This window comes from Pseudomonas sp. SWRI50, assembly GCF_014269095.1.
GTDB classification, from domain to species: domain Bacteria; phylum Pseudomonadota; class Gammaproteobacteria; order Pseudomonadales; family Pseudomonadaceae; genus Aquipseudomonas; species Aquipseudomonas kermanshahensis.
Genome location: NZ_JABWRW010000014.1, coordinates 1 through 107,953, shown reverse-complemented (window position 1 = coordinate 107,953; position 107,953 = coordinate 1). Strand labels below are relative to the sequence as shown.

General features: G+C 57.1%; 123 protein-coding genes, 4 tRNA genes and 1 pseudogene (1 of these 128 cut by a window edge). 60 read left to right on the top strand and 68 right to left on the bottom strand.

The features are described from left to right. The 4 genes from HU750_RS16350 to HU750_RS16335 all read right to left on the bottom strand — a co-directional run. Positions 1-415, bottom strand: partial view of an IclR family transcriptional regulator gene (locus HU750_RS16350; RefSeq protein WP_186681190.1) — the 5' portion only. 380 nt of this gene lie to the left of the window's left edge; 415 of the gene's 795 nt are visible here — the first part of the coding sequence; its start codon is at positions 413-415; the stop codon falls past the left edge of the window. A gap of 29 nt (positions 416-444) precedes the next feature. Beyond that, positions 445-1,443, bottom strand: coding sequence for a Gfo/Idh/MocA family protein (locus tag HU750_RS16345; RefSeq protein WP_186681188.1), 999 nt, complete (start codon positions 1,441-1,443; stop codon positions 445-447). A 302-nt stretch (positions 1,444-1,745) separates the two neighbouring features. Then, the gene (locus HU750_RS16340) at positions 1,746-2,570 is read right to left on the bottom strand and encodes a shikimate dehydrogenase family protein (RefSeq protein ID WP_186681186.1); all 825 of its coding nucleotides are present in this window, start codon (positions 2,568-2,570) and stop codon (positions 1,746-1,748) included. 160 nt (positions 2,571-2,730) lie between these two features. Further along, on the bottom strand, positions 2,731-4,161 hold the full coding sequence (locus HU750_RS16335) for an MFS transporter (protein ID WP_099454718.1): 1,431 nt from the start codon (positions 4,159-4,161) through the stop codon (positions 2,731-2,733). Positions 4,162-4,523: 362 nt separating this feature from the next. Here HU750_RS16335 and HU750_RS16330 point away from each other — a divergent pair, with 362 nt between their 5' ends. From HU750_RS16330 to HU750_RS16310, 5 genes are all read left to right on the top strand, one after another. Beyond that, positions 4,524-5,318 carry an IclR family transcriptional regulator gene (locus tag HU750_RS16330; RefSeq protein ID WP_186681184.1) on the top strand — a complete coding sequence of 265 codons (795 nt, stop codon included), beginning with the start codon at positions 4,524-4,526 and terminating at the stop codon, positions 5,316-5,318. Positions 5,319-5,323: 5 nt separating this feature from the next. After that, complete coding sequence (locus HU750_RS16325) at positions 5,324-6,124, top strand: 2-keto-4-pentenoate hydratase (protein WP_186681182.1); 801 nt, start codon at positions 5,324-5,326, stop codon at positions 6,122-6,124. Between the two features lie 3 nt (positions 6,125-6,127). Continuing rightward, positions 6,128-7,021, top strand: a complete 894-nt coding sequence (locus tag HU750_RS16320) for a fumarylacetoacetate hydrolase family protein (protein WP_186681180.1) — start codon at positions 6,128-6,130, stop codon at positions 7,019-7,021. Between the two features lie 16 nt (positions 7,022-7,037). Next, positions 7,038-7,733: a hypothetical protein gene (locus HU750_RS16315; RefSeq protein WP_186681178.1), complete on the top strand. Its 696-nt coding sequence runs from the start codon at positions 7,038-7,040 to the stop codon at positions 7,731-7,733. Positions 7,734-8,102: 369 nt separating this feature from the next. Beyond that, a complete protein-coding gene (locus tag HU750_RS16310; RefSeq protein ID WP_238348917.1) occupies positions 8,103-9,332 on the top strand; it encodes an OprD family porin in 1,230 nt (409 codons plus the stop codon). A 208-nt stretch (positions 9,333-9,540) separates the two neighbouring features. Here HU750_RS16310 and HU750_RS16305 read toward each other — a convergent pair whose 3' ends face one another. The 5 genes and pseudogenes from HU750_RS16305 to HU750_RS16290 all read right to left on the bottom strand — a co-directional run bounded on the left by HU750_RS16305 (position 9,541) and on the right by HU750_RS16290 (position 11,940). Further along, complete coding sequence (locus HU750_RS16305) at positions 9,541-9,720, bottom strand: hypothetical protein (protein WP_085273057.1); 180 nt, start codon at positions 9,718-9,720, stop codon at positions 9,541-9,543. Between the two features lie 54 nt (positions 9,721-9,774). Next, complete coding sequence (locus tag HU750_RS16300) at positions 9,775-9,990, bottom strand: hypothetical protein (RefSeq protein ID WP_186681174.1); 216 nt, start codon at positions 9,988-9,990, stop codon at positions 9,775-9,777. 85 nt (positions 9,991-10,075) lie between these two features. Further along, a pseudogene (locus HU750_RS27200) lies at positions 10,076-10,282 on the bottom strand (DUF6434 domain-containing protein). 90 nt (positions 10,283-10,372) lie between these two features. Beyond that, positions 10,373-10,558, bottom strand: a complete 186-nt coding sequence (locus HU750_RS16295; RefSeq protein ID WP_027592707.1) for a hypothetical protein — start codon at positions 10,556-10,558, stop codon at positions 10,373-10,375. Between the two features lie 335 nt (positions 10,559-10,893). After that, entirely contained in the window at positions 10,894-11,940 is a 1,047-nt protein-coding gene (locus HU750_RS16290; protein WP_186681172.1) for an alpha/beta fold hydrolase, read from the bottom strand. A 210-nt stretch (positions 11,941-12,150) separates the two neighbouring features. Here HU750_RS16290 and HU750_RS16285 point away from each other — a divergent pair, with 210 nt between their 5' ends. Beyond that, positions 12,151-12,504, top strand: coding sequence for an SH3 domain-containing protein (locus HU750_RS16285; RefSeq protein WP_085273059.1), 354 nt, complete (start codon positions 12,151-12,153; stop codon positions 12,502-12,504). A gap of 417 nt (positions 12,505-12,921) precedes the next feature. Further along, positions 12,922-13,116 carry a hypothetical protein gene (locus HU750_RS16280; protein ID WP_186681170.1) on the top strand — a complete coding sequence of 65 codons (195 nt, stop codon included), beginning with the start codon at positions 12,922-12,924 and terminating at the stop codon, positions 13,114-13,116. 132 nt (positions 13,117-13,248) lie between these two features. Here HU750_RS16280 and HU750_RS16275 read toward each other — a convergent pair whose 3' ends face one another. Beyond that, positions 13,249-14,154, bottom strand: coding sequence for a LysR family transcriptional regulator (locus HU750_RS16275; RefSeq protein ID WP_186681168.1), 906 nt, complete (start codon positions 14,152-14,154; stop codon positions 13,249-13,251). A 98-nt stretch (positions 14,155-14,252) separates the two neighbouring features. Here HU750_RS16275 and HU750_RS16270 point away from each other — a divergent pair, with 98 nt between their 5' ends. Continuing rightward, positions 14,253-15,014: a sulfite exporter TauE/SafE family protein gene (locus HU750_RS16270; protein WP_186681167.1), complete on the top strand. Its 762-nt coding sequence runs from the start codon at positions 14,253-14,255 to the stop codon at positions 15,012-15,014. A 1-nt stretch (position 15,015) separates the two neighbouring features. Here the strand turns inward: HU750_RS16270 and HU750_RS16265 are convergent, their stop codons facing one another. The 4 genes from HU750_RS16265 to HU750_RS16250 all read right to left on the bottom strand — a co-directional run bounded on the left by HU750_RS16265 (position 15,016) and on the right by HU750_RS16250 (position 19,198). Then, the gene (locus HU750_RS16265; RefSeq protein WP_186681165.1) at positions 15,016-16,440 is read right to left on the bottom strand and encodes a GGDEF domain-containing protein; all 1,425 of its coding nucleotides are present in this window, start codon (positions 16,438-16,440) and stop codon (positions 15,016-15,018) included. A gap of 138 nt (positions 16,441-16,578) precedes the next feature. After that, on the bottom strand, positions 16,579-18,408 hold the full coding sequence (locus tag HU750_RS16260) for an SLC13 family permease (protein WP_027592700.1): 1,830 nt from the start codon (positions 18,406-18,408) through the stop codon (positions 16,579-16,581). Between the two features lie 140 nt (positions 18,409-18,548). Beyond that, on the bottom strand, positions 18,549-18,935 hold the full coding sequence (locus tag HU750_RS16255; protein WP_027592699.1) for a glycine zipper domain-containing protein: 387 nt from the start codon (positions 18,933-18,935) through the stop codon (positions 18,549-18,551). A gap of 74 nt (positions 18,936-19,009) precedes the next feature. Continuing rightward, a complete protein-coding gene (locus HU750_RS16250; protein ID WP_085273060.1) occupies positions 19,010-19,198 on the bottom strand; it encodes a hypothetical protein in 189 nt (62 codons plus the stop codon). Between the two features lie 224 nt (positions 19,199-19,422). On the opposite strand from HU750_RS16250, the gene HU750_RS16245 reads away from it, so the two are divergent. Then, positions 19,423-20,583: a GGDEF domain-containing protein gene (locus HU750_RS16245; protein WP_085273061.1), complete on the top strand. Its 1,161-nt coding sequence runs from the start codon at positions 19,423-19,425 to the stop codon at positions 20,581-20,583. Position 20,584: 1 nt separating this feature from the next. On the opposite strand, the gene HU750_RS16240 is transcribed toward HU750_RS16245, so the two are convergent. After that, positions 20,585-20,887 (bottom strand): RcnB family protein, encoded by a 303-nt coding sequence (locus HU750_RS16240; protein ID WP_027592696.1) that lies wholly within the window; start codon positions 20,885-20,887, stop codon positions 20,585-20,587. Between the two features lie 114 nt (positions 20,888-21,001). On the opposite strand from HU750_RS16240, the gene HU750_RS16235 reads away from it, so the two are divergent. After that, on the top strand, positions 21,002-21,352 hold the full coding sequence (locus HU750_RS16235) for a hypothetical protein (protein ID WP_085273062.1): 351 nt from the start codon (positions 21,002-21,004) through the stop codon (positions 21,350-21,352). Between the two features lie 32 nt (positions 21,353-21,384). Then, entirely contained in the window at positions 21,385-22,206 is an 822-nt protein-coding gene (locus tag HU750_RS16230) for a class I SAM-dependent methyltransferase (protein WP_186681163.1), read from the top strand. Here the strand turns inward: HU750_RS16230 and HU750_RS16225 are convergent, their stop codons facing one another. The 4 genes from HU750_RS16225 to HU750_RS16210 all read right to left on the bottom strand — a co-directional run bounded on the left by HU750_RS16225 (position 22,207) and on the right by HU750_RS16210 (position 25,339). After that, complete coding sequence (locus tag HU750_RS16225) at positions 22,207-22,974, bottom strand: SDR family oxidoreductase (RefSeq protein ID WP_186681161.1); 768 nt, start codon at positions 22,972-22,974, stop codon at positions 22,207-22,209. Positions 22,975-22,997: 23 nt separating this feature from the next. Continuing rightward, positions 22,998-24,065 carry a phosphotransferase family protein gene (locus tag HU750_RS16220; protein WP_099454700.1) on the bottom strand — a complete coding sequence of 356 codons (1,068 nt, stop codon included), beginning with the start codon at positions 24,063-24,065 and terminating at the stop codon, positions 22,998-23,000. 188 nt (positions 24,066-24,253) lie between these two features. After that, complete coding sequence (locus HU750_RS16215; RefSeq protein WP_085273065.1) at positions 24,254-24,571, bottom strand: SCP2 sterol-binding domain-containing protein; 318 nt, start codon at positions 24,569-24,571, stop codon at positions 24,254-24,256. Positions 24,572-24,625: 54 nt separating this feature from the next. After that, entirely contained in the window at positions 24,626-25,339 is a 714-nt protein-coding gene (locus HU750_RS16210) for a histidine phosphatase family protein (RefSeq protein ID WP_186681159.1), read from the bottom strand. 198 nt (positions 25,340-25,537) lie between these two features. Between HU750_RS16210 and sohB the strand changes: the two genes are divergently transcribed. From sohB to HU750_RS27590, 4 genes are all read left to right on the top strand, one after another. Then, positions 25,538-26,557: a protease SohB gene (sohB, locus tag HU750_RS16205; protein WP_186681240.1), complete on the top strand. Its 1,020-nt coding sequence runs from the start codon at positions 25,538-25,540 to the stop codon at positions 26,555-26,557. Positions 26,558-26,710: 153 nt separating this feature from the next. After that, positions 26,711-26,784, top strand: a tRNA-Cys gene (locus HU750_RS16200). 445 nt (positions 26,785-27,229) lie between these two features. Beyond that, complete coding sequence (locus HU750_RS16195) at positions 27,230-27,454, top strand: hypothetical protein (protein ID WP_186681157.1); 225 nt, start codon at positions 27,230-27,232, stop codon at positions 27,452-27,454. A gap of 111 nt (positions 27,455-27,565) precedes the next feature. Further along, positions 27,566-27,745: a hypothetical protein gene (locus HU750_RS27590; protein WP_369124820.1), complete on the top strand. Its 180-nt coding sequence runs from the start codon at positions 27,566-27,568 to the stop codon at positions 27,743-27,745. A gap of 45 nt (positions 27,746-27,790) precedes the next feature. On the opposite strand, the gene HU750_RS16190 is transcribed toward HU750_RS27590, so the two are convergent. Further along, positions 27,791-28,042: a hypothetical protein gene (locus HU750_RS16190; protein WP_027592687.1), complete on the bottom strand. Its 252-nt coding sequence runs from the start codon at positions 28,040-28,042 to the stop codon at positions 27,791-27,793. A 366-nt stretch (positions 28,043-28,408) separates the two neighbouring features. Between HU750_RS16190 and HU750_RS16185 the strand changes: the two genes are divergently transcribed. After that, positions 28,409-28,606 carry a hypothetical protein gene (locus HU750_RS16185; protein ID WP_085273068.1) on the top strand — a complete coding sequence of 66 codons (198 nt, stop codon included), beginning with the start codon at positions 28,409-28,411 and terminating at the stop codon, positions 28,604-28,606. 1 nt (position 28,607) lies between these two features. Here HU750_RS16185 and HU750_RS16180 read toward each other — a convergent pair whose 3' ends face one another. Both HU750_RS16180 and HU750_RS16175 read right to left on the bottom strand, forming a co-directional pair. Continuing rightward, positions 28,608-29,021 (bottom strand): DoxX family protein, encoded by a 414-nt coding sequence (locus tag HU750_RS16180; protein ID WP_099454684.1) that lies wholly within the window; start codon positions 29,019-29,021, stop codon positions 28,608-28,610. Between the two features lie 104 nt (positions 29,022-29,125). Next, a tRNA-Leu gene (locus HU750_RS16175) sits at positions 29,126-29,210 on the bottom strand. Between the two features lie 275 nt (positions 29,211-29,485). On the opposite strand from HU750_RS16175, the gene HU750_RS16170 reads away from it, so the two are divergent. The 3 genes from HU750_RS16170 to HU750_RS16160 are packed head-to-tail and all read left to right on the top strand — an operon-like array spanning position 29,486 to position 32,462. After that, positions 29,486-30,622: a two-component system sensor histidine kinase NtrB gene (locus HU750_RS16170; protein ID WP_186681155.1), complete on the top strand. Its 1,137-nt coding sequence runs from the start codon at positions 29,486-29,488 to the stop codon at positions 30,620-30,622. Between the two features lie 29 nt (positions 30,623-30,651). Beyond that, positions 30,652-32,097 (top strand): ATPase domain-containing protein, encoded by a 1,446-nt coding sequence (locus tag HU750_RS16165; RefSeq protein WP_186681153.1) that lies wholly within the window; start codon positions 30,652-30,654, stop codon positions 32,095-32,097. 11 nt (positions 32,098-32,108) lie between these two features. Further along, complete coding sequence (locus HU750_RS16160) at positions 32,109-32,462, top strand: response regulator (RefSeq protein WP_186681151.1); 354 nt, start codon at positions 32,109-32,111, stop codon at positions 32,460-32,462. Positions 32,463-32,508: 46 nt separating this feature from the next. Here the strand turns inward: HU750_RS16160 and csrA are convergent, their stop codons facing one another. The 8 genes from csrA to HU750_RS16120 form a co-directional block, all read right to left on the bottom strand. Continuing rightward, entirely contained in the window at positions 32,509-32,706 is a 198-nt protein-coding gene (gene csrA / locus HU750_RS16155; protein ID WP_099454680.1) for a carbon storage regulator CsrA, read from the bottom strand. Positions 32,707-32,959: 253 nt separating this feature from the next. Next, positions 32,960-33,982 carry a DNA topoisomerase IB gene (locus HU750_RS16150; protein ID WP_027592681.1) on the bottom strand — a complete coding sequence of 341 codons (1,023 nt, stop codon included), beginning with the start codon at positions 33,980-33,982 and terminating at the stop codon, positions 32,960-32,962. 57 nt (positions 33,983-34,039) lie between these two features. Continuing rightward, on the bottom strand, positions 34,040-35,131 hold the full coding sequence (gene modC, locus HU750_RS16145) for a molybdenum ABC transporter ATP-binding protein (protein WP_186681149.1): 1,092 nt from the start codon (positions 35,129-35,131) through the stop codon (positions 34,040-34,042). A 1-nt stretch (position 35,132) separates the two neighbouring features. Continuing rightward, positions 35,133-35,813: a molybdate ABC transporter permease subunit gene (modB, locus tag HU750_RS16140; protein WP_027592679.1), complete on the bottom strand. Its 681-nt coding sequence runs from the start codon at positions 35,811-35,813 to the stop codon at positions 35,133-35,135. Next, a complete protein-coding gene (gene modA / locus HU750_RS16135) occupies positions 35,813-36,571 on the bottom strand; it encodes a molybdate ABC transporter substrate-binding protein (protein ID WP_186681147.1) in 759 nt (252 codons plus the stop codon). Before modA ends, modB begins: the two co-directional genes overlap by 1 nt. Before the next feature lie 106 nt (positions 36,572-36,677). Beyond that, on the bottom strand, positions 36,678-37,754 hold the full coding sequence (locus HU750_RS16130; RefSeq protein WP_186681145.1) for an NAD(P)H-dependent flavin oxidoreductase: 1,077 nt from the start codon (positions 37,752-37,754) through the stop codon (positions 36,678-36,680). A gap of 51 nt (positions 37,755-37,805) precedes the next feature. Then, positions 37,806-37,976 carry a hypothetical protein gene (locus HU750_RS16125; protein WP_186681143.1) on the bottom strand — a complete coding sequence of 57 codons (171 nt, stop codon included), beginning with the start codon at positions 37,974-37,976 and terminating at the stop codon, positions 37,806-37,808. A gap of 7 nt (positions 37,977-37,983) precedes the next feature. Further along, complete coding sequence (locus tag HU750_RS16120; protein ID WP_027592676.1) at positions 37,984-38,286, bottom strand: DUF1883 domain-containing protein; 303 nt, start codon at positions 38,284-38,286, stop codon at positions 37,984-37,986. Positions 38,287-38,446: 160 nt separating this feature from the next. On the opposite strand from HU750_RS16120, the gene HU750_RS16115 reads away from it, so the two are divergent. The 6 genes from HU750_RS16115 to gorA all read left to right on the top strand — a co-directional run bounded on the left by HU750_RS16115 (position 38,447) and on the right by gorA (position 44,316). Then, positions 38,447-38,806, top strand: coding sequence for a hypothetical protein (locus HU750_RS16115; RefSeq protein WP_186681238.1), 360 nt, complete (start codon positions 38,447-38,449; stop codon positions 38,804-38,806). 145 nt (positions 38,807-38,951) lie between these two features. Next, a complete protein-coding gene (locus tag HU750_RS16110; protein WP_186681141.1) occupies positions 38,952-39,602 on the top strand; it encodes a c-type cytochrome in 651 nt (216 codons plus the stop codon). Next, positions 39,599-40,513: a c-type cytochrome gene (locus tag HU750_RS16105; protein ID WP_186681139.1), complete on the top strand. Its 915-nt coding sequence runs from the start codon at positions 39,599-39,601 to the stop codon at positions 40,511-40,513. Before HU750_RS16110 ends, HU750_RS16105 begins: the two co-directional genes overlap by 4 nt. Positions 40,514-40,614: 101 nt before the next feature. After that, positions 40,615-41,976, top strand: coding sequence for a UDP-glucose dehydrogenase family protein (locus HU750_RS16100; RefSeq protein WP_186681137.1), 1,362 nt, complete (start codon positions 40,615-40,617; stop codon positions 41,974-41,976). A 47-nt stretch (positions 41,977-42,023) separates the two neighbouring features. Next, a complete protein-coding gene (gene galU / locus HU750_RS16095) occupies positions 42,024-42,863 on the top strand; it encodes a UTP--glucose-1-phosphate uridylyltransferase GalU (protein ID WP_027592671.1) in 840 nt (279 codons plus the stop codon). A gap of 97 nt (positions 42,864-42,960) precedes the next feature. Beyond that, the gene (gene gorA, locus HU750_RS16090) at positions 42,961-44,316 is read left to right on the top strand and encodes a glutathione-disulfide reductase (protein WP_186681135.1); all 1,356 of its coding nucleotides are present in this window, start codon (positions 42,961-42,963) and stop codon (positions 44,314-44,316) included. 117 nt (positions 44,317-44,433) lie between these two features. On the opposite strand, the gene HU750_RS27325 is transcribed toward gorA, so the two are convergent. Beyond that, a complete protein-coding gene (locus HU750_RS27325) occupies positions 44,434-44,565 on the bottom strand; it encodes a hypothetical protein (protein WP_264083905.1) in 132 nt (43 codons plus the stop codon). A gap of 34 nt (positions 44,566-44,599) precedes the next feature. Between HU750_RS27325 and ahpC the strand changes: the two genes are divergently transcribed. From ahpC to HU750_RS16075, 3 genes are all read left to right on the top strand, one after another. Further along, a complete protein-coding gene (gene ahpC / locus HU750_RS16085; RefSeq protein ID WP_027592669.1) occupies positions 44,600-45,163 on the top strand; it encodes an alkyl hydroperoxide reductase subunit C in 564 nt (187 codons plus the stop codon). A gap of 124 nt (positions 45,164-45,287) precedes the next feature. Further along, positions 45,288-46,850, top strand: a complete 1,563-nt coding sequence (ahpF, locus tag HU750_RS16080) for an alkyl hydroperoxide reductase subunit F (protein ID WP_186681133.1) — start codon at positions 45,288-45,290, stop codon at positions 46,848-46,850. Positions 46,851-46,909: 59 nt separating this feature from the next. Further along, positions 46,910-47,098: a hypothetical protein gene (locus HU750_RS16075; RefSeq protein WP_027592667.1), complete on the top strand. Its 189-nt coding sequence runs from the start codon at positions 46,910-46,912 to the stop codon at positions 47,096-47,098. A gap of 5 nt (positions 47,099-47,103) precedes the next feature. On the opposite strand, the gene HU750_RS16070 is transcribed toward HU750_RS16075, so the two are convergent. The 3 genes from HU750_RS16070 to nhaR all read right to left on the bottom strand — a co-directional run bounded on the left by HU750_RS16070 (position 47,104) and on the right by nhaR (position 50,074). Beyond that, positions 47,104-47,751 (bottom strand): YceH family protein, encoded by a 648-nt coding sequence (locus tag HU750_RS16070; protein ID WP_027592666.1) that lies wholly within the window; start codon positions 47,749-47,751, stop codon positions 47,104-47,106. Positions 47,752-47,886: 135 nt separating this feature from the next. Beyond that, positions 47,887-49,098 carry a serine/threonine transporter SstT gene (gene sstT, locus HU750_RS16065; RefSeq protein ID WP_027592665.1) on the bottom strand — a complete coding sequence of 404 codons (1,212 nt, stop codon included), beginning with the start codon at positions 49,096-49,098 and terminating at the stop codon, positions 47,887-47,889. An 82-nt stretch (positions 49,099-49,180) separates the two neighbouring features. Next, positions 49,181-50,074, bottom strand: coding sequence for a transcriptional activator NhaR (nhaR, locus tag HU750_RS16060; RefSeq protein ID WP_085273080.1), 894 nt, complete (start codon positions 50,072-50,074; stop codon positions 49,181-49,183). A gap of 134 nt (positions 50,075-50,208) precedes the next feature. On the opposite strand from nhaR, the gene HU750_RS16055 reads away from it, so the two are divergent. Both HU750_RS16055 and HU750_RS16050 read left to right on the top strand, forming a co-directional pair. Then, positions 50,209-50,448, top strand: coding sequence for a hypothetical protein (locus HU750_RS16055; RefSeq protein WP_099454668.1), 240 nt, complete (start codon positions 50,209-50,211; stop codon positions 50,446-50,448). A 28-nt stretch (positions 50,449-50,476) separates the two neighbouring features. After that, entirely contained in the window at positions 50,477-51,229 is a 753-nt protein-coding gene (locus HU750_RS16050) for a TerC family protein (protein ID WP_027592662.1), read from the top strand. A gap of 128 nt (positions 51,230-51,357) precedes the next feature. On the opposite strand, the gene HU750_RS16045 is transcribed toward HU750_RS16050, so the two are convergent. Further along, positions 51,358-51,534 (bottom strand): hypothetical protein, encoded by a 177-nt coding sequence (locus HU750_RS16045; protein ID WP_177323871.1) that lies wholly within the window; start codon positions 51,532-51,534, stop codon positions 51,358-51,360. A gap of 164 nt (positions 51,535-51,698) precedes the next feature. Between HU750_RS16045 and HU750_RS16040 the strand changes: the two genes are divergently transcribed. Continuing rightward, positions 51,699-52,442, top strand: coding sequence for a peptidase C39 family protein (locus tag HU750_RS16040; RefSeq protein WP_186681131.1), 744 nt, complete (start codon positions 51,699-51,701; stop codon positions 52,440-52,442). A gap of 62 nt (positions 52,443-52,504) precedes the next feature. On the opposite strand, the gene HU750_RS16035 is transcribed toward HU750_RS16040, so the two are convergent. Continuing rightward, a complete protein-coding gene (locus tag HU750_RS16035; protein ID WP_099428860.1) occupies positions 52,505-53,788 on the bottom strand; it encodes an NAD(P)/FAD-dependent oxidoreductase in 1,284 nt (427 codons plus the stop codon). A gap of 201 nt (positions 53,789-53,989) precedes the next feature. Here HU750_RS16035 and HU750_RS16030 point away from each other — a divergent pair. Next, positions 53,990-54,066, top strand: a tRNA-Val gene (locus tag HU750_RS16030). Between the two features lie 248 nt (positions 54,067-54,314). Next, a tRNA-Val gene (locus HU750_RS16025) sits at positions 54,315-54,391 on the top strand. A 46-nt stretch (positions 54,392-54,437) separates the two neighbouring features. Here HU750_RS16025 and HU750_RS16020 read toward each other — a convergent pair. From HU750_RS16020 to HU750_RS16005, 4 genes are read right to left on the bottom strand one after another with little or no spacing between them, the layout of a single operon-like run. Beyond that, positions 54,438-55,718, bottom strand: a complete 1,281-nt coding sequence (locus tag HU750_RS16020; RefSeq protein ID WP_027596097.1) for a TRAP transporter large permease — start codon at positions 55,716-55,718, stop codon at positions 54,438-54,440. Then, positions 55,712-56,317 (bottom strand): TRAP transporter small permease subunit, encoded by a 606-nt coding sequence (locus HU750_RS16015; protein ID WP_186681129.1) that lies wholly within the window; start codon positions 56,315-56,317, stop codon positions 55,712-55,714. Before HU750_RS16015 ends, HU750_RS16020 begins: the two co-directional genes overlap by 7 nt. Positions 56,318-56,344: 27 nt before the next feature. Continuing rightward, a complete protein-coding gene (locus tag HU750_RS16010; RefSeq protein WP_346010851.1) occupies positions 56,345-57,412 on the bottom strand; it encodes a TRAP transporter substrate-binding protein in 1,068 nt (355 codons plus the stop codon). Positions 57,413-57,459: 47 nt separating this feature from the next. Next, on the bottom strand, positions 57,460-58,128 hold the full coding sequence (locus HU750_RS16005; protein WP_186681127.1) for an RraA family protein: 669 nt from the start codon (positions 58,126-58,128) through the stop codon (positions 57,460-57,462). Between the two features lie 112 nt (positions 58,129-58,240). Here HU750_RS16005 and HU750_RS16000 point away from each other — a divergent pair, with 112 nt between their 5' ends. After that, positions 58,241-59,140 carry a LysR family transcriptional regulator gene (locus tag HU750_RS16000; RefSeq protein ID WP_027596101.1) on the top strand — a complete coding sequence of 300 codons (900 nt, stop codon included), beginning with the start codon at positions 58,241-58,243 and terminating at the stop codon, positions 59,138-59,140. A 63-nt stretch (positions 59,141-59,203) separates the two neighbouring features. Here HU750_RS16000 and HU750_RS15995 read toward each other — a convergent pair whose 3' ends face one another. The 5 genes from HU750_RS15995 to HU750_RS15975 are packed head-to-tail and all read right to left on the bottom strand — an operon-like array spanning position 59,204 to position 63,718. Continuing rightward, on the bottom strand, positions 59,204-60,004 hold the full coding sequence (locus tag HU750_RS15995) for an HpcH/HpaI aldolase family protein (protein ID WP_186681125.1): 801 nt from the start codon (positions 60,002-60,004) through the stop codon (positions 59,204-59,206). A 25-nt stretch (positions 60,005-60,029) separates the two neighbouring features. Next, positions 60,030-60,833 (bottom strand): carbon-nitrogen hydrolase family protein, encoded by an 804-nt coding sequence (locus HU750_RS15990; RefSeq protein WP_099428864.1) that lies wholly within the window; start codon positions 60,831-60,833, stop codon positions 60,030-60,032. Positions 60,834-60,883: 50 nt separating this feature from the next. Beyond that, positions 60,884-61,879 (bottom strand): TRAP transporter substrate-binding protein, encoded by a 996-nt coding sequence (locus HU750_RS15985; RefSeq protein ID WP_085273087.1) that lies wholly within the window; start codon positions 61,877-61,879, stop codon positions 60,884-60,886. A gap of 37 nt (positions 61,880-61,916) precedes the next feature. Continuing rightward, the gene (locus HU750_RS15980) at positions 61,917-63,200 is read right to left on the bottom strand and encodes a TRAP transporter large permease subunit (RefSeq protein ID WP_027596105.1); all 1,284 of its coding nucleotides are present in this window, start codon (positions 63,198-63,200) and stop codon (positions 61,917-61,919) included. Next, entirely contained in the window at positions 63,200-63,718 is a 519-nt protein-coding gene (locus HU750_RS15975; RefSeq protein WP_027596106.1) for a TRAP transporter small permease, read from the bottom strand. The genes HU750_RS15980 and HU750_RS15975 overlap by 1 nt, the downstream gene beginning before the upstream one ends. A 341-nt stretch (positions 63,719-64,059) precedes the next feature. Between HU750_RS15975 and HU750_RS15970 the strand changes: the two genes are divergently transcribed. Both HU750_RS15970 and HU750_RS15965 read left to right on the top strand, forming a co-directional pair. Further along, the gene (locus HU750_RS15970; RefSeq protein WP_186681123.1) at positions 64,060-64,629 is read left to right on the top strand and encodes an SPOR domain-containing protein; all 570 of its coding nucleotides are present in this window, start codon (positions 64,060-64,062) and stop codon (positions 64,627-64,629) included. A gap of 177 nt (positions 64,630-64,806) precedes the next feature. Continuing rightward, positions 64,807-65,232, top strand: a complete 426-nt coding sequence (locus HU750_RS15965) for a GTP pyrophosphokinase (RefSeq protein ID WP_027596108.1) — start codon at positions 64,807-64,809, stop codon at positions 65,230-65,232. 3 nt (positions 65,233-65,235) lie between these two features. On the opposite strand, the gene HU750_RS15960 is transcribed toward HU750_RS15965, so the two are convergent. The 3 genes from HU750_RS15960 to HU750_RS15950 all read right to left on the bottom strand — a co-directional run bounded on the left by HU750_RS15960 (position 65,236) and on the right by HU750_RS15950 (position 67,506). Continuing rightward, a complete protein-coding gene (locus HU750_RS15960) occupies positions 65,236-65,601 on the bottom strand; it encodes an endonuclease (RefSeq protein ID WP_273029344.1) in 366 nt (121 codons plus the stop codon). Between the two features lie 295 nt (positions 65,602-65,896). Beyond that, positions 65,897-66,865, bottom strand: a complete 969-nt coding sequence (locus HU750_RS15955) for an endonuclease (RefSeq protein ID WP_186681121.1) — start codon at positions 66,863-66,865, stop codon at positions 65,897-65,899. Between the two features lie 179 nt (positions 66,866-67,044). After that, entirely contained in the window at positions 67,045-67,506 is a 462-nt protein-coding gene (locus tag HU750_RS15950; RefSeq protein WP_186681119.1) for a helix-turn-helix domain-containing protein, read from the bottom strand. 129 nt (positions 67,507-67,635) lie between these two features. Between HU750_RS15950 and HU750_RS15945 the strand changes: the two genes are divergently transcribed. The 4 genes from HU750_RS15945 to HU750_RS15930 all read left to right on the top strand — a co-directional run bounded on the left by HU750_RS15945 (position 67,636) and on the right by HU750_RS15930 (position 69,604). Continuing rightward, positions 67,636-68,031: a DUF6957 family protein gene (locus tag HU750_RS15945; protein WP_186681117.1), complete on the top strand. Its 396-nt coding sequence runs from the start codon at positions 67,636-67,638 to the stop codon at positions 68,029-68,031. Positions 68,032-68,079: 48 nt separating this feature from the next. Further along, positions 68,080-68,514: a hypothetical protein gene (locus HU750_RS15940; RefSeq protein ID WP_088512411.1), complete on the top strand. Its 435-nt coding sequence runs from the start codon at positions 68,080-68,082 to the stop codon at positions 68,512-68,514. A 51-nt stretch (positions 68,515-68,565) separates the two neighbouring features. After that, positions 68,566-68,955, top strand: a complete 390-nt coding sequence (locus HU750_RS15935) for a hypothetical protein (RefSeq protein ID WP_186681115.1) — start codon at positions 68,566-68,568, stop codon at positions 68,953-68,955. Positions 68,956-69,049: 94 nt separating this feature from the next. After that, positions 69,050-69,604, top strand: coding sequence for a hypothetical protein (locus tag HU750_RS15930; RefSeq protein WP_186681113.1), 555 nt, complete (start codon positions 69,050-69,052; stop codon positions 69,602-69,604). 239 nt (positions 69,605-69,843) lie between these two features. Here HU750_RS15930 and HU750_RS15925 read toward each other — a convergent pair whose 3' ends face one another. From HU750_RS15925 to HU750_RS15910, 4 genes are all read right to left on the bottom strand, one after another. Beyond that, on the bottom strand, positions 69,844-70,131 hold the full coding sequence (locus HU750_RS15925) for a DUF3892 domain-containing protein (protein WP_186681111.1): 288 nt from the start codon (positions 70,129-70,131) through the stop codon (positions 69,844-69,846). A gap of 201 nt (positions 70,132-70,332) precedes the next feature. Continuing rightward, positions 70,333-70,683, bottom strand: coding sequence for a hypothetical protein (locus HU750_RS15920; protein ID WP_186681109.1), 351 nt, complete (start codon positions 70,681-70,683; stop codon positions 70,333-70,335). A 195-nt stretch (positions 70,684-70,878) separates the two neighbouring features. After that, positions 70,879-71,574, bottom strand: coding sequence for a hypothetical protein (locus HU750_RS15915; protein WP_186681107.1), 696 nt, complete (start codon positions 71,572-71,574; stop codon positions 70,879-70,881). A 261-nt stretch (positions 71,575-71,835) separates the two neighbouring features. After that, a complete protein-coding gene (locus HU750_RS15910) occupies positions 71,836-72,882 on the bottom strand; it encodes an SMEK domain-containing protein (protein ID WP_186681105.1) in 1,047 nt (348 codons plus the stop codon). Between the two features lie 481 nt (positions 72,883-73,363). Here HU750_RS15910 and HU750_RS15905 point away from each other — a divergent pair, with 481 nt between their 5' ends. Beyond that, positions 73,364-74,485: a hypothetical protein gene (locus HU750_RS15905; RefSeq protein WP_186681103.1), complete on the top strand. Its 1,122-nt coding sequence runs from the start codon at positions 73,364-73,366 to the stop codon at positions 74,483-74,485. A 246-nt stretch (positions 74,486-74,731) separates the two neighbouring features. Here HU750_RS15905 and HU750_RS15900 read toward each other — a convergent pair whose 3' ends face one another. From HU750_RS15900 to HU750_RS15890, 3 genes are read right to left on the bottom strand one after another with little or no spacing between them, the layout of a single operon-like run. Beyond that, entirely contained in the window at positions 74,732-77,065 is a 2,334-nt protein-coding gene (locus HU750_RS15900; protein ID WP_186681101.1) for an AAA family ATPase, read from the bottom strand. Further along, a complete protein-coding gene (locus HU750_RS15895; RefSeq protein WP_186681099.1) occupies positions 77,040-77,705 on the bottom strand; it encodes an ABC-three component system middle component 1 in 666 nt (221 codons plus the stop codon). The genes HU750_RS15900 and HU750_RS15895 overlap by 26 nt, the downstream gene beginning before the upstream one ends. Further along, entirely contained in the window at positions 77,683-78,918 is a 1,236-nt protein-coding gene (locus HU750_RS15890; RefSeq protein WP_186681097.1) for an ABC-three component system protein, read from the bottom strand. Before HU750_RS15890 ends, HU750_RS15895 begins: the two co-directional genes overlap by 23 nt. 302 nt (positions 78,919-79,220) lie before the next feature. Between HU750_RS15890 and HU750_RS15885 the strand changes: the two genes are divergently transcribed. The 3 genes from HU750_RS15885 to HU750_RS15875 are packed head-to-tail and all read left to right on the top strand — an operon-like array spanning position 79,221 to position 82,458. After that, positions 79,221-80,027: a hypothetical protein gene (locus tag HU750_RS15885; RefSeq protein ID WP_186681095.1), complete on the top strand. Its 807-nt coding sequence runs from the start codon at positions 79,221-79,223 to the stop codon at positions 80,025-80,027. Positions 80,028-80,080: 53 nt separating this feature from the next. Continuing rightward, complete coding sequence (locus HU750_RS15880; protein WP_186681093.1) at positions 80,081-81,529, top strand: AAA family ATPase; 1,449 nt, start codon at positions 80,081-80,083, stop codon at positions 81,527-81,529. Next, entirely contained in the window at positions 81,526-82,458 is a 933-nt protein-coding gene (locus tag HU750_RS15875) for a hypothetical protein (RefSeq protein WP_186681091.1), read from the top strand. Before HU750_RS15880 ends, HU750_RS15875 begins: the two co-directional genes overlap by 4 nt. A 1,048-nt stretch (positions 82,459-83,506) precedes the next feature. Here the strand turns inward: HU750_RS15875 and HU750_RS15870 are convergent. Continuing rightward, complete coding sequence (locus HU750_RS15870; RefSeq protein WP_186681089.1) at positions 83,507-84,148, bottom strand: hypothetical protein; 642 nt, start codon at positions 84,146-84,148, stop codon at positions 83,507-83,509. A gap of 3 nt (positions 84,149-84,151) precedes the next feature. Beyond that, positions 84,152-84,847, bottom strand: coding sequence for a hypothetical protein (locus tag HU750_RS15865; protein ID WP_186681087.1), 696 nt, complete (start codon positions 84,845-84,847; stop codon positions 84,152-84,154). Between the two features lie 566 nt (positions 84,848-85,413). Here HU750_RS15865 and HU750_RS15860 point away from each other — a divergent pair. The 4 genes from HU750_RS15860 to HU750_RS27195 all read left to right on the top strand — a co-directional run bounded on the left by HU750_RS15860 (position 85,414) and on the right by HU750_RS27195 (position 88,042). Then, positions 85,414-86,118, top strand: a complete 705-nt coding sequence (locus HU750_RS15860; protein ID WP_186681085.1) for a DUF3223 domain-containing protein — start codon at positions 85,414-85,416, stop codon at positions 86,116-86,118. 54 nt (positions 86,119-86,172) lie between these two features. Beyond that, positions 86,173-87,054, top strand: coding sequence for a restriction endonuclease (locus HU750_RS15855; protein ID WP_186681083.1), 882 nt, complete (start codon positions 86,173-86,175; stop codon positions 87,052-87,054). A 79-nt stretch (positions 87,055-87,133) separates the two neighbouring features. Then, positions 87,134-87,502 (top strand): histone-like nucleoid-structuring protein, MvaT/MvaU family, encoded by a 369-nt coding sequence (locus HU750_RS15850; RefSeq protein WP_186681081.1) that lies wholly within the window; start codon positions 87,134-87,136, stop codon positions 87,500-87,502. Positions 87,503-87,751: 249 nt separating this feature from the next. Next, positions 87,752-88,042: a hypothetical protein gene (locus HU750_RS27195; RefSeq protein ID WP_108190524.1), complete on the top strand. Its 291-nt coding sequence runs from the start codon at positions 87,752-87,754 to the stop codon at positions 88,040-88,042. 198 nt (positions 88,043-88,240) lie between these two features. Here HU750_RS27195 and HU750_RS15845 read toward each other — a convergent pair whose 3' ends face one another. Then, positions 88,241-88,471 (bottom strand): hypothetical protein, encoded by a 231-nt coding sequence (locus tag HU750_RS15845; protein ID WP_186681079.1) that lies wholly within the window; start codon positions 88,469-88,471, stop codon positions 88,241-88,243. A gap of 317 nt (positions 88,472-88,788) precedes the next feature. On the opposite strand from HU750_RS15845, the gene HU750_RS15840 reads away from it, so the two are divergent. From HU750_RS15840 to HU750_RS15825, 4 genes are all read left to right on the top strand, one after another. Next, entirely contained in the window at positions 88,789-89,985 is a 1,197-nt protein-coding gene (locus HU750_RS15840; protein WP_186681077.1) for a phospholipase D-like domain-containing protein, read from the top strand. 581 nt (positions 89,986-90,566) lie between these two features. Further along, positions 90,567-90,635, top strand: coding sequence for a hypothetical protein (locus HU750_RS27585; RefSeq protein WP_514132424.1), 69 nt, complete (start codon positions 90,567-90,569; stop codon positions 90,633-90,635). A 925-nt stretch (positions 90,636-91,560) separates the two neighbouring features. After that, on the top strand, positions 91,561-93,084 hold the full coding sequence (locus HU750_RS15830) for an AAA family ATPase (RefSeq protein ID WP_186681075.1): 1,524 nt from the start codon (positions 91,561-91,563) through the stop codon (positions 93,082-93,084). Beyond that, positions 93,081-93,932 (top strand): HNH endonuclease, encoded by an 852-nt coding sequence (locus HU750_RS15825; protein WP_186681073.1) that lies wholly within the window; start codon positions 93,081-93,083, stop codon positions 93,930-93,932. The genes HU750_RS15830 and HU750_RS15825 overlap by 4 nt, the downstream gene beginning before the upstream one ends. Positions 93,933-94,053: 121 nt before the next feature. Here the strand turns inward: HU750_RS15825 and HU750_RS15820 are convergent, their stop codons facing one another. Beyond that, positions 94,054-94,359 carry a phosphoglycerate mutase family protein gene (locus tag HU750_RS15820; protein WP_186681071.1) on the bottom strand — a complete coding sequence of 102 codons (306 nt, stop codon included), beginning with the start codon at positions 94,357-94,359 and terminating at the stop codon, positions 94,054-94,056. A gap of 87 nt (positions 94,360-94,446) precedes the next feature. Between HU750_RS15820 and HU750_RS15815 the strand changes: the two genes are divergently transcribed. Next, positions 94,447-94,656, top strand: coding sequence for a hypothetical protein (locus tag HU750_RS15815; protein WP_186681069.1), 210 nt, complete (start codon positions 94,447-94,449; stop codon positions 94,654-94,656). Positions 94,657-94,682: 26 nt separating this feature from the next. On the opposite strand, the gene HU750_RS15810 is transcribed toward HU750_RS15815, so the two are convergent. Further along, on the bottom strand, positions 94,683-94,988 hold the full coding sequence (locus tag HU750_RS15810; protein ID WP_186681067.1) for a GNAT family N-acetyltransferase: 306 nt from the start codon (positions 94,986-94,988) through the stop codon (positions 94,683-94,685). Positions 94,989-95,446: 458 nt separating this feature from the next. Between HU750_RS15810 and HU750_RS15805 the strand changes: the two genes are divergently transcribed. From HU750_RS15805 to HU750_RS15795, 3 genes are all read left to right on the top strand, one after another. Beyond that, a complete protein-coding gene (locus HU750_RS15805; RefSeq protein WP_023128610.1) occupies positions 95,447-95,701 on the top strand; it encodes a hypothetical protein in 255 nt (84 codons plus the stop codon). A gap of 297 nt (positions 95,702-95,998) precedes the next feature. Next, positions 95,999-96,295 (top strand): hypothetical protein, encoded by a 297-nt coding sequence (locus tag HU750_RS15800; RefSeq protein ID WP_186681065.1) that lies wholly within the window; start codon positions 95,999-96,001, stop codon positions 96,293-96,295. Positions 96,296-96,454: 159 nt separating this feature from the next. Further along, positions 96,455-96,757, top strand: a complete 303-nt coding sequence (locus HU750_RS15795) for a nucleotidyltransferase family protein (RefSeq protein WP_186681063.1) — start codon at positions 96,455-96,457, stop codon at positions 96,755-96,757. Here HU750_RS15795 and HU750_RS15790 read toward each other — a convergent pair. Continuing rightward, positions 96,747-97,196 (bottom strand): 3'-5' exonuclease family protein, encoded by a 450-nt coding sequence (locus tag HU750_RS15790; protein WP_186681061.1) that lies wholly within the window; start codon positions 97,194-97,196, stop codon positions 96,747-96,749. The two genes, HU750_RS15795 and HU750_RS15790, sit on opposite strands and share 11 nt — an antisense overlap. Before the next feature lie 17 nt (positions 97,197-97,213). Here HU750_RS15790 and HU750_RS15785 point away from each other — a divergent pair, with 17 nt between their 5' ends. The 3 genes from HU750_RS15785 to HU750_RS15775 are packed head-to-tail and all read left to right on the top strand — an operon-like array spanning position 97,214 to position 98,214. Next, positions 97,214-97,579 carry a hypothetical protein gene (locus HU750_RS15785; RefSeq protein WP_186681059.1) on the top strand — a complete coding sequence of 122 codons (366 nt, stop codon included), beginning with the start codon at positions 97,214-97,216 and terminating at the stop codon, positions 97,577-97,579. A gap of 27 nt (positions 97,580-97,606) precedes the next feature. Beyond that, positions 97,607-98,008, top strand: coding sequence for a hypothetical protein (locus tag HU750_RS15780; RefSeq protein WP_186681057.1), 402 nt, complete (start codon positions 97,607-97,609; stop codon positions 98,006-98,008). Further along, positions 98,005-98,214 (top strand): hypothetical protein, encoded by a 210-nt coding sequence (locus HU750_RS15775; RefSeq protein ID WP_346010850.1) that lies wholly within the window; start codon positions 98,005-98,007, stop codon positions 98,212-98,214. Before HU750_RS15780 ends, HU750_RS15775 begins: the two co-directional genes overlap by 4 nt. Positions 98,215-98,482: 268 nt before the next feature. Here the strand turns inward: HU750_RS15775 and HU750_RS15770 are convergent, their stop codons facing one another. Continuing rightward, entirely contained in the window at positions 98,483-98,617 is a 135-nt protein-coding gene (locus HU750_RS15770) for a type II toxin-antitoxin system Phd/YefM family antitoxin (RefSeq protein WP_186681055.1), read from the bottom strand. A 76-nt stretch (positions 98,618-98,693) separates the two neighbouring features. Then, a complete protein-coding gene (locus tag HU750_RS15765) occupies positions 98,694-99,524 on the bottom strand; it encodes a hypothetical protein (protein ID WP_186681053.1) in 831 nt (276 codons plus the stop codon). 1,106 nt (positions 99,525-100,630) lie between these two features. Here HU750_RS15765 and HU750_RS15760 point away from each other — a divergent pair. Next, positions 100,631-103,165, top strand: coding sequence for a UvrD-helicase domain-containing protein (locus HU750_RS15760; protein ID WP_186681051.1), 2,535 nt, complete (start codon positions 100,631-100,633; stop codon positions 103,163-103,165). Positions 103,166-103,301: 136 nt separating this feature from the next. Here HU750_RS15760 and HU750_RS15755 read toward each other — a convergent pair whose 3' ends face one another. From HU750_RS15755 to HU750_RS15735, 5 genes are all read right to left on the bottom strand, one after another. Continuing rightward, complete coding sequence (locus tag HU750_RS15755; protein ID WP_186681049.1) at positions 103,302-103,859, bottom strand: restriction endonuclease; 558 nt, start codon at positions 103,857-103,859, stop codon at positions 103,302-103,304. A 95-nt stretch (positions 103,860-103,954) separates the two neighbouring features. Then, positions 103,955-104,323 (bottom strand): hypothetical protein, encoded by a 369-nt coding sequence (locus HU750_RS15750; protein WP_186681047.1) that lies wholly within the window; start codon positions 104,321-104,323, stop codon positions 103,955-103,957. Positions 104,324-104,834: 511 nt separating this feature from the next. After that, positions 104,835-105,473 carry a histidine phosphatase family protein gene (locus HU750_RS15745; protein ID WP_186681045.1) on the bottom strand — a complete coding sequence of 213 codons (639 nt, stop codon included), beginning with the start codon at positions 105,471-105,473 and terminating at the stop codon, positions 104,835-104,837. Between the two features lie 74 nt (positions 105,474-105,547). After that, entirely contained in the window at positions 105,548-106,363 is an 816-nt protein-coding gene (locus tag HU750_RS15740) for an HNH endonuclease signature motif containing protein (RefSeq protein ID WP_186681042.1), read from the bottom strand. Between the two features lie 280 nt (positions 106,364-106,643). Then, a complete protein-coding gene (locus tag HU750_RS15735; RefSeq protein WP_186681040.1) occupies positions 106,644-107,654 on the bottom strand; it encodes a metallophosphoesterase in 1,011 nt (336 codons plus the stop codon). Between the last annotated feature and the right edge of the window lie 299 nt (positions 107,655-107,953).

The window sequence follows — 107,953 nt, the reverse complement described above, 5'->3', positions numbered from 1 at the left end:
CTTTGCCTGCCGCAGTGGTATGGGGAATGATTTTTTCGTCTAGGGCGCGGCGGTATTGAAGGCCCCTGTTATTTTTCGTGGCCTGCAATACCCAAGTCAGATGATCCTCTGCAACTTCCGCCAGGCGAACATGCTCGCCGGTTTCGCTGGCTAGTTCGTTGAGCAAAGGTTGCATGATCCTGGCAAACCCAGTTTCAGTGATGTAGTTCACGCCCATGCTGGGGATTTTCAGCGTCAGGCAGTAATGGTCCTGCTCGTCCTGGTAAACGTAGCCTCTTTCCCGCAGGGCGCTCAATATACGGTGAGCCGTGGCCATCGCCACTTGAGTCTGTTCACTGATTTCAGACAGGGCGAGGCCGCCTGGATGGGAAAGGAGCAGTTCCAGAGTATTGAAGTAGCGGCCTATATGTGACAATTTTTAGTCCTTTGTTTCGCGTCAGGGCATTATAGGGTGATGGGGGCGCCACCCAGGCGATCTGACTCATAGGCCGCCTCGATGATGCGCATGACGCGGTGCATGGTTGCTAACCTGGCGCCTGTATAAGCAACGTCTCGGTCAGGCGCGAGGATGTCGGTTACGAAGTTGTCGTAATACACGTCAGAGTTCAAGCTCATGTGCAGGTCACTTGCCTGCCCGGACGCGTCGACCAGTCGCAAGCCGTCAGCGGTAGAGCGCGCATAGAACTGATCAGTTGACATTGAAAATGAATACTCCCGCTGCTCGGGTGTATTGGCGGGATAATTGTACCCCGTTTCGATAGTGCAGATGCAGCCACTCTCGGTCACCAAAGTCATCAACGAGCCGATCTCTACTGCTGTCAGTAACGAATCGCGATACATCACTGCCGACACGCTGCGAATCGCCTCTCCGGAGATTTCCTCAACCAGATCGACGAAATGAGGGGCGAGATTGATCGTGCATCCGCCCCCCGATCGTTTTGGCTCAAGCATCCAAGAGCAACTGTTAGCCAGGTAGCGTCCAGGCGGGCCAGCGTTGAATCGAAACGCCAGGGTTCTCCACTTGGCTTCACTCTGCCTGGCTTCTTGTTTTAGGCGGTTCAGTAATTCACTGTGCCTCCATATCAACGGCACCGCCACGAACAGACCGTTGGCTTCGGTGCGTTGGTAAAGGTCCAGCACCTCATGCTGGGTTAGCCCGCAAGGCTTTTCCATCGCGAAGGGGACCTTTTGCTCGATCAATGCCTCGCCCATGGCATACAGCTCATCATGCGGGCCAAAGGCGAAGGCAAAATCAGCTTCCTCGTTTTCCAGCAGGGTTTCCCAGTGATCGTAAAGTTGCGCTCCGAAACGCTGGGCGAGAGCGGGACCCCGCGACCCCGTTGCGTCGGACACCGCCGTGACCGTTACATCAGGCAAGCGCTCAAGCGCATCGAGATAGAGCGGGGTGTGCCAGTGGCTGACTTCTAGGAGAACGACTTTCAAACATCCACCTTTATAAATAAGTATGTTTGACAAACCTGCGGTGCCATGGAAGTTACGGATCGAACCGCGAAAGAATAGCGCGCAAGCGACATTTTTGAGGTTGCAAAACAGCCTATCACGACCCTGTTATGAACGGAAGTAAGTTACGTTTTGGTAGGGTGCTGAGCGCTGTGCCGGCGCTGTGGAGCAATAGCAGTCGGCGTGAGGGGTGCGCGCATGCCGAAAGCATGCGCATCGTGGAATGTTCTGATTGGAGTGATGAAGAGGGTGCGGGCTGGCAGTCAGGGGAGGGGTATGGGAGGCTACAATCCCGTCGAGTAACGGCGCTCGATGTCTTCAAAACCCAAGAAACTAAGAGCCAGCAAGGCCTGGCCTACGTGCATGGGCTGGCCGTCAAGGGTTTTGCATCCGCGTGTTTGTGCCTCAATTAATAAAGCGGTCGGCTCGGCTCGAGTGATGATGTCGACCACCACCGTGGCTGGGTTCAGCAGCGTTGCTTCTATTGGCATCGGATCATCAGGGTTCATGCCAAGCGGGGTAGCATTGATAACGATGTCATGACCTGTAGGGTCTGGAGGCCCTGCTTGTACGTTGCACGCCCCTTCTTTGCCAGCGATTTGCGCCAAGTCAGCGGCGCGGAGCGGATCCAAATCTGAAATGGTCAGTGAGCGGGCGCCAGCAGCGGCAACGGCGAAAGCGATGGCCCTTCCCGAGCCCCCTGCTCCGACCAGGAGAACTGATTTCCCGTGTAGAGAAACACCCTGACGCTGCATGCCCAGTACGCAGCCGAGCCCATCGAACACGGCTCCCTCCCAGCGACCGTCCTTGTCGCAGCGAACCACATTGATTGCGCCGATCTGGCGCGCGGTAGGGTGAAGAATGTCTACGACTTCAAGCATGGTTTGCTTGTGCGGCATGGTGACCAGTAGTCCGGCGAGGTTGCGGATTGTGCGCGCGCCTTTTACGAACTCGGCCAGGCCCTGCGTACCGACCTCCAATGGAATGCAGACGGCGTCAGACTGTGCTTCGGCGAATAGCCTATTCAGCAGCATTGGCGATTTGGCGCTCTTGAGCGGATCACCTATCAATCCATAGATGCGCGTTTTGCCGGTGATGAGTGGATGCATGTGAACCTACTGTAGTTGACGGGGGCACGCCAATTGCCAGCTCGCAGCTGTTGGACTTTCTTGCTGGCGGCGCACACGTTTATCGCCGGGGTGCTTAACGTGCTGCGCAGAGCAACTGCGCAACACGTTGAGAGTGATGAGTCTGGTTGTCAGTCGGGCATCACTGGAGTTGATTTTTGAGCGCTTGATTCGGGGTGCTAGTGCTCGATCTGGGATTGGATTTTTCCCGCAGCAGTTCGTACTCCTCCTTCGACATTGGCACAGCGTCGGGGTCACCCAGTTCGCTCAGGCGAATACGGAACGTTTCGCGGGTAGTAAACGCCGCAATGGCGCAGATGGCACAGATACCGAAAGTCAGCGCTCCAATTTTCAGAGGGATATTTTCGGTGCCAGGCGGCGCAACCGATACGAACAGGGCTGGCAGAAACGCAGTGCATGCCACGCCGATGTTTTGACCGATGGCCATACCAGTGACGCGTACCCGTGTGCGGAACAACTCAGGGAACATGCTTGGGAAAACACCATTGAAACCTTGGTAGGCCACGCCCCACATGAGAAGCGAGAGAATCAGAGACAGCCAGAGATTGTGGATGCTGATTGCATAGAGGTACCCAAACGACAAGAGACCGCCGCAGAGCACGCCCACGATCACCGGGGGGCGACGGCCAATTCTGTCAGAGAGTTTACCGACGAATGGGATAAGTATCACAGCGCACAAATTGCCCAGGACAGGAATCCACATGAACAAGCCGGAGGGAAAACCAATACCGTAAGCAGGCTGGACTGCATAGGTGGCGCCGAACACGGAGGCGAGGATTGCAAGTACTGCAGAGAGTGCCATGCAGATGACGCGCAACACATCCTTCCAGCTTTCGGTGAGTACCTCGACTACTGGCAATTTACGAGGTTTGTCCTGTGCTCGCGCCTCAGCGAAGACTGGGGCCTCATGTACTTCGCGGCGGATGATCCATCCGACCACAAGCACCACAGCGCTGAGCAAGAAGGGAATTCGCCAGCCCCATGACGCAAACTCATCCGCAGGCATGAATTGGGCGAGTGGCAGGAAAACCCCCGCCGCGAGCAGTTGCCCAGCTTGCACGCCTTGAAGGGTAAAGCTTGCGAAGTAACCACGGCGCCCGTCAGGTGCATGCTCCATGGTCATAGAGCTTGCGCAAGACACTTCACCGGCAACCGCGAACCCTTGGATCAGACGCAAGATAATCAGTATTGCGGGAGCCCACACGCCGATCTGCTGGTAGGTCGGGAGTAAGCCAATGCACATGGTCGAGAAGCCCATCAAGAACATGCAGTAGACCAATACTGTCTTGCGGCCATGGCGGTCACCCAAGTGCCCTAGCACCACTGCTCCTATAGGTCGTGCGATATACCCAACGCCGAAGCTAGCGAGTGAAACGATGATTCCTACGGTTGGATCGTCCGTTGGAAAAAACAGTTGCGGGAAAAGCAGGGCAGCGGCAGTCGCATAAATGAAAAAGTCGTAGTACTCCAACGCCGAGCCGATCCAGCCGCTAGCTGCGGCCTTCCTTGACTGACGCTTGGGGTGTGGATCGCTCGGGATGCCATGGCTCATGAAGTGTCTCCGGTGCCGTAATTTTGTTATTGTAACGTCGTTCCATTTGTAATGTTGTTCCCGAGCATTGCCTTTGTCAAGCGTGCTGGCACGGTTCAGGTTCATGAGTCGGCCGCCCTTAGGCCGGCTGTTTACGAGCCATTCATGGTTTGAGGGAGTGGAAGGCCCGCCAGCGTGAATGCAGCCTCATCGCTGTACTTCTAGTGAGTCGGGTATAGATAAGCAGTTGGGGAGGGGGCAAGCGACTGAACGTATTTGCGTTGACTTGACGATCGCGTGATGATTACTATTGTAACTGTGTTCCAGATAGAACTGCGTGACATTTTCGTCGGCGCTGCTCAAAACCAGCTGAGAATAATTCCATGAGAGTCGTTAAAGGTGCTGTTGATCGTTGCCTTGAGGCTATCGAGCTGCTGGCTCGTGAGGCCCGCTGGATGCGAATGTCCGATATTGCAGGTGAATTGGGGATGGAAAAGGGGCCTGCGCACCGTGTGCTTGCACAATTGGTGGAGCAAGGGTGGGCCGAGCAGGATGAGGCGACATCCCAATACCGTCTGACACTCAAATTGGCGCTTTTGGGGCAGCGTTATCTGAACGGCATCGGCTTGCCGGAGCTTGTTCAGCCGATCATTGAGAATGTAGCGTCTTTATCCCATGAGCTGGTACGCCTAACGGTCGTCTGCGAGGGCAGTTTGTCCTGGCTGGCCTCGGCTCAAGGCGCTGCACCTGGGTTGATGTACTCGCCCGCCATGGATCAGCCTATCAATCTGTACACCACCGCTAATGGCAAAGCCTGGCTTGCATCTATGCCTGACGAGCAAGCTGTCGAGATTGCTATCCGCGACGGTTTGGGCAAAGACCAGGGTACAGGCAAGGGTCCTCGGGCTATCAATACTGTCGAACGCTTACTTTCCGACTTGGCGGCGACCAGAGCACGGGGCTACGGACTCGTTGTGGAAGAGGCTGAGGCCGGCGTGTGGGCAATCGCGGTTCCGGTGAGGCTCATTCCATCTGGAATTGTGGTCGGGACCATGAGTATCGCCGGTCCGGTGTTGCGCATGCATCCAGACCGCTACGAGGATTTGCATGCATTGCTCGAGGATGCTGCGAACAAGCTCGGTACGGTATGGCCTCGGCAATCCGGTGTGCAGGGATGAAGTGCATGGATAAGTTCAGTCAATCAGCCGATGCGCCTGAATCCATCCTTCTGCAAGCCGCCGCGCACCTCGTGAACGCACGCCAAACGGGTAATAAATTAGATGCCCTGCCATGCAATGAGATGTCACTGAGCCTAGAGCAAGGCTTCGAGATACAGCAGCATGTCGGTGTGCTGGCCGGGAAAAAAGTGGGCGGATGGAAATGCGCATTGCCCAAGCCCGGCAAGTGGATAGTCGCGCCTATCTACACCGATAGCATCGTGAGCTGCGACCAATACTCCCTGGGCTCCGCAACTTCCAAGGTGCGAATCGAACCTGAGCTTGCATGCGTGTTAGGGGCCGGCCTTCCTGCCCGCGCGGCGCCTTACACGGCCGACGACATAACGCGCTCTATCAGCCAGGTACACCTTGCGCTGGAGGTGATCGACAGTCGGTACACCGATCCGCAAAAAGTTACGTTTGAGCAGTTGCTGGCTGACGGGTTGTTCAACCAGGGGCTAGTCCTGGGGGCACGTGCCGTTTCACTAACCTCGACCAATTTGCCCACTCACCTTGATGTAACGCTTAGTCATCCGGGTGGCGAGCCTGTGAGCGTTGCCGGCACTCACCCGGATCATGACCCCGTCGCACCGATCGTCTGGCTTGCAAATTTTCTTTCTGCACGGGGCATTGATCTGCAAGCGGGTCAGGTCGTGATCACCGGCTCCTATGCAGGGGTACTCGAAGTTCCCACTCACCAGCCGCTGGACATCCAGTTCGGCGAGGCAGGTTCACTGTCTGTCTTTTTTTCAACGCTTGAGGAGTAACGTATGCGCTTGGTTCGTTTCGGTTTGCCTGGACAAGAACTGCCTGGAATTTTGGATGCTCAAGGACAGGTCAGGGATCTCACTGGCATTGTCGATGACATCGATGCAGCGGCGCTGTCGCCGTCCAGCATCGAGAAGCTGCGCGGTGTCGACATTGAGCGTCTGCCGTTCGCGCCTGCTGGATCGCGTCTGGGGCCGTGTGTGGGCAGTGTGCCGAACCTGATCTGCATCGGCCTCAATTATTCTGACCACGCCGCCGAGACCAACACGCCTATTCCGAGCCAGCCTGTTGTATTCAATAAACACACAGGCTCTATCAGCGGTGCAAACGACCCTGTGATTCTGCCGGGTGATGCGAAGAAGCTCGACTGGGAAGTTGAACTGGCCATCGTGATTGGTTCACCCGCCTGGCACGTAGAAGAAAGCAAGGCGCTGGATCATATCGCCGGATACTGCCTGGCTAACGATGTCTCCGAACGCGCCTATCAGCTTGAGTACGAAGGGCAATGGACCAAGGGTAAGAGCAGCTTTTCCTTCGCGCCACTTGGCCCTTGGTTGGTGACTCGCGATGAAATCGCCGATCCGCAGAACCTCGACCTCTGGCTGGAAGTGAACGGCAAGCGTTATCAGAACGGTAACACTCGGACCATGATTTTCAGTGTCGCGCACATCGTTTCTTACCTGAGCCGTTTCATGCCGCTCATGCCGGGTGATGTGATTATCACCGGGACACCACCAGGTGTTGGGCTTGGACAGAAACCAAATGTGTTTCTCAAGGCGGGTGACGTCATGCGCGTAGGGGGCACAGGGCTGGGCGAACAGTCTCAGGCGGTAGTGCCGTATGTGGCGGAAATGGGAGCTGCCTGGGTTGCGGGCCGTCATCCAAACGTTGATTAATGCCGGAGAATAAGACATGAGCTTTGCAGGAACAGGCGTAGTTGCAATTTGGCATGATCTTATGCCCGACGCGCGGGATGAGTTCTACGAATGGCATAACCGTGAACACATGCCAGAGCGCGCGGCGATTCCGGGATTTCAGCGGGGGCGACGATACATCGCGCTCGATGCTGGGCCTGCCTATTTCAATCTGTACGAGGCTGATTCTGTCGAGGTGCTGGGGGGGCCAGATTATCTGGCTCGCCTAAATGCGCCGACGCCATGGACACAGAAAGTCGTGCAGTCATACCGTAATGTCGCCCGATCAATTTGCGACGTTCATTACACGGCCGGTGTGGGTAATGGCGCTTATTTGGTGACCCTGCGCTTCAATGTCGCCGTCGAGCGCTACACGGACGTTCTGCAAGCATTGCGCGATCGAATGTTGCCCCCGCTGGTCGACGCACAAGGGATCACCGGTGTCCACTTCTGCACCGCTGATGAAGCCGTCAGCAAGGTTGAGACTGCGGAGAAGAAGGCCCGATCAGAGGGCACTGAAATTCCATCCTGGATCATCATGATCGAAGGTTGCGCCGCTGACTATGTCGGGCATATCAGAGAGCGACTGGTCGCGGAGTTGAGCAACCTGCTGGACGACCCTGAGCAGCAGCTCGCCACCACGCTTTACCAACTGGAATACACCCGCTGCAAGACACCTTCCAGCGCGGGTTGAGATTTGCTGACCTGCAGCGACACTGCAGGTAGTGCTTGATCGTTTTCCTCTTCTGGGCGCGCCTCGCCAAGTGCCATGCGCTTTGTCTTTGGCGTGCTCATTTTTCGACTTTATAGAGGGTACTGGGAGTTTGGCTTGCGCTCACGAATTGAGGGGCTCGGCCGTCGTCGTCTGCTGGATGTCGCAACAATAGCGCGCCAGCGCTTAGCCACGCGCAGCGCCAAGGGGCGTCAAATAATAGAAAGCGTTGTACAAAACCTCGTTGAATGAATACTCGGCGTGAAAAGCTGCGTTTGTATTGAATGTCTGTGATGGAAATAATAAGAAATGAAAATCCGCGCATCCGAATATATTTACAATAACGCAAAGATGTTTTTTGTTCTGCCGCTTCTCAGTACGGCAGTCTGCGTGCAGGCAACCGAGGCTGGATTCATAGGGGATTCAACTGCTGCGCTGGCGCTACGTAATTTTTACATTAATCGTAACTTTGTCAGCGACGCTGCCACTCAAGGCAAAGCAGAAGAGTGGAGTCAAGCTTTTATCATGAGTTATAAGTCGGGCTTCACCCAAGGCCCGGTGGGCTTTGGCGTTGACGCCCTGGGACTGTTCGCCGTGAAGTTAGACAGTGGGCGTGGCACCCGAGGAACACAATTGCTGCCCATTCATGACGATGGCCGCGCGGCCGATGATTACGGGCGTTTGGCAATTGCAGGTAAAGCGCGGTTCTCTTCTACAGAGCTCAAGGTCGGCGAATGGATGCCTACGCTGCCAATCTTGCGTTCAGATGACGGCCGGTCGTTACCCCAGACGTTCCGCGGTGCACAGATTACTTCTCGAGAAATCGAAAATGTTACCCTCTACGGCGGGCAATTCCGTGCTAACAGCCCGCGAAATGATGCCAGCATGGAGGATATGTTCCTCGCGCAGAAACCGGGCGTCACCTCTGATCGGTTCAACTTCCTGGGTGGCGAGTATACGTTCAATGACAAGCGGACGATGCTCGGCGTGTGGGGGGCTGAGTTGAAAGATATCTATAGTCAGCAGATGGTGCAGCTCACCCATAGCCAATCCGTTGGCGACTGGACGCTGGGTGCCAATTTACAATGGTTCACTGGTAAGGATGAGGGGCGATCTCTGGCGGGAGATCTTGATAACCGAACAGGGTCTGGGTTGTTTTTCGCCAAGTATGGTGCAAACACATTTTATATCGGGTTGCAAAAGGTCTCTGGTCAGGACGGTTGGATGAAAGTCAACGGCACGTCGGGTGGCTCACTGGCCAATGACAGCTTTAACTCTAGCTACGAAAATGCTAATGAGCGCTCTTGGCAGTTGCGACATGATTATAACTTCACGGCACTGGGCGTGCCCGGGCTGACCCTTATGAACCGGTACATTAAGGGTAGCGGTATCCATGTAGGTACTGAGAATGACGCCGAGGAGTGGGGCAGGGAGAGTGAACTGGCTTATGTTTTCCAGTCTGGCGCGCTTAAAGACCTGAACGTCAAATGGCGAAATTCGACACTGCGTCGAGCGTGGGGGACTAATACCAGTTTCAATGAAAACCGCCTAATCATTAACTACCCGCTTTCGTTGTTTTGATTTGCGTAAAGCAGTGGGCGTCATTCGAGAAATGAACGTACAAAATGGATCCGCGATCATCTGGCTGTGCGGGTGCTGAGGCAGACAGTTGGATTGATGGTGAGGCCAATTCCCTTTTGTTTGCTCTCGCGAACCGGGGATATCGATTCTGATTTCAACGGGCAAAACAAAGCCCGCCAAGGCGGGCTAGGGCGGTTCCGTCGCAGGGTCAGCGTTGCACTTTTTGCTGTTGCAGGCGCTGGAAACGGGTCACGGCGATCTGCACGGCAGCCGCTACAACGCAGAGCAGGCCGATTTTCCAGCTGCCCTCCAGCCCAAAATGCTCGGAGGCCTTCCCAGCGATGAGTACGCTAAAGAAGATGGCGACAGGCAGGATCAATTTGTTCATTAGGGCTTCCAGCAGAGAACGACAAAAGGCGTAAAGGGCATACGGTTCGGGTCATTAGGCTTGGTCAGCCTTGGCGGAATGCACCGTGCGCACGATCACATCGATCCAATGCCAATTCACGGATTCAGAATCGATGATCATAGGGGATTCCGTTTCACGCAACAGGATAACCTCAAGCCCCTCTGAAAGCCGCCGAACGTCTTCCGCGCTTTGAAATAACATCTGCACTTGGCTCGCCCAGCTGTGCCTCAGGCCGAAGAAATGGCCCACGAAGACGCCACCTGGCATTGGTGTATTGCCGCAAGTTACCGAACACATCTGCTTGAGTTAACCGCTCACCCTCAGCGCGCCAAATTCAAAGATGGGTACGTATCCACCCGTCAGCCACGTCGCCCATCGTCAACGGCTCGCCGCTCTTGATCCAGGCCATGAAGGCGCGATCAAACTTGAATGCGCTTCCGCATTCATCCGTCAGGAACCGTCGAACTTTTTGCGTGCTCCGCTAGTGTTTGTCCAGTGGGGTGCTTCTGGTGATCGGCCCTGCGTGCCAGTCAACGCTCATTTCCCTATTCCTGTATGAAGGCATGAGCAAAGAGCTTACCCGCGCAGACGCTACAAATCACTCATGCGCTGGCCGCTGGCTGAACAGGGGCTACTGCAAGGTCGGTGGTTTGACGGTGCCCGACATCTTGCTCAACACCGCCTCTATTCGCGCGATCGACTTATCAAGGTCATCGGCTTCCTTGTCATAGCCCTCCTTTCTAAATCGATCACGCGACTGTCGCAGGTTGAGCAGGTTCTTTTGCAGTTTCAGGGCCGAGGCGTCGAACGGGTCCATGCTTTTCTCATGCGGTGGGCATCCGTGCCGTTGTAGGAAAATGGGACCGTAGCAGCTCGATTTTGCCGATGAAACTGATGTTTCATACAGGGAAATGCCACTGCTTGGATTTCTCCTACGATGTACGGGTAAAGATCCTACAAACTTCGCATCTGACCGTTTCAAATCGTGTGCTGCATAAGGTTCTCAACGCCCCAGGCTCAAGGGTTTCGAGCAATTTAGGTCGCGCCGTCGCCAGCAGCGGTGTAAAGCAGGGTCACCGAACGTTGTGAAACCTTATGTAGCAATTACAGCCCCTGAAGTAGGGGCTGCTGACGCGGGAAACACGTCGGTGACTACAGGTGGTCCGCGTCGATCACTGCTTGAGCGAACGCATCGGGGGCTTCTTGGGGCAGGTTGTGGCCAATGCCGCCACTGATCAGGCGGTACGCGTACTTGCCGGTGAAGCGTTGTGCATAGCTTTCTGCCGGTGGGTGCGGTGCTCCGTTGGCATCACCTTCCAAGGTAATGGTCGGCACACTGATGCTGGGGAAGGTGGCCAGTTTCGCTTCCAGTGGGGCGTAGCGGGCCTCGCCTTGTGCCTGCCCCAAGCGCCAGCGGTAGTTGTGCACGGTGATGGCAACCTGATCGGGGTTGTCCAGCGCCTTGGCACTGCGCTCGAAGGTGGTGTCATCGAAGGCCCACTTGGGTGAGGCGGTCTGCCAGATCAGCTTGGCGAACGCATGGCGGTTCTTGTCGTAACCGGCTTGGCCACGCTCGGTGGCGAAGTAGTATTGGTACCACCATTGCAGTTCGGCACTGGGGGGGAGCGGCGCCTTGGCGGCTTCCTGGCTGCTGATCAGGTAGCCACTGACTGACACCAGTGCTTTGACCCGCTCGGGCCACAGGGCCGAGACGATGTCGGCAGTGCGGGCGCCCCAGTCGAAACCAGCGAGTACGGCGTGCTGGATGTGGAGGGCGTCCATGAAGGCGATGACGTCGCTGGCCAGGGCCGAGGGCTGGGCATTGCGTAGGGTCTGCGCTGAAAGGAAGCGGGTCTGCCCATAGCCCCGTACGTACGGCACGAGCACGCGGTAGCCTTTTGCGGCGAGCTTCGGTGCCACCGCCTCGAAACTGTGAATGTCGTAGGGCCACCCATGCAGCAAGATAACCACAGGGCCATCGGCTGGGCCTTGCTCGACATAGGCCACATCGAGAACGCCAGCTTCAACGTGCTTGAGTGGGCCGAAGCGCTCCGCTGAGGTGGCCGTTGCCTGGGCCGGTTCTGACGCAGCCGAGCAGGCGGCAGTCGCCATCAGGCCAAGGGAAAGAAGGGCACAGGCGAGGAGGTGGCGGATGCGGCGTGTTGGGTGGCTTGAAGGTGTCGAGGGGTGGGCAAGCATCGGGCATCTCCTTGGCAAGGCCACAGGTATGGGTTGATGCAAGCCAGTAAAGAGGACCTCTGTATCGAGGGTATGTCCGATTTAGCTGTAGGAAACGTTCTTGTGTATCAGGTCTCAGTTTGTACACATAAAGATACAACCATGCCGTCGCAGCGTGTCAGACCGCTTCTGCTACGATCGATAATTTCCCCCTGGCCAAGGAGAGGCCCTATGCATTACGTCGTGATCGAGCGCCACCGCAGCGAATACCCAAGGCCGATTCGTTTTGCCAAGGGCACGCTGCTGGATATCGGCCCGCGCTATGAAGGCGAGCCGGGCTGGCAGGACTGGTACCTGTGTTCGTGCCCTGGGCAGGAGCCGGGATGGGTGCCGGCGCAATTGATCGAGCGGTTCAGTGTGGAGAAAGGCAGGGCGCTTGATCACTACTCGGCCCATGAGCTGGATGCCGACCCCGGGCAACTGGTGCAAAAGGTGCGCTCGCTCAATGGCTGGATGTGGTGCCGGCGCCATGACGATGATGAGTTCGGTTGGTTGCCGCTGGCAAAACTGGAGCAATTGAGTTGAGGTGGGTCGCGCCGCTGTGCTGATCACTGGCATCTGATCCGCTTTTTTTCTATAAACCTGCATCTGTAACCGTATCAGCCATGGACCGACAATAGGCCCATCCCCGCATCACACTGTAGAGGTTCCGATGGGCAAGCTGACGCTGTTCCTGGGTGGTTTTCTGCTCCTGACCATTCTGATAGGTATTTTGGGCACCATCCCGCCAAGCTGACTTTCACCCGACTCCTTCCTTCGCGGCCCGTCTGATTCGCCAGATGGGCCCACCCGCCTGCGCCCCCGGCTGCCCCGTTCATTCACCATGACTGATCAGTGGTACCTGCAAGTAATTCTCAAGTGCGAATGGCTCGTGTAATCTCCCGCCGCCGTCCTGGGGCCCACGTTGACGGGCCGGTCTTTTGCCTTGGAGTCGAAACACACATGGAATGCAAGAAAGGCACTTCAGCCATGCTGGAGTGGCGTAGCCGTTTTCTCGCTGATGACACGCTCGATGAGAACGCGTACGACGAGGCACTGCGCAGCGCGGGCGCATTGGAACAGGCGGGTGAGATCAGCACGCTTGAGTGGATCGAGTTGGTCAGGCTGGCCAATACAGCGTTGCTGCATGTGCGATAAGTCGTTCTTTACGCTGGGAAATCTGTCCACAAAAAACGTGGGTAGGTCTGTGGATAAAATGCTGCAAGCCAAGCCGGAAGCGGGCTCTGTTAAATTGAGCAGAATTTGAACAGTCCTTTAGAGCCGTCGCCGTTAGGCCGACAGGCCGGCGCGGCGCAGGGCCTGCATCAGTTCACGAACCCGCGCGGGCAACTCGCCGGCCGGGTACAGCGCGTGCATTTGTGGGTCTTGGCCGGTGCTTGAGGTCAGGCGGTATTGCGCGCACACCCGCACCAGGCGGCCAGCTTTGACCTGAGCTTCGCCCACCCAGGCCGCAAGGCGGGCGATACCGGCCCCGGCCAGTGTGCTGTGGTACACCGCATCGCCAGAACCCAGCCGAAGCCGTGGCGTTGGGCGCAGGCTGGTGATCTGGCCATCTCGGCAGAAATGCCAGGCTTTGAGTATGCGTGGGGCGGTATGCAGAATCAGTGCATGGTGCTCCAGGTCTTCTGGGTGTTGCGGGTTGCCGGCGCTGGCCAGGTAAGCCGGGCTTGCATACAGATGGCGTTGGTAACCCCACAGCGGATAGCCGATCAGCTCGCTGGATTGCGGAAAGGCGCCGCGCACCACGAAGTCGAACTTGTCCAGCAGCGGGTCCAGGGCGGCATCGCTGTACTGCACGTCCAGGGTCACCTGTGGATGACGCTGGGAAAACTCGGCGAGCACCCGGGGCAGCACATGCTCACCGAGCAATTGCGGCACGGCGAAACGGATCCAGCCTTGGGCGCTACCGCTTAGCGCGGCCAACTCGTCGACTGCATCACGTTGCACATCCAGCAAGCGCTCGGCATGGGGGAGCAGGCGCTCGCCAGCTTCGGTCAGGGTCACCGCGTTGGCGTTGCGGTTGAGCAGTTTACTGCCGGCGTTGTCCTCCAACGTTTGCACCGCTCGGGTTACCGCGCTGGGTGAACGCCCTAGGGCGCGTGCCGCAGCGACGAAGCTGCGCTTGTGGGCGACACTGACGAACGCCTGAATCTCCCGCAGCATGTCCAAGGCCATTGCCTGCTCCTCATTGCAGTTTTCGCAATGTGGCATTTCAACACAAGCGCGGCACTTTGATTAGCCTTGCAGCCTGTCTTACTGCCTGGAGCCGCGTCATGATGGATATCGCTGTACTTTCTGTGTTCGCCTTTGCCGCCGGTTTGATCGATGCCGCCGTAGGCGGTGGCGGGCTTATTCAGATCCCGGCGCTGTTCAACGTGCTGCCCACCGCGCAACCGGCGGCCTTGCTGGGCACCAACAAACTGGCCTCGGTGTGCGGCACTGCCTTTGCGGCTCGCTCGTTCATCCGCAAGGTCACATTGGACTGGGGGCTGATCGTGCCCGCGGCGCTCAGTGCCTTTGTCATGTCGTTTGCCGGCGCCGCCACGGTATCGCTGGTGCCGCCCAGCGTGATGCGCCCGGCCGTGCTGGTGATGATCGTGCTGATGGCGATCTACACGGTCCGCAAAAAGGACTTCGGCACGTTGCACAAGCCCACGCAGATCGGCCGCAAGGAGCAATGCCTGGCGGTGCTGATCGGTGGGGCCATTGGTTTTTACGATGGCCTGTTCGGGCCAGGGACCGGCAGCTTCCTGATCTTCCTGTTCATTCGTTTTTTTGCCCTGGACTTCCTGCACGCTTCGGCTTCGGCCAAAGTGGTGAACATCGCCACCAACTTGGCGGCGCTGGTGTTCTTCGTGCCGTCGGGCAACGTGCTGTACGCCATCGCCTTGCCCATGGCGGCCTGCAACATCCTCGGTGCACTGACCGGCACTTGGCTGGCGGTGCGCAAGGGCGCAGGTTTCGTGCGTGGGCTGTTTCTGATTTTGCTGTGCGTACTGATTGCCAAGCTGTCCTGGGATTTGCTGGCCGGGTGAATCAGACCACCTGGCGCTGTGCCTCGGCCTGTTCGACGCGGTTGCGGCCGTGGGCCTTGGCGCTGTACAGCGCTTGGTCGGCGCGCGCCAGCAGCTCGTCCAGGCTCGGCGCCGGGGTGTCGGCAGCGCAGCCGTCCAGGCCGATGCTCACGGTGATTTGCAGGCGATGGTCGGCGTGCACCACGTGCAGGTCCTGTACGGCCCGACGAAGGCGTTCGGCAGTGAATTTGGCGCGATCTGGCGCAAGGCCTGGGAGGATCACGACGAACTCCTCGCCGCCCATGCGCGCGAACAGTTCGCCTTCGTGCAACTGGTCTTGCAGGGTGCGGGCGAACTGGCGCAGTACCTGATCACCGATAGCGTGGCCATGCGCGTCGTTGATCGCCTTGAAGTGATCGATATCCAGCATCATCAACGTCAGCGGCAATGCTTGGGCATGTTGCTGGCGGCTGTCGAGTAGTGCATTGGCGCGGCGGGTGAACGCGCTGCGGGTCAGTACCCCGGTCAGGTGGTCGATGGTGGCCTGGTGCGCCAGGCGTGCCATCAGGCTGCGGTTGGCCTGGCTGACGCAGGCCACCACCAGCGGCCCGAGCACCAGCATGGCGATACCTAGGCGCGCCGACATCAGGGTGGTGACCCCGGGTTCGCTCTGCGGCACGCTGAAGTGCATGAGGTTTTGCGCGACTGCGACGATGAGGGTGCTGCCGGCGGTGAGCGTCAGCATCGAGACCAGAAACGGCGGGTAGGTCCAGGCACACCACAGCAGGGCGGCGATCGGGAAGGCAATCGCCCCTGGCCCACCGAAGGCGATGCTGAAGGCCAGCGAGCCAAGCAGCACCAGCAGCGGCGGCAAACGCACTGCCTGGGCGCCACTGCGCACCATCGCCCGCACCGAGGGCGCCGACAGCAGCACCGGTAGCACCAGTACGCCGGTCGAGAACTGTTCACTGAACCAGGCCAGCCAGGTGGCCTGCAGCGATTGCTCGAACCACGGTGCGGCCATCACCGAGGCCAGGCTCGCGGCAACCATTGCGCCAGCGGCGCACGCGGCAAACACACTGAGTACGCCATGCGGGCTGCGCATGCGTCGGTGCACGCGCGGCACGCGTGACAACAACTGCCACACGGTGAACACCATGCCGAGGTTGCACAGGTTGAACCACAACGCCGGCTTCCAGGCGCTGCCGCACAGCAGGTCGGCCAGCACCATGGCCAGCCACACCAGCATGAAGCCGAGGGCGTTGGCCTGGCGGGGGTAGCGCAACAGCACGCCGACCAATACCGCATTCACCGGCCAGAACAGGGAGAGGGACTCGATGGGGCGTGCCAGGATGCCGCCGAGGGTCAGGGCAAACGTGAGGCAAAGCAGCGCGACATAGGGCAACAAGCGCGATTGGGCTGGAAAAACCATGAACTCGACCGGCAAGCGGAAACGAAATCCAGGACAACGGCTTGAAGCACCTGGGGCAATTACGTGTCAGTGTGTTTCGACAGGGTACTTGATGTCAATCTGCCGCGATCCTGCAAGATAATGCCAAATTGCCGGTATCCCCAGTCGATTTCCTTACAAGCCGAAGAACCACGGGACCATCACCACAGTCACCAGCATCACCAGCAAGGTGAATGGCACGCCGACTTTGACGAAATCACCGAACCGGTATTGCCCCGGGCCCAGCACCAGGGTGTTGACCGGTGACGAGACGGGCGTCATGAACGCAGCCGATGCGGCGAGGGCCACGGTCATGGCGAAGGGGTAGGGCGACATGCCCAGTTGCGTGGCCGTGCTGATTGCCACCGGCGCCATCAGCACGGCAGTGGCGGTGTTGGAAATGAACAGGCCGATCACCGCCGTCACGGCAAACAGGCAGGCAAGAATGGCACTGGGGCCGGCCCCGCCCAGCACACTGACCAGCCCGGTCACGGCCAAGTCGATGCCGCCGGTTTTTTGCAGGGCCTGGGCGAACGGCAGCATGCCGACGATCAGTACCAGGCTCTGCCAATGGATTGCCCGGTAGGCGCTGTTCATGTCGATGCACCGGCCTGCGCCCATCAGCAGGCAGCCGATCAGCGCGGCGATCACATTGGGCACCGCGCCGCTGACCATCAGCCCGACCATCACCGCCAGGCTCAACAAGGCCTGCGGCGCGCGAGTGCGGGCCGGGGCGACCTGGTCGATCTCGGCGGGCAAGCTCAGCACCAGAAAGTCGTGCGGTTTGCTCTGCAGTTGACGCACGGCTTTCCAGGGGCCGACCACCAGCAGGGTATCGCCCAGGCGCAGCTTTTCTTCCACCAGTTGCTCTTCGATGGCCACCTGATCGCGGCGCAAGCCGACCACGTTGAGGTCGAAGCGGGTACGGAACGCCAGCTCGAGGACGCTCTTGCCGATCAGCTGCGAGCCGGGTGGCAGCGACACTTCGGCCATGCCCAGTTCCTGCGACTGATCGATGAAGTAGGCCGCCTTGAAATGCAGGGGCTCCAGTTGCATGGTCTGGCACAGGCTGCGCAGGTCGTCGCGGTTGGCGAACAAGTCGAGCAGCAGCACGTCGCCCTGGTGCAGCACGGTATTGGAGTCGGCGGTGATCACCCGTGTGGTGAATTTGTGCTGGCGCTCGATGCCGATCACGTTGGCGCCATGCTTTGTACGCAGCTCCAGCTCGCCCAGGGTGTGGCCAATCAGCGGTGAATGCGGGCGGATGCGCAGGCGCCGCTCGCGGCCGCTGAGCTTGTAGTCCAGTACCAGGTCAAGCAACGTGCGGCGGGTTTCTACCCGGCCGTCCTTGCGCACTTCGCCGTTGAGCCAGTGGCGGGTGAGCAGCATGTAGCCGATGCCCAGCACCAGCACCACCAGGCCGAACGGGGTAAAGCTGAAGAAATTGAAGCCCTGTTCGCCATGGCGCACCAGTTCGCTGTGCACCACCACGTTGGGCGGCGTGGCCACCAGGCTGAGCATACCGCTGATCAGGCCAGCAAAGCTCAGCGGCATCATCAGGCGGCTGGGTGAGAGCTTGAGGCGTGCGGCGATGCTCAGCACCACCGGGATGAAGATCGCCACCACTCCCGTAGAACTCATCACCGACCCCAGGCCCGCCACCGCCACCATCAGCAGTATCAGCAAGCGCGCCTCACTGTTGCCGGCGCGTTCGCTCATCCATTCGCCGATGCGGTAGGCAATGCCGGTGCGTACCAGGCCTTCGCCGATCACGAACAGGGCAGCGATCAGTACCACGTTGGGGTCGCTGAAACCGGCCAGTGCCTGCTCCACCGTGAGGATGCCCGATAACGGCAGGGCGAGGATCACCATGAGGGCGACCACGTCCATGCGCGGGCGGTTGATGATGAAGAGGACGACGACGATGGCCAGCAGGCCGAGGACCCAGAGCAGCTCGTGGTTCATGGGGAGGGGGTGTTCCTTCACACAGGGGCACGGTAGACATTAGCAGCCAGTGTGCCAGCTTGGGATGAAGGGTGTGTTGATGTGTTGCAGGGTTTAAGACGCAAAAGGGGCCGCTATGCGGCCCCTGTTTATCGCCTGGATCAGTGACGGTGACGGTGGTGCTTCTTGCCGTTGTTGTCGCCCATGTGGTTACCGATGGCACCACCGGCCGCGCCACCCAGGCCGGCACCAATGGTGGAGCCGGCAGAACCGCCGACTTTGCCACCGAGCAGCGAACCGCCCGCAGAACCCAGGCCACCGCCGATGGCAGCCTCGGTGCGGTTGCCCTTGCGAGCGCCTACCGCACTGCCGGCAGCGCCGCCGACACCGGCGCCGATGGCAGCACCTGTGCTGCCGCCGATCTGTTGGCCGACAACGTTACCCAGTACACCACCCAGGCCACCGCCAATGGCGGCGGTACCGTCACCGGCGAAAGCGCCCTGGCACAGCAGCAGGCCGAGGGCAAGGGAAGGCAGAGTCAGACGCATGGTACGAACCTCAAAAGGAATCATCAGGTTAAGGTGCCGCGCAGCGAGCGGCGGGTCAGGGTTGCAAAGACGCTTCAGCGGTAGTAGCGGTCACCGCGGTATTGACGGTCGTCGTCGTCATCGTCACGGTCATGCCGATGATGGTGGCCATGGCCACGGTCGCGATCACGCCAGCCATCGTCGTCGTCATGGTAGCGATGGCTGTGGCAGCCAGCAGTCAGCAGGATGGCGGCAATCAGCGAAAAGCTTGCAAGGCGGGTCATCACGATATAGGTCCTTGATCCGCAAAGGTTTACGGGACACTTCCTCAGACTGGGATCGATCCATTTGGTTTCCTGGGCGGGCAAAAAATTGTCCTGCCAGCGATGAGTGGCGTGCTTGCCGGCTGCTGTTCTGTCTCGCTCGGTCATGGCCGAGCCGGCCGTCGGCACCTAGACTGCACGGTAAGCCGCAGCCAAGACGGCAAACTGCCACACGGTGAATCACGATGATCGCCCACACCCCCACGCTGTTCGCCGCGGTCGCCCTGGTAGCGACCATTCTGGCTTTCTGCCTGTTGTTGGTCGGCCGCAGCAACCGCCGCGACAACCTGCTGCTTACCGGCTGCGGGCTGCTGGTGCATGCCTTGGCGTATGTCTGCTACACCGTTTACGCGCAAGCGCCGCTGTGGCTCAGCTATGGCCTGGGCAACAGCTTGCTGTCACTGGCCCTGGCGTTTTATTCGGCCAGCTTGTTCCGGGTGCGTGAGCAAGTGATCCCGTGGCGGCTGATCTTCATCATCCCGGCGTGCATGCTGGTGGGGCTGATGCTGCTGCTCGACACCCTCGAACCACGCATGCTGCTGGCGACGCTGGTGCTGATGCTGCAGTGCTCGATGATCCTGTACTGGGCCAGGCGGTACGTCGAGCGGCCAGGCAGGGCGCACCTGCTGCTGCAGATCGGTGCGCTGATCAGCCTGGTCGGGTTGGGCATGCGGGCTGTGGCGGTGGCCAATGGCACGGCGGTGGAAATGCGCTATGACACCAGCAACCTCAAACAGAGCATTTCGGTGGCGATCGGCACAGTCACGGTGATGATGTATTCCATCGGCCTGGTGTTGATGGCCAAGGAGCGTAGCGAATCGCGCTTGCAGCACTTGGCCTTGCGCGATGTGTTGACCGGCACCTACAACCGCCGGGCGATCCTCGAACGCTTCGGCGTCGAGCTCGACCGCGCCCGCGAGGCGCAGAGCAGCCTGGCCGTGGCCATGATCGATATCGATCATTTCAAGCGGATCAACGACCTGTATGGGCACTTGGCGGGTGACGAGGTGTTGTGCCATTGCGTGCGTCAGTTGCAGCAGCGTTTGCGCCAGGGGGACAGCCTTGGGCGCTATGGCGGGGAGGAATTCCTGCTGCTGTTGCCAGGTACCGACAGAAGCGGGGCGATGGCTGCGCTGCAGGGCTTGCGGGAAGCGATTGCCAACAGCCCCGCGCGTTTTGCCGGTGATGAGATCGAGCTGCGTTTCAGTGTCGGGCTGTGGTGCGGTGTGCCAGCGCCCAGGGACAGCACCTCAAGCCTGCTGGCGCAGGCGGATGCAGCGCTTTATCAGGCCAAGGCCGCCGGGCGCAACACCGTGCACATGGCGGCCTTGGTGCAGGTCAGTTGATTCAGCTGGCCGGGTGGATCGCCAGCACTACCCCATTGGTGATCTGCACCAGCACGTAGTGCTCGCCCATGCGTACCCAATGGCTTTCCTTTTCTGGGGTGGGCAGGCCTTTGGCCTTCCAGTCTTTTACCGTCTGATCATCGCGCTTGTATTGGTCGGGGGCCTTGTCACCCACCTTGAGTTCACGGTTGTGGGTTTCTGGCCCCGTAATGCTTTCTTCGGCGGACGGGGCGGCAGAAGCGGCCAACGGCAGGCAGGGCAGGGCGGCGAGCAGCAAGGCGGGTATCAGGTGATGCTTTTTCATCGCGGTTTCCTTGTGACGGCATGTTCCTACTGCGACAGCAGCATGCGCCCGACAATTCACTCGCGGTGCCCGCCAATGCTAGAGTCGCCTTCTTTTTTGCCCTGAGGATTGAACATGCGAGCGATTCTGCCGATGGCCGCAGTACTGATGCTGGTCGGTTGCGCTTCCGCGACCATGGAAACGGCACGTGGCGGCAAGCCGACCGCGCAGCTCGATTCGCACAAGGCGCCAGAACTGGTTGCACAATGCATTCAGTTCAGCTGGCAGGAAGAGGCGGTGTTCGGGGACGATGCCAGTGGCTACCTGGAGCCGCGCAAGCCGGGTGGTTTCACCGTGTATACCCGCGAGGCCGAGGCGTTCGTGGACGTTTATCCGCAGGCGGGTGGGGCGCGGGTCGATTACTACGCGCAAAAAAATGACGGCGTGGCGCTGCAGCGGCGTGCTGCTGCGGCGACGTGCCTGTAGCTAAACAGTACAAGCAGACAAGGACGTCAACCATGGACCGATCGCTGCAACTCAACCGCACCAGCTGGGACGAACGCGCCCCCTTGCACGCTGCCTCGAAAGATTATGAGGTCGAGCTGCTGGTCGAACGCCCCGCGCATCTTTCCGAGACCGTTCGTTTCGACTTGCCGCTGCTGGGCGATATCAACGGGCTCAACGCCGTTCACCTGCAGTGCCACATCGGCACCGATACCCTGTCGCTCGCGCGCCTTGGCGCACAGGTCTGTGGTCTGGATTTTTCCGCGGCTTCGCTGGCGCAGGCGCGGGCGTTGGCCGAACGCTGCGCAGCGCCAATCGCGTATGTGGAGTCAGATGTCTACGCCGCCGACCAAGTGCTGCCAGCGGGCACGTTCGACCTGGTCTACACCGGCATCGGCGCGCTCTGCTGGCTGCCCCGCATCGAGCCGTGGGCGCGCGCTGTGGCGGCCTTGTTGAAGCCGGGTGGGCGGCTGTTCCTGCGCGATGGCCACCCGATGCTGATGGCCGTCAACGAAGACCATCAGGACCGCCTGTTGATCGAGTATCCGTACTTCGAGCACGAAACCCCGACGGTGTGGCACACCGACCAGACATACGTCGAAACCGACCAGCGCCTCGTCCATACCGAGACCCATGAGTGGAACCACGGCCTGGGCGAGGTTATCAGTGCCTTGCTGGCGCACGGGCTGCAGCTGACCGGCCTGGTCGAGCACCCGAGCATCCCTTGGGAAGCGCTGCCTGGGCAGATGGACAAGGGCGCTGACGGCGAGTGGCGTTTGCGCCACCAGCCGTCACGCCTGCCCTTGAGCTACACCTTGCAGGCGATCAAGGCCTGATCAGGACAGGTAACCACCGTCGACGTTGAGTGCGGTGCCGGTGGTGTAGCTGGAGGCGTCGCTGGCCAGGTACAGCACCGCGCCGGCCATTTCCTTGGGGTCGGCCACGCGCTTGAGCGGGATTTGCTGCAGAGCGGCCTTGAGGATGGCCTCGTTCTTCACCAGTGCCGAGGCGAACTTGGTGTCGGTCAGGCCGGGCAGCAGGGCATTGCAGCGGATGCCGAATGGCGCGCATTCCTTGGCGAAGACCTTGGTCATGTTGATCACCGCAGCCTTGGTCACCGAATAGATGCCTTGGAAGTGCCCAGGCGAAACACCGTTGATCGACGCCACGTTGATGATGCTGCCGCCGCCGTGTTCGCGCATCAGCTTGCCGGCTTCCACCGACATGAAAAAGTAGCCGCGGATGTTGACGTCGACGGTCTTCTGGAAGGCGAGCAGGTCGGTGTCCAGCACGTTGCCGAACTGCGGATTGGTGGCCGCGTTGTTGACCAGGATATCCAGGCGCCCGAACTGTTCGCGTATCCCCGCGAACACCTGCTGGATCTGCTCCATTTCGCCGATATGGCAGGCCACTGCGGTGGCCTTGCCCCCGGCGGCGATGATCGCGTCGGCAACGTGCTGGCAGCCGTCCAGTTTGCGGCTGGAGACAATGACATGGGCGCCCTGCTGCGCCAGCAGATGGGCAATGGCCTCGCCGATGCCGCGGCTGGCGCCGGAAACGAAGGCGATCTTGCCGTCAAGGTCGAACAAGTGGGTCTTGGACATGCTGTTTTCCTTGTTATCTGTCGTCAGAGCGTGGAGGTGCGGGTCACCTGCAAGGCCATCTGCTCCAGCAGCCGGTTCATGTGGATGAACTGAGCGAAGCGTTTGTCCTGGGTTTGGCCGTGGTAGTAGCGGTAGTAGATCTGCTGGACGATGCCGGCGAGGCGGAACAGGCCATAGCAATAGTAGTAATCGAAGTTGTCGAGGCGAATGCCGGCGCGCTCGGCGTAGTAGTCGACGAACTGCCGGCGGGTGAGCATGCCGGGCGCGTTACTGGGTTGGCGGCGCATCAGTTGCACGGGCGCCGGGTCTGCTGCCTCGATCCAGTAGGCCAGGCTGTTGCCCAGGTCCATCAGCGGGTCGCCGAGGGTGGCCATTTCCCAATCCAGCACGCCGATGATGCGCATTGGGTTGTCGGCATCGAGTATCACGTTATCGAAGCGGTAGTCGTTGTGAACGATGCCGGGGCGTGGGTGGTCGGCGGGCATCTTGTCGTGCAACCAGGCAATCACGTGCTCCCAGCGCGGGGCATCGTCGGTGATGGCTTTTGCATAGCGGCTTGTCCACCCCTCGATCTGGCGTTGCACATAGCCTTCCGGCTTGCCCAGGTCGGCGAGGCCGCAGGCTTGGTAGTCGACCTGATGCAGTTCGACCAGGCGGTCGATGAAGCTTTTGCACAGAGCTTCGGTACTGGCTGGGTCGAGCTTGAGTTCAGCCGGGATGTCCGAGCGCAGGATGATGCCGTTGACCCGCTCCATCACATAGAACTCGCCGCCGATCAGGGTCTCGTCGGTGCAGTGCACGTACGCCTTGGGGCAGTAAGGGAAGCCACTGTTGAGCTGATTGAGGATACGAAATTCACGGCCCATGTCGTGGGCCGACTTGGCCTTTTGCCCGAACGGTGGGCGGCGCAGCACAAACTCTCGGCCGGGGTAGGTGACCAGGTAGGTGAGGTTGGAGGCGCCGCCGGGGAACTGGCTGATGCTCGGCAAGCCTTCGAGGCCGGGAATATGGGCCTTGAGATAAGGGTCGATGACGGCCGCGTCGAGTTCTTCGCCGGGGCGGACCTGGGTGGACTGATCGGTGAGCGTCATGCGTTTTCCTTATTTTCGTTCGCAACAACTATTGGCTAATCTAATGGTCTGCCGGCGTTGGAACAAGCGTGCCAGCCGTCATATAGGTGAGGGTGTTGCTGATGGATCAATCGCCTTGATGTGATCGGGCAAAAAAAAACCGAAGCCGGTCAGGCTTCGGTTTTTTGATCAATCGGCGTGCCCATCACTCAGGACGGGAACAGTTCGCTGAGTTTCATCGACAGCATCATGTCGCCTTCGACGCGCAGCTTGCCACCCATGAAGGCCTGCATGCCGTCGGTCTCGCCGCTGACGATACCCTTGAGGGTCTCGCTGTCCAGCACCAGGGTGCAGTTGGCGTCTGGGTTTTCGCCTTCTTGGATGTCACACGTACCGTCCTTGATGATCAGGGCGTACTTTTTGTCTTCGTCGGTGATGTCGAAGCCGAACACCAGGTCCAGGCCTGCGGCAGCGGCTGGATTGAACTTTGCTTTCATCGCTTCGACGGCTTTAGCTACATCGCTCATGGCGTAATCCTTATTAAGTTATATTCGCGTCCGCAGGGACACAACAAGCCGGGCTCATCGGTAGGTGACAAGCTCCGGCGCCCTCAACAGCTGCACGTGGGCTTGGCTGTTGAAGGAGGCCAGTGCCACGTCGCGGCCGCGAAACTTCAGTTGGCTGAGCGACGTGTTGATGATCTGCCAGTTCAGCGCGAAGGCTTGGCTGGGGGTAATGCCGGTAACCAGATGGAGCAGGGCCGCAATGGTGCCGCCGGAGGTGAAGATGGCGATGTTGTCGCCACTGCCCGCGCCTTCGAGCACACGCTGCAGGCCACGCTGGACGCGCGCGGTGAAGGCCTGCCAAGTCTCCAGGCCATCGTTGGCAGGATGATCGCCCGCGTGCCAGCGCTGCACCATCAGCGCGAACAGGCGCTGGAATTCGCTGCGATGCTGCGCGCCATTGCGCAGGATGTGCAGGGCATCGGGTTCTTGCGCCAGCAGGCCGGGCAGCAGGGCACGGATCACACCATCGGCATCGAACTCATTGAATGCCGCATCGGTCTCAACAGCCGGAACCGGGCAGCCTGTGGCGTGCAAGGCCTCCAGGGCCAGGCGTGCGGTGTCCTGCTGGCGGCGCAGGTCGCCGGCCACGCAACGATCCAGCTGCACATCGAGGAGTGCCAGGTGTTCACCCAGGGCTTGGCTCTGACGCACACCGATGGTCGAGAGGACGTCGTAGTCCTCGGCACCGAAGGAGGCTTGGCCATGTCGGATCAGGTAGAGGTTGCCCACGGAGGTATCCGGCCTGTTGGAGGTTGCTGCGAGGTTAGGATGTGCCACACAGGCTGTCAACGAAAAAACATACAAGCGTTTGAAAAGGTTGTTTGAACTGTGTTGCCAGCGTTTACACCGGCTGGCAGCGCCTCAGGCGCACCGGTATGCTTGCAGCAGTTACGCGCCGAACTGGCGCTGGTCTATGAAGGAGTCAACGTGGAGTTTCTTGCCGAATACGCAAGCTTTCTCGCCAAAACCGCCACCCTGGTGATTGCCATCCTGGTCGTGCTGTCGGCCATCGCCGGTTTGCGCGGTAAAGGGCGGCGCAAACCGGGCGGGCAATTGCAGGTCACCCGCCTCAACGAGTTCTATAAAGAGCTGCGTGAGCGCCTGGAGTCGGGCCTGCTCGACAAGGCCCAGCTCAAGGCGCTGCGCAAGCAGCAGGCCAAGGCGGAAAAACAGCAGAAAAAAGGCAAGGCCGAAGAAAAGGGCCGGGTCTTCGTGCTCGATTTCGATGGCGACATCAAGGCCTCGGCCACCGAGAGCCTGCGCAACGAAATCACCGCGCTGCTGACCCTCGCCACCCCGCAGGACGAAGTAGTGCTGCGCCTGGAGAGTGGCGGTGGCCTGGTACACAGCTACGGCCTGGCGGCTTCGCAGCTGGCGCGTATTCGCCAGGCGGGCATCCCGCTGACCGTGTGCATCGACAAGGTGGCGGCCAGCGGTGGTTATATGATGGCCTGCATTGGCGAGAAGATCGTCAGCGCGCCCTTTGCCGTGCTGGGTTCGATTGGTGTGGTGGCGCAACTGCCTAATGTCAATCGCCTGTTGAAGAAGCACGACATCGATTTCGAAGTGCTCACAGCGGGCGAATACAAGCGCACCCTCACTGTGTTCGGCGAAAACACCGAAAAGGGCAGGGAGAAATTCCAGGAAGACCTGGACATTACCCACCAGCTGTTCAAGGACTTTGTCTCGCGCTATCGCCCGCAGTTACACATCGACGAAGTGTCCACCGGCGAAGTCTGGCTGGGCGTGGCGGCTCTCAACCGCAAGCTGGTTGACGAGCTGCAGACCAGCGACGAGTACCTCAGCGACCGCGCCCGCAACGCCAACCTGTTCCACCTGCACTACGCCGAACGCAAGAGCTTGCAGGAACGTATCGGCATGGCTGCCAGCGGCACGGTGGAGAACACTGTGGTGGGGCTTTGGAGCAAACTCGGCCGCTTGCGCTAACACCTTGAACCCCTTGAAATTTTTTTATGTTCAGGGGGTTGCAAGGTTCGATGATTGAAGACATAATGGCGCCCATCGAAACGCAGCGAACTTTGAAAAAGGTTCAGTGTTTCAAGGAGATAGCAAAGCGCAAGCAGCTAGATCCGACTTTGAGGCCGAGTAGCAAAGTGGTTATGCTCCGGATTGCAAATCCGTCTACGCCGGTTCGATTCCGACCTCGGCCTCCATTATTCGAAAGCCCCGCAGATTAACGTCTGCGGGGTTTTTCTTTGTGGGGCGGAAAATACAGAAGCCCCTTGAGGCGTGACGCCTAAGCTCAGTACGTGTTGGGCTTTTCCGTTTTTAGCGACAGGGTTATTTTTCAAGGTGTACCGACTGTTGCGATTCACAAAAAAGAAACTCTCCAGAGCGCTGCGAAAGTGGTTCGTCTACCTCGCTGTTGCAGGTGTCGCGGGCAATTCCAGCCGATTGTTCGACCACCTTTCCCTGTGGAAACCCTGGCGTTTAGCTAAGGGCGTTGTCGCAGGCCTCATTGCCTTTTGATGACGTTTTATACTGAAAGGGCTACTGCAGCATGAAGCGGTGTGCCAGGGTGGAAATTTATAAGTAGCGCTTCCGACTCTGGAGGAGTATTGATGGCTTCCCGGCGCAATGTCGGAGGGAGTCACCTCAATGGATCGCAAGCCAAGCAATCAGGAAGTCGCTGTGGCGATCGGCATTAGCGAAGCGGAAGTCATTCGGTACAGAAGCGAGACGTTGTTGCTCGGCGATGGGGCATGGCTCATTCACTTCACATTCTTGATGCCCAAAGAGCTTCGGTTCGGCCTGACCGGGAGCTTTACCCACATCTTGAAAGCGGCGCCGCCGGCCGGTGACCGGCGAGTGGAGGCCCTGTAACGGCAGGCACTGGTGGCAAGGGCAGGGGATTTCGCCCATTCTGTGGTCGATGCAGCGTATAGTGACAAACGAGTTGCTGCATTTCAGTGACTCCTCTATCGAGGTTCAGTCATGAATGCCTCCCATCAGTCCCCCACGCACAAAGCCCACCTGCGGCTAGACGAGCAGATCAAAGCATTCCTTTCAAAAGGCGGAGCCATCCAGGAAGTGGCGTCTGGCATTGGTGCATCCGATCGTGTTGGCCCCAAGCTGCCATCGGCGAGGTGGCCCAGCTCCAAAGTCGTCAGATAAGGCGAATGGGGTCGCACAGCGACCCCAATGACGGCTGAAGAAACGTTATTGAGGTGGGTAGCGTGCCAAGTCCGCTTCCAGCTTTTCAGCGTCGCCTACCCGCTTGCGCACTTCGGCGTAAAACTGCTGGCTTTGGTTCTGAAACCGAATGTAGTCGCGGTCGCACGCTTCTTGCGCGGCCGTGAGTTCGTGGCCGGCAAGCCCCTGGGTGGATTGGCGTGACAGGATGTAGGCCTGCCAGCAGTTCTCTACTTTGAGCAACCCGCGAGCGAACGCTTTTGTCTCGATTGTCGCCATTGGAGCACCCTCTTTGCGCCGAAAATCGGCACGTCGGTGTGGATCGCCAGAGCGACGATGGGCAATGTGTGGAAAAGCCGAATACCCGAGTATCGGATAGTGGAGCTTAGTGGGTTTTGAAGGTTGCGCTCGTTGGTCAGCCGCTCGATCTCAAACGCGCTAAAAATCTCAAGCCAGGCCCTTCGCCCCGCATCAAAAAATCACCGCCCAAAAAAAGCCCGCCATGAAAAGGCGGGCAAATAACGTTTGAAGGGAGAGCCTGCAGACTGCGCCCGCTCCGTTAACTCAGCATTAAGCCGCAACCCATTGACCTCGCCCCCTGTTCAGCCTATACAAGCCTCCCGCCATCCCAGGAGTCCGCCCCGCATGCGCGACGAAGACGATCTGCACGAGCCCGAGCATGACCACCTGCTCGACCACGAATTCCTTTACGACGGCATCGACCCCGAGGCAGACGCCCAAGGCGCCGAAGACCCTGTCGAGGAGGATGAGGAAACGCTGGATGACCTCGATGACGAGGAACGTGATCACCCAGCCTGGTTCGACGACTGCGAAGACGCGTGAGTCAGCGACGGTCCAGCGAGAAGCGGCCGGGGCCACTCACGGCCAGCAACAGCAAGCCGCCAATGATGCTCAGGTTTTTCAGGAACTGGGTCATGTTGGCGCTGCGCTCGGGGTCGACCATGTTCCAGAACGGGTGGCCGATCAATGCGGTGCCCAGCACGAACAGTGCAAACAGGAAGGCCAGCGGGCGCGTGTAGAACCCCAGAATCAGCACGATGCCGACGAAAAACTCCATGATCACCGCAACGGCTGCGGCAACTGTAGGGGCGGGGGCGCCGAGGGAGGTCATGTAGCTGACCGTGCCTTCAAAGCCGGTCAACTTGGCCCACCCGGACACAACAAACAGAATCATCAGCAGAATGCGGGCAACCAGGATGATGAAGTCGCGTTGACCATCGAACAGGGAGTAGCGCATGGCGGCATACCAGTGGACGGGGACAAGCTCCACTCTAGCAGTTGCACCGAAGATTTCCGCTGGGCAGCAAAAAGGCGCCACCAGGGCGCCTTTTCGAAGGAATTTGGTGCGAGTGGCGGGACTCGAACCCGCAAGGCTCACGCCGACAGATTTTAAGTCTGCTGTGTATACCAATTCCACCACACTCGCACTTGAATGGGCCTTGACGACCGGCGGGCTTCTAAGCAGATGTACTAAGTAGAAAGCGCGTTGCATTCAAGCGCGCTTTATAACCCATTGTTATAGTTGAGTCAACTCCAGCACCTATTATCAAGGTGAAGTTAGCCGTGACCGCAGGCAGCAGGATTCGCCTCAGTGCCCGTACTCGTCGATCGATAACACTGACAATCAGTTGCCACGGGGGCGGCTGCAGAGGACACTCCTGCTTAAACCCAATTCCTCCCCGCTGTGCCTGTGGAGTCTGCATGGTTTCAGCTGACTGTCTCGAACACCCTGTCATGCCCGCGCACCGCTATGAACAGCTGGTTCAATCGGTGGTTGACTACGCCATCTACATGCTCGACCCGACGGGGCATGTGGTGTCGTGGAACGCTGGCGCCGAACGCATCAAGGGCTACCGGGCCGATGAAGTGATCGGCCAGCATTTCTCGTTGTTCTTCACCCCTCAGGATTGCGCGCAAGGGCTCCCCGAGCGCTTGCTGCGCCAGGCGCTCGAGCAAGGCGTGGCGCAGGATGAGGGGTGGCGTGTGCGCAAGGACGGCTCGCAATTCTGGGCGCTGGCCGCGCTGGATGTGATTCGCGATGACCTTGGGCAGATCATTGGCCTGGCCAAGGTTACCCGCGACATTACCGACCGGCGTGAATCGGCACTGCAGCTCGACGCTGTGCGTGCGCAGCTGTTCCAGGCGCAGAAGCTCGAAGCGCTCGGCCAGCTGACCGGCGGGCTGGCGCATGATTTCAACAACATGCTCACGATCATCCTGAGTTCCGCCCGGCTGGCCCTCACCTCCCATGACCCGGAGCGCGTCCAGCGCCTGTTGCATCACATCCTCGAGGCCGGCGAGCGGGGCACCGAGCTGACCCAACAACTGCTCAGCTTTGCCCGACACCGTAAGCTGGATGTCACGCGCATCGCGCCCCTGGAGTTGATCGCTGCCACGCGTGGCTTGCTCGAGCATTCGCTGACAAGTGAAATCGACCTGCAACACCATTTGCCCGCGAGTCTGCCCGCCATCGAAGTCGATGCCGGGCAGTTGCAGATGGTGCTGCTCAATTTGCTGTTCAACGCCCGTGACGCCATTGAGGGTAAAGGCAGCATCGGCCTGGCGGTCGATGTTGTTGAACTGGCCGGGGACGTTGAAGGGTTGCGTGGCCGTTATGTGTGCTTCGAGGTGCAGGACAGCGGCAGCGGGATTGCTCCCGACGTACTGCCACGTATCTTCGAGCCTTTTTTCACCACCAAGGCCTTCGGCAAGGGCACCGGCCTTGGCCTGAGCCAGGTTTACGGTTTTGCCAAGCAGAGCAATGGCGCCATCAGCGTCGACAGCGTGCCTGGCCAAGGCACGTGCATGCGTCTTTATTTGCCCGCGTGTGACCCATAAGCGGATCACCAATTCTACAGGTACACACCATGGCACAAGCACTCAAGCGGCTGGTGACGGGGATCGAAGGGCTCGATGCCCTGCTCAAGGGCGGGCTGGTCGCGGGCGCGTCCTACATCGTTCAAGGCCCGCCTGGCGCGGGTAAAACCATCCTCGCCAATCAGTTGGCCTGTGGCCACGTACAGGGTGGCGGCAGGGTGTTGGTGGCGACGTTGCTCAGTGAATCGCACGAGCGGCTGTTCCAATATCTTGGGACGCTGGCGTTTTTTGATCCGACCCTGGTGGGCGACCAGATTCAATTTGTCAGTGCCTTCGATACCCTGGAGCAGGAAGGGCTCGATGCCGTGGTCAAGCTGCTGCGCCAGGAAATCAACCGGCAGCAGGCCAGCCTGCTGATCGTCGATGGGGTGCTCAATGCCCGAGTGCGCGCCGAAACGACCCTGGACACCAAGAAATTCGTCTCGGAACTGCAAGGCCACGCCGCCTTTGCCGGCTGCACCCTGCTGTTGTTGACCAGCGCCCGGCTGGACGAGGGTAGCCCGGAGCACACCATGGTCGATGGTGTGCTCGAACTGGGCGAGCAACTGGTGGGCAGCCGTGCCGTGCGCCATATTCAACTGCGCAAGACGCGTGGTAGCGCAGCCCTGTCGGGGCGCCATGAATGCTTGATCGATGAAGCGGGCATGCATGTTTTTCCACGTCTTGAATCGCTGTTCAGCCACCCCAGCCACCTGGGCAACGCCAGCCTGAGCCGTGTTTCTTCGGGCATTCCCAGCCTGGATGAAATGCTCGACGGCGGGCTGGCTACAGGCTCCGTTAGCCTGATCATGGGGCCCTCCGGTATCGGCAAGACGTCACTGGGCCTGGCCTTTCTTGGTGCGTGCACGAAAGAAGCGCCTGGTGTGCATTTTGGATTCTACGAAACACCCGAACGCCTGCGCCTCAAGGCGCTATCGCTTGGCTACGATTTTGCCGCTCTGGAACGCGAAGGTGCGCTGCAGCTGTGCTGGCAGCCCACCACGGAGGGTTTGCTGGACCAGGTTGGTGCGCGCTTACTGGCGCGTGTAGAGGCCCAACGCAGCAAGCGTGTGGTGATCGACAGCCTGGGCGCCTTCAGCCGTTTGGCAATTGACCCGACTCGGCTCAACGCGTTTTTCCGCGCCTTGACCGGCGAGTTGCGGGCGCGAGACGTCAGTGTGCTGCTGACCTGGGAGATGCGTGACATGTTCGGGTCGGAAATCATGGCCCCGGCACCGGACCTGTCGAGCATCGTCGACAACTTGATGCTGATGCGTTTCGTCGAACTGGGTTCCCAGCTGCGGCGCATGCTGTCGATTCTCAAGGTGCGTGACAGCCACCATGACCCCGCGCTGCACGAGCTGTTGCTCGGCCCGCAGGGCATTACCTTGCGCAAGGCCTTCGAGGGCGCCAGCGGCGTGCTCTCGGGGACGCCGGTGCAGCAAGGCGGCGGGTGACGGGGCGGCTGATGAACACCATTCTGATCGTCGATGACGAATACCTGATCGCCGACATCCTCGGCTTTGCCCTGGAGGATGAAGGTTATCTGGTGGAAAAGGCGAGCAATGGCCTCAAGGCGCTGGAAGCACTGAAGGAAAAACGCGTCGAGCTGGTGATCACCGACTACATGATGCCGTTGCTCAATGGTGAAGAGCTGGCACGCAGGATGCGCGAGGAGCTGCAGCTGAGCGACTTGCCGGTCATCCTCATGAGCGGCGCGCAGGCCAGCCAAGGATGCCCGGAGCTGTTCGCCGCGGTGTTCGACAAGCCCTTCGATATGGACAGGATGATCGCCAAGGTGCGCGAACTGCTGGGCAACTGAGACGCAGGTCGATCAAGCGCATCCGTGCGGCTTGAGGCAGTGCCGCTCAGTGCGGCTCGTCGTGCTTTTCCGGGGCTGGGTTGCCAGCCTGGATACGCTTGAAGATTTCTTCGCGGTGCACCTGAACATCTTTCGGTGCATCGATGCCAATCCTCACCTGCATCCCTTTGACGCCCAGAATGGTGACTTTGATGTCATCGTTGATGACGATGCTTTCGCCAACCTTACGGGTGAGTATCAGCATGTAGTTCTCCTTGGTAATGTTGAAATCCGTCGGGCTAATTGCCGCGGCGGTGGGAGCCAGTCCCTCTTCCTTCTCATTAAAGACGCTTTCGGCGGATAGGAATTCCCCGACAGACAAATTCTGTTGCGTATCTTCAGGTGCAGGCGCCGGTAACTGCCGCAAGCGGTGTCCCGGCGAAGGTGCTCGGTGGCAAGAATAGGGGGGTTCAGCCCGGATGGGAAATTTCTCTGCATCATGGCCTAAATAGACAGTGTCAATGATCGTCCTGTTCCTCCAGCGCCTGCAGAAATAACAGCAGCGCCACTTCTTCTGGATCCAGGCCTTTGCGATTACGTTTGCGGGGCAAACTGGCCAGGCGGCCGAGGGCAAAGTGTTCCAGCACGGCCGGGTGGATGTAGCAGCGCCGGCATACCGCCGGGGTATTGCCCAGGCGTGTGGCGACCTGCTTGACGATGGCAGCGACCTGGCGTTTCGCTTCGGTTTCCGGCTCCCATGCCAGCGGCCTGAGCAGGTTCAGCGCAAGGCTGCTGCCAGCCCAGGTGCGGTAGTCTTTGGCGGTAAAGTCAGCGCCAGTAAGCGCCTGCAAGAACTGGTTGATATCGCTGGAACCGATGCTGTGGCGTTGCCCCTCTTCGTCGAGGTACTGGAACAGCGCTTGGCCCGGCAGCTCCATGCAGCGCTTGAGTAGGTTGGCCAGGCGCCTGTCGTGCAGGGTGACATCGTGCTCGACGCCGCGCTTGCCGCGGAACTGGAAGCGGATGGTGCCGCCTTGCACCTTGACGTGACGGTTGCGCAGCGTGGTCAACCCGTATGACTGGTTGTCACGCAGGTAACGCTGGTTGCCGATGCGGATCAGGGTGTGGTCCAGCAGGCTGACGACCAGTGCCATCACCTTTTCCCGGTCCAGGCCCGGTCTGGCCAGGTGGGTCTCCAGTTGCGAGCGCAATTTCGGCAGTGCCTGGGCAAATGCCAACATGCGCCCGTATTTGTGCTGGTCGCGCAGTTCGCGCCATTGCTCATGGTAGCGGTACTGCTTGCGGCCACGGGCGTCGCGGCCGGTGGCTTGCAGATGGCCTTGCGGGTCGGCGCAGATCCACACATCGCTGTAGGCTGGGGGGATCACCAGTGCGGCAATGCGTGCGAGGGTGTCGGCGTCGCGAACCCGCTGCCCCTCGGTGTCCAGGTAGATGAAGCGGTCGCGCCAGCGCCGTCGGCTCAGGCCAGGTTGGCTGTCGTCAACGTAATGCAGGGTGCGGGGCAGGGGGCAGTCGAGCATCGGCGGCAGGCCTCGATCAGGTCTCTGATCAATGGACAACGGTCGCGTCCGGGTTGCTCAGCCCAATAAAGCCACCGACTTGATCTGGGCGATCAGGGCCTGGCCTGGGTACAGGTCAAGCTGGTCTGCCGAGAAGCGGGTGATGCGCGCCAGCAAGGCATTGCCCCCGGCATCCAGGCTCACCAGCACATGGGCCGGATTGTCTGCCGGGCGGGTTTCGCGCACCTTTACCGGCAACCGGTTGAGAATGCTGGAGGCGCTGTCCGCCGTCAGGGCCAGGCTCACGTCGCGCGCCTGCACTTTTACCCGCAGGGTGCTGCCCATGACGTGAGCGGGGTGGGCAATGCGCAGTATCGGCGCGCCGTTGCCGGGCAGACGAAGGTCGAGCAGGTCGTAATGGGGGTCATGCCCGACTACCAGGCCTTCGAACACCACCCCGGCATCTTCGCCCTGGGCCAGCGACAGGTCCAGGCGTGCAAGCGTTTCGCCAATCGGGCCGCTGGCCACGGCCTGGCCTTGCTCCAGCAACACCAGGTGGTCGGCAAGGCGCGCTACTTCGTCCTGGGCATGGCTGACATACACCAGCGGAATATCCAGCTCGTCATGCAGGCGCTCCAGGTACGGCAGGATTTCGCGCTTGCGCGGCCCATCGAGGGCAGCCAACGGCTCGTCCATCAACAACAGCCGTGGGCTGCTCAGCAGCGCGCGTGCGATACCGACCCGCTGCGCCTCACCGCCGGACAACGTGGCGGGCCGACGTGCGAGCAGGTGGCCGATGCCCAGCAACTGGCAGGCCTGCTCAAGGCTGACCTTGCGCTCGCTGGGCGCGACCCTGCGCCAGCCAAACTCCAGGTTGCCGCGCACCGACACGTGCGGGAACAGGCTGGCTTCCTGGAATACATAGCCCACCGGGCGCAGGTGAGGCGCTTGAAAATAGCCGCGGCTGCTGTCTTCCCAGACCTCGCCGTTTACTTCGATGTAGGCGCTGGCGGCGCGCTCCAGCCCTGCCAGGCAGCGCAGGCAGGAGGTTTTGCCAGACCCGGAATGGCCGAACAGCGCGCTGATCCCGCGCCCAGGCAGTTGCAGGTCGACATCCAGGGTAAAGTCGTCGCGCGCCAGCTTCAGGCGCGCCACAATCGATGCAGTCATTTCAGCTCCAGCCAGCTTTGCCGCGGCGCCCAGCGTATAGCAGGAGCAGCACCAAGAACGAGAACACCAGCATGGCACCGGCCAGCCAGTGGGCTTGCGCATACTCCATGGCCTCGACGTGATCGAAGATCTGCACCGAGACCACGCGGGTTTTGTCGGGGATGTTGCCACCGATCATCAGCACCACGCCAAACTCGCCCACGGTATGGGCAAAGCCCAGAATGCTGGCGGTGATGAACCCGGGGCGGGCCAGCGGCAGTACCACATGGACGAAGGTGTCCCATGGGCTGGCGCGCAGGGTGGCAGCGACTTCCAGCGGCCGCTGGCCGATGGCGCCAAAGGCGTTTTGCAAAGGTTGCACCACAAAGGGCATGGAGTAAATCACCGAGCCGATCACCAACCCGCTGAAGCTGAATACCACGCTGCCCAGCCCCAATGCCTGGGTGGCCTGGCCAAGCCAGCCATGGGGCCCGAGGGCGATCAGCAGGTAAAAGCCGATGACCGTCGGTGGCAGCACCAGCGGCAGGGCCACCACCGCGCCCACCGGCCCACGCAGCCAAGAGCGCGTGCGCGCCAGCCACCAAGCGATGGGCGTGCCGACGATCAGCAGGATCAAGGTGGTCAGGCTGGCCAGTTTGATGGTCAGCCAGATGGCACCCAGGTCACTGGCGTCCAGTGGCATCAGAGTTCATAACCGTAAGATTTGATTACCGCGGCGGCTTTCGGGCCTTTCAGGTATTCGACCAGCGCCTTGGCAGCGGCACTGTCCTTGCCTTTGTTGAGTATCACAGCGTCCTGGCGGATCGGGTCGTGCAGGTTGGACGGCACGATCCAGGCCGAGCCGCTGGTGACTTTGCCGTCCTTGTAGATTTGCGACAGCGCGACGAAGCCCAGCTCGGCATTGCCGGTGGACACGAACTGGAAAGCCTGGGTGATGTTCTGCCCTTCGACGATCTTGCCCTGGGTGGCCTCGGTCAGTTTCAGCTTGTCGAGCACCTGGGTCGCGGCCAGGCCGTAGGGGGCGGCTTTAGGGTTGGCGATGGACAGGTGCTTGTACGTGTTCTGCTTCAGCACGTCCCCCTTGGTGTCCACGTAACCTTCTTTCGCCGACCACAGGGCCAGGGTGCCGATGGCGTAGGTGAAGCGCGAGCCTGGGACGATTTCCTTTTCCTGCTCGAGCTTGGCCGGGGTGCTGTCGTCGGCGGCGAGGAATACTTCAAACGGCGCGCCATTCTTGATCTGGGCGTAGAACTGCCCGGTAGCACCATAGGCGGCGACCAGCGTGTGGCCGGTGTCCTTTTCAAAGTCTTTGGCTATGGCCTGGATGGGGGCTGTGAAGTTCGCTGCGACCGCGACCTGGACTTCGTCGGCCCAGGCAGTGTTAAGGCAGATCAGGCTCGCCAGTGCAGTGGCGGCCAGGTGGAATGGGCGGATACGCATGAAGACAGCTCCTTGGGTTATCGTTATAGCGTGAACTATATAGCGATAGGCCGTTGGCCGGGAAGGGGGCTGGACGACGACGGCGGTAATGGCCTGCACGTGCTGTTCAGCGCGATAGCGTTTGCAGTGCCTTGCTGGCAATTTCCTGGGTCAGCTCAGCTGCCGGCATGTGCCTGCCTAAGCGCAGCGCCTGGCCTGACCACAGGTTGCTGAAGTCGCTGTTGCCTTGCGGGTCGGTGATTGCACGCAGTGGCATCAATGCGCCACCTGCCAGCGGGAAGCGCGGTGCCAGGTCGCTCATCGGCCCCAGATCACGCATGATGCGGTTGTTGATGCCCCGCGCTGGGCGGCCGGTGAACAGGTTGGTCAGGGCCGTGTCGCTGGCGGGCGCGGTGTCCAGCGCGCGGCGGTGAGCCGCAGACACTTTGGCCTCGGGGCAGAACAGGTAGGCCGTGCCAATCTGCACGGCCGAGGCGCCCAAGGCAAGGGCCGCGACCAGGCCACGGTGGTCGGCGATGCCCCCGGCTGCAATCACAGGTACCGTGACTGCGTCGACGATCTGCGGCACCAGGGCGAAGGTGCCAATCTGGCTGGTGATGTCTTCGCTGAGGAACATGCCGCGATGGCCACCCGCTTCATAGCCCATGGCGATGATCGCGTCACAGCCGTTGCGCTCCAGCCACAGCGCTTCTTCCACCGTGGTAGCACTGGACAGCACCTTGGCACCACTGGCCTTGACCCGTTGCAGCAGGTGGGGCTCGGGCAGGCCAAAGTGAAAGCTCACCACTTCAGGGCGCAACTGCTCGACCAGCTGGCAGCTTTGCTCATCGAATGGCGCGCGGTTGGAGACCGGGGTAGGGGCGTCGAAATCGGCACCCACCTCGTTGTAGTAAGGCTTGAGTGCCTGCTTCCAGCGCGCCTCGCGGATCGCGTCGGGCGGTGGTGGTTGGTGGCAGAAGAAGTTCAGGTTCAGCGGCCGCGTAGGGCAGGCCGCGCGGAACGCTTCGATCTCATCACGTACCTGGTCACTGCTCAACATGGCGCAGGGCAGTGCGCCAAGGCCGCCTGCAGCGCCCACGGCAATGGCCATGGCCGAGCCCGTCGCACCTGCCATCGGCGCCTGCAGAATAGGCACTTCAATGCCCAGCAGATCGAGAATACGGCGGTCGGGCCAAGGACTCATGCGGGTCTCCTTGCGGGCGGCGTGATCGGTGCGGCAGTACCTGCGGGGCGTTTACAGGGCCTTGCTGACCTGGATGTCGCTGATCTTTTCGGCGTCGTCGCCGTGGATCTTGCGCAGCGCTTGCAGCGCCTGCTCCTGGGAGGCATCGCTCATGAGTGCGAAATCCCAACGGCGCGCGCCGTCGAGTTTGTATTTGATGACGTACTTGATGGTCTGGGTCATGGCGGTCTTATCTGAGTTTCGACGACGAGCGACGGATGATCTTGATCTTGTGGGTCAAGGTCGGCTTGCGCGTTACCGAGATCGGGCGCGTGGTCACGGTATCGAGGGTGATGTTCCAGAAACCGGTACTCGGAACGGTGATCTTGGCCGGGAACTTGTCGAAGGCACCACCATGGTAGGTGTGTCGACCGCCATTTTTGAAGCTGCGGAAGTTGGCGTCGTTCATCAGGCGGATGTTGCAGCGCTGGGAGCACTCGATGACGACGATATCGTCCTCGTTGAGGTGCTCGCGCTGGTGTACGAATTTCATGTGATGCTCCGCAAGGTTTGGATCTGCAAAGGCGAAAGATACCACGATGTCACGCTAAGCTGCCGCGCTCGATGGCCAGGCGTAGATAATTCTGCCAAAGCAGGGAGCAAACAGGCGTGGCTGTGGTCGAACTGGATTCTTGATGGCAGAGGTGCTGCAAATGAAGTGGATGGTGGCGGCGTTGTTCCTGGGGCTTGGGGGCTGTGTCAGCGTTTCGGAGCTTGAGCAGTCGCATGAAACGATGGATGTGATGTCTGGCAAGACACCGCGTGAATACGCCGATTGCGTCAAGCAGAAGCTGGCCGATACCCGTGATCCGTTGGTCGAGGAGCAACGCGGTGATGGCTTGCGCCTGATCGTCCCGCAAAAGCTCACGGCCGGGGCTGGGCCGGCGGCACTGGTCGATATCGACTCGCGTGGCAGCGGCAGCAGCATTAAATTGCATGAACGGTTGAACAACTTCCCGTTGCGCCTGGGTGATGTGCGCACCGCAGCGACGCAATGCATTTCTGGCCATTGATCTGGCGCAACGGATGCGCGGTTAAACGGCCAATCGCTGTCACCTGGTAGGTGTTGGCGTTGTTGCGACTTGCCCTACGGGTCTAGTATCCATTTGCTTATGTTTTTTAAGCCTAAGCTTATAACAAAAGAAATGGAGATTCGTGATGACCCCGTTGAGTCGAGTCGTGATCGGCAGCCTGCTGATCCTGGCCTGGCCCACGGCGCATGCCGCCGATGGCCAGAAGATCTTCACCCAGGGTGGGGCGAACCCCGCCGCCATGGCCTGTATAGGTTGCCATGGCCCAGACGGCAAGGGCATTGCCGCTGCCGGGTTCCCTCGCTTGGCCGGCCTGCCGGCCGGTTACCTCAGCAAGCAATTGCAGGATTGGCGCAATGGCACCCGCAAGCAGCCGGTCATGGAACCGCTTGCCAAGGCCCTGAGCGACGACGAAATCAAAGCTGTCAGTGCCTACCTGGCCAGCCTCCCGGCTGAGCCAGCAGCCGATCTGCGCCGCCAGCAGATAGCCGATGACCCCACCACGCGCCTGGCACTGTATGGCGACTGGGGGCGGCAGATTCCGGGGTGTGTGCAATGCCATGGCCCAGGCGGCAGCGGTGTGGGTGAGCATTTCCCACCGCTTGCAGGCCAGCCTGCGGCTTACCTGGTAGCCCAACTGAATGCCTGGCGCGACGGCAGCCGCAGCAATGACCCCAACCAACTGATGGTCGGCGTGGCCAAGGCCATGACCGATGACGAGGTCAAGGCGATTGCCGCGTTCTTCGCCCGTCCCGCCCACCCGGAGGTCACGCCATGAAGCCGATGATTCCAGCCGTGCTGCTGTTGGCCATGGGCAGTGCCCAGGCAGGCCCGATCGCCATGGAAGACCAGTCGCAGTTGAAAGTGCCGGGCGTGCAGGCCGCGCCCCAGTTCGTGCCGCCTGCCGAGAGCGAGTTGCCGGACAATGCCTTTGGCAAGATGGTCCGCCAGGGCCATGCGCTGTTTGTCGATACCCGGCGGCTGATGCCCGAAGCCGTGGGCAACGGCATGAACTGCAGCAACTGCCACCTTGATCAGGGGCGCTTGGCCCACTCTGCGCCGATGTGGGGTGCGTATCCGATGTACCCGGCGTATCGCAAGAAAAACGACAAGGTCAACACCTATGCCGAGCGTATTCAGGGGTGTTTCCAGTTCAGCATGAATGGCAAACCACCGGCGGCAGACAGCCCGCAGATGACGGCGTTGTCGGTGTATGCCTACTGGTTGTCGACCAAGGCGCCGACAGGCGTGGAGATCGCCGGGCGCGGCTACCCGGATGTCCCTCAGCCCAAGGGTGGCTATGACTTCAAGCGTGGCCAGCAGGTCTACCGTGACCAGTGTGCGATTTGCCACGGCGACAATGGCGAAGGGCAGCAGGTGGCCGGCGAGTATGTGATGCCGCCGTTGTGGGGCAAGGATTCCTACAACTGGGGGGCCGGGATGCACCGTATCAACACGGCGGCGTCTTTCATCAAATACAACATGCCGCTGGGCAAGCCTGGCAGCCTGAGCGATGAACAGGCCTGGGATGTGGCGGCATGGATCAACCGCCATGAGCGGCCGCAGGATCCGCGGTTGGTGGAGGGCTCTATCGAGAAGACGCGGCTGAAGTTTCATGCCAATGACGGGGTGAACCTGTATGGGCAGAAGGTCGAGGGGGTGCTGATCGGGCAAGGAACCGGTAGCTGATAGGCCAGCACAGGCAACAACCGTTTTTGTCATCAACCCGTCACCGCCCTGCAACCACTGCCGGGTTGCAATGGCCGCCATCATCCTGAAGGAGCGCGGCCATGGAACTCTGTGTGATCGGGGCGGGGTATGTTGGTTTGGTGACGGCGGCCTGTTTTGCCGAAATGGGCAATCGCGTGGTCTGCCTGGAACGCGACCCGCAGCGCCTGATGCAACTGCGCCAAGGCCACTGCCCGATCCACGAGCCAGGCCTGCAGGCGCTGTTGCACAGCGCCATGCAGGCGGGCCGGCTGGCCTTCAGCGATGACTGGCAGCAAGCCCTGGCCGCCGCCGAGGTGGTGTTCATCGCAGTGGGCACACCGAGCCAGGAAGACGGCTCAGCCGACCTGCAGCATGTGCTGGCCGTGGCCGACAGCCTGGGGCGACACCTGACCCACCCGTGCCTGGTGGTGAACAAGTCGACTGTTCCCGTAGGCACCGCGGAACGCGTAGCCCGGCACATTGCGCTTGGCCTGCGCGAGCGTGGCGCAGGCTTTGTTGTCGAGGTGGCGAGCAACCCCGAGTTTCTCAAGGAGGGTAGCGCCCTGGAAGACTTCATGCGCCCGGACCGCATCATCATCGGCACCGACAGCGCAGCCGCCAGCCAGTGCCTGCAGCGGCTGTATGCGCCGTTTGTGCGTAACCGTGAACGCATCCTGTTGATGGCGCCGCGCGCCGCCGAATTCAGCAAATACGCCGCCAATGCCTTTCTGGCCACCAAGATCTCCTTCATCAACGAGCTGGCCGGGCTTTGCGCGCAGCTGGACGTGGATATCGAGCAGGTGCGACGAGGCATTGGCAGCGACCGGCGCATCGGCAGCCATTTCATCTATGCCGGGTGTGGCTATGGCGGCTCGTGCTTCCCCAAGGATGTCCGGGCGCTGATCCGCACCGCCGAGCAGCTTGGCTACCCGGCGGGTATTCTGCAGGCGGTGCAAGCCCGTAACGAAGCGCAGAAGACCTTGCTGTTCAAGGCGCTGCACCAGCATTTTGGCGGCTTCATGCGTGGGCGTAGCGTGGCGCTGTGGGGGTTGGCCTTCAAACCCGGTACCGACGACCTGCGCGAGGCGCCCAGCCTGGTACTGATCGACGCCTTGCTGGCGGCCGGTGCGCGGGTACAGGCCTGCGACCCGGTGGCGCTGGGCGGCATGGCAGGGCGCTACCCGCACGCCTTGGACACTGGCCAACTGCGCCTGAGCGAAGACCCTTACGCCTGCGTCGAAGGCGCGGACGCCTTGGTACTGGTGACCGAATGGAAGCAATTCAGGCAGCCGGACTTCCTACGGGTGCGGGGGCTTATGCGCATGCCAGTGGTATTCGATGGTCGCAATATTTACGATGCTCAGGAACTATCTACACTGGGTTATCTCTATCATGGCATCGGTCGGCCTCAGGTGGGGCATTGTAAGGTGACTGCCGCCTGATTAGACTGCGCCGAATTCCACAGGCCTAGCCTTCGTTAAGGACGTATATGATCAAAAAATGCTTGTTCCCGGCCGCCGGCTACGGCACCCGCTTCCTGCCCGCTACCAAAGCCATGCCTAAGGAAATGCTGCCGGTGGTCAACAAGCCGCTGATCCAGTATGGCGTTGAAGAAGCGCTGGATGCCGGGCTGAACGAGATCTCCATCGTGACTGGCCGTGGCAAGCGTGCCTTGGAAGACCACTTCGACATCAGCTACGAGCTGGAAAACCAGATCAAGGGCACCGACAAGGAAAAATACCTGGTCGGCATCCGTCGTCTGCTCAACGAGTGCTCTTTCTCCTACACCCGTCAGACCGAAATGAAGGGCCTGGGCCACGCGATCCTCACCGGCCGTCCGCTGATCGGCGACGAACCGTTCGCCGTTGTGCTGGCTGACGACCTGTGTGTCAACCCGGAAGGTGACGGTGTTCTGACCCAGATGGTCAAACTGTACAAGCAGTACCGCTGCTCGATCGTTGCCATCCAGGAAGTCGACCCGCAGGAAACCAACAAGTACGGTGTGATCGCCGGCGAGATGATCCGCGACGACATCTTCCGCGTCACCGACATGGTCGAAAAACCGGCCCCTGAGGACGCGCCATCGAACCTGGCGATCATTGGTCGCTACATCCTGACCCCGGATATCTTCGATATCATCGCCAACACCAAGCCGGGCAAAGGCGGTGAAATCCAGATCACCGACGCCCTGCTGCAGCAGGCCAAAGATGGCTGCGTGATCGCCTACAAGTTCAAGGGCAAGCGTTTCGACTGCGGTGGCGCCGAAGGCTACATCGACGCGACCAACTTCTGCTTCGAGAACTACTACAAGACGGGCAAGGCTTACTGATAAGCCTGGCAGGTCTGAGAGCCACCCTTCGGGGTGGCTTTTTTGTTTGCGGCGGCCAACGGCGGTATGCTGGGCGCCAGCCTAGGAGACTGAATAAATGGCCTACGATTTTGATCTGTTCGTGATTGGTGCCGGGTCCGGCGGTGTGCGCGCTGCGCGCTTTGCCGCGGGCTTTGGCGCGAAAGTGGCAGTGGCCGAGAGCCGCTACCTGGGCGGTACCTGCGTCAACGTCGGCTGCGTGCCGAAAAAACTGCTGGTGTATGGCGCGCACGTCGCTGACGAGCTGGAACAAGCCGCAGGCTTCGGCTGGACCCTGGAAGAAGGGCATTTCGACTGGGGCACCTTGATTGCCAACAAGAACCGGGAAATCGAGCGCCTCAACGGCATCTACCGCAACCTGCTGGTCAACAGCGGGGTGACCTTGTTGCAAGGCCATGCACGGCTGACCGGCGCCAACGAAGTGGACGTCGACGGCCAGCGCTACACGGCCGAGCACATCCTCATTGCCACTGGTGGCTGGCCGCAGGTGCCAGACATCCCAGGCAAGGAACTGGCTATCACCTCCAACGAGGCGTTCTACCTCAAGGAACTGCCCCGCCGTGTGCTGGTGGTGGGCGGTGGTTACATTGCCGTCGAGTTTGCCGGCATCTTCCAGGGCCTGGGTGCCGACACCACCTTGCTGTATCGCGGCGACCTGTTCCTGCGTGGCTTCGACGGCTCGGTGCGCACGCACCTGAAAGAAGAGCTGGAAAAACGCGGCCTCGATCTGCAGTTCAATGCGGACATCCAGCGTATCGACAAGCTGGATGACGGCAGCCTCAAGGCCACCCTCAAGGACGGCCGCGAGCTGGTTGCCGACTGTGTGTTCTACGCCACCGGTCGCCGGCCGATGCTGGACAACCTGGGCCTGGAAAACACCGGCGTCGAGCTGGATGCCCGCGGCTACATTCGCGTCGACGACCAGTACCAGACCACCGCGCCATCGATCCTCGCCATCGGCGATGTGATCGGCCGGGTGCAGCTTACCCCCGTGGCCCTGGCCGAGGGCATGGCCGTTGCACGGCGGTTGTTCAAGCCCGAGCAGTACCGCCCGGTGGACTACCAGAACATCCCCACCGCAGTGTTCAGCCAGCCGCCGATCGGTACCGTCGGCCTGACCGAAGAACAGGCGCTGGAAGCCGGGCATAAGGTGCAGATCTTCGAGAGCCGTTTCCGGGCCATGAAGCTGACCCTTACCGACATCCAGGAAAAGACCCTGATGAAGCTGGTGGTCGATGCCGAGACCGACAAGGTCCTGGGTTGCCACATGGTTGGGCCGGATGCCGGTGAGATCGTCCAGGGCCTGGGGATTGCGCTGAAGGCCGGGGCGACCAAGCAGCAGTTCGACGAGACCATCGGCGTGCACCCGACGGCAGCCGAAGAGTTCGTGACCATGCGTACCGTTACCCGCTGATAATCGCGTGTGACGACACCACCCTGTGGGAGCGGGTTTACCCGCGAAGAATACAACGCGGTGTATGGCACCGGCTTTGCCGGTGTTCGCGGGTAAACCCGCTCCCACAGGGTTTTCCTACACAAGCAGCAGCTGGTTGTTCAGCGCAATCTCTTCTATTAATAAACCCTGGTTATAGCCAAAACCAATCAGCAGCATCAGCTTTGCCAATGAGCCTTCATTGGGATGAACGGTTAGGATTCTCTCCATCAACTGATTCCAACCCCATGAAGGAGCGTCTCTCATGCCTATCATCAACAGCCAAGTCAAACCGTTCAACGCCACTGCCTACCACAAAGGCGAGTTCGTCCAGGTCAGCGAAGCCGACCTGAAAGGCAAGTGGTCTGTCGTGTTCTTCTACCCGGCTGACTTCACCTTCGTCTGCCCAACCGAACTGGGTGACCTCGCTGACAACTACGCCGAGTTCCAGAAGCTGGGCGTTGAGATCTACGGCGTGTCCACCGACACCCACTTCACCCACAAAGCCTGGCACGACACTTCGGACACCATCGGCAAGATCGAATACCCGCTGATCGGTGACCCGACCCACATCATCTCGCGCAACTTCGACGTACTGATCGAAGAAGCCGGCCTGGCCGATCGCGGTACCTTCGTGATCAACCCAGAAGGCCAGATCAAGATCGTCGAACTCAACGACGGTGGTGTAGGCCGTGACGCCAGCGAGCTGCTGCGCAAGGTCAAGGCTGCCCAGTACGTTGCCGCCCACCCAGGCGAAGTCTGCCCGGCCAAGTGGAAAGAAGGCGAAGCCACCCTGGCACCGTCGCTGGACCTGGTTGGCAAGATCTAAGGTCGTGCGCCAGTCGCGGGCGGTAAGCAGCCGCCAAAGCTGAAATACCTACCGCCCCGCCAAACGCCCGGGCGCTACTGCCTGGGCGTTTTTGTATCTGAAGATTGAAAAAGGAATCGCCCGTATGTTGGACGCCACGCTTAAATCGCAACTGAAAACCTACCTGGAGCGGGTCACCCAGCCGATCGAGATCGTTGCCTCCCTCGACGACGGCGCGAAGTCCCGGGAATTGCACGACCTGCTGGTGGAAATCGCCAGCCTGTCGAACCTGATTACCCTGCGCGCGGACGGAAGCGACGCTCGTCGTCCTTCGTTCTCGCTCAACCGCCCGGGGGCTGAAATCAGCCTGCGTTTCGCCGGCATCCCCATGGGCCACGAATTCACCTCCCTGGTGCTGGCGCTGCTGCAAGTCGGCGGCCACCCGTCCAAGGCCAGCGCCGACGTGATCGAGCAGATCCAAGGGCTGGAAGGCGAATTCACCTTCGAAACCTACTTCTCGCTGTCGTGCCAGAACTGCCCGGACGTGGTCCAGGCGCTGAACCTGATGGCGGTGCTCAACCACAACGTGCGCCATGTGGCCATCGACGGCGCGCTGTTCCAGGACGAAGTCGAAGCGCGCAAGATCATGGCGGTGCCGAGCGTTTACCTGAACGGCGAGGTGTTTGGCCAGGGCCGCATGGGCCTGGAAGAGATTCTGGGCAAGATCGACACCAGCGCCGGCACCCGCCAGGCCGAGAAGATCAACGCCAAGGACGCATTCGACGTATTGGTGGTCGGTGGTGGCCCAGCCGGCGCCGCGGCGGCGATCTATGCCGCGCGTAAAGGCATCCGCACCGGTGTTGCCGCCGAGCGCTTTGGTGGGCAGGTGCTCGACACCCTGGCCATCGAAAACTTCATTTCAGTGCAGGAAACCGAAGGGCCGAAGCTGGCCACCGCGCTGGAAGAACACGTCAAGCAGTACGACGTCGACATCATGAACCTGCAGCGCGGCGAGGCGTTGATCCCTGCCACCGACGGCGGCCTGCACGAAGTACGCCTGGCCAGTGGTGCCTCGCTCAAGGCCAAGACCGTGATCTTGGCCACCGGTGCCCGCTGGCGCGAAATGAACGTGCCGGGTGAACAGGAATACCGCGGTCGCGGCGTGGCCTACTGCCCGCACTGTGACGGCCCGCTATTCAAGGGCAAGCGCGTGGCGGTGATCGGCGGCGGCAACTCTGGTGTGGAAGCGGCCATCGACCTGGCCGGCATTGTCGCCCAGGTGACGCTGATCGAGTTCGACAGCCAACTGCGTGCTGACGCCGTGTTGCAACGCAAGCTGCACAGCTTGCCGAACGTCAAGGTGATCACCAGCGCGCTGACCACCGAAGTGCTGGGCAATGGTGAGAAAGTGTCCGGTTTGCGCTACAAGGATCGCACCACCGATGAGCTGCATGACCTGGCGCTGGAGGGCATCTTCGTACAGATCGGTCTGCTGCCGAACACTGACTGGCTGAAAGGTACGGTCGAGCTGTCGCCGCGTGGCGAGATCATTGTCGATGCCAAGGGCGCGACCAACATCCCAGGCGTGTTTGCCGCCGGTGACGTGACCACAGTGCCGTACAAGCAGATCGTCATCGCAGTAGGCGAGGGCGCCAAGGCTTCGCTGGCAGCCTTCGATCACCTGATCCGCACCTCGGCGCCGGCGTAAGCCAAGCGCAAGCCTGAGGGTGTCTATGATTACCCCAGACACCCTCAGGAATCTCACCCATGACCCTGATCAGCCGCGAACCCTGGTGGCTAGTGCCACCCAAGCCCGGGCAAAAGGAGCAGGACCTGCACTGGGGCTATCTGGAAATCTACGCCGACGGCCGCACTGTGTTCGTCGACCAGCGCCCCAGCGATAAAGAACTGGCCGAGCGCAAAAGCTGCCGCAACTTCCCCGACCCCGAGCACTGAAGGGCTCAGCCTTCGAGCTCGGCCAGGCGCGCCTCCAGCGCTGCAATCCGGGCTTCCAAGGCCTCTATGCGCTCCTCCGAAACATTACCGCCACTGCTGCGGGCGCCCCCCTCCTGCTGGCGCGCGGCCAAAATCGCCTCGATTTCTGCCGGGTCACCCAGCGCATGGGTATAGCGGTCTTCGCGTTGGCCTGCCTGGCGCGGCAGGTGCAAAGCCAAATCCCGTGAAATCAGGCGCTCCAGCTGGTGCTGGATTTGTTCAGTGTCGTCGAAGTCGTGCAGGCGGTTGCTGCGGCTGAGCAGCTCGTTGAGGGTTTGCGGCCCCCGCAGGAACATCAGGCCCATCAGCACCAGCTGCGCCGGCACCAATTCCAGGGCCTTGTCCACGCGCTGCTCCCAGCGGTCGGCGCGGCTGCCCATCTGCAAGCGTGTCATGCCCTGGCCTTCGAGTGCGCGCAAGGCCTGGCCGACCTGGCCTTGGGTGAGGTTCATCACCGGCTCGCGGCTGGTCTTCTGGTTACAGGCCAGGACCAGGGCATTGAGAGTCAGTGGGTAGCTTTCCGGGCTGGTGGCCTGTTTTTCGATCAGCGAGCCGAGAATGCGAATCTCGGTGCTGTTGAAACGGCCTTCACCTGCGGTTTCGTGTTCTGACATGGCCCAGTCTCATTGCGAGGAAAAGGCCACTAGCGTAGGTAAAGCCGCTGCATTAGGCAATTGGCAGCGCTTGTTGAACGGCCTTGCCGGGGCTCCGGGCTGGTCGGAAAGGGCCGCAAAGCGGCCCCAACACGCTTAAGCCCCGCGTCGCTCTTCAGCCTGGCACGCCGCTGCCGTGAACAGCACATCGGTCGAAGAATTCAGCGCAGTCTCGGCCGAATCCTGCAGCACGCCAATGATGAAGCCCACGGCAACCACCTGCATGGCGATCTCGCTGGGGATGCCAAACAGGCTGCAAGCCAGCGGGATCAACAACAGCGAACCACCCGCCACGCCCGAAGCGCCGCACGCGCAGACCGCTGCCACCACACTCAGCAACACCGCAGTCGGCAAGTCGACCGGGATACCCAGGGTGTGCACGGCCGCCAGGGTCAGCACGGTGATGGTGATCGCGGCGCCGGCCATGTTGATGGTCGCGCCCAGGGGGATCGACACCGAATAGGTGTCTTCATGCAGGCCAAGGCGCTCCGACAGCGCGAGGTTGACCGGAATGTTGGCGGCCGAGCTGCGGGTGAAGAACGCCGTGATACCGCTTTCACGCAGGCACAACAACGTCAGTGGGTACGGGTTGCGGCGAATCTTCCAGAACACGATCAGCGGGTTCATCACCAGGGCTACGAACAGCATGCAGCCAATCAGCACGGCCAGCAGGTGCAAGTAGCCGAGCAGGGCGTTCAAGCCTGACTGGGCCAGGGTCGCGCTGACCAGGCCGAAGATGCCCAGCGGGGCGAAGCGGATGACCACGCGCACGATCAGGGTCACGCCGTTGGACAGGTCCTCGACCACAGTGCGGGTGGTTTCGCCTGCATGGCGCAGGGCCACGCCCAGGCCGATCGCCCAGGTCAGTACGCCGATGAAGTTAGCATTGAGCAAGGCGTTGACCGGGTTGTCGACGGCGCTCAGCAGCAGGTTCTGCAGCACTTCCGTGATGCCGCCCGGCGCACTCAGGGCGGCGTCGCCGGCGCTCAGTGCCAGGTGCGATGGGAACAGCATGCTGGCGACCACGGCCACCACGGCTGCGGCAAAGGTACCCAGCAGGTACAGCCACAGGATCGGGCGGATGTGGGTTTCCTGGCCATGGCGGTGGTTGGCGATCGAGGCCATGACCAGGATGAACACCAGGATCGGCGCCACGGCTTTGAGGGCGCTGACGAACACCTTGCCGAGGAAGGCCAGGTTGCGGGCGACGTCGGGCGCCAGCAGTGCCAGGGCGATGCCCGCGAGCAGGCCGATGACGATCTGCGTCACCAGGCTGGTGCGGTTGAGGAGGCGGAAGACAGGGGTCATGTGCAGCGCAGTCTCGGTTTTTGAAAGGGCGGGACTTTACCACAGACCGCTGTAGGGCTTGCCGGCAATGAAGTGGGAAAAATTACCAGTGAAACAGCTCCCGCCGTGCCCCCTCGGTAATGGCCACGATGCCCGGGTGCTTGACCTTGCGCTCCACCGAGATGGCGTAGAACGACTCATGCACCGCCTCGGTCTGCCCGATCAACTGCACGCCATACTGGCGGCACACCTCCTCGGCGATGACGCTGGGCGCGACGAAAATGCCGCTGCCCGATTGCCCGAATGCCTGCATCAAGGCGCTGTCGTCGAACTCGCCAACGATGCGCGGCTGCACCTGTTGCTCGCCCAGCCAACGCAGCAAGCGGCTGCGCACCACGGTTTCCTGGCCTGGAATCAACAGCGGCGCATCTTGCAGGCAGGCCGGGAAGGGGCCGGCATGGCGTTGTGCCAAGGCCTGGGTGGCGAAGAAACTCAGGCCGCACTCGCCCAGCTTCTGGCTGTAGCCCTTGATGTCCAGGTGGCTGGGCATCGGGCTGTCGGAGATAACCAAGTCCAGGCGTTGGATCGCCAAGTCTGCCAGCAGCCGCTCCAGCTTATCTTCGCGGCAGTTGATGCGCAGCACCTCGTCCAGCTCCATGGTCGGCGCCAGCAGGCGATAGACGATGGATTTGGGGACCACGTCGGCCACGCCCACACGGAACAGGATCTGTTCCTGTGGGCCGGCACGCAGTAGCGCTTCAAGCTCGCCGCCGATCTGGAACATCTGCTCGGCATATACCAGCGTCTGGCGGCCGGTTTCGGTCAGCTCCAGTTGCCGCCCGACCCGTTGAAACAGCTCCAAGCCATAGGTCTGCTCGAACAGGCTGATCTGCCCGCTGATGGTCTGGGGGGTCAGGTTCAATTGCTCACTGGCCCGCGCAATGCTGCCGGTCTTGGCCACGGCCCAGAAGTAGTGCAACTGGCGGTAGTTGAGCATCGGTTTTTTCTCGATTCGTAAAAACCGAAGTATAACCGCTGAAAATACGAATTTTCCTGATGTATTAGCCTCTTTAGAATGCGACTCCATCAGGCGCTGCGTGCGCCGCCGGAATATCGACAAGCGAGGAACCCATGTTGCAGCTTAAATCCATTGGCACGCCTTTGGTGTTGGCCCTGGCCCTGTTCACCCTGGCCGGCTGCGATCAGGCCGAGAAATCCGCCCAGCAGATGCTCGACCAGGCCGCCCAGTCGGCCAAGCAGGCCATCGACAAGACCAACGAAGCGGCGCAGCAGGCCCTGAGCGATGCCATCGGCAGCGAAGGCCAGGCGCCAAAAGACGTTGAAAAGCAAGAAAAGACCCAGGACATCTGACCCCAAGACCCGATGCAGGATTGATTAAATGGAATATTTGCTGGAACTCGCCGCAAGCCCGACCGCCTGGGTCGCCCTCGCCACGCTGGTGGCCATGGAGATCGTGCTCGGCATCGACAACCTGATCTTCATCTCCATCCTCACCAACAAGCTGCCCCTGGAGTACCGCTCCAAGGCGCGGCGCATTGGTATCAGCATGGCCTTGGTCATGCGCCTGGCGCTGCTCAGCACCGTGGCCTGGATCGTCCAACTGACCGAGCCGGTGGTCGATGTGTTCGGCCATAGCTTCTCGTGGAAGGACATGATCCTGATCGCCGGTGGCCTGTTCCTGCTGTGGAAGGCGACCAAGGAAATTCACGAAAACGTCGACCCGCACGGTGCCAAGGAAGAATCCAAGGCCGGCTCCACCATCACCTTGGGCTTCGCTGCGGCCATTGGCCAGATCCTGTTGCTGGATATCGTCTTCTCGATCGACAGCATCATCACCGCCGTGGGCATGACCGAACACCTGCCGATCATGATCATTGCCGTGATCGCTGCTGTGATCGTGATGTTGGTGGCGGCCGACCCGCTGGCCAAGTTCATCAATGACAACCCGACCGTGGTGATGCTAGCCCTGGGCTTCCTGATCATGATCGGCATGACCCTGATCGCCGAAGGCATGGGCGCTCACGTGCCGAAAGGGTATGTGTATGCGGCGATGGCGTTCTCGACCTTGATCGAGATCCTCAACATCATGGCTCGCCGGGCGCGGATGAAGCGCGAAGCGGCTGAGGGTTGATCTAGAAAAAGCGGGGCCATGTGGGAGCGGGCTTGCCCCGCGAACACCGGCGAAGCCGGTGCCAACCACCGCATGGCCCCATTCGCGGGTCAAGCCCGCTCCCACAGGTATTCATCAAATACGTGCGATTAATGTGCCTCTACCTGCCGCCGCGCCCCGCGCACAGCCTGAGGTTCGGCCACACCCTGCGGTGGCAGGTGATGATGGGAATGACGCCGTACGATACGCAGTACACCCCACAGCATGGCGGCTGCGACGCTTAGCCACATACCTACCAGCATGAGGATTGCCAGGGTCAGGCTCATGTGTGCCTCCTTCTCTCGGGCCAGCGCTGTCAGCCAGAACTCGCCTTACAGACACTTCATTAGTCTAGCCTGCCCCTTGTGACGTTCCATTGACCTTAGGTCTATTGCTGAGGCCGATTCGCTACAAGCCGCTGTCGGACTATACCCGCGCACCTGTGGGCCCTATGATCGGTGCCCAGAGCCGGGCGCTGCCTGCTTGGCATCGGAACAAGCGAGTGCCCATGGAGCAAGTTTCCTTCAAATCGCTGGCTTCAGCCCCACGCCGGTTGCTGCTGGCTGGTCTGGTGGCAGTCAGCCTGGCCGGTTGCGCCAGCGCACCGCCCGCCAGCCTCAAAGGCCTTCCGCAGCGGGTTGAAATCAGCAGCGTGCCGTTCTACCGGGGTAACGCCAACCACAGCGGCGCCATGGCCTTGGCGGCGCTGCTTTCGCAACAGGGCGCGCCGATCACCCCCGGGCTGCTGGACAAACCTTTGAACCTGCCCCAAGGCGCCGAGACCCTGGATACCAGTATCCCCCGCGTCGCACGCGACTACGGCATGGTGGTGTATACGCTGGACAAGCAACTGGACGCCTTGCTCACACAAGTGGCGGCGGGCAACCCGGTGTTGTTGCGTTATGAGGAGGGTTCGGCCTGGTGGAGCGAGCCACGCTACGCCGTGCTGATCGGTTATGACCGCTACAAGCAACGCGTACTGTTGCGCTCAGGCATGCACCGTCGGCAACTGATGGCCTTTGATGACTTTGCCTCGGCCTGGGCCAAGCAGGGGAGTTGGGCGGTGCTGCTGCAACCGCCGCGGCAACTGCCCGCCCAGGTAGACCGGCAACGCTGGTTGCAGGCTGCCGACGAGCTTGCCCGCGCAGGGCAGGAAGTCGCCGCCAAACAGGCGGTGAACAGCCTGGGGCGGTAAGCCGCGCACCGGCCGCTTCGCGGGCTTACCCGCAAAGAGGCCGGTGCGATGTTACAGAGGTATCAGAAGCCCAGGCGGTCGCGCAGGCTGTAGTACCAGGCACCAATGGCGCTGAACGGTACACGCAGCATCTGGCCACCCGGGAACGGGTAGTGCGGCAGGCCGGCGAACGCGTCGAAACGTTCGGCCTGACCACGCAGCGCTTCGGCCAGCACCTTGCCTGCCAGGTGCGTGTAGGTCACACCGTGGCCCGAGCAGCCCTGGGAGTAATAGATGTTGTCGCCAATGCGGCCGACCTGAGGCAGGCGCGACAGGGTCAGCAGGAAGTTGCCGGTCCAGGCGTAGTCGATCTTCACGTTCTGCAGCTGCGGGAAGGCCTTGAGCATCTTCGGACGGATGATCGCCTCGATGTTCGCCGGGTCGCGTGCGCCGTAGACCACGCCACCACCGAAGATCAGGCGCTTGTCGCTGGTCAGGCGGTAGTAGTCGAGCAGGTAGTTGCAGTCTTCGACACAGTAGTCCTGCGGCAGCAGGGTACGTGCCAGGTCCGCGTCCAAGGGCTCGGTGGTGATCACCTGAGTACCGCACGGCATGGACTTGGAGGCCAGCTCTGGCACCAGGTTGCCCAGGTAGGCGTTACCGGCGACGATGATGAACTTGGCGCGCACTTTACCCTGTGGGGTATGAACGACCGGGTTGGCGCCACGCTCGATGCGAACGGCCGGGGTCTGCTCATAAATGATGCCGCCCAGCGATTCGACCGCGGCAGCTTCGCCCAGGGCCAGGTTCAGCGGGTGGATGTGGCCGCCGCTCATGTCCAGCATGCCGCCGATGTAGCTGTCGCAGGCGACGACTTCACGGATGCGCTTCTGGTCCATCAGCTCCAGCTGAGTGTGGCCGAAACGTTCCCACAGGCGCTTTTGCGACTCCAGGTGGCCCATCTGCTTGGAGGTGAGGGCAGCGAATACGCCACCGTCTTTAAGGTCGCACTGGATGTTGTACTTGGCGACGCGCTCACGAATGATGCGGCCACCTTCGAACGCCATCTGGCCCAGCAATTGTGCCTGCTTGGGGCCGACGGTGCGTTCGATCACGTCGATGTCACGGCTATAGCTGTTGACGATCTGGCCACCGTTGCGGCCGGATGCGCCGAAGCCGACCTTGGCCGCTTCGACGATGCTGACCTTGAAGCCGTTTTCCAGCAGGAACAGGGCGCTGGACAGGCCGGTGTAGCCGGCGCCGATGATGCACACATCGGTTTCCACCTCACCCTGCAGCGCCGGACGTGGCGGCACCGGGTTAGCCGAGGCGGCGTAGTAGGACTGGGGGTAGGGGGTGTTGGCCATGCTCGAGGAACCTCGTGTTTTATATTTTTAACGAATGTAGCGATGCTATCAATAATAATAAACACCCGCTAGTCGTCCGTTAAAAATCCTTTACCCGGCTGTCGCCGGAGCCTTTCTATAAAGAGGTTAAGATTCAGTGAGTTAGCGCGAAAAAAAGTGTTGACAGGGTTTTTGGATTGCGTAGAATGCGCACCACACGACAGGCACATAGCTCAGTTGGTTAGAGCACCACCTTGACATGGTGGGGGTCGTTGGTTCGAGTCCAATTGTGCCTACCAAATCGAAAAGGGGTGATCCGCAAGGGTCACCCTTTTTTAATGCGCACGCGTTTTACTGTAGGAGCAGCCTTGTGCTGCGAAGAGGCCAATCCCGCTGACATTGATCTGCGGTGACCACTCGGGCCCTTTCGCAGCACAAGGCTGCTCCTACAAAACCCGGTAGCGCAGCAAAGCTGAAAGTTTTTGATTTTTCTGAAAAAAACGCTTTACAGGTGCGTATTCGATGTCTAATATGCGCACCACACGACAGGCACATAGCTCAGTTGGTTAGAGCACCACCTTGACATGGTGGGGGTCGTTGGTTCGAGTCCAATTGTGCCTACCAAATCGAAAAAGGGCGATCTACACAGATCGCCCTTTTTTATTGCCTGCTAGAAAGCCGCCGGCAACCACAGTGCCAGTTGCGGGAAAGCGATCAACAGCGCGATCAGCACCAGCAACGCCAGGCAAAACGGCAGCGCGCCGTACACCACGTCCATGAAGTTGCCCCGCCCACGGATGCTCTGCACCACAAACAGGTTCATGCCGAACGGCGGCGTAATCTGGCCCATCTCGCACAACACGATCAACACCACCCCAAACCACAGCGGATCGAAGCCCAAGGCGACGACAATCGGCACGATCAGTGGCGCGGTGGTGATCAGCATGGCCAATGTGTCCATGAAACAGCCCAGTACGATGTAGAAGAGGATGATCGCCAGCAGTGTGGCCATCGGCGACAGGTTCAGGTCGGTGACAAAATTGACCAGTGTGGTGGTCAGTCCGATGGACGCCAGCACAAAGTTGAGAAAGAACGCCGACAGGGTGATGAAAATAATCATGCCGGTGGTGCGCAGGGTAGCCTCGAACGCCTGGCCCAGGCTTTGCCAGGTGAATGCCCGGCGCCACAGGCCCAGGCCAAAGGCACTCAGCACCCCCAGCGCGGCTGATTCGCTGGCCGTGGCGAAGCCGCTGTAGATCGAACCAATCACCAGGGCGAAGATGGCCAGCGGCGGCAGCAGGTCAGGCAGGCAGGCCAGGCGCTCGGCCCAGCGGGTAGTCTCTTTGCGGCCGCCCAACTGGGGGCGAATCAGGCAGGCCACCACGATCAGTGCAATAAACAGCATGCTCAGGATGATGCTGGGAAGCGTCGCGGCCAGGTACAGCTTGGGCACTGACACGTTGGCGATCAAGGCAAACAGGATCATGTTGATCGAGGGCGGAATCAGGATGCCCAGCGTGCCGCCGGCGGCAATCGAACCGAGAAACAGCGGTGCGTTGTAGCCTTTGCGTTCCTGCTCGGGGATGGCCAGGGTCGAAATGGTGGCGGCGGTCGCTACGCTGGAGCCACTGGTGGTGGCGAACAGTGCGCTGGCGCCGATGTTCGAATTCATCAGGCCACCCGGCAACCACGACAGCCACTTCTCGACGGCCTGGTACATGCGCCCGGCGACGCCTGAACACACCAGCAGCTCACCCATCAGGATGTACAAAGGGATCGCCACCAGCAGGAATTCGCTGCTGGTATTCCAGGCGATCTCGCCCATGGCGCTACTCAACGGCAGCGTCGAGAACAGCTGCGACAGCGACATCCCCAGCAGGCCGACACTGACGGCGGCGGCAACGCTCAACGCCAATAGCGCCAGCAGCATGAACAGGGTAAGGCTCAGCATGGCGTGCGCTCCTTGCCCGTGGTGCTGTCTGGGTAACGTTCTGCCTGGATGTCCTCTTCCACCGAGTTGATGCCTATCAGTGTGCTGATAGCGTGCCAGCGGCCCTTCAGCAAGTGGCCCAGGCAGATGATCGCCAGGCTCGCCAGGGTCAGGGCAAAGAACAGGTAGCCGGCGAACCACAGCGACTGGGGTATCCATTGTGGTACCTGCAAGGGCGTGTTCGATACCGAACGGTATTCGATGGAGTCCCACAGCACGTTCCCTGCGTGGTAGGCCAAGGTGCTGACCAGCAGCGCCATGCAGGTGAGGGCGAACAGGTCGAGTGCCACCCTGGGCCGCAGCCCTAGGCGCGTGTAGAGGATGTCCACGCGTATGTGCGCGCGTTTCAGCAACGTGACTGGAAACGCCCAGGCACTGGTGATCGCCAGCACGTACCCGGCCATTTCATCGGCGCCGCCCAGGGAAACACCCAGGGCCTTGCGCAAGATCAAGTCGATGCTGATCAGCAACGCACAGGCGAGCAGGGCGAAGCCGCCGACCCAGGTGCTGGCTTTGGCAATGGTGCTGATGACACCCATGCCTGAGCGGGCGGTGTGCATGTCGGTAGTCTCCGGGGGCAAGGTAGCTCATGGGGCGAGGCGCATGCCGATGGCATCGCCCACGGTGGCATTCCAGCGCGCCACGCAAGGGCCGCCGCAGCGTTTGCCCCAGTCATTGGCGATGTGCAGCGCAGCCTGGCGCAGCGCCTGTTTTTCGCTGGCGGTCGGGGCCGAGGCGGTCATGTGCGCGGGGTGGTGAATCTGGCAATCAGGGCTGCCGACATTGCAGGCTTCGGCATAGCGGTTTTCATTGGCGGTCTCGCGCCACAAGGCATCCTCCAGCACCTGCGATTGCGCCTGCAGCAATTGCTGCACCTCGGGCGGCAGTTGCTGCCAGCGCTTCAGGCCGATGCCATAAAAGCCGATCGACCAATCGACGGGCAGGTTGTAGAGGTAGCCTGCAACGTCGTACCACTTGGCGGCATTGCCAGAGCCAATACCGGTGATGGCGCAGTCGATGACGCCGGTCTGCATGGCGGTCACCACTTCGGCAAAGGGCAGGGTGACCGGCGCGGCACCGATAGCCTTGACCAGTTCGGCCATGTTGCGCCCGCGTGTGCGGATTTTACGGCCCTGCAGGTCGGCCAGCGCGTGCACGGCGTCGCGGCAGAAGAACACCTGCGCGGTATACGGCACGGTGGCCAGCAGCTTGATGCCGTGGCGCTCGGCCATGCGTTGTTCCAGCACCGGCTTGTAGGCGTCGGCGATGGTGTGGGCGGTGTCGATGGTATCGGCCAGGCCGGGCAGGTCCACGCCCTCGAAGGTGGCATCGTCGCCGGCCACGAAGGCGAACACGCCCATGCCGATATCGACTGCGCCAAAACGCATCAGACGAATGATCTCCGGCCCTTTCAGGCCGCTCTCCGACAACCCCAGCAACTGCGCGGTGACCTTGCCTTGCGATTGCGCTGGCAACGTCTGGTTCCAGAACGGCTGTTCAACCGCGCGGAACGTGTAGTTGTGGCTGCCACCGCCGACCACGTTGAAGCGGATCACAGGCGTCGCTTGTTGCGGCGCAGGCGTGTCCGCAAACGCAGGCGAATTACTGAGCAGCGCGCCGAGCGCCAGGGCGATGAGTAGGGGGCTGAACTTCACGGTAGTCCTCTTGTTCTTGTTCGGGAGCTACTTCAGGCGATGTTGGGTCAGCGTGGGCGGGACGCCGCCTCGATGGTCGGCCGCGAGCCGACGATATCAGGGAACTTCTCACCCTTGGCCAACCGCGCCAGTGTGTGCTTTTCGTTGCGCTGGAAGTCGATGGCACGCTGAGCCAGTTCGATGACTTGGCCCGGGCGCAGAAACACCATGCCGTTTTCGTCGGCCACCACCGCATCGCCGGGGTGGACAATCACCCCGCCACATTGGATGGCCGTGCAGAACTCGCCCTCCTGGCCGATCACGCGGGTGGTGATCGCGCTGGCGCCGCGGGACCACACAGGCACGCCATGCTCGCGGATTTCGCCCAGGTCGGTGACATAGCCATCGACGATGATCCCGGCCACGCCAGCCTGCTTGGCGGCATACGCCATGGCGCCGCCCAGTGTGGCGGTTATGCGCTCGCCGCAGCGGTCTACCACCAGGAAGTCGCCTGGGCGCACGCAGCCCATGGCGTAGTGCAAAATCCCGCCATCGTTGCCGGGCATCCTCACGGTTACCGCAGTACCGACGGTCCGCACATTCTGAAAGTGGGCCTTGATGTGGGGGTTGGCAATACCGTGGGTAATGAAGTGGCCGATCGTTGCCGGTTCGGCGTTGATCAGTACTTTAAGTTCGGTGGCGCTGATCGGGGCGGGCAGTGCTTCGATAATATACATAGGAAGTTCTTGTTATGCCGGATGCTTTTTCGAAGGGTTTCGGTCATCCTAACAAGCACGCCGAACGGTCGATAATAAAAATCCGTAAGCAGTTACCGGAGCAGTTTTTATCATGCGTATTACGCTGATGCAGATCGAGGCGTTCTACTGGACCGCCCGCCTTGGGGGTGTTCACGCGGCCTCCCGCCATCTTCACCTGACCCAACCTGCGGTGTCGGCGCGGATCAAGGAAATGGAATCGCTGCTCAGCGTCAAGTTGTTCGACCGCAGCAAGCAGCGCATGAGCCTCACCGCAGACGGCCATACCGCCTTGCGCCATGCCGAACTGGTGCTTAACAACAGCACGCAACTCGAGCAATTTGCCGCGCAGCAAAAAAAGCACCGGCGCTTGCGCCTGGGCGCGGACGAGTGCTCGGCCATGGTTGGGCTGACCGCGGTGATCAGCGATATAAAGGCGCACTTCCCGGAGATCACCCTGGAGATTTCCATCGACGTCGGCGCCGTGCTCAACCGCAAGCTGAACGATCATGAACTCGACATCGCGCTGCTGACCAACCCGGCCACGCGTGAGGATGTGACCGATGTGTTTCTCGGCTGGATGACCTTCCAGTGGGTGGCCGCGCGGCACCTGGACGTGGCCCAGGGGCCTTTTTTGGCGGAGCATGCCCGGCAATATTCGATCGTGACCCACAGTGCGCCCTCGACACTGTATTCAGTGGTTGACCGCTGGCTGAAAGAAAGTGGCTCGGTCAGCCATGCCTTTCATTCAAGCAATTCGCTGGCCTTTATTGCCAAGATGGTCTCGGCGGGGCATGCCATTGGTATTTTGCCGGTGCCATTGATTCGCGACATGTTGGCCGTCGATATGTTGAAGACCTTGCCGTGCGATCCGCCGATTCCGCCAGCCAAGTTCTGCCTGTCGTATTTGACCGAACGCCCGGATATGCAACTCGACACCTTGGTGTCGATTATTCGCGCGACCTTGGTCAAACAGAATTTCTTGGTTGATTAGTTAGTCGCTTTTATAAGGCAGCAATAGGGCCGGCCGGGCACATGCACCCTGGCCGGCCGGCATTTAAGCCAATGCGTGCTTCACGGCCGCTATCTGTTGCCCGGCCTGGTTCAGCCAGGACAGGTCACTGCCCATCAACAGCATGTCGCTGCCCATTTCGATCAAGCGTTGCGCCGTGGCCTGGTCTGCGGGGAAGCACGGCACCATCACCTGGATCGAGCGGGCGTGGCATTTCTCGATCAGCAACTGCAAACGTTGCAGCACTTCCGGGTTGCCGAGGCGATAGTCGACCGGCAATTGTCGCGACAGGGAGTAGTCGGCAGGGCCGAAATGCACGGCGTCGATCCCCTCCACATCGAGTATTTCATCGATGTTGTCAAAGAACTCGTAGCTCTCGGCCATCGGCACGATCACGCTGCGGGTGTTCTCTGCCTGGGTATACGTGGCCCAGTCGAAGCCAGGCCCGGCGTAGCCTGCCGAGCGCACCGAGCTGTCACCGCCGCGGCGCCCCAGCGGGGGGAACTTGCTGTAGCGGATGATCTCGCGCATCTGCGCCGCTGTGTGCACCTGCGGCACGATCACGCCAGCCGCGCCCATTTCCAGCGCCTTGCGAATGTCCCACTCCAGCGTGCCACGCACCCGCACCAGGCCGGGGATGGCGGCGCTGTTGGCGGCCAGCAAAAGTTTTTCCATGTGGCTGTCGACACCCAACGCAGTGTGCTCGGCGTCGATGAAGACAAAGTCCAGCCCCCAGTTGCCGGCCACTTCGATGGCCATGCAGGCTGTGCTGTAGATGTTCATGCCAAAGGTGGTACCGCGTGCCATGCGGGCCTTCAGCGATGCGTGTGGGGTGTTTGGGTTCATGCTTGAGGTCTGCCTTTGGCGGGTATCAGATGCGGTAGGTTTCGGGCAGCCGGTCGCGGAACGGGTGCACTTCGAACACGCCAGGGTCGCGGATCAGCGATTTGTTGCGGGCCTTGGCCAGGTCGATCTCGACGCTGTACACACCGTCTTCGAGCCCTGCGCGTACCAAGGTCTTGCCGGAGGGTTCGATGATGTGGCTGGTGCCGATGAACTGCATGCCTTCATCCATGTCGTTGCGGTTGGGGGCGACGAAATAGACCATGTTCTCTGCCGCGCGGACGGTGCTGAAAATGTCCGGCAGCATGCGCGCCTGCTCGGGCCAGGCGGCGGGCAGCACGACAATGTCGGCGCCTTCAAGCGCCAGCGTGCGCACTACCTCGGGGAAGCGGATTTCATAGCAGATGGCCAAGCCGATACGGCCGATCTCGGTGTCGAATACCGGCGGTGTCCACTCGCTGGGGCGGTCGGTGAAGCGGTCGCCGATCATGAATGGCAGATGGCGCTTACGGTGCAGGCCGACGATGCCCTGCGGGCCGATCAGCGCGGCGGTGTTGTAGACCGAGGCCTCATGCCGTTCGTAAAACCCGACCACGATCAGGATGCCGCTCTGTGCCGATACCTGCAGCAATGGCGCTAAGGCGTCGAGGGTGATGGCGCCGCGTTCGAGGTCTTCGCGGCTGTCGAAGGCGCCACCGGTGATCAGGCATTCTGCGAAGGCGATCAGGCGTGAACCTTCGGCGGCGGTCTGGCGCGCCAGTTCGGCGACTTTTTCAAGGGTGCGCGCCGGGTTGCCGGCCACCGGGTGAATCTGGGCGACGGAGATTTTCATGCTGTTCCTTATTGGCAATAGAGGGCGCCGCGGGGGCGGCGCGGGTAGCGTCACTGCGCCTGGTAGCCCATGGCCTGGTAGACCTTGCTGACCAATTCGGGGTTGATCTGGGCGGCGTACTTGTCGACCACAGGGCGGATCTTGGCCTGGATGCGTGCGAGCTCTTCGGCCGGCAGGTCGTTGACCTGCATGCCATCGCTGCGCAGGTCGGCGATGGCCTTGATGTCGGCCTCGCGAGAGATCCGGCGCTGCTCCAGGCGCACTTCCTGGGCGACCTCGGTGAGCAGTTGCTGCTCGTCGCGGTTGAGGGTGTCCCAGAAGGTTTTGCTGATTAGCACGATCTGCGGGTTGTAGTTGTGCCGGGTCAGGCTCAGGTACTTCTGCACCTCGTTGAAGCGCGAGGCGAGGATCAGCGCCGCCGGGTTTTCCTGGCCATCCACGGTGCCGGTTTCCAGCGCCGTGTGCACCTCGGTGAAGGGCAGCGGGGTGGGGTTGGCGCCCAACGCCGCCCACACGTCGAGGAACAGGGGCGATTGCTGGGCGCGGATCTTCAGGCCCGCGATGTCTTCAAGGTTTTGCACCGGGCGCACGTTGTTGGTCAGGTTGCGCACGCCGAGCTCCCAGAACGCTAGGCCTACCAGGTTTTTCTCAGGCAGCTGGTCGGTGAGCATCTTGCCCACTTCGCCATCGAGCATGGCATCCACCTTGGCGGTGTCGGTGTACAGGAACGGGAAATCGAGGATGCCGAAGTCGGTGACGTGGTTGATCATCAGCCCGGCGTTCCAGGTCATCATTTCCACTACGCCACCTTGTAGCGACGACAGCACCTGCACGTCGCCACCCAGCACGCCATTGGGGAAGGTGCGCACCTTGATCTTGCCATCGCTGCGTTCTTGCACTTTCTTGGCGAACAGCTCCATGCCGATGGCCGGTGGCGTGCCCTTGGGGCTGGTGGCGGCGAATTTGATCACGCGCGCGTTGTAGTCGGCGGCCATGCTCAGGCTGCTGGAAAGCAACAGGGCGGCGATGACGGCGAGCTTCTTCATGCTGTGTACCTTTTATTGTTGTTTATTGTTGTGGGGATCAGTGGCCAAACCACTGGGCAGGGACGGTGACCAGTTCAGGGAAGATGACCAGCAGGAACAGCACGATGACTTCGGCGATCAGGAACGGGAACGTGCCCTTGAGCAGCGCTTCGTAGCGCATCCTGCCGATGCCACAGACCACGTTGAGCACCGTGCCCACGGGCGGGGTGATCAGGCCGATCGAGCAATTGATCATGAACAGCACGCCGAAGTAGATCGGGTCGATGTTCGCCGCGGTCACCACCGGTACCAGGATGGGGGCGAGCAGCAGCACGGTCGGGGTCAGGTCCATGACCATCGAGATCACCAGGATCAACAGCATCAGCACCACGATCAGCAGGCGCGGGTTGTCCATCACCGGCTGGATCAGGTCGATGATCTGCCCGGGGATATCAGCGATGGTGATCATCCAGGCCGGTATCGAGGCGGCGGCGACCAGGAACATCACGGCGGCGGTGGTCTTGCCGGCGCGCAGCAGCAGGTCATTGAGGGACTTGAGGCTCAGTTCGCGGTAGATGCACGACGACACCAGCAGTGCATAGACGCTGGCCACCGCGCCGGCCTCGGTGGGGGTGACCACGCCAAAGCGCAGGCCGACCACGATGATCACCGGCAGCATCAATGCCCAGAAGCTGTCGACCAAAGCCTTGAGGCGCTCTTTGCCGCTGGCCTTCGGGCTCAGTTCGACGTCGGTGTTGCGCCGCGACATCAGCCACCAGGCCACGACCAGGGCGGCGGCGATCATCAGCCCGGGGGCGATGCCGGCCAGGAACAGCTTGGTGATCGACAGGCCGGACGCGACGCCCAGCACGACGAACCCGATACTGGGCGGGATGATTGAGCCAAGCACCGATACCGAGGCGATCAGGCCGCCGGAGCGGTCGCGGTTGTAGCCGGCGAGGACCATCATCGGCAGCAGCAGGGCGGTTAACGAGGCGGCGTCGGCCAGTGCCGAACCGGACAGGCTGGACAGCAGCACGCCGGCGAAGATGGTGACGTAGCCGAGCCCGCCGCGCAGGTGGCCGACCAGGGTGATAGCCAGCTTGATGATGCGCTTGGACAGGCCACCGCTGTTCATGACCTCGCCAGCGATGATGAACAACGGAATGGCCAGCAGGGGGAAGCTGCCTGCCGAATTGATGATGTTCTGCGCGATGATCTGGCCATCGAACAGGCCCAGCAGCCACATCAGGGCCACGCCGCAGAGGATCAGGGCGTAGGCGATGGGGGCGCCGATCAAGATGGCGGCCATCAGCACGCCGACGAAGACTGACAGGGCCATTATTCGACTGCTCCGTGTTCGGCTGCCGAGGGCTCGGCCGGGGTGTGCGCGGGAAGGGTGCCCATCAGGTTTCTGACCAGTTGGGTGAAGATCAGCAACCCGCTGAGGATGCAAAAGACCAGGCCTGCCCCATGGAATAAGGCCATGGAAATGCCGGTGGAGGGGGCGCCGACATGCAGGTTGATCACGGTCTGCTTCCAGCTGCCGTCAAGGAACAGCCAGGTCACGTAGAGCATGAGTAGTTGCGTCAGTGCCAGCAGGCACCTGGCCACACCGGGTGAAACCCGGCGGGTGACGATGTCGACACCGATGTGGCCGTTTTCGTGAAGCATCAGTTGGGCGCCGGCAAACACCAGCCAGACGAATGCCAGGCGGGAGATCTCTTCGCTGAAGAACAGGCCTGAGTTGAAGCCATAGCGCAGCACGACATTGGTGAAAATCAGGCAGGTGATGGCCACAAGGCAGGCAATCACCAGCGTTTTCAGAACCAGAAAGTAACTATCGATCAGTGTTTTCATGGCGCCTCCTGGAGCAGAGCTGCCCAGGGAGCGCCGAAAGCGCTTGGTGCGAGAGCGCGGACAGCAACATCCACCTTTAGGTGTAAGCGGGGCATGGGGTCACCTTTTTATTATTGGACATACGTCGTCGTACGACTGCCTGGATTGTTGTCTGAAACGCCCGGTTTCGGCTGCCTCAAGTTTTTTATCAGGGGGATAAGAAATGGCGATCAGTGCCCGGGCCGTGGCTGCGCAGGGGGCGGTGGTCGGCGCATCGCGGTAGCAGGGTGTAACGTATGGTCGCGGTCCTTGCCCGGGGGCGGCATGCTAGAATCCGCCTCTTCGAATCTGGAGGTACACGCGTGCGCAAACTGGCTGTGGTAATGGCAGTGCTCGCCCTGGCGGGCTGTGAGAACGAAGTCGAAGGCGTGCACAAACAGGTGGCCGAGCACCTGCACAACCCCAAGACTGCCAAGTTCGGCAACGTGCGGATCGACACCCATGGCACCATCTGCGGTCAGGTTCGCGGCAAGGACGACGCCGGGCACTACGAAGCCTACCGCAGCTACGTGGCGATCAAGCGTGATGGCCAATACGAGATCATCGTCGACGACAGCGGCAACAACCTGCGTATCCGCGAGCTGTGCGGTGGTGCCGACTTGCAGCGCCGCGCCGAGGCGCTGGCCGGTGAGCCGGCCCCGGAAGGCTGGGATGTCGAAGTGGTGCAGGGGGCGAACATGGGTGCCTTGAGCGACATGACGGCGCGCCTGATCGAGAAGGGTATCCCGTCTTCGGTCGAATACCGCAACGGCAAGCCGGTGGTGTTGATGGGGCCATTCCCGACCAAGGAAGAGGCCGAGGCGCGCAAGGCCGAGGTGATGGCCAAGCTGGGCACCGATTCGGTGGTCATCCAGCATGGTGCCCAGCGCTAACCCCACAACCCACACCGTGTAGGCGCAGCCTTGTGCTGTGAAGAGGCCGGTGCAGCCACCTGAATACAGGGCGTCTGCACCGGCCTCTTCGCAGCACAAGGCTGCGCCTACAAAGGCTGGGCGTATATGCCCGTGCGGGCTATGCTTGCACTGGGAGAGCTGAACGGGGAGGGCCTCATGTCTACACTGGAGCGGGCCATTGCCGTGGCTGCCAGGGCGCATGAAGGGCAATACGACAAGGGTGGGGCGGCCTATATCCTGCACCCGCTACGTGTGATGATGCGGGTTTCCACGCCCGAGCAGCGGATCGTCGCGGTGCTTCATGATGTAATTGAAGACACGCCGATGACCCTGTCCGACTTGGCGCGTGAAGGCTTTGCACTGAAAATTCTTGCCGCGCTGCTGGCGCTGAGCCGGCGTGATGGCGAGTCTTACCAAGACTTCGTCCAGCGCCTTGGTGGTGACCCGTTGGCGCGCACCGTCAAACTGGCCGACCTGGCCGATAACAGCGACCTCTCGCGCATCCCAGTTCCTGGCCCCGCCGACCTGGCGCGGCTGGCCCGTTACCGGGAGGCCAGCGCCTACCTGCAGACACTGGCTTGAGCTTCAGCCGCAGGCCTTGAGGTTCACTGGCCCGACAAACGCATTGCCGTGGCCCATCACGCAGGCCACTTGCTGGTTGCGCTGCAGCTCCCATACCTGCGGGGGGTACGTTTTGCTCCACGCTTCGAACAGCTGCCGGTCCTGCTTCGACAAGCGCAGGTTGTACTGCTTGCTCATGTAGAAGTACGTGCGTGCGATCATGCCGCGGATCGAAGGGCGTGGCATGACCTTCTTGGCCTTGAAGTCGACTTGGGTCAGGCAACTGCCGTACTGGCCATGCTGCTGAGGCAGCCAACCGAAACTGAAGTTGCTGCGGTCGCCATTGATATTATTATCTGATAAAAAAGCATGGTGACAAATTCCAGACATCACCGGGAGGCCCCGAAATTACTGGGCTGCAGGCCATGATGATGGTGTTGACATGTATGTCAATATTGACGCCGAGGCTGGCCGAGAAACCAGATCGAGTTCGTTTCAATGACGCGTTGTGAGCTTTGCGCTTTTGCCTGCTGCTAAGAGGAATTCGCTCGCCCGAGAGCAGGTCTGTTCCCTGCACTAATGAGCCAGGTGAAACGTTGCCGCGAGGAAACTTGATGTAGGCGAGGAGGATAACCTCCCCGCAGATGCTCTCCCCTATATCGTCGTCCTGCGAGTAGGGAGCAAGTTATTTACAGTTACTAGCCCTGCGATACCCCGCAGCCTGTGCATCCGCTTCTGAGCTGAATAGCACTTGGTTTTTTTCAGCGACTTGATGGTAGCCAGGGCATCCAGATGCTAGGTGGTACACGTGGCTGTTCCGATTGCCGAGAATCGACACATTCGTCGCCTTTTTCTCCAGCGTAGGCTTAGCGGTATCTGCATTGGACTGGATCGCGATGTCAGATAGGGCCGAGGGGCTACCGGTTGGTTTGTAGCCGAGCGTCCAAGTTCGTTCGCCAGTCACGAAAGGGTTTGAATGACCCATGATACGAGAGATCCGCTGATTACGCTCAATCTCCCAAGCAGTCACCGGATGCTGTCTATCCCATGCCATCAGAACCTGCTGTTGTTGACGAGACATACTGAGCTTGTACCGATCAAACATGTAGAACGTTGTTCGAGCAGCCAGCCCCTTCACCTGATCGCGAGGCTCAGCAGCCTTCTGTTGAAAATCAATCTTGGTCGTACATTGGCCATACTGACGTGCAACACCTGGTGCCATACCGTAATTGAAATTGCTGCGGTCTCCGTTCACCTCGCCTACGGCTGGGTAGAGGTTGAAAAGGTCAGCCTCCATCGCACGGAATGTAGGATCTGAATCAACGCAGTTTTCTCTCCCGCCCGTTTGCCAGCACTGACGCTGATGCCCAAAAGTCCATGCTGGGACAATGTGTTCCCACTCTGTTCTCTCCGCCCGATTTTGCTGCTTGCGAGTCTCATAGCCGCATGTCTGAGCATCGATTCGACCACCCGTTTTTCCTACCCAAGTCCATTTGCAACCACAGTAGAGATCTCCGACCGAGCTATTAGCTTGGTCAAAGTAGATTTTCTGTTTTGCAATGATCTTAGCTTCGGTGAAGGTTGTAGGAGGAGCGGCAATGGCGGTCAGGGTAGTAGTGAGGGTTAGCGCTACTGCGAAAAACAGTTTCTTCATCAATCGAGGTCTTAGGGATGGGGGGATGATCTGGCTAAGTCGTGGGATGTCAGCTATCAGTTGGGGAGATTTATTAGAGGTCTTATGAGCTTCTCTGTTGGGCAATTCGCTAAGTTGGGCCAAGAGCGCTGCAGCGTCCGTGATTTGCCGATGGAGAGCGATCCTGAGACCCAGAAGGTCTAGTCTTGAATTGATTGATGCCACAGTCGACGCAAGGTGCTTTCTGGAAGCCCTAGCTTTTTAGCAGCTTGGGACTGACTGAGACCGAGTGCTTTTTGTTCCTGTACAGCCATCAATTTTTTTCTTGCTGACGATACGTTAAGTCGTGTCACAGCCTGAGGCTCGGTCGGCAGAAGGCTGTCGGCCAGGCCCAGCGCTTCTAGTTCAGCCAGTGATGCAAGAAGTGTTTCTCGAGCTGAGCGGTGATCGTGTGATGCCATGACCAGGGCTAGGAGGGTGGTGGGTTCGACCTCCAAGCCTGCAGCTAGTAGATAGCTTGTATCAACGGTTACGGAGCTCTTGGCCAACTCCAGCTTGCTCACATTAGTTTGTGGCACGAATGAAGACAAATCGTCTTGGGACAAACCCTTGTGCGTTCGCAGTAGCTGAAGCACTGCAGCAAATGAGTAACGCAGCGACATGATGCTTTCCCCAAAAGCGAACGATATGCCGCGTTTGCTTACCGCCAAACAAACGTCTATAGTCGTGTTTATGGCGGTATGGCCGAATTACCGGCAATTTATGGAAATTGAAATGCGGGGATGTGCTTGATGGATAGCCCACTCAGCGACGGTCTAATGGGGGAGGGAGGCGTTGATCTTGTCGGCTCTGAACTGTCCCTTGAAAATTTGCTCCTCGCTGCTCGAGAACATTACAAGCGGATGCCTCTTTGCGTCGTCGAGGATTGGGTGATCCTGGACGCCATCCTCACGGAAGGTGAGCAGGCCAAGGTAGCTGCGGCTGGATGTCAGCCCATGTTCTTGTTTGCCCACAATGTCGTGCACGACGAACAGCGGCGCTTTGAGCCTGGCGATTGGGTGCGGTCGACAATCGCTCGAACCTTCAATGATGGGTACATCTTCGAGACCAGGAACACCGTCTACCTGCTCAAGGGGCCAGGCCAACGGAAGTCGTCTTCGCTGCAAGGCATCTTCTCAATCTTCTAGGTGTCACGGCCTCGTTCGTGATGACTCGACTGTTTCAGAGATCAAGATATGTTCCGTTCTCACCAAGCTGACATGGCTGGCATCCCTGGCATGTTCGGCGATGGGCTGATGCATTGGCATGGCGTTTCTCGAGCGCTTGCTACCCATTGGTATCACGTAAGTGTGAAGCGGCGGATAGATGGCCGTTTCGTTTCTAGTCAAGAGATGTTGAATGACGAGCCCAAGTTACATGAGCTCGTCAGTGCCCAAGGCGATGATTTGCAGATTGATGATGTTCAGGTCGTTACGCCTGCGCGGCTGAATGGCACTGCGACGTGGCGCATGGAGCGACTGAAGTCAGTGTCTATGGGTTTTGACAGGAACGACTGCCCGGTATGCCTGCTCGAGGTCGAGAGTGGTCAGATCTACAACGACTCCCATGAGGGTGGGTTTGATCATGACTCTCTTCGGCAGGTGAGAGAGCTGTACCGGGCTCCGGTGTAATTCCATTTCGTGATCAGATTTGGCTGGGTTCAGCCATGCAAGGAGCTTTACGTGGCAGCGTCAAATACCTATTCCATCGATTTGCACAGCAGGCGGTACACCGATTTTGATCTACTGCGCATCGCGCGCGCCGCAGGCCAAGGGTATGCAGAGCCTGTCACCGCGTACCTGGTGAACGCGCAGATCATTGCTGCTAGTGCTGTTGGTGTTGTTTTTGGTCATGTGAGCGCTGGCCCGGATGGGCGATTTGCTGACGGGCACTACCTACGCAGCTCTGACATCCAGTCGTTGCATAAGGAGGGGCGCTTCTGGGTAGCGAATACTCAACATTCCCGTTATGTGATTGCTACTTTCCGGAAGGACGGTGGGCGTGCAGGGTTGCGGGAGTTTTTAAAGGCCGGGGCTAAAACCTTTTTCACAAGCCCGAACCGGCTTCACTAAACCCTAATTGTTAACTAGGTGGCTCTACTTAGAGCTGCCTGCGGTCTCCCTTTGCCTATCGCTAGGTATCGGATATTTTGACAGGAGTTGTATCGTGGCAGGCACTGATTACATCAAGGTCTCTGGCAAGCTTGAAGATATTCGTGTTTTTGAGCATCGAGAGGGAAGTGTCCAGGTCATCATGAAAATTGATGGTGTGTTAGTTCCCAATACTGTCATTCCCACTCAGCTATATGAAGAGATTGAGGCTGGCAAGCACTACGATTTTTATTGTGTTTACAAGAAGTCGAAAAATAAACTCAAAAATCACGGCGCGGTGTATGCGTATAAGGAGGAGGGCGGGCGGATTCGCAGCCTGACCAAGCTTCGGCTGGCTACGCCTGTATACATGATGTTCCATGGAGCTATTTGGTTTGCTGTGGCTTACGTGGCTGTGTTTATTCTTGCGCTTCTGCCAGTGCTCGCAGACCATCCTACGACGGGAGCTATACCCGTTTTGCACAGCTATTCGATGATAGGCGGAGCAATTCCTGGAATGTATTTCCTTTGGTGCGCAATTGATTTTTGGCGCAAGTCAGCGAATTTGGAAGCCTGGCCAAGCGTTGCTCCCAGTGTTGTGGTTGAGCGGTTCAGTAAGCTCCACCGATAACCTCTCAGCGGGCCGCTTTGCGGACGGCTGGCGTGAACCAAACCCCGCCCTGTGGCGGGTCTTGGCCGTTCGGGCTTTCATCCTCTCGCCTGCGCGCTCCGCTTGCCCAGATCAATCAGATCCAGCGTAATTCAACAGTCGGTGAAGGTAGAAGTCGAGCTCCACATCGATGGGAACATCCAGTCTCATCAATACGGAGCCCTACCTGACAGCTATCTCACATGGTAAGTAACGTGAGGTTAGCCTAAGGGGCATTGATTCAAGGAGAGCAGGTTGTTGTTCCATTTTCCATCAGCATGAGTCCGCAGATGTGCGGCTTTGCCGTTTTCCCGGACTACGCCGATGTAGGCCCTCTTCCCGCTCGCAGGGTCTTGAACATAAAAAGTATTCGATTTGGTATCGATACTTTGAATAACCTGCTCCCTTGTCCATTTCCAACCCGCAGTAGGGTTGCCAAGGTGGGTGATGTGCTCGTGAGCACTATTCACGTTCGGCTTGGTAATACATGTAACTGCAACATCTGCCATTGCGAGTTCCTTTCGTGATGAGCTTCAAGAGGCGGATTTAGCCCGCAATTGTCTTTGTAGTGGCTTTTGGCTATGTAAGTCAATGGTTGGCAGTGCTATAAATAAACGGTGCCAATTTGTTGGCTTGTTTCATGATGGGCGTTGCTGGGTGTTGAGCGGCGTGATGCCCGCTCACTATCACTCTTCTCTACTGATGCATGGCTACTTGCTGCTCAGTGGAAAAAGCGCCATGAACGATTCGAGGGTGTGATCTAGCCTGCAACCTTGGTAGTAGTCCTTGGCGTGGTAAGCCCCAAAGCTTGTGAGGGCCAGGTGCTCACCCTCGTATTCAACGACCTCCATTCCGACCATTGCGTCGTAAAGGTCTTTGCCGCTGGCCTGGCAAACCTGGTACAGCTCAAGCTCGTCTTCCTCCACATCAAAGATCGATTCTCCGGCCTCCTCAGGGGTTTTGAATAGCCCGAGGGTCGATATCTCAGCCGAGCCATGCATCACGTAGAAGTAGGTTGGTTGGTCATTGTAGGCGACGTAGTACGCTGCTCGGTTCTCCACTAGCGACCAATGTGGATGGTTGGGGCCGCGTCTGATCAGCCAGGCTCAATTGGGGCCTCGAGTGGTGATGTGTGAAACCAGGATCAGGTGCTTAAACGTCGTCTCTTCAAACGCTCTCATGGGCAGGGCAGGTCTTCCGATGTGGATCAGCGTGGTGCTACAAATCAGTGTAGCCTCTTTGTATTTGCCGCAGTCCTACCTCATGTCGTGCTCGAGCTCCCGAGCTAACCGCCAAACTGCCGGTATGAGCTGTTGGGTTTTCTTTCCCATGTCTCGCGTCCGCAGATGTAACTGGCGCTCCGGCTCGCCCTTGTCCTGCTCTGGAATAGGCTCCAGCATGGAATCGCTGAAGGGGATGAACTCCCATTCGAGCACGCCCGCCCGGTGCAGCTCCACGACCTTGGCAAGCTCTTCAGGCCAGAGGTACATTTGCTCTGGACGCAAGGGGATAACGTCTGTCTCGCGTGGTGCCCTGCCGGCGTTCGGATCAAGTCTGATCGAGTCAATTCTGGACTGCCACGCTCCGTCTGCTTTAGTCCAAATAAGCACAGCCTCGGGGAATGGAACGCCGGATCTGTTTTCCTCGGGGGTGCCTTCGTACAGGCGCAGCAGTGGAGGAGAGCCGAAGAACTTGCGCCGTGTCTCGCTTGATGATGGCGCCGCCCCACTGGAGTTGAAATTCACCACTACATCAAGGTCGGCACAGGTCGCAGCACCTCTGGCATAGGAGCCGACCACCCAAAGCTCGAGTGCTTCCATGTGGCCTGGATGGGTGTTCCTGTAACCCTTGACCTCAAAGTCGTGTTCAGAGGCCTTGTCCAAGGCTCGGCACATTTTGATCAACTGCTTGGTGAACCGCTCGCTGGGGTGACGCTTTTCAATGCCTTCCAATGCAAACCTTCCTGATCAACCTTGAGGATGTGGCGAGATGCCACATAGGGCAAAGGTATCTTTTCTTGCTGTACTGATCTGCCGAAGTGGCATGGGTACTCGTCTGGCGTGGCCATCCCGCTGATGTGACCTTAGGGCCCTTATGGCTTTCGAGCTCTGCTTACCCCTCGACGCTGCGCATTAACACAAAATATTAATTCTGCTGGGTTTTATAGTTCAATGTCTGTGTTATATCCGCTTCAGGAACTTTCTGAGCTTGAATCAGGTAATGTCAATAAAATTGGCAAACTCAAACGCCTGGAATAATTTTCTCTGGTCGAGATGTGCTGAGTAAAATGACTTGAGTGCTGTGAATATGTCGTAATCTGGCTCGCTTATGCGCCAGTTGAGTACAAGGTATTTGTCGCGAAATATGTAAGTGTCTTCTCCGTACTCTACATATCTAGGGTTCTTTTCAATGATCTGTGCGAGGCTTTTACTTTCCAAAAGAGCAATAATGCTATCCATGTTAGAGAGTTCTTCGGCAGAGAGGTATAGCTCGAGTTCCTGGATGTTTATTTCAATCTGCCAGCTCAGCCATCCTGGTTGAGACGCATGTTGAATTGTTTTGGCGATAATCGTTCTGGCGATTAGAGGTAGCTGTGAATAGTGCGCAGTAAAGTCCTGTATTTGCATAAAGACTATGTTGCCAATAATTTTCGGGTCGCCTAGACTGTTCCAAAGATTGTGATGTGTGATGAAGTTAGATGGCTCGCCTAGTGGGGTTTGGTAGTTGGTGTGGATATAGCTGCTGGATGGTTTTTGAGAAGATGCAGGGAACCAGGCGCTTAGATTTGATAGAGCTTCGTTCTTGATGAGTGTAATCGCTTCATTGCTGAGAAGAGAAATGTCTCTTAATAGCTCCGGGATGGAAATGGCTTTAATAGTGTGTCCGAGATAGCTGTTTTCTCTCGGGGAATAAATGTCATTTGATATGAATAAAAACCAAACTTCCTTGCTTGTTGAGATGTTGTTGGCTATTAATTTGTCGATTGTTGAGGTGATTTTATTCCAGGTTCGGGTTGTTGTTACTTGGACGCCGATATTGTCGTTCGCTTCTAGCCAATCAATGGCAGGGAAGTTTTCCTGTATATGATTTAGGTTTGTAAAATTTCTGTTGTAAGTGATGCTTGCGATTCTTAGTAAGGCGTTTTCAGTTCCTTTTGCTTCGTCAAGCAAGTTTCTCTGTGCTTGGAAGCTGACATAGCATGTATATGATATTAGAGTGCTGGAAATAAGTTCCAAGTTATGTCCGCGATCCGCAAGCATTTCGATATCTCGGTAGATGAAAATTAGATAGTAGCAAAGGTGCAAATTTAAATAAATATAATGATGCCGTTACGTGGTCGAAATTTTTACGGCGTATCTTTTTTTGCGGTTCGTGGGGGGATACCGATCCACCGCCCTGGTACAGTGAGGGAGATTCGCATCAAATCTCGATGCCATGTGTAGATTCAGCACCCCATGTGTTTCTAAGGTCGTCGCTTGGGGATGCGTGTGTTTTGCCGCCGTGGTCGCCCAGATCAACCCGGTGGTCACTCGCGATTTTCTGTGCTTTTATTGACCTGCAAGGCAGGCTCAGAGAAGGTTGCGGAATATATTTCATTATGACCATCCTATAATGCAAGTCTAGGTCGATGGCTACTGTTTTGCTTGCTTCAGATTCTCAAACTTTGAGGGCTTTTTAGGGTTTCGCTGTTACTGTTTAAGTGTATAATTTGTTCAATTTTATGAGAATTTGGATCAAGCCGTGCGCCCCATTTCTGACCTGGAACTTTATCGTATCGCTGCCGATATGGGTAGTGAGATTGCTGAGTATCTCAATGCCCAGTATTATGAAAAATCTGGTATACAGCTCAGTATTCGGTGGTCTACTGCTAGTGGTATTGGGGCCTCCGCTTCCGTTTGGCCAAGTATGGATGCACCTTCTCATCACATTATTGAGATAACCTATGAATTCCTGACGGTTATTTACGCGCAGGCGCTAGATTTTGCTATGTTTGCGATGGGTAAAAAGGGAGAGGCACACCATCTTGGTATTCACATGTTGCCTTCGCGTTTCGATATGTTCGAAGCAGCTGAGCTCATGTATCAGTTTGGTCTTTCCTTTGTGATTTTCCATGAGTTGGGACATTTAAACCAAAATCATGGAGCGATCCGCGCGAAATATTCTAATGCACCTGTGAATCTTACGCTTAATGAGTTTGGTATTAGTGCGGGCGGTAAGTTTACAGGTGAGCTAGCAGCCATTTTCCATGCTACGGAACTGGCAGCAGACTACGAGGCGTTGGATTGGATGGCGTCCTTTTTACAGGTACAGTATAGTGGTGAGGAATACTACGACCTAGCTTATATGCAGTGTGCAAGTGTAAGCTTTATCATGCTAGTGTTCAATGGGGATGAGCCTGTACGCTTTGATAAGGAGCCTACTGGATCACATCCTTATCCGGTAATTCGTATGGATCTATGGATGCAGGCTTACTATGAGCGACTCGTTATAACGTCAGGGCGGCTAGGGATTGATGCTCCAAAGGCAGATATTCACAAACGATTTTGTGATGCGGCTTACATGGCCCTGATGAAATGGATGACTCGTCTCCAGTTGCCGGATGAGCCCCAGTATACGGGCCATACGCTAGGTGCAACAACTCACCCTAACTTCAAAGAGTACATGCATGCCGTGGTTGGTATCTGGAGCAGGGAGTGTGAGGATGCCTTGGCTAGTCGGAAGTTTGGAACCCCTCTAGGCGTTGCTTATTACACCGATGAGCTGAGGGCCGTAATAGGAGTAGAGTCAAATACTTATACTTTCCTGGAGCATTTGGAGCGGTGCAGCTCAGCGGTTAGGGAAAACAACGCAGGACTTCAGTAACTAAAAAGGCCCGATTTGATCGTATTTCAACTGGAGTCCTTTCTCTACCAAATAATCGATGAAGGATTTCACTCTCTCATGCACAGCGTTACCGCTTGAATGGTCAAATAATAGAATGCTTCTGACCTCAACACGCTAAAGCGGGCGCGTACACGCCCCTGGTCAAGCAATAAACGATTGTAAAATGCATCGTACAAAAAGTAGGCCGCGAAAGCCGGCGGCCTACCTTGCTTTACAAGGTACCCCTCACGAAGCCTCTTTCGCCAGGAGCTGCATGTTGAGCGAGCTCGTGGCCAAACCCGCCCTGTCGAAGCGATAGCGCATGTAGGCCGAGATATCCTCTTCATGCGACGATACGACTAGCTGGCAATGCTTGAGCTCGCAACGGAGCAGGTCGGTCAGCGAGGCGACGTTCACTTCGTCCAAGGATTGTGACGGGTCATCAATGAGAATGAGCGGTACCCGAGCGTAAACCTTATTGAGAGAAAGGAAGAAGGCGAGGCTCAGCGCAGAAACCTGGCCTGAACTCATGGACATGACTGCGTCATGTTCAGACTTTTCAGCAGTAAGGAACCTCAACTGCGTACCCTCACGGCTCTCGATGAACAGGCCTAAGCCACGCTGGTAGTTCTGTATTAACCGGCCACTGTAGATGTGGAATATGAGCTCAATTGCCGAAATTGTCTGATCGGTATAATTCTGCTCGGTCTTCTTCAGTGTGCTGCGGAGCTTTTCAACTTTGGCCTGTGCCTTTTGCGCTGCAAGGGTTTCTTTCTCTATGAGCTTAAGGTCGCCAATACAGGTTTGAAGTCTAGAGCTTTGAGCCTCGTTAGCTTTAATCGATATGTACTGCTCCTTACCATTCAAGTCTTCTATCGTGATAATGTAGAAGTCCTGGAGGTCTTTGAAGGCGCTTTTTGTTGTTTCTCTCCAGTCTTCAGGCAGCGCTAAGGCGTCTGCTTCGACCTTTTTTTTGCTTCTCAGAGCTTCTTTCAGCTTTTCAAGGCGTTCATTTATGATGTCATCAACGTCTGTGAATGAGCCGGTTGGCTGGATGTTTTCACGTTGCAGGTTTTCCAGTAGCTGAGTTATGGCTGGTAGGCGAAGTTTGATTTTTGTAAGTGCTGCATGAAGTTTTTGGTCAAATGTGGGCGACAGATTTTTGAGGTCGGCTTGTATGTCAGTATCGATGAGGCCGAGTTCGGCATCCATTGTTGCAATGAGTTTTATTAAATCCTTACCATCCTGGCCCAGTGAGTCAGATATTTGCTTGGCCCGCTCTGCAATGGCATCCACCATTGATTTATGGTCTTCCCAGTCAGCACCACATAGGGGGCATAGCTGATCATCTGGGTAAGAATTTTTGTGTTCCTCGAGGAGCTGCCGCTTCAGCCTTTCCAGTTCCGCTACGACGTTAGCATTGGTACTGCACTTCTCCTGCAGATTGTTTCGGGATTTAATTTGTGACTCAAACCATTCAAGACGTCCTTCAGCCCACTTTGGCAGCGATTGGGCCTCTTCGAGCTTGATGACTGTAGCACCGCGTTTTATGATTCCTGCGGCACGTTCCAGTTCATCTATCTTTTTCTTGATATCTTCAAGCACATCGAGCTTGCCAAGATCTTTGCCAAATTGAGCCAGGCTTTTCAAAGACTCTTCGTTGCGATCAATGTCGGTATCGATAGTTTCGTTGTGGACTCTAGTTCTGATTGTGGCTTTGAGTGGTAAAAGATCGATTATCTTACGAACTGATTCTTGATAAGTGGTATGGTCTGCTGCTGAATAGGTTGGAAACAGTATTTCCCTGTCCCAAGCTGGTTGGATGTCAGTCGTTGAGAGCTTTTTATAATCAATAACTCCATTCTGTGCCTGCAGTGCTCCTCGCAGGGTGTTAATTTCTTCTGTTAGCGATTCAGCCTGTGCCTTCCGCTCCGGATCATTGATGCGCTTTGATAATTTGTTGTATATGGTTGTGCAGTTATCGATCTCGGATTCGATGTCGCTAATGTTAAACAGATTTCCTAGCTTATCCTTTCGTTCGTCTACCCTGGTATGTAGTAGTCGATTTTGACCCTGTTCTAGATAGTTAAGGAAAGAAAAGTTTTCCCTGAAATTCTTTCCGAAGATCTCGTCGAGGAAGTTGTTGTCTCGTTGATTGGACTTTGTGAAGTCGAGTGACTCGAATTCAGGGAGTTCGTAGAGTTTAAAGTTTTCATACTTGTCAGCCCGGTTGTTCGCCGGTTTTTTGAATATTGCTACCGGACAATGCCGGGCTAACACAAGCTTCCGGTAACTGGTAGAAAATTCAATTTTGATGTAGAGATCATTCTCGCCCGAACGGTTGTTCCAGAAAAGGTTATCCGCATAGTCTCTCTTGTTTCTCGTTAATAACGTAGAAAACAGATTCTGTATCCGGTTGATCTGGCCAGTAAGTAGCAATTCGATTGCATCAAATATGCTAGTTTTACCATAGCCATTCGGGCCGTCGAGGGTTAGTAAGTATGAGTCGCCAAGATCCAAGGAAATGTGCTTGAATGCTTTGAAGCTAGAAACTTCAATCTTGGATATTTTCCATTTCATTGCGAATCATTTCCTTGATAAATTCGTCGGCGTTCTTGTCGGTTACTTGCTGGATTATCGCATACGTATCGTCTAGGCCTGCTTCTGCAACGGCCTCAACGGCTTGTAAGCGTAAGGACACAAGATTTCCTTCGTGGCTAGGTAGCTCTAGGAAGGGGAGTTTGATAAAAGTCTTAGCGGCGAAGCTGTACTGTGTAGCAGCCAGAGGGTTTTCTTTATAGTCGAGAAACTCTTTTTTATCAGCGATTACTGCGACAAGTTTGTCGTAAGTGAAGTTTGTAAGAGCGCTTTCCTCTGCAATGCTGTAGTAGAGGACATACTTTTTATAAAAATGCGGATCTTCCTCAATGGCGAAAATTTCTTCTTCGTGATCCTTGAATTCTGGAAGGACGTCAAGGCGATGAATGCAGATCAAGTCGCAGTTCTTCTTGAAGCTCGGTTTTTTTGTAAAAGACTCAGGAGCAAGGTGGTTGATTCTGGTATTGAGTTCGGCTGGGTCTAGGAGGTCGTCCAGAGTATGGAGGACTGCGAACCTGATGGCTGATTCTGTCTCGCGAACATAAAAGTTTGTGGTGTCTAGTTTGTGCTCGCTTACAAAGCCATGCGCAACAAGTGCTTCATCGATTAGTTGCTTTATCATTCAGTCGACCCTCCGCGTCGTCCTTAGTCATCACGCTAATGCATAGCGACTTGGTGATATTGCTTTCAATTTTTTTCGTGACCTGTTTGTCGTCTAGGTCATCTGAGTTTGTAAATTTAGTATTAAATGTGAATGATGCTTCTGACTTGCTTGCAATCAGGTGGTTGTATTCAAATAGTAGCCTCAGCAGATCTCTGTTGTTCTTCATCTCACGGATCATGTCAGACTCACACTCTTCGCTTTCGTCGATGTCAAGAGCGGTAGGTACGTAGAATCTGTTTTCGCTGTCAAGATAATGAGGGAGATGACTAAAGATGGGTTCTGCCGAAATGGCTTGGATGAGCTTGGTGTAGCGCCTGATGTCGTTCGTTTGAACATCTTGAAACCGCTCGGAGGGCTTCATCATCTGGCATAAAGTTTTTAGTTCATTGATGTCAGTTTCTCGAATGTGCTCACACAGGCGTAGTGCCCTCTGGTAGGTGGCGTCATTCATTGTTGGGAGAGCCTGATCCAGTCGCTCTTCCAGGTGGGTTTGTAGCCTGGCCTTCAATTGGACTGCATAGTAGTCCCGATTCTGGTAAGGGTTTTCTGTCAGTAGTTCTTCTAAGATGCTACTGGCCGTTATTCGGCCCTCGTATGCCGCTTTGTCTTCCGAAATTCCATCTACTTGGTTCAGCTTGTGGTTGTGGACAGCTTTAGTGCTGATCTTTTCTGAAAGTAAGCAATAGTTAAAATTTAAGAGATTCTCACCTGCGGTTATAGACTGATGCTCACATATTTTGCCTATAAGCTCTTTGGTTAGCCCTTCAATTTCGCCAAGGCCGCAGTAATGATTGTCACCGTAGCGATAGAATTTTACTGTCTCTCCGCTAGCGCCTGTGTAGTCTTCGGTATTATTTAACGGTACAGATACGTGAAAGTAGCGGGTCGTGCCTTTGGCCTTGTCATGTTCGATGAGTGTAGATTGCTCGAGCGCTGTGCTGTAGCCACTGCGATATTTGCTTATTTTCGCTTTTACTTGATGGGCTGTGTGCAATTTTCCGTTTTTATAAATAGCGAAATCGTCGCTGCTGTCTAGCTGAAGCTCAAAGTCCAGGTCGCCATCGTGGATGAGCTTGAGGGAGTGATACAGTGCGATTTTCCCTTGATAGACGAAGCCACTCCAAGAGGACACCGCGCTAGCTGGGTATTTCTCATCATCTTCTTGACTCACATGAACTCCTTTCAAAAGAATGCCGAAGTGCTTGGTGTCAGAATGATATCACGGCCATTCGGGGCCCTTGTAGATCCGATTTAATCTCAGTTTGTGACCCAAGAGACGACATAAATTTGTCGTCAGAAAATAGTCTGTTGAATCGATTCAGTGTAAAAAGTCATCTCCAAACTGTAGTAGAAGTAGTAATAGCTTCAACATTGCAGTTTAGGTCACGCTGTGATGGCCTTGTGCCCTGATATTCAGCACAATAGTAGGCATGGCCCGCAAGCAAGCGAGGCTCCCCACCACAGGAACGCTGCATGATTGAACGTGTCCTCGACTGGCGAAATCGTCGAGCTTGGCTCAACGCCATCCCTAGGTATGCGAGCCAGGTGCTCACACCTTCGATACGTCAGCACATCGAAGCTTCTCGGCCCGAGTGTTGGTCGGATGACTTCCAATGGCTACCGAACCAACAGGAGGTGTTGCCAGCTTTCAGCGAAAAGCTGTGGAGTTACTACACCCACGCAAAGGCATTTCATGGATGTCGGCCTGAAAGCCTGGCCACGTATTTCGAGGAAGGCCTCAGAGGGCAGGAGCCTGAGCGGATCTTGCAAACCTTTCGTCGGCTGTATGCCGATGTCCCTGCTGCTGCTCTAAACAGAGCGATCCGTTTGATGGGTGAGCGGCGAGGTGACGAACGTGGCTCCATTTGGCTCTCCACTGACGACAAGCAAATGATTCGGGATCACGGCCACTACATCATTAGTGGAAGCGAGTATCTACTGGCACTAGCTGCGAATATCCATGTCGAGGACACATGGGAGGATGACTACCGACTCAGGCTTCGAGATGTGGGCATCCCAACTATCCTTGAAGTTGACATCCCCGTTGATCTGATCCCCGCCAGGGAGCGTCTGGCTGGAGCAAAGGTAATTCTCTCCCATTGGGGGCAACGACGAGCTAAAAGGCTCTTGGGTAGTTCATCGTCACCTGGTTACAGGCTGAGCTGCAATCTCCCTCCATCCTCGATAAAAGCTCATTATCATCCTGGCAGGGTAACAGATTTTCATACTCCGTTTGGATTGTATATAAATAAGAAACTAAAGTGTGATATGTGCGCCTGAGATTCATTTGTTTCTAGTTGACCTGCTTTTGGCGTATTGTTAAAGGATTTTATATGCCAACTATCGTTGGGCTCCGCATTGAAGAAAGACTGTTGGAACTAATTACTCCGGTCACTGAACAGGTCGGTAGAATTTTTGATGTTGACTCAGTCAGCCTGATACTTGGAAAGAATGGGTCGGGTAAGACACGGCTGCTCAATTTGATTGCCGAAGCGGTGTCAGCGCCTGGTAGGGGAGATACCAAAGTCTATGTCAGAGACAGACGTGGTGATGTCTATACCTTGTCTAATCACGACAACGATTTTTGTGCGATTTACTATTCTGGCTTGCCCTACAAACGTAAAATGAGTCGCAGGGTCGGCCTGATTGATGCCTCTCCTCAGAACAAGAATACTGACAAACTAGGCGAGGAGCATGGGCGAATGGCCCAGCTTGGAGAGATTGCCAAGGCGTTGGGTGAAAATACTCAGCTTACTGCTACGCTCTCATACTCGAAAAATGTTTATCGAGCAATTTTTATACCTGCACTTAGGCAGCGCGTGCGCCATATAACGAATGCCTCACTTAAAGATCTAGTCACTAAGCTTAAAAGCTATGAGTCAACTCGACTCAAGGAGGCGAGTGATTTCAGAAGCCTGGACGATGAATTAGAAAGTTGCCTTAAGTCCATCGTTGACTTTTTGGATGGTTATATGCTTAGTCACTTTCCTTGTGGCGAGCGTATTCATCATCTTGCTGTCGTAGAATATTTGCAGGGTAAGAGGGAAGGAGAGAGTGTCGACTACGCTCTCTCATTGTTGGCCTATTTAGGGATCATACGTCGTTATGATTTTCAGGTGGGAATTGATCATATCCAAGAACTGGTGTCCCGGTGCTCCGAGGCGCTGAGGAATTATGGTTGTAACGTAAATTTCACTGATCGCTCCGTTTCCTTTTTAATCGATGGAGTGGATCAGTTTGATGCAGTACGTCAGTATAATACTCCCATAGTTATTCAATGGTCGTTACTCAGCTCTGGCCTTCAGGCACTGATTGATCAATTCGCCCATATTGGTGATGCGGTTGCCACAGCGGCGCAGAACGGTCGAGGCTCTGTATTGCTAATGATCGATGAGGGGGATGCTTATCTTCACCTTGATTGGCAGAGGAAGTATATTACGCTTTTGAATAAGTACCTTGGTGGACTCAGGAGGAAGTACGGCTTGAGAAGTCTGCAGGTTATTCTGGCGTCTCATTCCCCTCTAATTGCAGCTGATATTCCAGGCGTGTATGTAACCAACCTGGACTCCAGTGTGAGGGTAAAGACTTTCGGTGCACCAATCGAGGATGTGATAGCTGGATCATTCGAGTCGAATTCTCTTGGGGTTTTCGCAGCGACTAAGATCAACGAAATGTATGCGCGTGCCAAGCTCAATAAGCTTACGAAGTCTGATTTGGTCTTAATAGGCGAAATTGGCGATGAAGCGATTAGAGCCGTCCTGCAGAGGGGCGGGCGGTCGTGATCATTAATATATCGGATGTTTGGGCGACAGCCGTTAACGATCATGCTGCATTCCTAGAGCAAGCCATTGACAATGGCTTGGCCAAGCTTGACAGCTCCATTGTTGACAGGCAGGTAGCTAAGTTTGTTGCTGATAATAGGCGGATTATTGTGTATGGGCAGCCATCTGATTTGGCGCTTTGTATTCAGAATTTTCTGCAGGCCTTTAGTGGGCCTTTGCTTCGGGCCTGTGCGGTTGAGAAAATGAAGTTGGTGTTCGATTACAGTTCATTTTCTGAAAAGTCCAACAAAGCCTGGACTGCATATGACTTGTGTTCGCAGGCGCGGTACAAGGTCTGCTGCTATTGTCATATGATTGAGACCGGAACTTGTTTGCCTGATGAAGAAATCAAAGGCTATCGTCCTCCTATCGATCATTACTACGGGAAGGCAGAATATCCATTTTTGGCCCTGTCCTTGTACAACTTTATTCCTTGCTGCGAGAAGTGCAATGGCCCTCAGATGAAAGGGCAAATCGATTTCTCTGTGACGCCTCACCTCAATCCGCTATTTGATGAAGAGTCAATTGAGTTCTCACTCGGGCCGATAGCAGCGGCTGCTGACAAACTAGCGGAGTTCGCCAGTCTGACCTTGCCTAAAGATCAGTATAGATTGGAGGTGACTGCGGTCAAAAATCTTAACAGTTCAGGTGCTTCCATCAGAACCTTCCAACTGAAGCATCGATACGGAACGTATTCTGAGCGTGCTTATTTTCTTGCAAAACGTGTTAGAGGATTAGCGTCCAGGCGTCGATTCCATGATGATGAGCTTGATTTTAAAATTGAGCTTGAGGAACACTTGGAGTTCAAGCCAGATGAGTATAAAGGTGTCCCTTATGGAAAGGCTCGTGTCTGTGTGGCGAAGCAGTTTGGAGGAGATCTCCTCCCATAACCCTATCCTGGGTCGCGGTTAAAGCTGGCGACCTACTTTTTCGACTACGGCGGTAGCGGGCCTCGGGCACCCGTCAGCTGAAATTCGCAGATGAGGGGCCGTGCGAGAACCAATCAAAGGAGGATAGCGTTCCAACCTTTGGTTCAGCGATGCCCCGCCGCAGTTGGTAGGGCATTGGCCGTCAGAGCTTGAATTCGATGAGGTCGCCGAGGCCTTGCACCGTCATTGCTACATGGACGGCTGTGTCCTTGTAGGCGCCAAGCGAATCCATCACATCTTTGATTTGTGTCCAGGCGATGTGCTCTGCTTCATTCCGCTTCTGCTGAATGATCGTTTCACTCAGATGAACCACCCCTTTGCTGAACAGAACCTCTCAGCCACCGGCTTCTCGAATGACTCCATGCACTGGCACTAAGGCATTCCTTGAGCGCCCAAATGAGTAGATGAAATAGAGCGTTGGCGTGGGCTGTAGGTCGTCCACGACGCCTTGCAACCAATCAGCGGTCTGCCGCAACGCCTGCAGCCTACAGTGTAACGGCCCTAGTGGCGGCAGCCTATCAGCCGCGATTCAGGTGATTTCACTCCGTCTACGCCGATTTCAATACGGTAGGTAAGGCGTAGCTCACAGTCCAACCGGTCTGCAGCGAAGCGGGAGTTGGCCAGTTCCTTGTCAGATGCCTCTGACGACAAAACCACGTCGGTGAATATCTAGAAGGTTGACGGCGCTATCGAGGAGGAGCGCACCTACCGAGCTATCGAGATTGTTGGAAAATCTTTTGAGCGCCCTGTACGTGCACAGCGTCGATTTCCCGAGCTTCGTCAAACGTCAAAAGGCAAAGGTGGATCGGGACTGCGAGAGCATCTGGATCAATGATGCTCCGAATGGTGTCAGCCTGGTGGTTATCGATGCATAAGATCATGAGGTCGATGTCTGAGGGGGATGGGGAGCATCTAGCAACAGACCCGAACAGATACCACTCACTCCCACTGCAAGCCGAGCCGAGTTTTTCAGCGATTTCACACACTGCAATGACAACTTCTTCTCGCTTCATTTGCCTAGCCGACGTAAGAGATCTCCGTACATGAGCGCTTCAGCTCCGAAAGATGCCGCTGCCTGAGTAGCAGCACTCGTGATAGATCCATAGCTTGTCATCTTGACCGCTATGTCAAATTTTTTATAGCGCTTTAGTGCTTCGCGAATATCTTCAGCACTCATATTATAGGCATCTACCATAGCAATAATAAGCGGTTCTCCGTTATACCTGTGTGCTTCGAAAACTCTGTCGTACAGATACTTTACGTGTTTGACGTTGGAATGTTGACTTATGCCGTTGTCAAAAAAGCTCCATTGCTTGTCGCGGTATAAGTATGGATACTCGAGTCGCGCTGCTTTTCCTAGGTCACCTAGTGAACCGAATGCAGCAGGGGCGTCGTGGATTACCTCCATGGCATCCCCTCGCCAAACCGTGCTGGATGGTATGTTCAAAACAAAATATGGATGATCCACACCTTGAAAAACAGGCTTCAAGTGATCAGCAGTTATGACATCTCTTACTCCTATTACTGCAACTTGTAATACGTCCTTCCCTGGTGCACGGACTATGAGTCGATCAGGTGCAGGCCGTCCGACAAGCTCCAGATCGCTCCCATCTGCAATTTTATTTGCTACCCAATCTGCCGCATTTCCCACAGACTAATCCTCCATAATTCTTGCAAAGCCTTCTGGAAACCGAGTTCCATCCTGCAGAATTTCCTCAATGTGAAATGCCTGCAGATCATCTACATGCTGCCGGAAAAGCTCTAATTCAGCTTTCTCAGAAGCAGTAGCTAAATGTCGGTTGGCATCCAAGATCGCAAGCACCCGATGGCTGTTCGGAATGATCCGAGTAAGCATCTTTCTTTTCCATTGCTCGGCTGCGCCACTTTCCGGGTTCAGCGCTGCCTCAATATGAGGGCCATAGTTTCGAAATATTGCATGATTTTCTGTCAACAACGGCTCAATCAAGTCATGGACGTCCCCGCGACTATCGAGCTTGACGGCACCGAAAAGCGCGGCCAATTTTCGCGCATGTTCTCTTTTCCATCCCAATATCATCGAGTCAGGGTACGCGTCCGGAGCTTTATCAACCTTCGTGTGACAATTCGAGCAGAGCACAATCAGGTTGTCGAAGTGGCCACGTGCATGCTTGGATAATGTGGGCTTTGCCCTTGGGCCATCATCGTTAGCGGCATAGACATGAGCCATTTCTGCAATGTGGATGGATTTGCCGGCCTCATCTGAAAACAACAGGTTTGAACAGCCGGGATTTTGACAAAAGCCCGCAGATGCTGCAAATAGTCTCTTTTGGGTATGAGCGTTGGGGGCTGCTGCGCCGCGAGGGCATGCCATATGATTCTCCACATGACGATAAATCGAAAGCCCACAACGAGAGATGGATCCTTGAGACGGGGCCGATAAGTATTGATACCAAAGAGCCGGCTGGAGCGCAATGGAGTGCTGGGTCGGCCCGTGGCCGACGCCAGGGGTGGCTCACGACAGCCGTCTCCGGCAGGGAGCACGCCCAGGGGATGTCTACTTCCACCAGAATCAGACAGGATATTGCAGGCAGGGCAGTGTGAGGCTCATGCTTCCTTCTCCCAAGACATATCCGAGTACCGCCCTCATTCCTTGGCAGAGCGTTACACTGAGTGGAGGACGAGGTTCATCGTTAACCGGAAAAATGGAGAGTTCATGCCCGCTTGTCTCGCTCTGAGTTTAATGCCTTGAGAGGCAGTCAAGGGTTAACCTCCGATGAGACTTACTATCTGTGTAGGTGTTATTACTATGCCTCTCGACATTGTCGAACGCTGAAACGGGTCAACGATTTTTCGCAAACTTTAGAGCCGTGTCGACGGGCTAGACGCCCACATCGTCTGCCAAGTGTAGAGCTTGAGCCAACCACTGGAGAGTCGAAGTTGCCTTACCAGATCAATAATGAAGGCTTTGCCACCAAAAACGATGTTCGCATCAGGTGCAGAGACATCTTGGCCAAGACGCCTGATGGGAAAGAGGTGGCTGAGGTCGATGCTGACTTCCTGTACAGCCTATTTCAGTACCACGATGAGTGGTCTGATAAATCAGGAGTAGGGGTCGCAGCCATCACCACGCAAACGACGTCTCATGGCACCAGATGCTTCGTATTGCGCCGGCACTGTGGAGGAGAGGTCGATATTTCATTCACTCACGCCATCAAGCTCATGCCAGGGACACGGGGGCAGACACGGCAGCCCCAGGGACTTTTGGATTTTCGAGCCGGTGCACGTACAGCTGTCAATCAGCAGATTAGGACGTTTAGGGATACAGCCTTGGTTGTTACTTCCGTATGCCCGGTAACGGGGGAGCCCGTAAATCATGCGAACGCGGCTGTTGATCACGTCGCACCGACAACATTTGATCAGCTTCTTTACGATTTCTGCCTGGCAACTGACACGAACCCTCTGAACGTCTTAGTGGGCTCTCTCAATGGCGTGGTTGCTACCATTGAGGACGTAATGCTCTGTGCTGCTTGGGAGCAATACCATTTGGCGCACGCGCAGCTTAGGCTCATCTCAAAAACCGGAAATCTGAAGCTTTCAAAGCCATCCGTTCCTTGGTTCGAGCTCTACACTTCTCCGAAGTAGGTACAGTGGTCGGCGGCTTAGAGACGGCACTGTGAAGCAAGAGAAGGGAAGGGTATGGCGAATTTTAAGTCCACCGAGATGAAGTTCCTCGATTCGATTTTTGACATGGAGCAAGGGTATGTCCTTGACTTCTCCGACCGAACCATGGGGCTGTTTTTTCTCGAGGAGTTGAACATCGACATCGATCACGAGATGTTCAAGAAAGGCGGTACCTCCAAGGCCAGGCGCTTGCGATACCTCTTACAAAATGTAGATCGGCCCATAGCTTGCCGGGTTTTGGAGGCTCTATGGAGGTATCGTCAAGCGTTGCTAGAGGAGACCAAAGCTGAGGAGGCCATCGCCAACGCTGAAGGTAGATTTCTATCGCTTCTCGAGTCGGCTCGCACGCCTGGCCAGGTGGGCGCTGCTACAGAAAATCCGCTTGCCGCTGCCTCTATTGTCGATCAAGGGCCGCTCTACGACACATTGAGAAAGCGGCTGTATGAAATTCGAGAGCTGCCTCCCCATACTCGAGGCTATGCCTTCGAAGGTTTTTTGAAGGACTTGTTCGACAGCTCGAGATTACAGGCGCGTGCACCGTTCCGGCTGGTTGGTGAACAAATTGACGGTAGTTTCCAGCTCGGAAACGAGACCTACCTGGTCGAGGCGAAATGGGTGCGAGATCCCATTGGTGCCAATGAGCTCCATGGATTTCACGGGAAGGTGGATCAGAAAGCTGCATGGGCCCGTGGGTTGTTCATTAGCTATGGAGGCTTCACACAGGTTGGTTTGCAGGCATTCGGTCGTGGCCGAAAGGTGATCTGCATGTCCGGTGAGGACATCTACAAGGCACTAGGTCGACGAATTCCTATTGCTGATGTGATCGAGCGTAAGGTGCGGGCAGCTGCTGAAACTGGAGCAGCTTTCGTTACGTTGGATGAGCTCTTCGAGTCCTGAGTGTCATGCTCAGAGAAAAAACAGTTCTCGATGGGTTAGGATGTCAAACTGTTTCCTAAAAACTATCCAAGGATTACCTATGTCTCGTCTCGCAGAATTCCGCAAGCTTGAGCAAGAGCTCGCAGCCCAACTGGCAGAACTTGAAGCCTTGAAAGGCAGTTCTGAGTTGCAAGCGGAGATCCAATTTGAGACCAAACTGCGTGCCTTGCTGGCTGAGTACGGCTACAGCTTGCGCGACATCATCAACATCCTCGATCCGCAGGCCAGCCGCCGCACTGCTGCTCCTGCTGCAGCTGAAAAGGCCCCGCGTCGTGCGCGGCAGGTGAAGCAGTACAAAAACCCGCATAACGGCGAAATCATCGAGACAAAGGGCGGCAATCACAAGCTGCTCAAGGAATGGAAAGCCGAATACGGCTCCGATGTGGTGGAAGGCTGGCTCGCCCAGTAACACGCTCAACCTTTTGCTAAAGCCCCCGGATGGGGGCTTTTTCTATGGCGATGCTTACAGGGTTGGCAGGTGCGGTTGCTGACCTAATTAATGGTGCATCAGCATCTGTGCCGTATGCATAGGACTCTGTTTTGTAAGGTTTTTCTGCCGGTTGTCTGAATTAGGGCAGCCAATCTCCTGGAGGGTTGAAACGTCATCATCCCGCGCTATGGTTGATGGACTATAAGACTAAAGTCGTAGGAGAGCGGCATGCGTATACGCGGTGAAGTTTTTTGGGCTTGGGCTGATCCTGTGCTTCATCACCGGAGCCATGACGAGGAGCTGGATGACGGCACCTCGATTGATGTCCAGGTGAGGCTTTCCCGAACTGGCCAAACACAGATGTTCATCGGTGTGTATGCGGGCTGTGGCATGGCTCTTCACGAAGAGGCATTCGACTCTCGGCCAGGTGAGTCGATGACTCGGGCGTTGGCTTGGGGAGTGGGGCGTGCAAGACGACTCGCGACCGATCAGCGGCCTGCTGTGCAGCAGGTGGCATAGACGTCAAAATCAGCACTCTGGTGTTCGCTTTGCACAGATGCCAGCGATCACACATTCTTGGGCCGCCCTGCGATGAGGGTAATTGCGGGCAAAAGAAAGCCCGCTGCTAGGCGGGCAAGATCTATCACACGTAGGGATAGCTAACGCTCCCATACTGCATGTGAAAAAGCCGTGAAGATTATTGGAAGCGACGGGCTATCAGCCACCGTTTGAGTGAATCCAAGATGTGTAAGCTGAAACCAGGCTCTGCGGAATGCTTGGTAAACTCTGCTCAAGCTCGGCCAATCTTGATTGACTACCTACCCATTCGGTGACCCAGGTTAACAACCTCAACCGGGATGCGGGGCACGGAGCTACTTGCTGCTCAAGCTCATCCGCGATACGGGCCAAACGCTCGTTGCTATCGTCGAGGTGGGTAATCTGATCCATGTTTCCGCTCCTTGGGTGATAGCCCAAACATAGCACGTCGAAATCGGGCGCCATCGAAGCGTGACAAATCTCGACCCCACATTCCTCCATTGCGGCGTGACGTTGTGTCACATGGAACAATCTCTCTATTTGGGCGACACGTCTAGGCGAAGGCAGTGAGTACGTACCTGTCGACACTATGACATCGGCATCTCCATTGAACAGACCAGTACGGCTCGCATGCGCAAGTTCCTAGCGAGTTCGATGCAATTACGTCGAGATTCGGATCGAGCGATTTGTTAAGCTCACCTTTGAAAAATAGTTTCTAGGGCGAAAAAATGTCAAAGGAATTGAAGCTGTTACTGAACCTCGAGGATTCGGGGCATAGCGATGAAATTGGCGGTTTTCTGGCCGATGCTGAGCATCTAGAGTGCATGGTTGCCTTCGCAAAACTCTCTGCCAAAGACACGTTCTTGACTCCGTTCAAACAAGCGATTGCTCGTGGTATGACAGCTCGCGTGGCGATTGGCCTGAGCTTGTTTGTGACCGATCCGGCGATGTTGAATGGACTGCTTGGGCTACAGAAAAAAAATAAGAAAAGCATGCAGTTCTATATCAGCAATACAGATTACACCTTTCATCCAAAAGTGTATGGAGTGCGTGGGCCGAAAGGATGCCGAGTCATCGTAGGTTCGGCGAACCTTACTGCTGGTGGTCTTTGCAATAATTATGAGGCATCGGTGGTAGCTAGTGACCCTCAAGGTAACTTAATGGCATCTATTCAAGAGCATTTGGATAGTTTGATCAACGACGGGACACTTGTTCTGGCAACACAGGCAGGCATTGACCATTACGCAAAGCTCCATGCTATTCACGAGGCTTGGCGTAAAATGGCGAAAAGGCGTGCGGGTCAGATCAGTCGGGGTGAAATACGTAGTTTGGATGTGTTGGCAGTCCGGCTAGCAGATATGAAGGCAGATGGGTCTGTTGATGGGTTTACAGCTCAGCGGACGCAGCGAGCACGTGCTCGGCGCATGGCCAGGCAACGTATTAAAGGCATCGCAGAGTTAGGTAAGGTGTCGAGCGGCGACTTCTCTGACGCATATGACAGTTTGCTTAGGTGCTTTCATTCTGGGGGGTTACATCGCGGCAAGGGTATCGTATCCAGAAACGCAAGGCGTTTTGTCAGCGCACTTGCAGATGTGTTGAGGCTGAAGCAAGCAACTCCGGGCGAAGCATTCGAATTGTTACACAATCATTTCGTGAATATAGATCGTGCCGGAATCAACGTGCTAACAGAGATATTGCACGCTCTGGATAATAAGCGGTACGCGGTTATGAATCAGAATGCGGTAAGTGGAATGATGGTTGCGGGTTACAATCAATATCCACTGAGTACGTTGAAGTCGAATGTGTCGCCAGGGTTGTATGAAGAGTTTTGTCGCGACGTTAAAAGGGTGCAGACTGATTTGGGGCTAAAAAACTTCTCCGAGATAGACGCTCTATTTAATTACGTGTACTGGTTGGCAGGGTAGTGTTTGTTTCATGATCTTAGGGGAGCGCGTCTGGCCTTGCTCCTCGAGTCAGTCGGGCTAACTATTCGCGCCGGGGGAAGCGCTGGAGTAAGTGGTGGGTGCTTGATTAGCCAATAACCACGTGCCTAAAGCTCGATGAGCCCAACCCGCCGAAGCAGGAAATTTGCTGCAGCAGAATGTTTGGCCAGCGGCTGACAGATCTCACCTCCATCAAGGAAGCTGCCTCAACATACGCCTCATGTGCCGCTGAAAAACCTTAGGCACAAGAGTCGTTGTGTAAGCGCATTCGGATCGGCATCCGCACAGGCATGTACAACCCCGCCGAGCCAAGTACCCGGATGGTGTGGTTGTTAAGGTGTCGTACCCCACCGATGACGCCGTCTGCTCACCAAGGGCGCCCTGGAGGGCATAGAGGGCGTTCGCCGAGAAGGCTTTCGATACAGCAAGGCGGAGGGGCTGCTTCTCGAACTGAGCCGGCGGGGGAAGATTACGGCTGATCTGTTCGCATCAGCTCAACCGGTGGCCAGTGAGAAGCTTATGGGGGGCTAGACACTGTGAGCGCCCGCTGGGGACGAGGCACCATGCACTTGGTCAGTGTGCCGGTCGACCCTTCCTGGGGCTTGCGGCGCGATATGATGAGCGAAAGCTAGTCCACAAAAATGGACGAGCTCTGGACTGTCTACTGTAAATAGAGGGTGGGCACGCAGCGGCTCTAACGGAGTCGCAGTAGCTGTCGCTACCCTCCCGTCACCCAAAGGTAGGTCTGCTAGAGGCCAACCCCGATCCCCACAACTGTGGCAACAAGTGCAGCTCCTTTGGCGAACCGGGCTTCGAAGAGCCGGTCAAGGGCGACTCCGATAAGCACCTGTAATTCGCTGGCTTTATCGACGACTTACCGTCCACCGGCCTTGGCGTGACAAGAGGGCAGGCACGAGACCGTTTACGAGGTAATAGGTCATTTCATAGTCTCTCTAGCACATGCATCGTTTGGCCCTTGAAAGGGCTGCCGTAACTTATGCGCTTGCCTGGCGCGAAGGAATGGTGCGGCAACAACGAGGTCGGGAGCAATCGTGAGTGACAGAGAGATTTTTCGGCCTTGCTCCAAGCCTTTCGCGGTTAGGGCGATGCACGTGTGATACTTGGTGGAGTGACCTGTGTTCGTAACAAACCGCCGTATCGGATCAGCCTCAAATTCTTCATCGACTATCTTTCATGATTAATTTGCTTGAATTGCACGACGATGGTTTGATTTGCGTGATATTTACATGGCGAGCGATATGCGAAGATGGATTAATGCCAGGTGTTGCCGCCCGACCACCCTATGTACACAGAAGCCGTGGAATCTGTGACGCTCTGCCTCGAAGCCTAAAGTGGGCGCAGTTGAAGCGCCACAGCTTGAAAGCTGATTAAGCGACTGCACAGGACTGCCCTGCCTGATGCCATTAGAGATGGGTGATTTGAATTGATCTAGCTCCGCATGGGTGATACAAATGCTGTGGCTGATGTCTAAGAGCCATTATTCGGCGGGGCTTAGGATTTTATATCTACTAGACTGAAATAGTCATGGGTTGACTTATGAGATTTATAGTTATTGAAAAAGGTGCAGAGCTCCCAGGTTATGTGGGGCGATTTATTGCTCTGATCGCTGATAAATGGGATGATCATGGTTTTGTTACTATGTTCCGCAGTGTGCTGGTTGATGGTGGCGCCGCTTACTATGAACTAGGGCAAGTAAAGATCGCATTTCAACGTCAGGAAACGGGAGTTCCAACCTGGTCGCAGTTGCCTTCGGAGTTTGAAGTTCTCCCGGCGCGGTTTTTCTCGCTTGGAGTTTCTGTTGAATATTATGAAGAGATATCAAAGCTTTCTTCGCCCATGAAAGATGAGTATTTGATGGGGTTGAGAGATGTTGTTGCCTTCAAGGAGATACTAAATCGTGCAGTTGTTGAAGAGGTATTTAATACATCCCTCCTTCGAGGTGTAAGCCTGGGCAGTGTGCGCTCACAATATAGGCGAGTGCTAAGAGGAGGGGATGTGCATGTAGGCTATGCATTTTGTTATGTCGGCGAGTCGAGAGATGGTCTTACCCATATTCAGTTAGATTTTGATGTGAGTTCTGAGTCGCTCCCGCCGAGCAATATCCATGCAATTATTGGCCGCAATGGAGTGGGTAAAACCACGGTGCTCAACGCCATTGTTGAGGCGGTCAGGCGAAATGTGCCGCCTTGTCTGTATCAGCGTGATTGGCGAGGAATTCGCCCGCTCTATGCTAATTATTTCAGTGGAGCGGTTCTAGTTTCGTTTAGTGCTTTTGATCCATTTGAGCCACCTGTCGAGCAGATAGAGCAAAATGCTGGTGCTTTTATTCACTATATAGGTCTTAAGGCAAGCATTGGTTATGAGGGGGCGCTTAAGAGTCGGGAGCGGTTGCGAGTTGAATTTTGCGAAAGCTTGCTGGAATGCCTGAAAGATAATCAAAAAAAATTAAGATGGCTGAATGCGATTCAAACCTTGGAGTCTGATGAGAACTTCAAGGAGGTTGGTCTTGTTGATTTAATTGGAATGGAAGGGCCTGTGTTGGATCAACAGGCACGGCAGAAATTTTGGTCGCTTAGCTCCGGACATGCGATTGTTTTGTTATCAATCACGAAGCTCGTAGAGGCGGTAGAGGAAAAAACGCTAGTGCTTATAGATGAGCCTGAAGGCCATCTACACCCACCATTGTTATCTGCATTTGTACGCGCTCTTAGTGATCTTCTCTCGGATAGGAATGGCCTTGCTATCTTGGCTACTCACTCTCCTGTTGTAATTCAGGAAATTCCTCGCTCGTGTGTGTGGAAAGTAGACAGAAGAGGCGAGGCTATTTCAGCAATACGCCCTGATGTTGAGACATTTGGAGAAAATGTAGGAGTCCTCACACGAGAGGTTTTTGGGCTCGAGGGAGCGGACACAGGATACCGAGCCCTACTCGCAGCGGCTGTGGCGGAAGGGCTTAATTACCATGAAATCATGAACCGATTTGATGGCTGCTTAGGCCATGAGGCTCGAGCTGTGTTGAGAGCCTTGATTTCAAACCGTGATTCCAGGGGGTGGGCTTGAGACGTCTTCCCCTTCCTCCCTTTGATACGGCGCAAGTCTTCACTGCCTGTGCATCTACAATTCGTGACACCGATTGTCTGAATAGAATGTCGGATATCTCACTTGAGGTGATTCGTCGTGGAGGCTTCTATGATGCGCACGCTCAGGCAGGTGTTACGTATGCTATTCCCAAGTGTGGCGGAAAAAATGATGACCTGGTCATAGGTCAGGTGACAAAAAGTGAGCTGATCGCTTTATACGATGCAGGCATGGTCAACCGCAAACTAGGTCGCGCGATTTATGATGCACTTATAGTGTCTTCTTCATTCTGTCCTAGCTGTGGGAGTGTTGGTGCTACCAAAAACATAGATCACTACCTCCCAAAGTCTAGCTATCCTTGGCTTTCTATCTGTCCTTACAACTTGGTTCCAGCTTGCCGTGATTGCAACACGGAAAAGGGGAGTCCAGTGGCGGAGAGTGCTTTTAAGCAACTAATTCATCCCTATTATGATGATGAATGTTTTTTTAATGAGGTTTGGGTGTTTGCGGAGGTTGCATGGGAAGACTGCTATGGACTGCGTTATTATGCAGATCCACCAAGGCATTGGGGAGCTTTAGATAGAGCGAGAGCCATTCACCATTTTGAATTTTATGGCATTGCAGAGAAATACAGCTTGCTTGCAGCAGAGCATCTATCTCTGGTGATTGATCAGCGAAAGGGATATTTTAGAGATGTGTCCCCTTTTGAATTTGAAGCTTACCTGCTTGATATTGGGTTGAGTGATGCTCTTTCTCCGAATGACTGGAAGGGCGTCATGTATCGTGCCCTTGGACAGTGTGTCGAATTTACTCATGATTCCTTCTTGTAGACTGAGGTTGTGCTGAGTCGGGTGCTGTGATTGCAAGTTTTTAAATTGATTCGGAATTAATAGTTGGTGTGAGTTGTTTGGGTGCAAGTTCGCAGGAGTTTTTGATTTTTTAGTGAAGGCTCTAAATCCTTGGAGCTAGGCCCAGGGGGGCATGGAGTTCCAACGCGCTGATTGAGAGGCGGACTAATTCGTGAACAGGCAAGGTCTCGAAAGCTGCATTTAGATAGATGGCCGTGGTGACCAGTGCGGTCGCTTGGGTGCGTAAGAATGGCGAAGCAATGATTAGGTCAGGAGCGCTCGTGTGGGAATTAGCGACCATCTGGGCTTGCTTCAGGCCTATTGCCAAAAGGATGCTTGCGAGATCCCTTGTGCCCTCGCCAGAGTTGGCGGCGCTCTCACCATGGCGTATCAGCCTGACGTACTTCATGGACTATCCTTCTCTGACTCACGTTGCTTGGATTGCGCAATGCTGGCATGGCATCGAGTGGGATAGCTATGGCGAAAGGAAGAGATCGTGAAAAGAGATCTGAGCAAGGTGCTCATGCCCGACCACCAGCTGTACACCGAGGCTGTGGAGGCGCTGAAGGTCTACCATCAGGCCGAAGCTGATGGGGTCGTGGGGATGGAGTTGGAGCGTCTGAGGTTGATGGCCGAGCATCGCTTTCAAGCCGTCACTGATTATCAGCTTCGAGCCCTGGGTGGGCCGGCAGAGAAAGGCCATTGAGCCGTTGGCTGACCACGTCCTATCTATCAGCTATTCAAGGCTTTCTGCACGTCGTCGACCGTACCGATCCAGTGACGTCCATTGTCGCGTGGGCTGAATCCCAGCCTTTCAGCGAACGCTGATGCGTTGGCATTGGCAGACTCGATGGCCAAGTAGCGATAGCCGAATTGGGGAGCCAACTCCACCAGGCGCTGCACCAGCGCTCGACCATGCCCAACACGTTCCTTCATGAAGCCGATCCGAGCCAGGACGAGGCACTCCCTTGGCCAGTAGTCATTCGGTTTCACAAACATACGGATGTAGATGTCGAACTGCAGGCTCAGGGCCGACACGGTCGCGAAAGTTCGCCATATCGCGGGGCTCTGGTAGAGGACGAAACGGGAAAGTATTGCCAAATGTTACAGCCCGACGAGGCTGCAACCCGCATGTTTGAAGGGCTGTGCATCCATACAGCACGATTTTGGGATCCAACTAACAATTTGCGCACAAGTTATCCACAAGGGGGATACCTTGCATTGCCAAAATGACCCCATTATCTTGTATCTCGTTCCGCCAAAAACCCCACATCTTGTGTTTTTGGCGGGCACGCTGCGGATTCAGAAAGGCAGCGGGTATGCGTGCAAAGTTTGGTCGCCGAGCACGCATAACCGCCTTCCCTGAGCCAATGCGGACATTGGTGGGACGCGCATTAGAGAAAAACCGAGTCTGGCTGTCAACCATCCAGCCCGGTTTTCCGCTCAAGGGTTGCTCCTGCCTATTTGATCCAATATCGATACAGGAGCACTTCATCGTGCCGAAAAATACGAAGCAAACCTCCTCCACTGTAGCCACCCTGGCTTCCGAAGTCCTTCGCAGCGGTAGTTCGTCTGCGATCCAGAAGGAGCTGGCCGGCTCGGCTATGTCGCAGGCATCCACTGGTAAGCAAACCAGTGCCGAAATGGAGACCAAAGCCAGTCGGGTTCTGGAAAGCGACAAGTACAACGCCACCACCAAAGCCCTTGCGGGGTCGGTGCTTTCTCAGTCGAACAAAGAGCGAGGCAACTGACATGGCCCAGTATTTCGTGAACCGGAACAAGCAGGCCAATGGTGACCATGAAGTGCACACCAGTGTCTGCACTTATCTGCCAGCGCCTCACAACCGTCTTGACCTGGGCTACCACATTACGTGTGCCACCGCTGTGCGCCAGGCTCGGAATGTCTATCCCCAATCCAACGGCTGCAAATACTGCTCTACCTTGTGCCATACGCAGTAGTCCTGGCCTAGCTGAAGACCAAACCAGGTGCTGCCCGCTTCATGGTGGGCCCACCTTACGGCAGTCGAGCTCACCGGGGAGAAAAATCCATGAGCTATCTCGTGTATTGCACGTTCGATCTGAAGAATGCGTCATCGAAGGACTACGAAAAAGCTTACGAAGAGTTGAAGGGGATAGGGCTCGCCAAGGTGGTCAAGGCGGATGCCGGCCATAACGTGGTGATTCCAACCACTTCGACGATGGGCTTCTTTGACGGATCGGGAGCGGGCGCAGTCCGCGATTCTGTGCGCAACTCTGTAAAGAAGGCCTTTGCCAATCGGGGGCTCACCTCCGAGATTTTCATTGTCGTGGGCGGTAACTGGGCCTGGGGTGGGGCCACTACTTAACGGTTCATGGCCCTACGGATGGGGCCCTACCAAAGCAGGCTTGGACACCTCGCATCGCTATACCGAGTCTAATGAGGCGCTTGAGCTCCGGAAAGGCGGGCACCAAAATGCTGATTCACCGGGGGCATCGATGAGCGCCTGTGGCTCAAGGAGAAAGGCATGAGGCCCACTGACGCGATACGAGGAAAGGAAGGGGACATCCGACGCCTGATCGAGACCTATGGCTTCACTGAGCCCAAACTCTTCGGCTCTGTCGCTCGAGGCGATGATCACGAAGGGAGCGACCTTGATCTGCTCGCCACCATCCCTCCAGCAATGGCCGGCAAGATTTCCTTGTTCGACATCGCCGAGCTCGAGGATGAGCTCCAGGCCATGGTGGGGGTGCCAGTCGACTTCCACGTCTGCAACAACATGCCCGAGCACCTCAGGCAATCCATTGAGCGTGAGATGGTTACGCTGTAGCTGTGAACATGCTTGCTATGATCCTGGCGTCCAACAGGGCATGGTGAGGCAGTTCTTCACCATCATTCGTCGCGACCAGGGTCGTAGCATCAGTGGGGAAATTCCTCACGTTCTGGGGCCATTTCCCATCGTCATAGGCGAGCTCGCAAAACAGCTCCCAGTCGTAGGCAGGTGCGTCAGTGACAATCTCGAGCTCTTCATCGTAGGTTGCCAGGAACCGCAGGAGTGCCGACCTGGCTTCGATGATTGGCATTGCGTTCTCACCGCCCCAGAGCTGTGGCAGCACGATCTCCTTCACGAAATCACTGCAGTCCTCTTCTCGCCACGCGTCGATCACTTCCACGTAGAATTCCCGGCGATCCTGGCCAACCAGAGCCAGGGAGATCAGCTTTGCCTGCGCGGTGAGCTGAGTGAACTCACAATCGAGAAAGAGCCTCATCTGTTGGAACCTCTGCAATGACTAGGGCCCGCCTTGAGTTGTCCCAGGAAGGCTGTCTGTGGGAAATCGCCTTGGCGTATTTCGTCCCCGAAAAGCTGTTGGAAACGATTGTAGATCTGTGGGACGGTGCGAGCGCTCCCGCAAGGCCGACCGTCGAGCACCTGTCGACCGACACGCTACCCGCAGATGTCGTGAATATACTGAAAATTGCCCAGGTGCGAGTCGGGGCCATCGTTCCAGGTCGCGTGCCTGTACCAGGTGTTGTCACGTTGTACGCCCGACATGCCAATGACCTCGCCGATGGGATCCTGGCAAGACTGCCGATAGGCGAGCTCACCCGCACCTTGCGGGGTTCGCAGTTAGAAGTCGAACTTGGCCTGTGACGTCCGCCTGCGGCAGGGAGAAGTGATGTGACGATTGATCATCGACTGCGGAGCCTGGAGATTGCGAGGCGCAGAGCGCTGTGGGCACTGGCCAATCTACAGCCTGGAGACGCTCGCGCTGAAAAGGTGCTGGCTGAACTCGACGAGGTTAACCAGGGCCTGCAGAACATCGCTAGTGGTGACCATCTCTCCGCCCAGGAGCTCGTCGACGTCGTCATCACCAAGCTCCACAACGGCGTCCAGCTGATCACTGAGGACAGTATCCCTGAGCCGTGGCTGCAGCGCTTCCGAGCGGCGAGTGTCGGGTCTACCCGCCTGGCAGAGGGGCCCTATCTGCGCGACTTCGAGAAGTTTGTGACGGTGTGGCACCAAGAGCTCGACCACTTGAAGGCCCATCGGGCCCACAGATCCAGTACGAGGTCGCAGTGAAAAGAACGATCCTGGGTATGGCAGAAGCCGGCGAGCCGCTACTGCAGCAGGCTCTCCAAGCCATCCGGGCCCACCAGAAAGCGGTGGAGGAGGGGCGACCAGCAGGGGAGATCGAAAGGCTCCGCCTCGAGGCTGAACACCTTTATCAAACCGTCATCGACTACCAGTTGCACAAGGATGGCACGCTTGGGCAGTCAGTCCATTAGTGGATCGCAGTGGTCTTTGTGTTTGTTGGTAAATTTGCAAGCGGAGCGCGCCGGCCCGAAGGGCCAGAGGCGAGAGGATGGAAGCCAGTAGGGCCAAAACCGGGTGGAGCCAGGGTTTGGTGCTCGACAGCTGTCCCCGGAGGGGCGAGCCAGCAAGTTTGCGGATTCAGGAAATTCCTGGAGTCCTCGACACGCCTGGATTACAGCGAGGATGTCTCCTCCTTTTTTTTGGATTTATTTGCGGATTCTTCCGCATACCGTGCGCATGTCACGGCGCTTCAGGCGGCACAAGCTTGCAGGCCGGCTTAACGTTTTTGGTGATCACGAATGAGTGCCCCTGCTGCAGGAGCTTCATGATTCTCCAGAAACGCCGGCTTGCCTGCGTTGCGCTGATCACCTGCATGCTGAAGCCTCCCGGCGAAGAAGGTATGGACGGAGTTGGAGGTGGCCAGCGTCCGCAGCCAGCCACCCCAGTTCACTCACATGTCAGGATGGATGTCGTCGAAGAAGTTGACGCCCAGCTCGAACTCCAAGGTACCGAACCGGGCCAGCAGGTCGGCCCGCAGGGCTCCCTCGGCATACGGTTCAACGTCCACCCAATAGCTGTAGATCATCCCGTCATCCGAGGTGTTCGCGGTTACCTCCGCGTCTGCCAGAAGCTCTGCATCCTCCAGGGATATCCGGAGCTCACTCGCCAGCGCTTGCGCCATGCTACTCCGGGGACGAGTCTCCTCGGCTTCAGCGGCCTGCTGCTGCGCCATGTACTCCCATTCATCCCTGCGATCACGGTCTGCATCCGTTTCGCTGCCGGTGATGGAAACACCGTCCTCCCCAAGCGACCACTTGCCATCCCGCCGAATCAGATCAATCTCCGCCTGGAGGAAGAAAGCCGTGCCGTAGTAGACCCGATCAGGATCCTGCTTACCTTTCCAGGTGATTGACATGTCCAACCTAAGCACACCAGTCGCATCGTCATAGGCGGCTGACTCCACCTCGTATTCGTCGATAGCGAATTCGCTGGCGTTGGTCTCGGCCATGGGGCCGGAAAGCAGATCCTCCAGCTCTTGATCCAGCTCGGAGAACACATCGTCCTCGTCAATCGCGTCCTTGAAATCACGCACGCCAAAGGCGGCGAGCATCAGCCGAGGATCCATGGGGTTTCGCCGGGCGACGACAACGAGCTCGTGGTACTCCTCGAACCCTGCCTGACGCGCAAGCGCTTCTTGGGCAGCAGAAAGCTTCATGTCGTGTTCACGAGCATGCTGCTTGGCTTGCGATTTGATGATGCTGAGAGAGGAAAAATCGGACATAGCAAAGTCTCCAAAACCATTCGACGCTTTGGTTACCGATTGCCTGTTCACCGGGCAGCGTCTGGTTAGGGACATGCCGATGTAAAACGAAAAGGTGTATCTACGATGGGCTATTGCTTCGCGAAACAGGCGCCAGGCGACCATCACCGCCTGGCCTGATCATAAGTCAGCCAAAATGACTCCGCAACAGGCTGCGGAAAGGGCATCGCCAGGTTGGTTTGACGGGAGGGAGGATGCTCGAGTATCAGAAACGACCGCAAGCGGAGTGCGCCGGCCCACGATGGGCTAGAGGCGAGAAGATGGAAGCCCGTTAGGGCCGGAACCTGGCGAAGCCAAGGTGCGGTTCACGACAGCTGTCCCTGCAGGGGGGAGCGCTAAGCGTTGCACCTTGGCTCAGAGGCAGAGCGCTATTACCGCATGCCCTAAGGCTATACGGACGATCAATCCGCGACGGCGAGCTCTGCCTGCATGCAATTCGACTCATGACCGCTCCTGGCTCTACGGGGCAAGCGATGCACTTGGTGGCCCATCTTTGGGATCACTCGAAGGCCGGGCAAGCCATCTTCCTGCAGCAGATCTGCGATTTCTAACTGCAGCTTGGAGATCAGCTCAGAAGGGGGGCTTACCAGTATCTTCGCTGAGTGTCAGGGTGAGGAGGGTAAGCGGGCTGAGCTCCAGCCGCCGACTGACCTGATCGAGCTTGTCCAGGGTGATGCTCGACTTGCCCAGCTCTAGCTATTGCTGCGCAGAGCATGAAGCACGCTGGCGAAGAAGGCTTTGAGCGTCATGCTGCAGTCCTGAGAGTAGTCTGTCTCGATAGGAGGCTATCCATTCAGCTAACAGCCTACCATGAGCGGCAAAAGAGCTGAACGTCGGTGTCTACTAGCTAGCATCTGTGTCTCCGGGGGGGCTAGCTAGAGCCTTATTCCTGCCAGAAGCGTATGGCACCGTGCTACCTTCCCCCTCAATGTGCTTTATCCCCAGCGGTCTCACGGCTGAGCAGAGATGAACCTCAAGGTCGTCATGTAGTACCACTGGTGAATGAATTCAGAGCAGCGGGCGATGACTCGCCTGGGTGATAGGAAATCGTAGAAGGCTGGAAACACGTGAGTTCTCTAAACGAGCCAGGTTACAAAGCATCCCTTCATGACAAGGCGAAACACGACCAATCGCATGAGCAATTGGCACCGGACGATGGAACATGGCAACAAAAGGTTCACGCTTTCGCGCAGTGGTTGCTGAAGAGGATCAATGCCCATGATGCCGCCTCCTGGACTGCCGGCAGCGCATCTGGATACAAAGCAGGTCATCAAGTAGGTAAGGAGCTTGGTCACCTAGAAGGCCGCGAGGAAGGCCTGCGAGAAGGGTTCGACAGCGGCCACGAAGCGGGCCTTGAAGAGGGTAAACTCGTACTGGAGCTGAATCCTGGTACGCGGCCTACAGATGTCGCACCTGGCGTGGACATCCATCTCTTTGAGAATTTCAATTTCCCTATTTCTCGAGAGCTCGAGCAACGGATACGTGACGACATCCGGGCAAAGCTACCGGACTACCAACAGCCGACAGAGCCCCAGTGGGAAATGATCCTCTCTCAGCATCCATCGACCTACATTGTGGCCGGCGCCGGCAGTGGCAAGTCCACCACAATGGTGCTCAGGTTGCTTGTGCTTCGGTACTACCTGAATGTGCCTGAGGATTTGATCACAGTTGTCACCTTCACCCGTGACTCTCGCTTTGATTTCATCAATAAGGTCATCAAGGTTTTCAATCTGTGGGGAATTCCCATGGACGAAAAAAAGGGCAAGACGTTTATTCGAACTTTCCACTCCCGCATTCTCGATTTCTTTGCGTGGTCGCCGAGTCTCCAGGGTTCCAAGGCCTTTGAATTCCTCAGCAAAGACGCTACCGCTGAGGACGAGGAGCCTGAGAACGTACTGGATGTTCGGCTGAACGTTAGGCAGCTAGATCTAATGAATCGCTGCTATCAGCGGTTGTTCGAGAACAACGAAAAATTCCGCAACCTGATCATTGAGTTGGTGAAGTATTCCACCTACATCGGGGAACCCCTCAACCCTGAGGATCCTGAGCACGCCAAACGTATCGCAGTGATAAAGAAATGCTCTCGACGTGATCGTGAAACCTGCGAAGCCGTTGAGGCACTTTGGCACAAGGCTGGGCACTGGCCAATGCCTGGCGTGACGACTGATCTCGTGCCGATCAAGTTGAAGGGTGAAACCTTCTACGCGAATGGTTACGCAGAAGACTTACGGGCCTTAGTGGTGCTGGGTGTCGACCGGAGTGAGCCGGACACCGTGACGGTGGAGGATGGTAAAACCAAGCTATCGCTCGCCATGAACATGAGGCGGCTGTTCTTTAGGCTGTTCTACTCGCAGCGGGTCTTGTACTTCACAAATTACGAGGAGGCCATGTGCTCGCTGGAAACCCTCAGGGGACAGGTCTCTGAGGTTCCAAAATTTGGCTACCAAACTGATGGAGATATCAAACCTGCCCCCATCATGCAGGCTTTCCACAGTGCAGCATCGTTCATTGAAAACCTTGGGCTCGATGTAGCTGAGGCCATCAAAGGGATGAGCTTCACGAAGAGGGATATGGACGGGAAGTTCTTCGAGGCTCTGGGGCTGTTCTGGCCTGCTTTCGAGGACTTCTTGGCCGATCAAAGCCCAAGAATCTTCACCTTCAATAAAATGTTCGCCATGTACAGCGAACACGCTGAAGAAAACCTCAGCAAGCTCCCCGAAAGCGTTTTGAAATCCCAGATGGTCACGCTTGTTGACGAGTTCCAGGATTGCGGGGCTAACACAATCAGCTGGCTACGGGGCGTGCTGACAGAGCTACGATTGCGACGAGTGGAGTACCGGTCGTCCCAAGGCCCGATTTACCCATCGCTCATGGCCGTGGGGGATGACTGGCAGAGCATCTACGGATGGCGAGGAAGCTCACCTAAGTTCTTCCAGCAGTTCGAGAGCTATTTCCCATCACCCTCGTCTCTACGAATCCTGATGCAGCAAAACTTCAGGTCACAGCAAATGGTGATCGATGCCGCCGAAAGCATTGTGAAACACACGCGCTCCATAGGTGACAAACACGGCCTGGCCGGGCACCCAGACATGATCGGCTTGAACATCCCTGTGCAGCTGTGGCGGCGAGATGATCAGCGCCTGGTGGATCTTGTCAACGCACACTATGAGGCCGGGGAAGAGGTCATGGTGTTGTCGCGATCCAGGAGCACCCTGGATGAAGTATCGAAGAAGCTAAGGGGCACGCTGCAGCGGGCGAAGTGGGAGAAAAAGCCCGACCATATCCGATTGATGACGTATCACGGTTCGAAGGGTCTTGAAGCAGATGCTGTGTTCCTTGTAGGTGACTGCGAGCAGCTGTCGTCATCGAACTGGCGAAACCAGGCTTACGCCTTGGCAGGTTTGGTCATGAACGGCGAGGCCAGGGCCTATGATTTTGCCCAGGGCGAAGAGGTAATGCGGCTAGCCTATGTGGCTATCACTCGGGCCAAGGTCAACTGCTACTGGTTCCTCGATCCACCTAAGCCAGCTAGCAAAGGTTTCCCAAGGGCTTCCGCGAAAATTGATAAAGACCAAGCATTCTTTAGCGATCACAGACGGTAGGAGTCGACGCCTGAGCTATGCGCAAGCTCTAGCCGGAGGATGGCCCAAGTCTGTCATCCACAGCAGGAGAGCCTCTACTTCCCGTATGGAGGCCGGTGCCCCGAGTTTATCGGGGCAACGGCTCGCCACCTTGCTGTTAAGCCGAATTTCCCAGCATTTCAGCCAGCTCGTTGTTGCCCCTTCCGAGCGAGCTCATCGAAATGTTCCCTGCGTCATTTTCGCAGACGTGGTAGAGCGCGAATTGCGGAAGGTTTGGCCGGCCTGCCGATTTCGGTACAGGGAAAGCAGAGCGAGTTTGGTACATGGCTTCGCCGTCGATAATCGAAACCAACGCAATCCCGTGTGCTTTGGCGTACTTGATCGCTCCGGACTGAAAACCTGATGTCGCGAAAAGCATTCCTTTCTGAGCACCAATAGATCTAACCTTGTCGTGCAGTACCTGAACTAGCTCGCGCTCGATGGCTCCCCGGTACTTTTTGCATTCAATAAGCACTGTGAACTCTGCGCCGGCGAATGCTCTAAATTTTGCCAAGACGTCAATTTGATATGTCGAGTCGTAAGCCTCGACTTTGGCATTATGAGTCACTTCAAGCGAGCTTAGCTCACCGCCCTGGCTGAGGAGCCAGCGTTTGACCAAGTGTTCAAATTCGGTCGGAGTGACCTCAATGTTACCGTTCGCCATGGGGGGGAACATATGTTGTCCTTAAACTGAAAATTACCCATCCAGCTGGCTGCTGGTCGGGTGTCCCTGACCGGATGCTCCGGTAGTTAGGCGGATAATCGACGGGCTTATTTGGCCTCTCGGTCACGCTCAGATTCGGCACGCAATCGCTCGCCGCGCTTTATCTCTTCTCTCGTCAACGTCATGCCCCGGGTTGGGCCAAAATACTTAATGTCAGGCCGAGATTTATAGGCAAAGTAACCCCAGGTTAAGCTGGTCAGCATAGTAATTGCGCCAAAACCACCAGCAGTGACTTTGATGCTTTGAGACTCGAGCCAGATGACTTGGTCACCGGTAACTCCTACGAACAGCATCACTATGCCGGCAATCAAGGTGATCATCCCGCTTGCCACCATAAAGTAACAGATCAGGGCCCGTTGCTTCAGGTGCATCAGGAAGAAGTTGACCTCTGCCAATGCCACGCTTTCTCTTTCCATTACGAGTTCCGAGTCCAAAATCTGATCTTCTCAACAATGAGGCTCTGCATCAATAAGCGAAGGTATGGAGAAGGGATGGCAATGCATACCCCTATGCGACCTGCGATCAATCCACTTCTGGACACATCGCACATCCTCGGGTTTTGCACGTTCCTTCAGCTCTCAGCCGAAGCGTGAAAACCATGCAAACCCCTCCTCAGAGCCCTCTTTTCAAGGGGACATCATTGGCCACATCCATGCCGCTCACTGAGTAGGCGGGAAATACCGACCTTCTGACGAAGGCGTGTTAACTGAAATCAAGATGATGAGGAGTAGGGCAATGCAAGGACGGAAATCGGTAGGGCAATGGTTGGCAGAGCAGCCGCACGTGCCTTGTTCAGAGAGTTCGTCAGGGCGGTCATCCAGCGAGTGATGACGACCTGGTGGGGAGAGTAGCGCACCATTCAATCCGGGGCCCGCTCAGGCAGGGGCCCCGGTGGTAAATCAAGTCGAGCAAGGTCGAGTGCTGTCACTAGAGGGGGGCTAGGCGTGTTCTGTGCCCCAGCACCCATGAAATGTCGCCGGCCATCTTGGATAGTGAAAACCCACCGCCATTATGAATGTGATTCTCAATCTCGTAAGTACGCCAATCCAGCATCGCCTGGCCATCCAGAACTCGAGGTTTCTTCTCCAGCAGCCACGCGACTGCGTTCAAATATTGGCCATGAGAAAACACCGCGATTTCACTGGCCGGATGCTCCTCAAGCCGATCCAAGAAAGCTTGGGCACGAGCGACAAAATCAAGGAATGACTCCGCTCCGGCGCCGTCGCAATAGGCGGGATCGGACTTCAGCCAGTATGTGTCGACCCAGTTCTTTCTCTGGGCTACCGTCGTATCAATACAGCGCTCAGGTGCAAGGTACGTGAACTCCTGGATTGGCCACGTCTCAACTACTGTCGCGGGGAAGGCTGCTACAGTGGCCTGGGCGGTGGTCTGTGCTCGCGCGAAAGGTGAAGCAATGATCACGTCGGGGGCCACGGGAAATGATCTGGCGACAACGCGTGCTTGTTCCAAGCCAAGCGGGGTGAGAGGAATGCTTGCATGATCTCGACTGGCTTGGCCTGCGTTTGCTGCGCTCTCTCCGTGTCGAATTAGCCTGGCTCGCTGCATCGGTAGTTAGCCTCTTTTGCCAGTAAATTGATATGCACTAATCAGCGAGCCTCAGTTGAGAAAAATCTTAAAGCTCACCGCGATCGGAGACCGATCTCTGTGTAGTTAAAGCGTAAATGGTCAAGTAGTGAAAGGTAGTGCTTAATGAACTGGTTTCTTTTTGCTTTAATTTTGTCGCATATTTCAAATGATTTTTCGTGGCCGTAAAGTTCTCCTTTGTTTAGGGGGATTATTGTTTTGTGGCCTCGTCTAACTTGTTCCTTGTAGATTGGTATGAAATATTTCTTGCTTGTTTCAATGTTTGATTTTAGGATTTTGATTAAGCTAAAATATGAGCTTTCAAAGTCGTGGAATTTCGATTCTAATTCCCCATCAAAGAATGGTCTTGCATCTGGTGCGACTACGCAAAATTCGTCTAAAATTGATCCGACTTCGAGAAGATTGGAATCGAAGCTGTCGGGTAGGTCTTCGCACTGGCCACGTATTTGGGTGAATGCTAGAACCTCCATCAGCATGCGTAGGCAATTAACGTCATGAAGACGGCGGTTGTCTGGAGCAAGGTTATTCTCAACCCACTGCTCAAGTTCCCTCTTTTTGCGGCGTAACCAATCACTGGAGAACTTATCAGGATTGTCGTCTACTGCCTTGTGGTGGGTTGGGCAAAGCAGTATTAAATTCTCGTAATCATCAATGTTTCCGCTATACCCATCCTCCCCGCGAGGCCCCTTTTTCTTTTTGGCAATTACATGTGCGGCTTCGGAGAGGTTTCTATTGCTAAGTTCTATCTCGCATACTTTTTCTTTGAATACGCTCGCAAAGCCTTTGCACATTGCACAGCGTCCTGCAGCCTTGCCATAAAGTTCTTTAAAAGCCTTTGGCTTTACTGCCATATTGAGCTCCTTTCAAGTGGGTTATAGCTCTGATCTTAATGGTACACCTCGGGCCGCGCTGCAGTGAGGTAGGCCCAATCCAAATGTGTATAGTACCCCTAAATATCCCTCCAGCGCTTTTAGCAGCTACCTGAGCATCTCGTCAACGAGCCAAGCGTGCCCGCAACTCGATGCTGAACTGAGTACGATGCGAGGCATATAGATGCAAAAGAATGTCGGAATGGAGGAAAAGCATCAGCCTTCGAAAGTCGTCTGAGGGTCGACATTAGCGGTTGCCAACTCAATCACTACCGCTACGGAACAGTCGGTTGAGTAAATCACCTGTTGGAGCGCCTGCATACCGCGCCTGCAGTTCAGTTAGCTTGGATGCTCGTCGTTCCCCAGACAGAAGACTCAACCCGTGCAACGCATTCATGAACTGCTGCATCCCTGCGATTTCGTCGGCCAGATTGAGCCAGGTAGAGGTGATCTGCTGAGCGCGGGCCTCAGCCTCGCGACTCGCGATCTGAGCCTCAATGAGCTTGTTGGCGTGCGCCAGAGTTTTCAGTGAGATGATCGACTGCTCAAGCTCTTCCAGTTGCTCACCGAGACGCTCTGCATGGTCGAGCCCCGAGGCTTTACCATCCACGTAAACGACGTCGTCCTGCAGCGAATAGATAGCCAGAGGGCCATCCCCGCCGCCAGTGACATCTAAGGCAAGGACATTCCCGAGGCGCAGAGAATGCGGAATCCAGGTGTGCCCGACACAGACACGCCAGGCACCTGGAACACCGCCGCGATGATGCTTCTTGATCCTCTCGCGCCCCCACAACGCGACATCTTGAATCTGTGGGTTATCGAGGCTCTGGGTGAATTCATTCCAGGCCAGCCCCACGGGCACATCAGCGTGCACTACACCGACCACGCCCTGAGCAGTCTCCACCTCAATAGCCAGCGGCAAGCTATCCAGCTTGTCGATAACCATGGGCTTGGACTCGTCATCAATCGTGAGCCACCACCGGGCGCCATGAGCGGAGTAGGGTAGGTGTGGGTTAGCTCGATAGGCGTCGATGAGCATCTGCTCATGGTTGCCCTTCACTGTGAAAAACCATGGTTCGCCCAAAAGCTTCAACCCATCGTGCATGCCTGGGCCTCGGTCGATGAGGTCTCCCACAGCAATCAGCCTGTCGACAGACTTATCAAAACCGAGAGCTTGCAGGGCCTTGTGAAGCTCCCGGGTTTTGAAGTGGATGTCACCCACGACAAAGTCGCGGCCAGCCCGATTTTGAGGGAGTTTTAGCAGATGAGGCATACGCTACAGACGCTCCTGAATCGGTCTCAAAGATGCGGATATTTTACCTTCTCGTGCCTATCTTGCGGTCTTGAATGTGGGCTTTGTAGGGGGCAATCCCGCACATCGTTATCTATCGGCGACTCGCGTTGCAGTCGCGAGCTTCGCGGATATTCCGAGGCGCTAGTAGCCTTGTTATACCTAGCCTATGAATCGCCCCTGGTTTCGTAGACACCTCCAAGCCTCATAATGAGGCCCAAATAGGAGGTGCCATGAGTCGTCAGCGTTACCCCGAAGAATTCAAGATCGAAGCGGTCAAG

What these genes read in the sequence shown, in the direction of transcription:
- HU750_RS16000 (WP_027596101.1), top strand. Translation starts at nt 58,241, where the DNA reads ATGCGTATTACGCTGATGCAGATCGAGGCGTTCTACTGGACCGCCCGC.
- HU750_RS16310 (WP_238348917.1), top strand. Translation starts at nt 8,103, where the DNA reads ATGTTTTTTGTTCTGCCGCTTCTCAGTACGGCAGTCTGCGTGCAGGCA.
- HU750_RS15895 (WP_186681099.1), bottom strand. Translation starts at nt 77,705, where the DNA reads ATGATAAAGCAACTAATCGATGAAGCACTTGTTGCGCATGGCTTTGTA.
- HU750_RS15880 (WP_186681093.1), top strand. Translation starts at nt 80,081, where the DNA reads ATGCCAACTATCGTTGGGCTCCGCATTGAAGAAAGACTGTTGGAACTA.
- HU750_RS16015 (WP_186681129.1), bottom strand. Translation starts at nt 56,317, where the DNA reads ATGCACACCGCCCGCTCAGGCATGGGTGTCATCAGCACCATTGCCAAA.
- HU750_RS15850 (WP_186681081.1), top strand. Translation starts at nt 87,134, where the DNA reads ATGTCTCGTCTCGCAGAATTCCGCAAGCTTGAGCAAGAGCTCGCAGCC.
- HU750_RS16285 (WP_085273059.1), top strand. Translation starts at nt 12,151, where the DNA reads ATGCATTACGTCGTGATCGAGCGCCACCGCAGCGAATACCCAAGGCCG.
- HU750_RS16035 (WP_099428860.1), bottom strand. Translation starts at nt 53,788, where the DNA reads ATGGCCAACACCCCCTACCCCCAGTCCTACTACGCCGCCTCGGCTAAC.
- modA (WP_186681147.1), bottom strand. Translation starts at nt 36,571, where the DNA reads ATGCGTATCCGCCCATTCCACCTGGCCGCCACTGCACTGGCGAGCCTG.
- HU750_RS15910 (WP_186681105.1), bottom strand. Translation starts at nt 72,882, where the DNA reads ATGCTTGCGGATCGCGGACATAACTTGGAACTTATTTCCAGCACTCTA.
- HU750_RS16005 (WP_186681127.1), bottom strand. Translation starts at nt 58,128, where the DNA reads ATGTATATTATCGAAGCACTGCCCGCCCCGATCAGCGCCACCGAACTT.
- HU750_RS15795 (WP_186681063.1), top strand. Translation starts at nt 96,455, where the DNA reads ATGAGGCCCACTGACGCGATACGAGGAAAGGAAGGGGACATCCGACGC.
- HU750_RS15965 (WP_027596108.1), top strand. Translation starts at nt 64,807, where the DNA reads ATGTCTACACTGGAGCGGGCCATTGCCGTGGCTGCCAGGGCGCATGAA.
- HU750_RS15950 (WP_186681119.1), bottom strand. Translation starts at nt 67,506, where the DNA reads ATGTCGCTGCGTTACTCATTTGCTGCAGTGCTTCAGCTACTGCGAACG.
- HU750_RS16105 (WP_186681139.1), top strand. Translation starts at nt 39,599, where the DNA reads ATGAAGCCGATGATTCCAGCCGTGCTGCTGTTGGCCATGGGCAGTGCC.
- HU750_RS16125 (WP_186681143.1), bottom strand. Translation starts at nt 37,976, where the DNA reads ATGACCCAGACCATCAAGTACGTCATCAAATACAAACTCGACGGCGCG.
- HU750_RS15740 (WP_186681042.1), bottom strand. Translation starts at nt 106,363, where the DNA reads ATGGCAGTAAAGCCAAAGGCTTTTAAAGAACTTTATGGCAAGGCTGCA.
- HU750_RS16120 (WP_027592676.1), bottom strand. Translation starts at nt 38,286, where the DNA reads ATGAAATTCGTACACCAGCGCGAGCACCTCAACGAGGACGATATCGTC.
- HU750_RS15790 (WP_186681061.1), bottom strand. Translation starts at nt 97,196, where the DNA reads ATGAGGCTCTTTCTCGATTGTGAGTTCACTCAGCTCACCGCGCAGGCA.
- HU750_RS16070 (WP_027592666.1), bottom strand. Translation starts at nt 47,751, where the DNA reads ATGTCAGAACACGAAACCGCAGGTGAAGGCCGTTTCAACAGCACCGAG.
- HU750_RS16325 (WP_186681182.1), top strand. Translation starts at nt 5,324, where the DNA reads ATGGATAAGTTCAGTCAATCAGCCGATGCGCCTGAATCCATCCTTCTG.
- HU750_RS15980 (WP_027596105.1), bottom strand. Translation starts at nt 63,200, where the DNA reads ATGGCCCTGTCAGTCTTCGTCGGCGTGCTGATGGCCGCCATCTTGATC.
- HU750_RS16185 (WP_085273068.1), top strand. Translation starts at nt 28,409, where the DNA reads ATGCGCGACGAAGACGATCTGCACGAGCCCGAGCATGACCACCTGCTC.
- sstT (WP_027592665.1), bottom strand. Translation starts at nt 49,098, where the DNA reads ATGACCCCTGTCTTCCGCCTCCTCAACCGCACCAGCCTGGTGACGCAG.
- HU750_RS15955 (WP_186681121.1), bottom strand. Translation starts at nt 66,865, where the DNA reads ATGAAGAAACTGTTTTTCGCAGTAGCGCTAACCCTCACTACTACCCTG.
- HU750_RS16220 (WP_099454700.1), bottom strand. Translation starts at nt 24,065, where the DNA reads ATGACGCTCACCGATCAGTCCACCCAGGTCCGCCCCGGCGAAGAACTC.
- HU750_RS15735 (WP_186681040.1), bottom strand. Translation starts at nt 107,654, where the DNA reads ATGCCTCATCTGCTAAAACTCCCTCAAAATCGGGCTGGCCGCGACTTT.
- HU750_RS16110 (WP_186681141.1), top strand. Translation starts at nt 38,952, where the DNA reads ATGACCCCGTTGAGTCGAGTCGTGATCGGCAGCCTGCTGATCCTGGCC.
- HU750_RS15770 (WP_186681055.1), bottom strand. Translation starts at nt 98,617, where the DNA reads ATGCAGGTGATCAGCGCAACGCAGGCAAGCCGGCGTTTCTGGAGAATC.
- modC (WP_186681149.1), bottom strand. Translation starts at nt 35,131, where the DNA reads ATGACTGCATCGATTGTGGCGCGCCTGAAGCTGGCGCGCGACGACTTT.
- HU750_RS27590 (WP_369124820.1), top strand. Translation starts at nt 27,566, where the DNA reads ATGAATGCCTCCCATCAGTCCCCCACGCACAAAGCCCACCTGCGGCTA.
- HU750_RS16260 (WP_027592700.1), bottom strand. Translation starts at nt 18,408, where the DNA reads ATGAACCACGAGCTGCTCTGGGTCCTCGGCCTGCTGGCCATCGTCGTC.
- HU750_RS16330 (WP_186681184.1), top strand. Translation starts at nt 4,524, where the DNA reads ATGAGAGTCGTTAAAGGTGCTGTTGATCGTTGCCTTGAGGCTATCGAG.
- HU750_RS15855 (WP_186681083.1), top strand. Translation starts at nt 86,173, where the DNA reads ATGGCGAATTTTAAGTCCACCGAGATGAAGTTCCTCGATTCGATTTTT.
- HU750_RS15845 (WP_186681079.1), bottom strand. Translation starts at nt 88,471, where the DNA reads ATGGATCAGATTACCCACCTCGACGATAGCAACGAGCGTTTGGCCCGT.
- HU750_RS16130 (WP_186681145.1), bottom strand. Translation starts at nt 37,754, where the DNA reads ATGAGTCCTTGGCCCGACCGCCGTATTCTCGATCTGCTGGGCATTGAA.
- HU750_RS16150 (WP_027592681.1), bottom strand. Translation starts at nt 33,982, where the DNA reads ATGCTCGACTGCCCCCTGCCCCGCACCCTGCATTACGTTGACGACAGC.
- HU750_RS15945 (WP_186681117.1), top strand. Translation starts at nt 67,636, where the DNA reads ATGGATAGCCCACTCAGCGACGGTCTAATGGGGGAGGGAGGCGTTGAT.
- HU750_RS15765 (WP_186681053.1), bottom strand. Translation starts at nt 99,524, where the DNA reads ATGTCCGATTTTTCCTCTCTCAGCATCATCAAATCGCAAGCCAAGCAG.
- HU750_RS16320 (WP_186681180.1), top strand. Translation starts at nt 6,128, where the DNA reads ATGCGCTTGGTTCGTTTCGGTTTGCCTGGACAAGAACTGCCTGGAATT.
- nhaR (WP_085273080.1), bottom strand. Translation starts at nt 50,074, where the DNA reads ATGCTCAACTACCGCCAGTTGCACTACTTCTGGGCCGTGGCCAAGACC.
- HU750_RS15975 (WP_027596106.1), bottom strand. Translation starts at nt 63,718, where the DNA reads ATGAAAACACTGATCGATAGTTACTTTCTGGTTCTGAAAACGCTGGTG.
- HU750_RS16250 (WP_085273060.1), bottom strand. Translation starts at nt 19,198, where the DNA reads ATGACCCGCCTTGCAAGCTTTTCGCTGATTGCCGCCATCCTGCTGACT.
- HU750_RS15985 (WP_085273087.1), bottom strand. Translation starts at nt 61,879, where the DNA reads ATGAAGAAGCTCGCCGTCATCGCCGCCCTGTTGCTTTCCAGCAGCCTG.
- ahpF (WP_186681133.1), top strand. Translation starts at nt 45,288, where the DNA reads ATGTTGGACGCCACGCTTAAATCGCAACTGAAAACCTACCTGGAGCGG.
- HU750_RS16180 (WP_099454684.1), bottom strand. Translation starts at nt 29,021, where the DNA reads ATGCGCTACTCCCTGTTCGATGGTCAACGCGACTTCATCATCCTGGTT.
- HU750_RS15755 (WP_186681049.1), bottom strand. Translation starts at nt 103,859, where the DNA reads ATGTTCCCCCCCATGGCGAACGGTAACATTGAGGTCACTCCGACCGAA.
- HU750_RS16050 (WP_027592662.1), top strand. Translation starts at nt 50,477, where the DNA reads ATGGAATATTTGCTGGAACTCGCCGCAAGCCCGACCGCCTGGGTCGCC.
- gorA (WP_186681135.1), top strand. Translation starts at nt 42,961, where the DNA reads ATGGCCTACGATTTTGATCTGTTCGTGATTGGTGCCGGGTCCGGCGGT.
- HU750_RS16165 (WP_186681153.1), top strand. Translation starts at nt 30,652, where the DNA reads ATGGCACAAGCACTCAAGCGGCTGGTGACGGGGATCGAAGGGCTCGAT.
- HU750_RS16020 (WP_027596097.1), bottom strand. Translation starts at nt 55,718, where the DNA reads ATGCTGAGCCTTACCCTGTTCATGCTGCTGGCGCTATTGGCGTTGAGC.
- HU750_RS15840 (WP_186681077.1), top strand. Translation starts at nt 88,789, where the DNA reads ATGTCAAAGGAATTGAAGCTGTTACTGAACCTCGAGGATTCGGGGCAT.
- HU750_RS15925 (WP_186681111.1), bottom strand. Translation starts at nt 70,131, where the DNA reads ATGGCAGATGTTGCAGTTACATGTATTACCAAGCCGAACGTGAATAGT.
- HU750_RS16270 (WP_186681167.1), top strand. Translation starts at nt 14,253, where the DNA reads ATGATGGATATCGCTGTACTTTCTGTGTTCGCCTTTGCCGCCGGTTTG.
- HU750_RS15995 (WP_186681125.1), bottom strand. Translation starts at nt 60,004, where the DNA reads ATGAACCCAAACACCCCACACGCATCGCTGAAGGCCCGCATGGCACGC.
- HU750_RS16115 (WP_186681238.1), top strand. Translation starts at nt 38,447, where the DNA reads ATGAAGTGGATGGTGGCGGCGTTGTTCCTGGGGCTTGGGGGCTGTGTC.
- HU750_RS16240 (WP_027592696.1), bottom strand. Translation starts at nt 20,887, where the DNA reads ATGAAAAAGCATCACCTGATACCCGCCTTGCTGCTCGCCGCCCTGCCC.
- HU750_RS15990 (WP_099428864.1), bottom strand. Translation starts at nt 60,833, where the DNA reads ATGAAAATCTCCGTCGCCCAGATTCACCCGGTGGCCGGCAACCCGGCG.
- HU750_RS16235 (WP_085273062.1), top strand. Translation starts at nt 21,002, where the DNA reads ATGCGAGCGATTCTGCCGATGGCCGCAGTACTGATGCTGGTCGGTTGC.
- HU750_RS16290 (WP_186681172.1), bottom strand. Translation starts at nt 11,940, where the DNA reads ATGCTTGCCCACCCCTCGACACCTTCAAGCCACCCAACACGCCGCATC.
- csrA (WP_099454680.1), bottom strand. Translation starts at nt 32,706, where the DNA reads ATGCTGATACTCACCCGTAAGGTTGGCGAAAGCATCGTCATCAACGAT.
- HU750_RS15800 (WP_186681065.1), top strand. Translation starts at nt 95,999, where the DNA reads ATGAGCTATCTCGTGTATTGCACGTTCGATCTGAAGAATGCGTCATCG.
- HU750_RS27195 (WP_108190524.1), top strand. Translation starts at nt 87,752, where the DNA reads ATGCGTATACGCGGTGAAGTTTTTTGGGCTTGGGCTGATCCTGTGCTT.
- HU750_RS16045 (WP_177323871.1), bottom strand. Translation starts at nt 51,534, where the DNA reads ATGAGCCTGACCCTGGCAATCCTCATGCTGGTAGGTATGTGGCTAAGC.
- HU750_RS15820 (WP_186681071.1), bottom strand. Translation starts at nt 94,359, where the DNA reads ATGAAGTACGTCAGGCTGATACGCCATGGTGAGAGCGCCGCCAACTCT.
- HU750_RS16280 (WP_186681170.1), top strand. Translation starts at nt 12,922, where the DNA reads ATGGAATGCAAGAAAGGCACTTCAGCCATGCTGGAGTGGCGTAGCCGT.
- HU750_RS15745 (WP_186681045.1), bottom strand. Translation starts at nt 105,473, where the DNA reads ATGCAGCGAGCCAGGCTAATTCGACACGGAGAGAGCGCAGCAAACGCA.
- modB (WP_027592679.1), bottom strand. Translation starts at nt 35,813, where the DNA reads ATGCCACTGGACGCCAGTGACCTGGGTGCCATCTGGCTGACCATCAAA.
- HU750_RS15960 (WP_273029344.1), bottom strand. Translation starts at nt 65,601, where the DNA reads ATGTCTGGAATTTGTCACCATGCTTTTTTATCAGATAATAATATCAAT.
- HU750_RS15750 (WP_186681047.1), bottom strand. Translation starts at nt 104,323, where the DNA reads ATGGAAAGAGAAAGCGTGGCATTGGCAGAGGTCAACTTCTTCCTGATG.
- HU750_RS15885 (WP_186681095.1), top strand. Translation starts at nt 79,221, where the DNA reads ATGATTGAACGTGTCCTCGACTGGCGAAATCGTCGAGCTTGGCTCAAC.
- HU750_RS15940 (WP_088512411.1), top strand. Translation starts at nt 68,080, where the DNA reads ATGTTCCGTTCTCACCAAGCTGACATGGCTGGCATCCCTGGCATGTTC.
- HU750_RS16295 (WP_027592707.1), bottom strand. Translation starts at nt 10,558, where the DNA reads ATGGACCCGTTCGACGCCTCGGCCCTGAAACTGCAAAAGAACCTGCTC.
- HU750_RS16305 (WP_085273057.1), bottom strand. Translation starts at nt 9,720, where the DNA reads ATGAACAAATTGATCCTGCCTGTCGCCATCTTCTTTAGCGTACTCATC.
- HU750_RS16055 (WP_099454668.1), top strand. Translation starts at nt 50,209, where the DNA reads ATGTTGCAGCTTAAATCCATTGGCACGCCTTTGGTGTTGGCCCTGGCC.
- HU750_RS16255 (WP_027592699.1), bottom strand. Translation starts at nt 18,935, where the DNA reads ATGCGTCTGACTCTGCCTTCCCTTGCCCTCGGCCTGCTGCTGTGCCAG.
- HU750_RS16075 (WP_027592667.1), top strand. Translation starts at nt 46,910, where the DNA reads ATGACCCTGATCAGCCGCGAACCCTGGTGGCTAGTGCCACCCAAGCCC.
- ahpC (WP_027592669.1), top strand. Translation starts at nt 44,600, where the DNA reads ATGCCTATCATCAACAGCCAAGTCAAACCGTTCAACGCCACTGCCTAC.
- galU (WP_027592671.1), top strand. Translation starts at nt 42,024, where the DNA reads ATGATCAAAAAATGCTTGTTCCCGGCCGCCGGCTACGGCACCCGCTTC.
- HU750_RS15865 (WP_186681087.1), bottom strand. Translation starts at nt 84,847, where the DNA reads ATGGCATGCCCTCGCGGCGCAGCAGCCCCCAACGCTCATACCCAAAAG.
- HU750_RS16160 (WP_186681151.1), top strand. Translation starts at nt 32,109, where the DNA reads ATGAACACCATTCTGATCGTCGATGACGAATACCTGATCGCCGACATC.
- HU750_RS15900 (WP_186681101.1), bottom strand. Translation starts at nt 77,065, where the DNA reads ATGAAATGGAAAATATCCAAGATTGAAGTTTCTAGCTTCAAAGCATTC.
- HU750_RS16230 (WP_186681163.1), top strand. Translation starts at nt 21,385, where the DNA reads ATGGACCGATCGCTGCAACTCAACCGCACCAGCTGGGACGAACGCGCC.
- HU750_RS15830 (WP_186681075.1), top strand. Translation starts at nt 91,561, where the DNA reads ATGAGATTTATAGTTATTGAAAAAGGTGCAGAGCTCCCAGGTTATGTG.
- HU750_RS27325 (WP_264083905.1), bottom strand. Translation starts at nt 44,565, where the DNA reads ATGGAGAGAATCCTAACCGTTCATCCCAATGAAGGCTCATTGGCAAAG.
- HU750_RS16215 (WP_085273065.1), bottom strand. Translation starts at nt 24,571, where the DNA reads ATGAGCGATGTAGCTAAAGCCGTCGAAGCGATGAAAGCAAAGTTCAAT.
- HU750_RS16040 (WP_186681131.1), top strand. Translation starts at nt 51,699, where the DNA reads ATGATCGGTGCCCAGAGCCGGGCGCTGCCTGCTTGGCATCGGAACAAG.
- HU750_RS16190 (WP_027592687.1), bottom strand. Translation starts at nt 28,042, where the DNA reads ATGGCGACAATCGAGACAAAAGCGTTCGCTCGCGGGTTGCTCAAAGTA.
- HU750_RS16335 (WP_099454718.1), bottom strand. Translation starts at nt 4,161, where the DNA reads ATGAGCCATGGCATCCCGAGCGATCCACACCCCAAGCGTCAGTCAAGG.
- HU750_RS16225 (WP_186681161.1), bottom strand. Translation starts at nt 22,974, where the DNA reads ATGTCCAAGACCCACTTGTTCGACCTTGACGGCAAGATCGCCTTCGTT.
- HU750_RS16170 (WP_186681155.1), top strand. Translation starts at nt 29,486, where the DNA reads ATGGTTTCAGCTGACTGTCTCGAACACCCTGTCATGCCCGCGCACCGC.
- HU750_RS16275 (WP_186681168.1), bottom strand. Translation starts at nt 14,154, where the DNA reads ATGGCCTTGGACATGCTGCGGGAGATTCAGGCGTTCGTCAGTGTCGCC.
- HU750_RS16340 (WP_186681186.1), bottom strand. Translation starts at nt 2,570, where the DNA reads ATGCATCCACTCATCACCGGCAAAACGCGCATCTATGGATTGATAGGT.
- HU750_RS16245 (WP_085273061.1), top strand. Translation starts at nt 19,423, where the DNA reads ATGATCGCCCACACCCCCACGCTGTTCGCCGCGGTCGCCCTGGTAGCG.
- HU750_RS15785 (WP_186681059.1), top strand. Translation starts at nt 97,214, where the DNA reads ATGACTAGGGCCCGCCTTGAGTTGTCCCAGGAAGGCTGTCTGTGGGAA.
- HU750_RS16315 (WP_186681178.1), top strand. Translation starts at nt 7,038, where the DNA reads ATGAGCTTTGCAGGAACAGGCGTAGTTGCAATTTGGCATGATCTTATG.
- HU750_RS16195 (WP_186681157.1), top strand. Translation starts at nt 27,230, where the DNA reads ATGGATCGCAAGCCAAGCAATCAGGAAGTCGCTGTGGCGATCGGCATT.
- HU750_RS16100 (WP_186681137.1), top strand. Translation starts at nt 40,615, where the DNA reads ATGGAACTCTGTGTGATCGGGGCGGGGTATGTTGGTTTGGTGACGGCG.